The 90,507-nt window shown below is 43.0% G+C and carries 87 protein-coding genes, 1 pseudogene and 1 riboswitch; of the genes and pseudogenes, 35 read left to right on the top strand and 53 right to left on the bottom strand.

Translation table 11 applies throughout. The features are described from left to right. Window positions 1–211: 211 nt before the first annotated feature. From AB6E08_RS06105 to rfbB, 14 genes are read right to left on the bottom strand one after another with little or no spacing between them, the layout of a single operon-like run. Window positions 212–1,105, bottom strand: coding sequence for a glycosyltransferase (locus AB6E08_RS06105; protein ID WP_372064063.1), 894 nt, complete (start codon window positions 1,103–1,105; stop codon window positions 212–214). Between the two features lie 2 nt (window positions 1,106–1,107). Then, window positions 1,108–1,845: an ABC transporter ATP-binding protein gene (locus tag AB6E08_RS06100; RefSeq protein WP_276329672.1), complete on the bottom strand. Its 738-nt coding sequence runs from the start codon at window positions 1,843–1,845 to the stop codon at window positions 1,108–1,110. Beyond that, window positions 1,842–2,621, bottom strand: coding sequence for an ABC transporter permease (locus tag AB6E08_RS06095; RefSeq protein WP_241907107.1), 780 nt, complete (start codon window positions 2,619–2,621; stop codon window positions 1,842–1,844). The genes AB6E08_RS06100 and AB6E08_RS06095 overlap by 4 nt, the downstream gene beginning before the upstream one ends. 13 nt (window positions 2,622–2,634) lie before the next feature. Next, complete coding sequence (locus AB6E08_RS06090; RefSeq protein ID WP_372064061.1) at window positions 2,635–4,098, bottom strand: glycosyltransferase; 1,464 nt, start codon at window positions 4,096–4,098, stop codon at window positions 2,635–2,637. Beyond that, on the bottom strand, window positions 4,085–5,173 hold the full coding sequence (locus AB6E08_RS06085) for a DegT/DnrJ/EryC1/StrS family aminotransferase (RefSeq protein WP_372064059.1): 1,089 nt from the start codon (window positions 5,171–5,173) through the stop codon (window positions 4,085–4,087). Before AB6E08_RS06085 ends, AB6E08_RS06090 begins: the two co-directional genes overlap by 14 nt. A gap of 12 nt (window positions 5,174–5,185) precedes the next feature. Further along, window positions 5,186–7,666, bottom strand: coding sequence for an FkbM family methyltransferase (locus AB6E08_RS06080; protein ID WP_372064057.1), 2,481 nt, complete (start codon window positions 7,664–7,666; stop codon window positions 5,186–5,188). Between the two features lies 1 nt (window position 7,667). Beyond that, a complete protein-coding gene (locus AB6E08_RS06075) occupies window positions 7,668–8,648 on the bottom strand; it encodes a GNAT family N-acetyltransferase (RefSeq protein WP_372064055.1) in 981 nt (326 codons plus the stop codon). A 1-nt stretch (window position 8,649) separates the two neighbouring features. After that, complete coding sequence (locus AB6E08_RS06070) at window positions 8,650–8,871, bottom strand: phosphopantetheine-binding protein (RefSeq protein WP_372064053.1); 222 nt, start codon at window positions 8,869–8,871, stop codon at window positions 8,650–8,652. Between the two features lie 3 nt (window positions 8,872–8,874). After that, window positions 8,875–10,470: an HAD-IIIC family phosphatase gene (locus AB6E08_RS06065; RefSeq protein ID WP_372064051.1), complete on the bottom strand. Its 1,596-nt coding sequence runs from the start codon at window positions 10,468–10,470 to the stop codon at window positions 8,875–8,877. Further along, window positions 10,460–10,882, bottom strand: a complete 423-nt coding sequence (locus AB6E08_RS06060; RefSeq protein ID WP_102484199.1) for an FdtA/QdtA family cupin domain-containing protein — start codon at window positions 10,880–10,882, stop codon at window positions 10,460–10,462. Before AB6E08_RS06060 ends, AB6E08_RS06065 begins: the two co-directional genes overlap by 11 nt. A gap of 4 nt (window positions 10,883–10,886) precedes the next feature. Continuing rightward, on the bottom strand, window positions 10,887–11,432 hold the full coding sequence (rfbC, locus tag AB6E08_RS06055; protein WP_372064049.1) for a dTDP-4-dehydrorhamnose 3,5-epimerase: 546 nt from the start codon (window positions 11,430–11,432) through the stop codon (window positions 10,887–10,889). A 4-nt stretch (window positions 11,433–11,436) separates the two neighbouring features. Beyond that, window positions 11,437–12,318: a dTDP-4-dehydrorhamnose reductase gene (gene rfbD, locus AB6E08_RS06050; protein ID WP_372064047.1), complete on the bottom strand. Its 882-nt coding sequence runs from the start codon at window positions 12,316–12,318 to the stop codon at window positions 11,437–11,439. Next, window positions 12,306–13,205, bottom strand: a complete 900-nt coding sequence (gene rfbA / locus AB6E08_RS06045) for a glucose-1-phosphate thymidylyltransferase RfbA (RefSeq protein WP_372064045.1) — start codon at window positions 13,203–13,205, stop codon at window positions 12,306–12,308. Before rfbA ends, rfbD begins: the two co-directional genes overlap by 13 nt. Next, complete coding sequence (gene rfbB / locus AB6E08_RS06040; protein WP_372064043.1) at window positions 13,205–14,302, bottom strand: dTDP-glucose 4,6-dehydratase; 1,098 nt, start codon at window positions 14,300–14,302, stop codon at window positions 13,205–13,207. Before rfbB ends, rfbA begins: the two co-directional genes overlap by 1 nt. Window positions 14,303–14,590: 288 nt before the next feature. Here rfbB and AB6E08_RS06035 point away from each other — a divergent pair, with 288 nt between their 5' ends. From AB6E08_RS06035 to AB6E08_RS06015, 5 genes are all read left to right on the top strand, one after another. After that, window positions 14,591–15,025 (top strand): rhodanese-like domain-containing protein, encoded by a 435-nt coding sequence (locus AB6E08_RS06035; protein ID WP_009847958.1) that lies wholly within the window; start codon window positions 14,591–14,593, stop codon window positions 15,023–15,025. A 99-nt stretch (window positions 15,026–15,124) separates the two neighbouring features. Continuing rightward, window positions 15,125–15,592 (top strand): protein-export chaperone SecB, encoded by a 468-nt coding sequence (gene secB / locus AB6E08_RS06030; RefSeq protein WP_009847959.1) that lies wholly within the window; start codon window positions 15,125–15,127, stop codon window positions 15,590–15,592. A gap of 178 nt (window positions 15,593–15,770) precedes the next feature. Continuing rightward, window positions 15,771–16,817, top strand: coding sequence for an NAD(P)H-dependent glycerol-3-phosphate dehydrogenase (gene gpsA / locus AB6E08_RS06025; RefSeq protein WP_032499719.1), 1,047 nt, complete (start codon window positions 15,771–15,773; stop codon window positions 16,815–16,817). Between the two features lie 262 nt (window positions 16,818–17,079). Beyond that, on the top strand, window positions 17,080–17,901 hold the full coding sequence (gene cysE, locus AB6E08_RS06020) for a serine O-acetyltransferase (RefSeq protein WP_009847961.1): 822 nt from the start codon (window positions 17,080–17,082) through the stop codon (window positions 17,899–17,901). Window positions 17,902–17,974: 73 nt separating this feature from the next. Next, a complete protein-coding gene (locus AB6E08_RS06015) occupies window positions 17,975–19,126 on the top strand; it encodes a murein hydrolase activator EnvC (RefSeq protein WP_276605410.1) in 1,152 nt (383 codons plus the stop codon). A 279-nt stretch (window positions 19,127–19,405) separates the two neighbouring features. Here AB6E08_RS06015 and AB6E08_RS06010 read toward each other — a convergent pair whose 3' ends face one another. Further along, window positions 19,406–20,044 (bottom strand): TetR/AcrR family transcriptional regulator, encoded by a 639-nt coding sequence (locus AB6E08_RS06010; RefSeq protein ID WP_012603056.1) that lies wholly within the window; start codon window positions 20,042–20,044, stop codon window positions 19,406–19,408. Window positions 20,045–20,265: 221 nt separating this feature from the next. Here AB6E08_RS06010 and rfaD point away from each other — a divergent pair, with 221 nt between their 5' ends. Beyond that, on the top strand, window positions 20,266–21,207 hold the full coding sequence (gene rfaD / locus AB6E08_RS06005; RefSeq protein WP_372064040.1) for an ADP-glyceromanno-heptose 6-epimerase: 942 nt from the start codon (window positions 20,266–20,268) through the stop codon (window positions 21,205–21,207). 75 nt (window positions 21,208–21,282) lie between these two features. Next, window positions 21,283–22,236, top strand: coding sequence for a lauroyl-Kdo(2)-lipid IV(A) myristoyltransferase (gene lpxM, locus AB6E08_RS06000; RefSeq protein ID WP_280604953.1), 954 nt, complete (start codon window positions 21,283–21,285; stop codon window positions 22,234–22,236). Between the two features lie 69 nt (window positions 22,237–22,305). Here lpxM and AB6E08_RS05995 read toward each other — a convergent pair whose 3' ends face one another. The 6 genes from AB6E08_RS05995 to AB6E08_RS05970 are packed head-to-tail and all read right to left on the bottom strand — an operon-like array spanning window position 22,306 to window position 27,495. Next, the gene (locus AB6E08_RS05995; protein ID WP_372064038.1) at window positions 22,306–22,980 is read right to left on the bottom strand and encodes a CatB-related O-acetyltransferase; all 675 of its coding nucleotides are present in this window, start codon (window positions 22,978–22,980) and stop codon (window positions 22,306–22,308) included. Window positions 22,981–22,987: 7 nt separating this feature from the next. After that, on the bottom strand, window positions 22,988–23,875 hold the full coding sequence (locus AB6E08_RS05990; protein ID WP_372064036.1) for a lipopolysaccharide biosynthesis protein: 888 nt from the start codon (window positions 23,873–23,875) through the stop codon (window positions 22,988–22,990). Further along, on the bottom strand, window positions 23,865–24,821 hold the full coding sequence (locus AB6E08_RS05985) for a glycosyltransferase (RefSeq protein WP_017102398.1): 957 nt from the start codon (window positions 24,819–24,821) through the stop codon (window positions 23,865–23,867). Before AB6E08_RS05985 ends, AB6E08_RS05990 begins: the two co-directional genes overlap by 11 nt. Before the next feature lie 18 nt (window positions 24,822–24,839). Next, window positions 24,840–25,328, bottom strand: a complete 489-nt coding sequence (gene coaD, locus AB6E08_RS05980) for a pantetheine-phosphate adenylyltransferase (protein ID WP_017102399.1) — start codon at window positions 25,326–25,328, stop codon at window positions 24,840–24,842. A 9-nt stretch (window positions 25,329–25,337) separates the two neighbouring features. Further along, window positions 25,338–26,402 carry a glycosyltransferase family 9 protein gene (locus tag AB6E08_RS05975; protein WP_371709411.1) on the bottom strand — a complete coding sequence of 355 codons (1,065 nt, stop codon included), beginning with the start codon at window positions 26,400–26,402 and terminating at the stop codon, window positions 25,338–25,340. Beyond that, entirely contained in the window at window positions 26,395–27,495 is a 1,101-nt protein-coding gene (locus AB6E08_RS05970; RefSeq protein WP_371727256.1) for a glycosyltransferase family 9 protein, read from the bottom strand. The genes AB6E08_RS05975 and AB6E08_RS05970 overlap by 8 nt, the downstream gene beginning before the upstream one ends. A 71-nt stretch (window positions 27,496–27,566) precedes the next feature. Between AB6E08_RS05970 and AB6E08_RS05965 the strand changes: the two genes are divergently transcribed. Next, complete coding sequence (locus AB6E08_RS05965; protein ID WP_009847972.1) at window positions 27,567–28,289, top strand: 3-deoxy-D-manno-octulosonic acid kinase; 723 nt, start codon at window positions 27,567–27,569, stop codon at window positions 28,287–28,289. Between the two features lies 1 nt (window position 28,290). Here AB6E08_RS05965 and AB6E08_RS05960 read toward each other — a convergent pair whose 3' ends face one another. The 10 genes from AB6E08_RS05960 to radC all read right to left on the bottom strand — a co-directional run bounded on the left by AB6E08_RS05960 (window position 28,291) and on the right by radC (window position 36,453). Beyond that, complete coding sequence (locus AB6E08_RS05960; RefSeq protein WP_372064033.1) at window positions 28,291–29,184, bottom strand: hypothetical protein; 894 nt, start codon at window positions 29,182–29,184, stop codon at window positions 28,291–28,293. Window positions 29,185–29,187: 3 nt separating this feature from the next. Next, a complete protein-coding gene (locus AB6E08_RS05955) occupies window positions 29,188–29,928 on the bottom strand; it encodes a glycosyltransferase family 25 protein (protein ID WP_372064031.1) in 741 nt (246 codons plus the stop codon). Further along, window positions 29,925–31,244, bottom strand: a complete 1,320-nt coding sequence (gene waaA / locus AB6E08_RS05950) for a lipid IV(A) 3-deoxy-D-manno-octulosonic acid transferase (protein ID WP_372064029.1) — start codon at window positions 31,242–31,244, stop codon at window positions 29,925–29,927. Before waaA ends, AB6E08_RS05955 begins: the two co-directional genes overlap by 4 nt. A gap of 13 nt (window positions 31,245–31,257) precedes the next feature. Further along, a complete protein-coding gene (waaF, locus tag AB6E08_RS05945; RefSeq protein ID WP_102582393.1) occupies window positions 31,258–32,313 on the bottom strand; it encodes a lipopolysaccharide heptosyltransferase II in 1,056 nt (351 codons plus the stop codon). Beyond that, the gene (locus tag AB6E08_RS05940) at window positions 32,310–33,260 is read right to left on the bottom strand and encodes a glycosyl transferase family 90 (protein ID WP_372064026.1); all 951 of its coding nucleotides are present in this window, start codon (window positions 33,258–33,260) and stop codon (window positions 32,310–32,312) included. Before AB6E08_RS05940 ends, waaF begins: the two co-directional genes overlap by 4 nt. A 208-nt stretch (window positions 33,261–33,468) precedes the next feature. Next, a complete protein-coding gene (gene mutM / locus AB6E08_RS05935; protein ID WP_372046992.1) occupies window positions 33,469–34,278 on the bottom strand; it encodes a bifunctional DNA-formamidopyrimidine glycosylase/DNA-(apurinic or apyrimidinic site) lyase in 810 nt (269 codons plus the stop codon). Window positions 34,279–34,280: 2 nt separating this feature from the next. Further along, a complete protein-coding gene (locus tag AB6E08_RS05930) occupies window positions 34,281–34,829 on the bottom strand; it encodes a hypothetical protein (protein ID WP_372064024.1) in 549 nt (182 codons plus the stop codon). A gap of 239 nt (window positions 34,830–35,068) precedes the next feature. Next, window positions 35,069–35,236, bottom strand: coding sequence for a 50S ribosomal protein L33 (gene rpmG, locus AB6E08_RS05925; protein WP_002535344.1), 168 nt, complete (start codon window positions 35,234–35,236; stop codon window positions 35,069–35,071). A gap of 13 nt (window positions 35,237–35,249) precedes the next feature. Continuing rightward, entirely contained in the window at window positions 35,250–35,486 is a 237-nt protein-coding gene (gene rpmB, locus AB6E08_RS05920; protein ID WP_004728407.1) for a 50S ribosomal protein L28, read from the bottom strand. 292 nt (window positions 35,487–35,778) lie between these two features. Then, window positions 35,779–36,453, bottom strand: a complete 675-nt coding sequence (gene radC / locus AB6E08_RS05915) for a DNA repair protein RadC (protein ID WP_012603038.1) — start codon at window positions 36,451–36,453, stop codon at window positions 35,779–35,781. A gap of 223 nt (window positions 36,454–36,676) precedes the next feature. Here radC and coaBC point away from each other — a divergent pair, with 223 nt between their 5' ends. The 3 genes from coaBC (at window position 36,677) to lpxL (ending at window position 39,620) form a co-directional block, all read left to right on the top strand. Further along, window positions 36,677–37,918, top strand: a complete 1,242-nt coding sequence (gene coaBC / locus AB6E08_RS05910; protein ID WP_017102407.1) for a bifunctional phosphopantothenoylcysteine decarboxylase/phosphopantothenate--cysteine ligase CoaBC — start codon at window positions 36,677–36,679, stop codon at window positions 37,916–37,918. Window positions 37,919–38,056: 138 nt separating this feature from the next. After that, complete coding sequence (gene slmA / locus AB6E08_RS05905) at window positions 38,057–38,647, top strand: nucleoid occlusion factor SlmA (protein WP_017100198.1); 591 nt, start codon at window positions 38,057–38,059, stop codon at window positions 38,645–38,647. A 22-nt stretch (window positions 38,648–38,669) separates the two neighbouring features. After that, complete coding sequence (lpxL, locus tag AB6E08_RS05900; RefSeq protein WP_017100199.1) at window positions 38,670–39,620, top strand: LpxL/LpxP family Kdo(2)-lipid IV(A) lauroyl/palmitoleoyl acyltransferase; 951 nt, start codon at window positions 38,670–38,672, stop codon at window positions 39,618–39,620. 133 nt (window positions 39,621–39,753) lie between these two features. Here lpxL and pyrE read toward each other — a convergent pair whose 3' ends face one another. Together pyrE and rph are read right to left on the bottom strand one after the other, a co-directional pair. Beyond that, on the bottom strand, window positions 39,754–40,395 hold the full coding sequence (gene pyrE / locus AB6E08_RS05895) for an orotate phosphoribosyltransferase (protein ID WP_009847982.1): 642 nt from the start codon (window positions 40,393–40,395) through the stop codon (window positions 39,754–39,756). Window positions 40,396–40,501: 106 nt separating this feature from the next. Continuing rightward, window positions 40,502–41,218 (bottom strand): ribonuclease PH, encoded by a 717-nt coding sequence (gene rph / locus AB6E08_RS05890; RefSeq protein ID WP_009847983.1) that lies wholly within the window; start codon window positions 41,216–41,218, stop codon window positions 40,502–40,504. Between the two features lie 282 nt (window positions 41,219–41,500). On the opposite strand from rph, the gene AB6E08_RS05885 reads away from it, so the two are divergent. Beyond that, window positions 41,501–42,367 carry a YicC/YloC family endoribonuclease gene (locus tag AB6E08_RS05885; RefSeq protein WP_009847984.1) on the top strand — a complete coding sequence of 289 codons (867 nt, stop codon included), beginning with the start codon at window positions 41,501–41,503 and terminating at the stop codon, window positions 42,365–42,367. A 343-nt stretch (window positions 42,368–42,710) separates the two neighbouring features. Here the strand turns inward: AB6E08_RS05885 and AB6E08_RS05880 are convergent, their stop codons facing one another. Together AB6E08_RS05880 and ulaR are read right to left on the bottom strand one after the other, a co-directional pair. Beyond that, window positions 42,711–42,923, bottom strand: coding sequence for a cold-shock protein (locus AB6E08_RS05880; protein WP_004735656.1), 213 nt, complete (start codon window positions 42,921–42,923; stop codon window positions 42,711–42,713). Window positions 42,924–43,345: 422 nt separating this feature from the next. Further along, window positions 43,346–44,122 (bottom strand): HTH-type transcriptional regulator UlaR, encoded by a 777-nt coding sequence (gene ulaR / locus AB6E08_RS05875; protein WP_012603034.1) that lies wholly within the window; start codon window positions 44,120–44,122, stop codon window positions 43,346–43,348. Between the two features lie 212 nt (window positions 44,123–44,334). Here ulaR and AB6E08_RS05870 point away from each other — a divergent pair, with 212 nt between their 5' ends. From AB6E08_RS05870 to AB6E08_RS05825, 10 genes and pseudogenes are all read left to right on the top strand, one after another. After that, a complete protein-coding gene (locus tag AB6E08_RS05870; RefSeq protein WP_009847986.1) occupies window positions 44,335–45,177 on the top strand; it encodes a Cof-type HAD-IIB family hydrolase in 843 nt (280 codons plus the stop codon). A 9-nt stretch (window positions 45,178–45,186) separates the two neighbouring features. Further along, entirely contained in the window at window positions 45,187–45,918 is a 732-nt protein-coding gene (locus tag AB6E08_RS05865) for a ribulose-phosphate 3-epimerase (protein WP_009847987.1), read from the top strand. A 115-nt stretch (window positions 45,919–46,033) separates the two neighbouring features. Beyond that, window positions 46,034–47,194, top strand: a complete 1,161-nt coding sequence (locus AB6E08_RS05860) for an iron-containing alcohol dehydrogenase (protein WP_372064020.1) — start codon at window positions 46,034–46,036, stop codon at window positions 47,192–47,194. 53 nt (window positions 47,195–47,247) lie between these two features. Beyond that, window positions 47,248–47,991, top strand: coding sequence for an HAD family hydrolase (locus AB6E08_RS05855; RefSeq protein ID WP_372064018.1), 744 nt, complete (start codon window positions 47,248–47,250; stop codon window positions 47,989–47,991). Then, on the top strand, window positions 47,988–48,941 hold the full coding sequence (gene tal, locus AB6E08_RS05850; protein ID WP_017099278.1) for a transaldolase: 954 nt from the start codon (window positions 47,988–47,990) through the stop codon (window positions 48,939–48,941). Before AB6E08_RS05855 ends, tal begins: the two co-directional genes overlap by 4 nt. A gap of 10 nt (window positions 48,942–48,951) precedes the next feature. Next, window positions 48,952–50,447: pseudogene (gene tkt / locus AB6E08_RS05845) on the top strand (transketolase); the annotation flags it as partial. Window positions 50,448–50,520: 73 nt separating this feature from the next. Further along, complete coding sequence (gene rpiA / locus AB6E08_RS05840) at window positions 50,521–51,234, top strand: ribose-5-phosphate isomerase RpiA (protein ID WP_017099276.1); 714 nt, start codon at window positions 50,521–50,523, stop codon at window positions 51,232–51,234. An 80-nt stretch (window positions 51,235–51,314) separates the two neighbouring features. Continuing rightward, window positions 51,315–52,745 carry a Sapep family Mn(2+)-dependent dipeptidase gene (locus tag AB6E08_RS05835; protein ID WP_017102431.1) on the top strand — a complete coding sequence of 477 codons (1,431 nt, stop codon included), beginning with the start codon at window positions 51,315–51,317 and terminating at the stop codon, window positions 52,743–52,745. Between the two features lie 9 nt (window positions 52,746–52,754). Then, window positions 52,755–54,338 carry a PTS transporter subunit EIIC gene (locus tag AB6E08_RS05830; protein ID WP_009847994.1) on the top strand — a complete coding sequence of 528 codons (1,584 nt, stop codon included), beginning with the start codon at window positions 52,755–52,757 and terminating at the stop codon, window positions 54,336–54,338. Window positions 54,339–54,459: 121 nt separating this feature from the next. Beyond that, window positions 54,460–55,878, top strand: a complete 1,419-nt coding sequence (locus AB6E08_RS05825; protein ID WP_009847995.1) for an alginate export family protein — start codon at window positions 54,460–54,462, stop codon at window positions 55,876–55,878. An 89-nt stretch (window positions 55,879–55,967) separates the two neighbouring features. Here AB6E08_RS05825 and AB6E08_RS05820 read toward each other — a convergent pair whose 3' ends face one another. After that, a complete protein-coding gene (locus AB6E08_RS05820; protein ID WP_009848000.1) occupies window positions 55,968–56,393 on the bottom strand; it encodes a phosphate-starvation-inducible protein PsiE in 426 nt (141 codons plus the stop codon). Between the two features lie 141 nt (window positions 56,394–56,534). Further along, the gene (locus AB6E08_RS05815; protein WP_009848001.1) at window positions 56,535–57,905 is read right to left on the bottom strand and encodes an NCS2 family permease; all 1,371 of its coding nucleotides are present in this window, start codon (window positions 57,903–57,905) and stop codon (window positions 56,535–56,537) included. A 58-nt stretch (window positions 57,906–57,963) separates the two neighbouring features. Next, window positions 57,964–58,063, bottom strand: a riboswitch (purine riboswitch). A 324-nt stretch (window positions 58,064–58,387) separates the two neighbouring features. Here AB6E08_RS05815 and gmk point away from each other — a divergent pair. From gmk to recG, 4 genes are all read left to right on the top strand, one after another. Beyond that, window positions 58,388–59,011 (top strand): guanylate kinase, encoded by a 624-nt coding sequence (gmk, locus tag AB6E08_RS05810; protein ID WP_009848002.1) that lies wholly within the window; start codon window positions 58,388–58,390, stop codon window positions 59,009–59,011. 292 nt (window positions 59,012–59,303) lie between these two features. Then, a complete protein-coding gene (rpoZ, locus tag AB6E08_RS05805) occupies window positions 59,304–59,576 on the top strand; it encodes a DNA-directed RNA polymerase subunit omega (protein ID WP_009848003.1) in 273 nt (90 codons plus the stop codon). A gap of 59 nt (window positions 59,577–59,635) precedes the next feature. After that, complete coding sequence (gene spoT, locus AB6E08_RS05800; RefSeq protein WP_012603022.1) at window positions 59,636–61,762, top strand: bifunctional GTP diphosphokinase/guanosine-3',5'-bis pyrophosphate 3'-pyrophosphohydrolase; 2,127 nt, start codon at window positions 59,636–59,638, stop codon at window positions 61,760–61,762. Window positions 61,763–61,934: 172 nt separating this feature from the next. Further along, on the top strand, window positions 61,935–64,013 hold the full coding sequence (gene recG / locus AB6E08_RS05795; RefSeq protein WP_029225316.1) for an ATP-dependent DNA helicase RecG: 2,079 nt from the start codon (window positions 61,935–61,937) through the stop codon (window positions 64,011–64,013). A 67-nt stretch (window positions 64,014–64,080) separates the two neighbouring features. Here recG and envZ read toward each other — a convergent pair whose 3' ends face one another. Together envZ and ompR are read right to left on the bottom strand one after the other, a co-directional pair. Further along, entirely contained in the window at window positions 64,081–65,376 is a 1,296-nt protein-coding gene (gene envZ, locus AB6E08_RS05790; RefSeq protein ID WP_012603020.1) for a two-component system sensor histidine kinase EnvZ, read from the bottom strand. 308 nt (window positions 65,377–65,684) lie between these two features. Further along, on the bottom strand, window positions 65,685–66,404 hold the full coding sequence (ompR, locus tag AB6E08_RS05785) for a two-component system response regulator OmpR (RefSeq protein ID WP_009848007.1): 720 nt from the start codon (window positions 66,402–66,404) through the stop codon (window positions 65,685–65,687). A gap of 178 nt (window positions 66,405–66,582) precedes the next feature. On the opposite strand from ompR, the gene greB reads away from it, so the two are divergent. Together greB and AB6E08_RS05775 are read left to right on the top strand one after the other, a co-directional pair. Further along, complete coding sequence (gene greB, locus AB6E08_RS05780; RefSeq protein ID WP_017099551.1) at window positions 66,583–67,062, top strand: transcription elongation factor GreB; 480 nt, start codon at window positions 66,583–66,585, stop codon at window positions 67,060–67,062. Window positions 67,063–67,735: 673 nt separating this feature from the next. Beyond that, complete coding sequence (locus AB6E08_RS05775) at window positions 67,736–70,066, top strand: Tex family protein (RefSeq protein ID WP_012603018.1); 2,331 nt, start codon at window positions 67,736–67,738, stop codon at window positions 70,064–70,066. A 143-nt stretch (window positions 70,067–70,209) separates the two neighbouring features. Here AB6E08_RS05775 and AB6E08_RS05770 read toward each other — a convergent pair whose 3' ends face one another. Together AB6E08_RS05770 and bioH are read right to left on the bottom strand one after the other, a co-directional pair. Next, complete coding sequence (locus AB6E08_RS05770) at window positions 70,210–70,683, bottom strand: hypothetical protein (protein ID WP_004735616.1); 474 nt, start codon at window positions 70,681–70,683, stop codon at window positions 70,210–70,212. 349 nt (window positions 70,684–71,032) lie between these two features. Beyond that, window positions 71,033–71,809, bottom strand: a complete 777-nt coding sequence (gene bioH / locus AB6E08_RS05765; RefSeq protein ID WP_017099269.1) for a pimeloyl-ACP methyl ester esterase BioH — start codon at window positions 71,807–71,809, stop codon at window positions 71,033–71,035. Window positions 71,810–71,902: 93 nt separating this feature from the next. On the opposite strand from bioH, the gene AB6E08_RS05760 reads away from it, so the two are divergent. The 4 genes from AB6E08_RS05760 to cysQ all read left to right on the top strand — a co-directional run bounded on the left by AB6E08_RS05760 (window position 71,903) and on the right by cysQ (window position 75,105). Next, window positions 71,903–72,616 (top strand): ComF family protein, encoded by a 714-nt coding sequence (locus tag AB6E08_RS05760; RefSeq protein WP_012603014.1) that lies wholly within the window; start codon window positions 71,903–71,905, stop codon window positions 72,614–72,616. Window positions 72,617–72,725: 109 nt separating this feature from the next. After that, entirely contained in the window at window positions 72,726–73,310 is a 585-nt protein-coding gene (gene nfuA / locus AB6E08_RS05755; protein ID WP_004735612.1) for a Fe-S biogenesis protein NfuA, read from the top strand. Between the two features lie 374 nt (window positions 73,311–73,684). After that, on the top strand, window positions 73,685–74,230 hold the full coding sequence (gene nudE, locus AB6E08_RS05750) for an ADP compounds hydrolase NudE (protein WP_372064011.1): 546 nt from the start codon (window positions 73,685–73,687) through the stop codon (window positions 74,228–74,230). Between the two features lie 47 nt (window positions 74,231–74,277). Beyond that, window positions 74,278–75,105, top strand: coding sequence for a 3'(2'),5'-bisphosphate nucleotidase CysQ (gene cysQ, locus AB6E08_RS05745; RefSeq protein ID WP_372064009.1), 828 nt, complete (start codon window positions 74,278–74,280; stop codon window positions 75,103–75,105). 121 nt (window positions 75,106–75,226) lie between these two features. On the opposite strand, the gene AB6E08_RS05740 is transcribed toward cysQ, so the two are convergent. The 12 genes from AB6E08_RS05740 to gspC form a co-directional block, all read right to left on the bottom strand. After that, entirely contained in the window at window positions 75,227–76,006 is a 780-nt protein-coding gene (locus tag AB6E08_RS05740) for a type II secretion system protein N (protein ID WP_371707166.1), read from the bottom strand. 7 nt (window positions 76,007–76,013) lie between these two features. Next, window positions 76,014–76,496 carry a type II secretion system protein M gene (locus tag AB6E08_RS05735; RefSeq protein ID WP_009848017.1) on the bottom strand — a complete coding sequence of 161 codons (483 nt, stop codon included), beginning with the start codon at window positions 76,494–76,496 and terminating at the stop codon, window positions 76,014–76,016. 19 nt (window positions 76,497–76,515) lie between these two features. Next, window positions 76,516–77,745, bottom strand: coding sequence for a type II secretion system protein GspL (gene gspL / locus AB6E08_RS05730; protein WP_372049461.1), 1,230 nt, complete (start codon window positions 77,743–77,745; stop codon window positions 76,516–76,518). Further along, window positions 77,714–78,763: a type II secretion system minor pseudopilin GspK gene (gene gspK / locus AB6E08_RS05725; protein WP_372064006.1), complete on the bottom strand. Its 1,050-nt coding sequence runs from the start codon at window positions 78,761–78,763 to the stop codon at window positions 77,714–77,716. The genes gspL and gspK overlap by 32 nt, the downstream gene beginning before the upstream one ends. Next, window positions 78,747–79,514, bottom strand: coding sequence for a type II secretion system minor pseudopilin GspJ (gene gspJ / locus AB6E08_RS05720; RefSeq protein WP_371727236.1), 768 nt, complete (start codon window positions 79,512–79,514; stop codon window positions 78,747–78,749). Before gspJ ends, gspK begins: the two co-directional genes overlap by 17 nt. Further along, a complete protein-coding gene (gene gspI / locus AB6E08_RS05715; protein ID WP_017099560.1) occupies window positions 79,501–79,896 on the bottom strand; it encodes a type II secretion system minor pseudopilin GspI in 396 nt (131 codons plus the stop codon). The genes gspJ and gspI overlap by 14 nt, the downstream gene beginning before the upstream one ends. Beyond that, window positions 79,883–80,476 (bottom strand): type II secretion system minor pseudopilin GspH, encoded by a 594-nt coding sequence (gspH, locus tag AB6E08_RS05710; RefSeq protein ID WP_372064004.1) that lies wholly within the window; start codon window positions 80,474–80,476, stop codon window positions 79,883–79,885. Before gspH ends, gspI begins: the two co-directional genes overlap by 14 nt. 100 nt (window positions 80,477–80,576) lie before the next feature. Next, entirely contained in the window at window positions 80,577–81,020 is a 444-nt protein-coding gene (gspG, locus tag AB6E08_RS05705; RefSeq protein ID WP_009848023.1) for a type II secretion system major pseudopilin GspG, read from the bottom strand. A gap of 88 nt (window positions 81,021–81,108) precedes the next feature. Then, window positions 81,109–82,329, bottom strand: coding sequence for a type II secretion system inner membrane protein GspF (gene gspF, locus AB6E08_RS05700; protein WP_371707170.1), 1,221 nt, complete (start codon window positions 82,327–82,329; stop codon window positions 81,109–81,111). A gap of 1 nt (window position 82,330) precedes the next feature. Continuing rightward, window positions 82,331–83,833: a type II secretion system ATPase GspE gene (gspE, locus tag AB6E08_RS05695; RefSeq protein WP_009848025.1), complete on the bottom strand. Its 1,503-nt coding sequence runs from the start codon at window positions 83,831–83,833 to the stop codon at window positions 82,331–82,333. Beyond that, window positions 83,833–85,857, bottom strand: coding sequence for a type II secretion system secretin GspD (gene gspD / locus AB6E08_RS05690; RefSeq protein WP_371707171.1), 2,025 nt, complete (start codon window positions 85,855–85,857; stop codon window positions 83,833–83,835). The genes gspE and gspD overlap by 1 nt, the downstream gene beginning before the upstream one ends. A gap of 41 nt (window positions 85,858–85,898) precedes the next feature. Continuing rightward, on the bottom strand, window positions 85,899–86,780 hold the full coding sequence (gene gspC / locus AB6E08_RS05685) for a type II secretion system protein GspC (protein ID WP_371707172.1): 882 nt from the start codon (window positions 86,778–86,780) through the stop codon (window positions 85,899–85,901). A gap of 331 nt (window positions 86,781–87,111) precedes the next feature. Here gspC and hslR point away from each other — a divergent pair, with 331 nt between their 5' ends. The 3 genes from hslR (at window position 87,112) to pckA (ending at window position 90,373) form a co-directional block, all read left to right on the top strand. Beyond that, window positions 87,112–87,498 carry a ribosome-associated heat shock protein Hsp15 gene (gene hslR / locus AB6E08_RS05680; RefSeq protein WP_371707173.1) on the top strand — a complete coding sequence of 129 codons (387 nt, stop codon included), beginning with the start codon at window positions 87,112–87,114 and terminating at the stop codon, window positions 87,496–87,498. A gap of 18 nt (window positions 87,499–87,516) precedes the next feature. Continuing rightward, window positions 87,517–88,410, top strand: a complete 894-nt coding sequence (gene hslO / locus AB6E08_RS05675; RefSeq protein ID WP_009848029.1) for an Hsp33 family molecular chaperone HslO — start codon at window positions 87,517–87,519, stop codon at window positions 88,408–88,410. Between the two features lie 337 nt (window positions 88,411–88,747). Next, the gene (gene pckA, locus AB6E08_RS05670; protein ID WP_102384234.1) at window positions 88,748–90,373 is read left to right on the top strand and encodes a phosphoenolpyruvate carboxykinase (ATP); all 1,626 of its coding nucleotides are present in this window, start codon (window positions 88,748–88,750) and stop codon (window positions 90,371–90,373) included. Window positions 90,374–90,507: the final 134 nt, after the last annotated feature.

Raw genomic sequence — 90,507 nt, 5'->3', positions numbered from 1 at the left:
TAAAAGCGTTGAACAAGCTTACTGGGTTAGGTATGCCTGAAACTTGTCGTATTGACTAAGAAATACGCGAAACGGGTTGGCTCTATCTCTAAATTCAATTACGCAACAAAGCCGCTTAGACTTCAAGCAACCAGCGATTGCCTTTGAAGAAATGGCATTGACTGCTTGATATTGGAGAGTGTCGCACTTCGCAGTTGAATTCGGGACAATATTATTTTTTGCCAAATCGCAGAAGGGAAATTAACCTATAAATAGATTTCTTATATGGATTTATATGTAAAAATGACATCTCGTCAACTTTCAAGATACCAATCGATGAAAAATAACATTTAATTGCATTTTTTTGTTCTAATACCTTAATCGCTTTACATAGAAGAAACAAAGGAGATTTAACCATATTAATAAACCAATGAAATCTACTAATATAACCAACTTGATTTTTCCCATGCTGCCTATAGCCTATAAGAGACGAGTCTATAAAATAAACCCGTCCAAAATACCGAGCTAAAATAGCAAAAAACCAATCATGCATAACAATCTTATTTTCACCTATCAATTCTGCCATTTCCTGTGAAAGTAATCTTAGCGAACCATTTATACAACATGATGCACCCTGAACACAATTCTCTAGTAAGATAGAATCATCCAAAACGACTTTAGTATTGAGTCTTTGCCTTTGTATAAAGCTATTGTAAAGGTGGTCACCTTTTTCGTTTATGATATCGGCGTCAGAATAAATTAACGTAGGTATATTAGCGCCACATTTTCTGTACTTACTGACAAAAATCTCCACCTTATCTTTATACCAAAGATCATCTTGATCGCTAAAAAACAACAATTCACTTTTACTGTATACTAATGCTGAAATAAAATTATACAAAACTCCCTTTTGAGGACCTTTAACTATTAACCATTCAGTATCAAAAGCTCCATAATTATTAGCGACTTGCCTAACAACATTAATGACAGAGTCATCTACGCTGTCATCAGATATAATAATTTTATTAGGCAACATACTTTGCTGCATGATACTATCTAGTTGCGAACATATAAACTCGACATTGTTATATGTACATACTATGACGTCATATTTAATTGTATTCAAACTTAACTCGCTAAATAATCATCTATAATATCATCTACAGGTAAATAGGCTCGTAGCCTGGAGTTTTCTATCCAAATAGCCTTATCACAGAATGCTTTAACATCGTTCATGTTGTGTGAGACAAGAAAGATTGTAACACCTTTACTCTTGAAGTCTTCAATTACCTCTAAACATTTACGTTGAAAATTAAAGTCTCCGACAGCTAATACTTCGTCTATTAATAAAACATCTGGCTTAATTGATGTAATTACTGAAAATCCAAGCTTGGCTAACATGCCACTAGAATAGGTTCGAATAGGTTGGTCAATAAAATCTCCTAGTTCGGAAAATTCAATTATAGAATCCATAGAAACTTTAACCTCTTCGAGAGTTAAACCTAGCAATACTGCATTCAACATAATGTTCTCTCTCCCCGTTAAATCAGGATGAAAGCCACCGCCCAGTTCTAACATCGATGCAACTCGCCCCTTAACACGGATTGAACCTTGGTTTGGTTTTAAAACCCCAGCAAGCAGGGCAAGTGTTGTGCTTTTTCCTGCTCCATTTTTACCAATTAAAGCAATCGATTCGCCTTTTTTTACAGTAAAGCTAACATCATTCAAGGCAACATAACTGGTGGTTTTGAAACTAGAAATAAATTTCATCGGATTCAAAAGTATATTCTTAATACCTGAGCCAATGTGATGATAAAGTGGGTACTTTTTAATCACATTATTAACTTCTATCACTGTCTCAATCATAACACTTCCGCGAATCTGTACTTCAACTTATTAAAAACCATACTACCTACAAACATACACACAATACCGGTTATCAAAGATGATAAGATATAACCAATATCAACAGTACCGTAAAGAAATAAATTTCGCCATGAGATAGCAATCTTAGCCAATGGATTATAATCAATTAGCCATTGATATTCTTCAGGTATCATAGATTCGATATACAAAATTGGAGTAGCGTAAAAAAGCATCATCAAGCCAAGTTGTACAAAGCGCTCTATGTCACGGAAGAATAAGTTGAGTGTAGCTAAAGTAAGAGATAAGCCATAAGCAATCATTATTTGAATAACGGATAAAACGGGAATCCATAATAGGTAACTTTTAAAGTAGACAGCCATATCGGAGAAATATAAGAATAATAATATTATTGGTATCGATATAAAAAAGTTAAATCCTTCCATAAGAATCGTACTAAATGGCAATATAGATCTTGGAAAACAAGTTTTCTTTATAATCTGAGAATTTCCTACATAAGAAAATAGGTTCATTGTTATTGAGTTGGCCATCCACTGCCAAGCAAATAATCCACAAATTAAAAACTGTGTATAGTTTTCAATTTCTACTCTCATAAACACTTTAAAAGCTGTATAGTAAATTAGAGCAAAACAAAGTGGATTCGCTAAAGACCATAAATAGCCAAAGAAGCTATTTTTATACCTTACCTTAATTTCCTTTCTGGTTAAAATATAAATAAGGTCGATTAAATACTGGGAATTTCTATTCATAAGTTTCATGTAATAACTCTATTTAAAAACGGATTGCGAATCTCAAGCAACCTCTTTTTCGGTAATAGTACAATCTAAAAAACCTCCCGAGCTGAAATAATAGAGTTTTTCTTTCATTCGATAACAATATAAATCTATCCAACTCGTCAAAGTCTTTATTTATTGGCTCAGACCTTTTATATACCTTATGTTCTGTCGGTAAAGAGGATAATACATCATAAAGTTTATTACTCCAATTCTCAGGGTTCTCTGAAGAAAAGTACAACTTGCCAATACTATTAGAAACTGATTTTCCATAAATTGGATCAGTAATGATTTTCTCAGTCTTTGATAACAATTCTTTAAAATCTAAACAGTAACTCTCAGAATCATACATATAATCTAGATGACCAGTAACAGATCTAAGAGCTAATACGGGGACACCTAAAGCAATAGCTTCACCTAAAGCTGTACCGCCACTCATAGGAAAGGAATCAATCACTAAGTCCGCAAGACTCATCTCTTTATTTAATTGTTCATTAGGTATGCAACCTAAAAATTTAATTCTATTAGAATATTTAGTCAGACTGTTTTCTAAATTAATAAAATCATCAACTTCAGGACCAATAACTGTAAAAGAGATGTTACTATGACGCTTTAATAACAACTCCATATAATGGATAAAACAGTTTTCCTCTAGCTTTATGTACTTATGTGGACTTCCAACCGTAAGTATATTCAGGATTGAGTGGTCTTCATCTCTAGTTTTTACACTAGTTCTATTTTTTAAGTTCTGAGCGGGAGGAATACTTAGAATCATCGAATGTTCAACTCCGCGTCTCTCAGATGAATGCACCTGGCCCCACCTTCTAGTTTCAGCTACTCTATCCGCAATAGTTACACCAAGCCAAAAAAGATGATCGGCATGATTATAAAGTAAAACTGGCCGTTTAAATTTTTCAGTGCCGAATGCAATTAACGGGACAATATCATACATATGTGTATGTAAAACAGTCCTTTGATATCCTGATGCTATTTCTCTTAGTTTCTTAGCCTTACCAGTATCACTTTTCTCATAACTTAACGAAATCACCTCACCATTTCTCTCGGCACTTAAATCGAAAAAAATTTTTGGTATATCAGAAACTTTCTGATTGATAAAAATTACAGATTGCTTCGCAGAAACTGGGCTTAAAGATAGCCATCTTTCTACAACTTTACTATGACCTCCCACGCCATAACATTCAGTCAATACATGCAAAGTTGAATTTTCTTCATACTCGACGTCGCAACATACTTGTAATCTCTCGGCTAAATCGAGGTATACGCTCTCGACCACAATCGAACTATACCGCCCTGTACTTGACCACACCGCTAACCTGATTGCTCTTTTAGCCAAGAGTTGCTTTACCCAGGGAAGGCTGATTCTTTGAATCAGCCGTTCCAGAAATACAAAATATTTTCTGTTTAACTCTAGGCTTTTGAGCTCCTTACTATTGATACTCATTGATAGCTTCGATAACCACTTTCGCTTCATCCAATGTCATTACAGGGCTTATAGGTAGTGACACGATAGTCTCATGTATTTCCTCTGTAATAGGTAGGGTTTGATTTTTCCACTCAATATATGCTTTTTGTTTGTGAGGTGGAATCGGATAATGGATTAATGTCTCAATAGATCTATTTTTCAAGAAAGTCATAAAATCGTTTCGATTCTGAACTCTAACAGGAAAAACATGCCATACATTATCGTCTTCAACAGATAAAGAAGGTAGTACGACATTACTATTAGTAATCGACTCTAAGTAGTATTTGGCGATAGCAGATCGCTTCTCATTATCGTCATCTAAGTACTTTAGTTTAACATCAAGTACAGCAGCGTGAATCTCATCCAATCGAGAATTCACACCTTTGTATTCATTGTGATACTTGATATGAGAACCATAGTTCGCAAAGCACTTGATCTTTTCATACAAAGCTTTGTCGCTTGTCGTTACAGCGCCACCGTCTCCGAGAGCACCTAAGTTTTTACCTGGGTAAAATGAAAATGCAGCAGCATCACCAAGACTGCCTACACGCTTTCCTTTATATCTGGCACCATGTGCTTGAGCGCAATCCTCGATTACCTTTAGGTTATACTTCTTAGCCAAAGACCAAACTTTTTCCATTTCTACTGCACGCCCGTAAAGATGCACAACCATTATTGCTTTTGTTTTTTCTGTGATTTTTTCTTCTATCTTATTGACATCTATATTATAAGTGTTCAGTTCAGGCTCTACGAGCACAGGTGTACAATTGTTCTGAGATATTGCAAGAATACTTGCGATGTATGTATTCGCCGGAACTATAATTTCATCACCTTGAGAAAACTCATAGGCTGAGATAATTAAGTTCAGAGCATCTAGCCCGTTAGCTACACCAATCGCAAAATCCGTTTCGCAATATCTAGCAAAATTATCACAGAATTCAGTATTTTTTTTACCAGAGATATACCAGCCACTATTAAGAACGTTGGATAACTCTTGCTCTATCTGTGTTCTATAAGTTTCATTTATTTTAAAAAGATCTAAAAATTTAATCATAATTATTCCAAATTAATCAATCACTTCAGCAATTAGCATCGTATCAACAATAATACTTCTATCTAATGGTTTTCTAATCTTGAATGTATAGCCTAAATCTAGCTCTTCAATTTTATTTTTTATCCAGAAAAATTGCTCAGAACTATGATAGATACTAAGAATTAATGCAGGCTTATCTCTTGTTATTGTTCGGATAGCACCATCAAGTAGCTTTTCTTCATAACCTTCAACATCGACCTTTATGACACCAACATCTATGTTGTTTCGAGCAACATAGTCATCAAGAGTTTCAATATTTACAACTTCGGTCTCAATTTTGTCCTCATTATCACTGCGGTGATAGAATGAAGAAAAGTCATCAGCTACCTGAATCGTTTGATTTTCACGCTTATCACCAAGTGCAAGCTTGTTTAAAACAATTTTTTCATCGAGGTTGTTATATTCTACAGTTTTCTTAGCCAGATCGAACATTTTAGTAGTTGGCTCAAATACATGAATTGTTTTATCAGTATAACCTGATAAAACAATTGCAGAATCTCCAAAGCTTCCTCCAGCATCGATAATGTCTTTTTCTCGATACTTTTCTAACAATAATAGTTCAGGCATAAAACAGTCATAGTAAAAAACAGTAGAAGTTATAATGTCTATAGGTAACTTAAATTTACCATAAACAAACTTATTATGACCGACCGTAACAAGTTTAGAAGAGTGATGCTCTACCATTTTTGTATACTCATCAATCTCATCTCTTGTCATTAGGAACATAGAGGTCGAATTTTTCACATAATTTTGAATGCGATTAATAATGGTATTGACAATAGTTTTACTTTTTTCATCTAGCCCTTTAACTAATGAAGCGTACGCTTCATCGATATCAGAGCAAAAGTACTGTAGAGAATCTTTAGATAAAAGTTTATCACAAGTGTCTAGTTCAATAACCTTATCAAAATGTATTCTATCAAGCTTCTCAAATAGTCTCGTTTCTATTGAATCAACCTTCATTTGAGGATTGTTATACTTTTCCAAAAAATTATCTTCATCAAGGCCTTTGCTTTTTTCAGCACTTATAGAATCTTGTAACTCACAAAGTTTAGATAAAACAAGCGAGTTACTATTTTCTATACTATTCTTAAGTTCTTGAGCTTTTGTGTTAGCAAATGAAAACTGAAAAAATTTCCGACTTCTACTCACACGGAACAAGTCAAATTTTGACCAAGAGAAAATTTTCCATCTCGGATCTGTATCGTTTCGCAAACTAAACAGCTTAAACCGCCCCAAAGCCTTAGCATCTATACCAACAAGAGTTTTGTTAAATGTAATAAAATCGAAATTACCCAATGATAAGTGCTTGAGCACACCTTGGAAGGTTCCAGTTTTTTTAATCAGTCGATCACTTGACAAAGAAGTGTTAGATATTGCCGTTTTGAACAAACCCACTGCACTTTCAATAGTATGATGCTCTTTATAATATTTAAAAGCGCTCTCTCCCAACTTACCTTTAGAATCTAGAGACAAAAGGTCGCTAACTATATTCCTTAACGGCACAGGGCTCAAGCATAAGTCGTCAAATTGATCATCATACCAACCGAGACAGTAGCCAGGAGTGTCTTGAATATAAACATAACTATCACACGACATAGGTTTCATATTATGAGGAATAATAACAGAAGGAAGAGAGACAGCAGCCCCCTCTAACACAGATGTCCCCATAGCAAATAGGCAGTCACAATTGGTTGCTAGGTAATCTCGTAATTTTGGTTGTGAAAGAGTTCCAGTAAATATAATCTCTATACTTTTAAACTTATCAGTATCAATTAAATCCCGTTCTGGTCCATCTCCGATTATATGAACAATTTTCTTTTCACTAATCTTTAGTTTTTCTAAATTATTAATAAAGTTAAGAACACTATAAATTTTGTCTTGACATAACCTCCCCAAAATAGCCATGTTAATTTCAGACTGATTCACTAAAGAGCCTAAAGCTTTATTCCCCCCATTTGAAAGAGTGATAGGAACAATATTTTTTTCAAAGTTGATATTTTTAGTATTCTGACCAAGACGATGCGATTCATCACAAAACATTACTGATTTTGTTTCGTGGACTAATGATAAGAACTCATTTATATTTGCACCTGAAGTTTGCCAATTATACTTAAGAGTATCGATTGAACATAAATGCCAATTGATGAAGAGTATTTTACTATTCGGATTCAACTTAGGAAGCCATGCTGCAAAATAAATAGGAGTAATAATAGTAATAGGGTCATCGAATGGTATAGAGAAATCATCCAAGCTAACCGTAACCTTATTAACTTTATCATTGCTAATTAACTTGTTAGAGAATCCCTCCGCATAATCAACATAGTGCACAGAGTAGTTACCATCTTTAGCAAGCTCTTCCGCTAACCGCACTAGATAGATAGGCCCACCAGAAACCTCAATCCACGGAAAATAAAAAACGACCTTTTCTATTTTTTTTTCTATTTTTGACATTTTATATCTCAATTAGCTCTATTAAAAATCGATTTGGCATTACAAGAAAGCAAATTCGCTTACCAAAGTAACTTGATACTTTCATCGGAGATATAACTCTAAATCTTTTCTTTCCAAGAACTTTGACAGCAGCCTCTATATCATGAACAGTGTATGCAAAATGATAATTTTTCACACCACTTTCAATCCACTTGGTGAGGGTATCTCGACCTTCCAAGTTTTCTAAAAGCTCCAATCTTGGTTGGCCGTCACCGACAATAAACTGCCCCTTTATTCCTTGAGTCTCATCAATAAAAGGTAAACCCTCTCTCTTATATCCTAATAGTCTATAGGTAGATAATTCAGCCTCAATCGAACTCGTTGCAACGCCAATATGATGGAAAGTCATGCCGCCTAGTTGATGCCGGATAGTTCTTTTAAAAACCATTTCGCATTTCGCTTCCAGACTATATTGAAGTTCATCCTCGTAGTACTCACTATCAACATAATGCTCAACCACATCATACTCAACACTACTTAATACAACATGTTTCTCAATAGTATTACGTTTCTTTTGAGGTAAATTGTCATGAAAAGTAACAACTGGCACGTTGTCAACGATGGTCCGAGAATAAAGTTCTTTTAACCCTAATGTTCTAAACGCTATCTTATAAAGAAGGTCAACACTCTCAACTGCAGCCATAGAGGTCTTCGAAATAACCCAACGCCCCCATTCTCCACAACCATTTTCTATATTGTATATGCCAATCAAACCTACAGCATTTCCAGAGAAAATATCCTCAACGACAAAATAATAGTCATTATTTTTCTTTAAGTAATGTTCTATCCATTGCTGTTGCTGTGCTATGTCACTAGAAATAGGATTAATATATTTGTTTCTTTCAGCATCTTGCAATCGTAATTTAACGATGAAATCTGCGTCTTCGACCGTTACTAACCTCAATCTGAAGGACATCCCCTCTATAAAAACTGTTTTTTTCATATTAATTTACTTTTTTTAAAATTATCTCTTCAACCAACTTAGGTGTTTTCATCTCTGCAATTTCTTCTGGCTCCAACATAATATTAAACTCTTCTTCTAATGCCAGAATTAGCTCAAGATGAGCGAAAGAATCCCATAAGTCTTTATGTTCTAAGTTTGACTCAATCTCGCTAACATTTTTCTTCGCGATTCGTGAAATAATTTCAATAATTTTAACGTTCATTTTTCAACCTTTTACCTGTATTTTCAATTCATCGTTCATATCATTATATGTAAACTCAGATGCTTCAAGGGTATATTCTTTTAAATGCTTATTGATGAAGTCAAGAGCCGGCTTATTTCTAGGGCCTTCCTTAAATTTGACATATAATTTTGTCAGCCCCAACCCAATGATAGCTTGCTTTATTGCACCAATAACGACGGCCCTATCAACACCTCTCCCTAAAGCTCGACAGCTTACAAAGCATTCTTGTAGTTCAGCACTGCCATCTTTATTACGCTGCACAACTACAACACCGATTATACCAGAGTCTGATAGCTTATCTTTAAGCGAAACTGATACTAATTTAGTGTCATCTGCCTTCATTAGATCTTCTACTTCCGTCAGTTCATATCGCTTGTACGAAAATATAAACTGATTTGTTTTATTTGCCAGTTCATATATACGTTCACTCTGCTCACAAGAGTCAATCGTATAAGTCAATTCCATATCGAGGCTTCTAATATAATCTTCTTTAGAAAGCGAGCTCTTTAGTTCTACCCTTTTTGAGTTGGCTTTGGTATCTTGACTTCTTAACCTATCTTCTGTACCTACATTCAATTTAAGTAAAGCAGGGTAATTGGACAGAGCATCCAGAGTTATCGCAGGATCGTCCTTCGCGTGGATAAACTTTATTTCAGGGTGCGTATTTGTCACAGATAGTAACTCACCCATATTGTCATCTACAAAAAGAAAACTACTAGAATGTATATTTAAAGTTTTTTCAAAAGAAGCTATCGATTCTGCCTTACTATTCCAGTTTGCTGCAATACAAGTAAAGTCATCTTCGTTTAAAACAAAATCAGTTCTGTTTTTTATAAAATCAATAACATCATCATGATCATTTTTAGATGCAATACATATAAACACCCCTTCTTGAGCCAAGCTTTTTAGTTTTTGATGCAATTGAATATGTTCAGGTTTAAAAACAACCCCATCAATTCCGTCCTCACCGAGAACACCTTGGTAGAGGGTATTATCCAAGTCGACAACAACACATTTTAAACCAGGAAGTAATAGAGCAGGAAAATAATTTAAGCCAAGATCTCTAGATACCGACTCGCAAGTTTTCATACCCATTTTCGTGCCAGAGAAACGCTCTAGCCTTTCATCAATAAAGCCGTCTCCTAGTATGACTTTCCACTTATCAATATCGTAATGACAAAAAGATTTGTCATTAATTTCAATTGCCCCATTGAAGGTTGCAACCAAAATACTTTTGTTGAATTGTTTCTTTAGTTCCCTCAGCCTTTCATTGATGAAACTTTCCATTTTATCAGAGTTATACCTACTAACATCCAGCCATAACACTAACAAATCAACATCTAATTCCACATCAAAAAAAGTTAGTGAATCATCATAATCACTATAGATAAACTCAGAAGACATCCCAGACAATGATAAATAAGGTTGAATAGTCTTATCTATAAGTTCGAATGAATGATTCCTATATATACCTATTTTAAACTTATCGCTATTACCACCTGAAGTATATCCCATTAACTCAGTACGATTGGGGTTAGAAGAAAAAATAAAGTCTAGTAGTGCTATTTTATCGATCATTTAATTTAACCCGCTCCAAAAAATCATTCAGACTGTAGATATATTCACCGGAATCATAAAGCTCACTGCATACGACAAGCAACACAGAATTTTCGGAAAAGCTATGCATTTCTTTCCAAACCATATTATTTAAATACAGCCCTTTTGTCGGTACATCAAGTATTATATCTTCTTTCTTTCTGCCGTTGTTAACCGAAACCACACAAGAACCGGCAACAGAAATAATGACAAATTTAGTTTTCTTGTTTGCATGACAACCTCTTGCTTTGTCACCAGAAGTACCATACACATAAAACACCCTTCGCATATCAAAAGGGATTTGATTGCTACTCTCTATAGCAACTAACTGACCACGCTCATCACCCATAGCTTCGAGTTCAACGACTTTGTAGTCATCATTATTTTTACACATTTCGTTATCTCATATCTATAAAATTCTTAAAGCTAATACCTTCATTATCTTTATCTGAAACTGTTGGACTTAATGTTCCCCAATCTATATTTAGATCCTTATCATTCCAAGCTATTGTCTTTTCATATTCTGGATGGTAATAATCACTTGCCTTATAAATGCATACCGCACTCTCGCTAAGAGTAAGAAAGCCATGTGCAAAGCCTTTAGGTATCCACAACTGCTTTTGGTTTTCAGCCGATAACTCAACAGATATATATTCGCCGAATGTTTTTGACCCATATCTAATATCAACGGCAACATCGAGTATACTCCCCGATACAACTCGAATTAACTTTCCCTGCATTTTTTGTGATTGATAGTGTAGCCCGCGAAGCACATTTTTCTTCGAATAAGATTGATTATCTTGCACAAAATCTACTGGGTACCCCGTAACCATTTCTGCAAACCTGTCCTTTTGCCAAGTCTCCATAAATGAGCCTCGCTCATCATCAAATATTTTTGGTTCAATTATTTTCACGCCAGGGATACGGGTATCGATCACTTTCATTATTTTATCCTGTATATGCTTGAATGTTAAATAATGCAGCATTCCAATCACTCGGTTCAACAGAGAAAACTCGAGTTAATTTTTCTGAACTCAGCCGAGAGTTACTAGGCCGCTTTGCTAGTGTAGGGTATTGGTTGGTAGTGATGCTCGTTAAGAGCGGCTTTCTCGTAAGAACTCCTAGCTCAACCGCAACATCAAAAATTGCCTCGGCAAAGTCAAACCAACTAACGTGTGGCAAGCCCGTAAAATGGTAAGTGCCGAACTCAACTGTATCACCTTGAGTAATACACTTTGCGATTTGAATCAATGTACTCGCGATATCCCCAGCATAAGTTGGCCCACCAAACTGGTCTCCGACAACACTCAAGGCGTCTCTACTCTCAGCCAAACGCAACATGGTTTTGACAAAGTTATTACCGTACTCGCCGAAAACCCAAGCAGTTCGAAGAATAACGTGTTTTTCACACGCTTGTGCCACAGCAATTTCACCCGCCAATTTGCTTTTACCGTAAACGCCTTGCGGGTTTGTAGTGTCGCTTTCTAAATACTCTCCCTCTTTTTTACCGTCAAACACATAGTCGGTTGAAATATGTAAAATAGCTGCGCCAACATCTTGTGCGGCTTGGGCTAGATATTTGGGACCATCACGGTTAATCGCGTATGAAAGTTCCACTTCTTCTTCGGCCTTATCAACGGCAGTGTGAGCTGCTGCATTAATAATGATCGTCGGTTGAAATTCAGTAACAACCGCATTAACAGCCTCTTGACTCATAATATCAAGGTGCTTTCTATCAAGCGCTAGCACTTCTGTATTTTCATCGTTGGTTAACTGTTTAGTGAGGCAAGAACCAACTTGGCCGTGACAACCGGTAATTAATACACGCATTTAGCCTCAGACTGTTTCTTTGCTTCATTAACCAAGCGCGTTAAATATTGACCGTATTCATTTTTCATCATTGGTTTTGCTAAAGTCAGAACTTGTTCGTCACTTAACCAACTATTGCGCCACGAGATTTCTTCTAAGCAAGCCACTTTTAAGCCTTGTACATTCTCAATAGTTTGCACGAAAGATGAGGCTTCATGAAGACTTTCGTGTGTACCGGTATCTAACCATGCAAAACCTCGGCCCAACAACTCCACTTTCAACGAACCATCATTGAGGTACATTTCATTAAGGGTGGTAATTTCCAACTCACCACGATGAGATGGTTGAACTTGCTTCGCCATTTCAACCACACGATTGTCGTAGAAATACAAGCCTGTTACTGCATAATTAGATTTAGGTACTTCCGGCTTTTCTTCAATCGAGACAGCCTTCATCTCAGAATCAAACTCAACTACACCAAAACGCTCTGGATCTTTGACTTGATAACCAAAAACAGTAGCACCACTTTCACGGCTGGCAGCATTTTTTAAAGTGTCACTAAATGATTGCCCATAGAAGATATTGTCGCCGAGTACTAAACAAACAGAATCATCACCAATGAAATCTTCACCTATAATGAAAGCTTGTGCTAAACCATCTGGGCTTGGTTGAATCGCATACTCAAGATTAATACCAAAATCAGAACCATCACCAAGCAAGCGCTTAAAACCTGCATTATCTTCTGGAGCCGTGATAATCAAGATGTCTTTGATTCCAGCTAACATCAATGTAGAAATCGGGTAAAACACCATTGGTTTGTCGTAGATCGGCAAGAGTTGCTTTGATACGCCACGAGTCAATGGGTACAAACGAGTGCCTGAACCACCAGCTAGAACAATACCTTTCATTATTTACTTCCCTTTGATTCAGTTTTTTCTACACCTAAACGCTCACGTTGGTAACTACCATCTTGTACATTTTGACACCACGCTGAATTGTCTAGATACCATTGCACCGTTTTACGAAGACCTGTTTCAAACGTCTCCTCGGGTGTCCAACCTAACTCACGCTGCATTTTAGATGAGTCAATGGCGTAACGGCGGTCATGACCAGGGCGGTCTTGAACATAGGTAATTTGCTCTGCATACGCTGACTCTTTCGGTACTAAAGTATCTAAGATGTCACAAATAGTGTTTACGACTTCGAGGTTTTTCTTCTCGTTGTGGCCACCAATATTGTATGTCTCCCCGACTTTACCTTCAGACACTACTTTGTAGAGTGCCCGTGCATGATCTTCAACAAACAACCAGTCGCGAATTTGGTCGCCTTTACCATAGATAGGGAGGTCTTTTCCTTCTAAAGCATTCAAAATGACTAATGGGATCAACTTTTCAGGGAAATGGTAAGGACCATAGTTGTTAGAGCAATTGGTTACGATGGTAGGAAGACCGTAAGTACGTAACCATGCGCGAACTAAGTGATCACTTGATGCTTTTGAAGCAGAGTATGGACTTGACGGTTCATACGAGGTTGTTTCCAAGAACATTGGCAGATCAGTCCCTTCTGGAGCTTCATCCGGATGCGGAAGGTCGCCATACACTTCATCAGTAGAGATATGGTGAAAACGAAACTCTGCTTTTGCACCCTCTTCAAGCTTATTCCAATATTCGCGTGTCGCCTCTAGCAAGGTATAAGTGCCGACAATATTGGTTTCGATAAATGCTGCTGGGCCGGTAATAGAGCGATCAACATGTGACTCTGCAGCTAGATGCATTACAGCATCCGGTTTGTGCTCAGAGAACACTCGGTCAAGCTCTGAACGATTACAGATATCCACTTGCTCGAACGCGTAACGTCCATTCGAATCTACTTCTATAAGAGATTCTAGATTACCTGCATAAGTGAGTTTATCAACGTTTACCACACTGTCCGTTGTCTTACTTATAATGTGACGTATAACTGCTGAGCCAATAAAACCAGCACCACCGGTAACTAATATCTTCACAAAAACTCCTAAAATAAACCTTGATAATCAACAGACCAACACGCAGTAGCACTACTATCAGGCACGCTACCGCCCTTTGGTCAATAAGCGAAAACCACACTGCGCATTTAAAACTAAAAATGTAAATACAGCTATTATCTATGTAACGGGAAATATAATCAAAAAAAATCGTTAAACTTTGCTCCTGAGGGTGTTCAAAGTTTGATAATCCTATGTACACCAAACTCCAAATCTCGCTATACTCTTGGCCTATAGTTTTTTGCCCAATAACGAATAAGAGTTCAAGGTATGCAAGAGTTAGTTCCATTTGTTCAAGATAATATGATTTTAGCCATCGTATGGATCGGCTTGGTTGTTGCCATCATTGCGAACGTTATCAAGACATCAAACGCAGCTTACAAAGAGATCACGGCAGCGCAAACCACACACATGATTAATCGTGAAAACGGTGTTGTGGTTGATATTCGTACAAAGGATGAGTTCAAGAAGGGCCATATTACTGACGCAGTTCACATTTTGCCGTCAGATATCAAAGCAAATAGCTTTGGTAGCCTTGAAAGCCACAAAGCCGACCCAATCATCGTAGTATGTAAGACAGGTCAAACAGCTCAAGAAAGCGCTAACCTACTGGTTAAAGCTGGTTTCGAAAACGTAAGCGTGCTGAAAAGCGGCTTAGTGGCTTGGAGCGAAGCTAACCTACCTTTGGTGAAAGGTAAAAAGTAGTTAAAGGTAAGCTGACCTAACTAAACGAATATGACTTTAAGGTTTTGTTCAACATAGATGGCGAACGAAACCTAATTATAAATTTTTAAGGACAAGAAAATGGCTGAAGCAGCACAACAAGACGCACAACAGAACTTCGCAATCCAACGTATCTTCCTAAAAGACGTATCTTTCGAAGCGCCAAACTCTCCAGACATGTTTCAAAAAGAGTGGAACCCAGATGTAAAACTGGACCTAGACACTCAAAGTCGTGAACTTGGCGAAGGCGTGTACGAAGTAATCCTACGTCTAACGGTCACGGTTAAAAACGCAGAAGACACTGCATTCCTTTGTGAAGTTCAACAAGGCGGCATCTTCTCTGCAAGCGAAATGGAAGCTGGCCAACTAGCTCATTGCCTAGGTGCATTCTGCCCGAACATCCTGTTCCCATACGCTCGTGAAACAATTTCTAGCCTAGTGGTTAAAGGTACGTTCCCACAACTGAACCTAGCACCAGTTAACTTTGATGCTTTGTTCATGAACTACCTACAAAACCAAGCTCAACAAGCTGAAGGCGAACAAGCTTAAGTCTCAAAGTAGAGCTTAACTCTAACGATTCAAGCGCTAGTTAGCTTTTAAATGCACATCGCAACTTCTGTGATGTGCATTTTTTCTTTACACTGTACTAAAATTGAAAGCTCCTCTGATTTTAGTGGATAGCTTTTCCAAGACTCTTCGATTTCCCTCATTATTTTTAGGTGGAAGCATGACAGAAACAACTCACCCGACAATCTCGACAAACGCTTACGGCAAAGAGATCGCCATGGCAGTAATTGGCGCTGGTTCTTACGGAACATCTCTAGCTATCTCTCTAGCGCGTAACGGTGCAAACGTTGTTCTGTGGGGGCATGATCCTGTTCACATGGCTCGTCTCGAATCCGAGCGCGCAAATAATGAATTTCTACCAAATATCGACTTCCCAGAAAGCCTAATCATCGAGTCAGACCTTGAGAAGGCAGTAACGGCAAGTCGTGATCTTCTTGTTGTCGTCCCTAGCCACGTATTTGGTATCGTTTTAAATAGCCTTAAGCCTCACTTAACAGATTGTTCTCGTATCTGCTGGGCTACTAAAGGTTTAGAGCCGGAAACTGGTCGCCTGCTAAAAGATGTCGCTCACGATGTGCTTGGTGATGGGTACTCGTTAGCAGTTCTATCAGGACCTACCTTCGCCAAAGAGCTAGCGATGGGTATGCCAACGGCAATCTCTGTAGCTTCCCCTGATGCAGAATTCCTTGAGCAACTTCAAGAAAAAATTCACTGTGGCAAAACGTTCCGTGTGTACGCAAATTCAGATTTTATTGGCATGCAGCTTGGTGGTGCAGTGAAAAATGTCATCGCCATTGGTGCTGGCATGTCGGATGGTATTGGTTTTGGTGCCAATGCACGTACTGCACTTATCACTCGCGGTCTAGCTGAGATGAGTCGACTAGGCGCAGCTCTTGGTGCGCAACCAGAAACCTTCATGGGCATGGCTGGATTGGGTGACCTAGTGTTAACCTGTACTGATAACCAATCACGTAATCGTCGCTTTGGTTTGGCACTTGGCGCAGGTAAAGATGTAGATACAGCACAAGAAGAAATTGGCCAAGTAGTGGAAGGTTATCGCAACACCAAAGAAGTTTGGTTACTATCAGAACGTATGGGCGTTGAAATGCCCATTGTTGAACAGATTTATCAAGTGTTGTATCAAGGGAAAGATGCACACCTAGCAGCACAAGATCTGCTTGCTAGAGACAAAAAGTCAGAAAGATAGTAAGAGCAGATACGAAATTAGAGTAAGCGAGATACGAAGAGAGTTAGAGGTACGGGTAATCAAGATGCGAATAGCATAAAGTAAATGACCCGAACAAAGTTCTCCAACTCGCTCGTACCTCACTCTTGAAGATGACGTTAGTATAATGCTCGTCATTGAAGAATGAAATATCTGGAATCTCATTTACGCTAATTGGCTTTTCTAAGCTCTTCGTATCTATCATCTCGCTACGCGTATCTGATTTAAAAGAATGGATGGAAAAATGAAACACTGTGAACAGCAAAAAGTTTGGCAATGCATAGTGAAGGAAGCTCGACAGCAGTCAGAGCAAGAACCTATGCTTGCGAGTTTTTATCATGCCACGATCATCAACCATGAAAGTTTAGGCGCAGCCCTTAGCTACATCCTAGCAAACAAGCTAAAGACGGCTTCAATGCCAGCAATGGCAGTACGTGAAGTGGTTGAACAAGCATTTAAGCAGGATCAATCGATTATCGATGCGGCAGCTTGTGATATTTGCGCGACGGTAAATCGAGATCCTGCGGTCGAGATGTACTCGATGCCTCTGCTTTATCTAAAAGGTTACCACGCTCTGCAAGGCTACCGAGTGGCTAACTGGTTGTGGAAGCAAGGTCGTATTGCACTTGCCACTTACCTACAAAACCAAATCTCTGTTGCTTGCCAAGTGGATATTCACCCTGCAGCTCGTATCGGTAAAGCTATCATGCTCGACCACGCCACTGGTATCGTGATTGGTGAAACTGCTGTCGTCGAAAATGATGTATCGATCCTTCAAGACGTTACCCTTGGTGGTACTGGTAAAGAAGGTGGCGACCGTCACCCCAAAATCCGCGAAGGCGTAATGATTGGGGCCGGTGCTAAAATACTCGGCAACATTGAAGTAGGTGAAGGCGCGAAGATTGGTTCATGCTCTGTTGTACTACAAGCCGTACCACCTCATACAACAGTCGCAGGCGTTCCTGCAAAAATTGTCGGAAAACCGAAAACAGATAAACCATCTTTAGATATGGACCAAGGCTTCAATGGTCGCTCGCAAAATTTCATTCATGGTGATGGAATATAAGAGCTGATTCTAGGTTCGATGAAACGAGATACGAAAGACTTAAGAGCAGATGCTGAAAACTAATAAGAGCAACATGACGATAATGATGAAACCAGTCCAAGTAATTAGCACTGTTCTTTTGATATCTGCCAGCCTTTGCGCTGTTCTTTTTTCTGCATCGCCACTTGCCGCATCGAAAGGGGAGCTGAAAGGTGTGTCGAGTGAGATATCTCGTCAACAAAAAACACTATCCTCACAACAGAAGAAGCTCGACAATTTACAGGCAAACCTCAAGCAACAAGAGCTCTCTATCTCCTTGCTTGAAAAAGCCATTAAAACAAGTAAAAAACAACTCAATACCGCCAATGCTAATGTTGCTAGCTTAGATAATAAGATTAAAGCGCTTACAGCACAGAAAAAAGCCCATACCGACAAGTTAGAGCAGCTGATTCAGACTTACTACATGACCAGCAGAGCCAAAGCCTCTTCTCACATCTTAAATACTGGCGTTGAAGAGGACCGCATTAGTCACTATTACCAACACCTCGCCAAAGCGCGATCTGCAACAATCAAAACGATCGAACAAACTCAACTTGAATTAGAAGAAAGCCATAAGCAACGCCAGCTTGAGCAAGAACAAATAGCAACGCTGTTAAATCAACAGGTAGCAAAGCGCAACAAACTATCGCAGACCCAAACACAGCGTAAAAAGACCGTCGGCAGTATTAAGAAAAACATCTCTGGCGACAAAAATTACTTAGCCGAACTTCAACGTAATGAAACTCGCCTAAAAGCCGAAATAGCGAAAGCAGAAAAAGCCGCACGAGAGAGACGCAATGCTGTCCCTATGGATGGCTTAGCCAAACGTAAAGGTAAACTGCCTTGGCCAATCAAAGATAAAGTTCTGCATAACTACGGCTCACGCCAAACTGGCCAAGTAAATTGGAAAGGCATGGTGATCAAAGCGAAATACGGTCAGCAGGTAAAATCTGTTTACTCAGGAACCGTCGTATTCGCCGAATATTTGCGTGGTTATGGTTTAGTGGTACTGCTGGACCACGGTAAAGGCGACATGACACTCTATGGCTTTAACCAAGCCCTACTAAAAAAGGAAGGCGATAAAGTTAAAGCTGGTGAGGCTATTGCGCTTGCAGGTGACACTGGTGGTCAAACCCGCCCATCGCTGTACTTCGAAATTCGTAGAAACAGCCAAGCTCAAAACCCGAAAAGATGGTTAGTTAGGTAAAAACAGATACGAGATATAAGTAACCGAGATGCGAAGAAAGAGCCCAAAGAGCTGAAAATTTCCGAATTCGCATTAATCAAACTCAGTCATTCCAGAATTGAGGGACTAAATATCTGGAATCTCGCTTGAGATTGCTACCCTCGAGGATAAAGAGAGATTCCCTATCACGCTCGTTCCTCGCTGTAGGGAATGACGTCACGATTTATCCCACCACTCGAATCTGCGCTTTCCCGCTCTCGTTACCCGAATCCCACTTACCGCTTACCCACATCTTCGCTTTTATTTGCTGTTCAGCGCTCTTACACCATCTTCTAACAGTGTCAGTTGCTCAAAGCCTTGAGTCGTTGCAATCGGTTTAACGGTTGCGATCATCTGCAGCATTCCTTGGTGAACAACTTGCTCCGTAATTTGAGATTTTGGAGACATCGCCGACTGATACGCCAACCAACCCGATGCGATCAAGTGAAGAGATGTGACCATCGACTTCATTTCTGCATCTGTTGCTTTTAGCAAATTCAACTCAACAAATGCTCTCATAATATCCACAAGATTCGTTTGCAACTTTTCTTGAACGGCCATGTAATCAAGGTGCAGCTTTTCATCACGTGACAATATTTCAGGTAAATTTGCATAGAAGAATCGATACTTCCACATCAGCGTGAAGATGGAATCTAAGTAGCTCTTTAGTAGCGTCAGGCTTTCTTGCTGCCCTTGAATCGGAGTAAATCTTTCAAGTAACTCTGTCGAGTAGAGAGTAAAGATATCACGTACAATTTCTTGTTTGTTGCGGAAGTGGTAGTAGAGATTTCCGGGGCTGATTTCGATGTGTTCAGCAATATGATTGGTCGTAATACTACGCTCGCCGTGCTCATTAAAAAGCTCTAGAGCTGCGTAAACAATCTTGTCACGTGTTTTCATTAGCATTAGTATCCCTATCCGTTTAGTGGTTCAGTATATCGCCACTAAACAGATAGATCGACCTGTTCACATCTGGTCGAATTAGCTCTGATGAAAATGGATAGAATATCTCAATTAACATCACCACATTACACTAGAATTAAAGAATTATTCCGCTAGCTCGCTTCGTTTGTTCCTTGCTATACTCGTGTGAGTTTGTATTCAAAAAAGTAGGAAGAAATATGATTATCGTAACTGGTGGTGCAGGCATGATTGGCAGCAATATTGTTAAGGCGCTCAATGAAGCAGGCCACAACGATATTCTAGTTGTCGACAACTTAAAAGATGGCAAAAAATTTAAGAACCTGGTTGACCTAGATATCACCGATTACATGGATCGTGATGACTTTCTAACTCAAGTTATGGCTGGCGATGATTTCGGTCACATTGAGGCTGTTTTCCATGAAGGTGCATGCTCAGCAACCACCGAGTGGGATGGCAAATACATGATGCTCAACAACTATGAATACTCTAAAGAGTTACTGCATTACTGTATCGAGCGTGAGATACCCTTCTTGTATGCTTCTTCTGCTGCCACTTATGGTGAAACCGATACCTTTATCGAAGAACCGCAGTACGAAGGCGCGCTGAACGTATACGGCTATTCAAAACAGCAATTTGATAACTATGTGCGTCGCTTAACTGCAGATGCAGCCGCACACAACGAAACGCTTTCTCAAATCACTGGTTTTCGATACTTCAATGTCTACGGTCCACGTGAACAGCACAAAGGCAGCATGGCCTCTGTCGCATTCCACCTAAACAATCAAATGAACGCCGGTGAAAACCCGAAATTATTCGCAGGAAGCGAAACCTTCAAGCGTGATTTTGTGTATGTTGGTGATGTTGCGGCCGTAAACCTGTGGTTCTTAAAAAATGGAGTATCAGGTATCTTCAACCTAGGTACTGGTAATGCCGAATCATTTGAAGAGGTCGCAAAAGCGGTGATTAAACATCACGGTAAGGGAGAGATTGAAACCATCCCATTCCCTGAGCATTTGAAAGGTGCTTACCAAGAGTTTACTCAAGCTGATTTAACTAAGTTGCGTAATGCCGGTTGCGATGTTCAATTTAAATCGGTTGCTGAAGGCGTCAGCGAGTACATGCAGTCAGTTAATCGCTAGATTACACTCTCCCGAAAACAAGCTAACGGTATACTGTTAGCTTGTTCAATATATATCGCCAGTTAAAGGTTTACAGTGACAACTCAACGCGACGACTACGATCCTAAAGCATACAACCCCAAATTCATCAGTGCGTTTTTATCACCAAAACACTGGGGAACTTGGCTCGGGCTATGCCTATGTCTACCCATTTCTTTGCTGCCAAACTCGATTCGAGTAGCCATAGCAAAATTCGTGGCGACAAAAATGGCGAAGAAGCAACGTGGCTCAGTACAAAAGGCACGTATAAACCTCGCGCTTTGTTTTCCAGAAAAGTCTGTTCAAGAGCGTGAAACCATTCTAACCAATTGCCTAACAACTGCTGGCGCCTTTTTACTTGGTTTTCCTGCCATATCATTACGAAGTAAACGTTGGCTTGAAAAACACTCAGAAATCATTGGATTAGAACACTTACAACGGCTACAAAAAGACAATCAAAGTGCTATTTTGCTCGTACCTCACTCTTGGTGCATCGACATTCCGGCTATCCTTTTAGCTTCAAGAGGCTTACCCGTTTCTGCGATGGCAAATAGCCAGAAAAACCCTCTGACCGATTGGCTCATGCACAAGCAAAGAGTTCAGTATGGCGGACGAGTTTATGATCGCAGTGGAGGCATTAAGCCTTTTATCAAATCAGTCAAAGATGGCTACTTGGGATATTACCTGCCAGATCAAGACCATGGCCCAGAGCAAAGTGTATTCTCAGATTTCTTTGCGACTGAAAAAGCAACCTTGCCCGGACTTGGAAAACTAGCAAAAGTAAGCCGAGCGAAGATCGTTCCAACCTTTGCCAGCTATAATATTGAGACGGGTAAATACGAAATTGAAATCAAAGCACCCATTGAGTTATCTGGCGATGAACATCAAGACGCTAGAGCAATGAATGAAGTCGTTGAAGGTTTTGTTAATCCGAAACCTGAGCAGTACATGTGGATTTTAAAGTTGTTAAAAACACGTAGGAACGGACAAGACCCATATGTGGGGTATTAACCTACATATGGGTATAAACCTACACGTAGGCATATAGACTCGATTGATTAGTTAGTTAGTCAGAAAAATCTAACTAATCAATCGTTTGAAATCTTTTATGTTAATGAAGGCCCCTTGATGCTCTTTGATCTTTTCAAGTGGCCACTCCCACCACTGTTCCATTAAAAGAGCTTCCCTTTCCTCTTCAGTAAAGCGCTTCTTAATTTCCTTCGCTGGAACACCACCCACAATACTGAATGCTTCTACATCTTTGGTCACAATAGAACCTGTTGCAATCACTGCACCATGCCCGATAGTCACTCCTGGGAATATTTTCACGTCTTCACCAATCCAAACATCGGATCCAACAACAACTTGGTAATGCTCCTCAACATACTTAGTATGCGAGTAAATAGTACCTTTGTTAAAATCCAATCCTTGTTTCTGCATCAATCGATGATCTGCTCGATGAAAGCAAGGGTGAGTCGACACATAATCATTAACCGGGTGGTTATTTAGGACAATTTTCACATTATTAGCAATCGAGCAAAAACGACCTATTTTGACATTGTTCATATTACAATGAGTATCAATATAAGAGCCAAACCCAATATATGAGGCATTCACATCACAATCGCTTGCTACAGAGTTACAGCCTTCAAATTGAGTGTCTGTAAAGTTTGATTTTCGAGAAAGGAAGTTCTTCTGTTTTTTTTGATCACGAATGAATATTAGCTTCTTAATCTTGCGTATGATTTTTTTCATAATGAGTCTATTCGCCATTACCAGATAGGAGTTTGTGATAAAAACCATCAACAGTGTAATCTTCAAGCTTAATCAAAACTGATTCGTCAAACTCGCTAGAAATAAAGTATTCCATACTACCAGTAAGTTCATTTAGAGAGTCAAATATAAGAAAGTTATCTTTTGAGTATAAAGGGTGATTACAAAGACTCGTATTATTCGTGATTACTTTTTTTCGAGCATACAATGCTTCTTTAACCCTCATAGTATCAGACGTCTGTCCATCAAGAACAATTTCCAGTACACATTTGGTATTGAGCATCACGGTTAGGTATTCAACATAGGAATAAGAAGGTTTTTTGTCAAACACAATAAAGTTGCACTTAAAATCACCCAATGCCTCTTCTATTTTTTGAACCTTTTCTTTCCTTCCTTTATCCACCCCCACAAAAGACACATCGTAATCAGAGGATTTTGCTATCTCATCAATAATTTTTAGTTGAGGCATCGGAGAATAAGCATGCTTAAAGTTGTATTTTTTTGCATCACCCTCATCAAACGTATATATTTCAAAATCATCTAAAAGATGGTTCAAGCTCCCATCTGTAATATTCCTAAAAAGAATAATCTTCCTCCCACTAACCTTTGATATTGACTTAATGTCTCTCAAAGAGTCGGTTGTGAATATGACATCAAAGCCATTTAGCGCCTTTATTTTTCGTCTTATGATCGCTCCATAAGCCTCATGATAGTGTTTTTTACTGTAGAAAAATAAAAAGGAAATTAATTTCACTAACCACTTGCTTAAGAAAATATGATGCTTTTCATAATCAGACGATAGCACATCAATTTCTAGTTTTTCATACTGTTGCTTGTAGCCTACAAAAACCAGTTTTGGCTTCAATTTATCGTTCATAAGGCAACCTTTTAAAAGACTCGACAATACTTCCTAATGCACTATTGGCTTTATTACCTTCAACTACCTTCTCGTAATAACTAACATACGCTGCAGCCATGACATTGGCATTGAATTGATCTCTCGCGTATTCATTACAACGAGCTGAATCATAGGTGTCAGAATTTAAGATCCCTTCTACGAGATCTTGTTCACAGCTCGATAAAAGACCTACCTCACTAGAAACTAATTCCGGCAGTGAGCCATAAGGTGTACCAAACACTGGGCAACCAAAATACAAACTCTCTGTAATCGCTAAGCCAAACGGTTCATGCCAAGTCACGGGGAATATCAGACCTTTTGACTGAGTCATGATCTGAGATTTCGTTGTATCGTCCACCATCCCTAAAAAACGAACATGACGATCTAACGTTAACCTGAAACCCATTTTTAGGTTCAATCGATGGCCGCCCAACACATCAAGCTGCTGGCCAGCTTTCTTGGTAATATCAATGGCACCTTGAACATTTTTAACTCGCCACGCCGCTTTCCCAAGAAAATGGAAACGTTCTCGTTGCAAGTTAAAGTTAGGCTTTTGGTAGTTATCCCAATTCAAGCCATTGTAAACATAAGCTTGTGCACCATGATTTTTTGCATGCTGAGATGAAACAAAGACGGTATTAGGGTCAATAGGGCCGTCTGAATTACCATGCTGCGTTAAAATGTAGGGATAAGAGATAGGCTCTAGATCAGAGTGGAAATGTACAACATCAATATCATTTGGAAGCTGACTTTGCAGTGGTACATTCGGTTGATACTCGATGACTCTCGCCCAATCACACTTTGTGCCTTTGCCAGCGAGCAGCGTCACTCGGTGCCCGGCAAGATGCAAAGCATAAACTAAGTCCCAAATGACTCGTTCGGTTCCACCATAATTCACCACAGGTAACGTAGCTCTTGTATACATTAAAATATTCATAATCACTTAATTTTTAAAAGCTTTTACTTTAGCGACAACAGCTTGATGAACACACCCTGGAACAAATTGCTCTATTTCTCCACCATGAATAGCGACTTCACGAACCAATGTTGATGATAAAAAAGCAAACTCTTCTGAAGGTGTCAAAAACAGGCTCTCTAGTTCTGGTTTTAATCGACGATACATTGTCGTCAAACCAAACTCATACTCAAAGTCCATTGTTGTTCTTAAGCCACGCACCAAAATTGAGGCATTTTGCTCGGTCGCAAAATCAACCAGCAAGCTGCTAAAACCCTCGACGGAGACATTAGGTAATTCATGGCAAGTTTCTCGCAATAAGGCCACACGCTCATCTAAGCTAAATAAGGTGGCTTTACTTGGGCTCTCTGCGACACCAATGACAAGCTTTTCAAACATACATGCAGCACGTTTAATTAAGTCATAGTGGCCGTTAGTCACTGGATCAAAAGTACCTGGGTATATTGCTATTTTCATGACATTCCTTTATTCACTGGATGTTTTCTTGTTTTTCAATCGGCCTAATACACGGTCTAGCTGCTCAATCACCGATTCTGTTGAAATAAGAGCCATAAGATCTTTTCCTTTTACTCGGGTTCCCCATGGAAGCTCGTCAACCGCTTTACCGTGTTGCTCTTCAGCAATCTGTTCATAGACAGAAACCACACTGTCTAAACTATGATAAGGCCCTGTTCGCATTGGGTTACTGTGCGCATACAAACCAATCACGGGGACACCTTGAGTCGTCGCAATGTGTGCAGGCCCTGAATCAGGAGCGATCACAACACTGGATTTACCAATCACTGCGGTAAGCTGCTTTAACGAAGTTGAGCCTACTAAGTTAATACAAGGTGATGTCATGTGCTGAGAGATATTGTCGGTTAAATTGCGCTCTCTATCCGTTGGAGCACCACAAAAAACCACTTTAAAGCCTAACTGATAAGCGTGATCGGCGACAGCGGCATAGCGCTCAACTAACCAGTTTCTCTCATCTTTACTCGCGGCAGGGCTAATAACAATATACGGCTCATGCGCAAGCTCCATCGATAGTCTTTGATCTTCATCAGACAAAGCAAGATCCCATGTCGGCACCTGTTTGGAACACCCCAAAAAGTAAGCAAATTCAGAGAAATTATCTAACACATGAGATGCGTCCGTTTTTGGCAGCTTGCGATTGGTAAAGAGCCACTGCCCCTCTTTGGCACGTGTCCAACTAAAGCCAAGTTTTACTTTTGCCTTTATCCCTATCGTTAACAGGCTGGCTCTTAGTGCAACTTGCATATGCAGTAAATAATCAAACCGAGTTAGACGCAGGGATCTCCATACTTCTTTCATTCCTTTTAGGCCGCGTTTTTTATCAAACACTACAACTTGAATTCCAGGTATATCACCAAGTAATTGAGCTTCGATTTTTCCCATCACCCACGTGATCTGACATTCTGGATAGGTAGCTTGAATAAGTTGCACCACAGAAAGGGCATGACAAACGTCACCAATGGCAGATAAACGCAGAATACAAATAGATTTTGGAGCAGAAAGAGCGTTATTCATTGATCGATTCCAATGGCATCATTTCTAGAACAGCAGAAACAACGTTATCTGGCTTGATATCTTGAAGGCATGGCGAATAGACATCATCGCTAATCTGACATCTGTTTTTATAGCAAGGGACGCAGTTACGTTCAGATTGCACAAGTCTAATATTGGCGACTCTTTGGGAGCTAACACCATTGCTGTATAAATTGTTCGTTACATCAATTGGCTCTTCATATGGCCAAGGTGACCACATGCTTGCTGGTGCCACGCTAATAATAGATACAATTGGGATAGAGTAACCTGATGCGAGGTGACCCGGGCCACTATCAGGTCCAACAAAACCATCACTATGTTTTATTAATACCGAAGTTTGAGCTAATGATAATTCCCCTAAAACACTGACCAGTTGGTTCGACTCAGGGACTTGACTCATGATTTGTTCAACAATGGTCTCGTCTCGTTCTAATTTAGCGCCAGATAAGACAATGTTATAGCCTGCAGAGATCAAACGATTGATGACTTCAACCCAATACGAGACTGGCCACTGCTTAATTTCGTTGGAGGATGGCGCATGCACAACAATGTAGTTTGATGGCAATCTCTTTTGAACCACTGAAGGTAATAACTCTTCGGGAGAGACTAGCCGTGCAATACAATTAACATCTATGGTATCCAGCATACGAGCAACGCGACTCATTTTATGCTCAAAGCGATGCTGTTCTTTAATGTAATGAGTATAAATTAACTTTTTAACCCAGGCGCCAGAAAGCGATTCATCAATTGCACCAAGTCTTTTCTTACCAAAGATAAAACTATAGATAGCTGTTCTATCATTAAGCATTTCATTGACGACTAAATCATATCGACCATGCGTTTTTAAAATCCGGTAATAGTCCTTAACGGATGCTCTTGGCGGAATTTCAACTAAAGAGTCAACGTCTGGATTGGTACCAAAAACCATCTCCCCTCTAGCATTAACTAAAACATCTATTGTTGCGGTCGGAAACGCTTTTCTCAGACTATGGGTAAAAGCAGAGATCAACAAACTATCACCAATGCAATGAGTGGCAACAACTAATATTTTTTGGTAACTACATGAATCGTTCATTAATCTGTTCGGCGTTTGATATACTGTTCTACCAAGTATGCCATAAACTCCCCAATACGAGACAGTGATTCATGTTTACAACAAAGCAAATCCATAAAACAACGTACTGGTATAATCCTAAATTACTCACCGAAGACGTTGAATTGGCTTTTTCTGTGGATTATTGGAAGGCGAATCAAGCAATACTGGGGCACGCTCAAGGTAGAGGAACAACATGGTTTGTTAAGGGAGAAAAAAGCAATTTCGCTCTTCGACATTATCATCGCGGCGGCTTGTTTGGAAAGCTAGTTAGAGACAGCTATTTATTTACTGGATTAGAGAACTCACGAGCATACCAAGAGCTAATGTTACTTGAGCTTCTAGCCACACATAAAGTTAATGTCCCGACACCCGTTGCTGCGAAAGTTTCGCAAGAAGGGCTCGTTTACAAAGCCGATATTTTAATTGAAAAGATTTCCGACGCAGAAGACTTAGTAAAGATACTATCAAACAAAAAACTATCCGATTCCCATTTCAACGATATTGGTCATCAAATTCGAAAAATGCACGATGCCGGGGTCAATCATACCGACCTCAATATCCATAACATTCTCGTTGATAAAGCAGGCAAGGTTTGGATTATCGATTTTGATAAATGCCTAACGCAAACAGGTAATAGCTGGAAAGAGAGTAATTTAAAGCGACTTAAGCGCTCATTCGAAAAAGAAGTTCGATTAGGAAGGATTGATGCTCAGCACTTTGATTTTTCACAAATAGAACAAGGGTACAAAGTGAGTACCCTTGAGAGTCTATGATTTATTCTTCTTTCAAACCAAATAACTTACGAAGTTTCTTTTTCTTTTTATAGATATGCCCTCGAATCACTTCAGCAAGAGGGCGCTTGAAGGACACTTCTTTAGCTAAGCGTATTTGCTCTTCAAATGGTTTATCTCCGTGTTCTTCAAAGAACTGTTCCAACACCGTTCTCGCCCAGTCTTTTCGCCCACTCGTTGAATAATGATTGAGCCAAGCTTTCGCTGGTTCAATATTCACCTGCGTAGAGAGCGCTTCAGATAGCGCAAACTGCTCTAAAGTGTGTGCCTCACACCCTTCTTGACGTAACGCTTGAATCAACACATCGGCATAATCAAAAGCCGATGAGTTTTTTCCGGTGATACCAATGACTGCCGACGCCCACATAACTGAGTTTGGATTAGTGCGGTAGACACTGCCATCCATAAGTTTTATATCTCTATCTCTGATATGTGAATACTCATTGGTGCTTGGCAAAGTATTGATGTTCACTTCTGAGCAAAACAGTAACGCGTTTTTATCCGATATAGAGTCGAAGTAAACGTTTGTTGGCACGTTAAAGTACGTATCTGTATCTAGAAAAAGCAGTTTATCTTCAGAACTCAACTCTAAATTATCACAAAGATATTTTAAGCCGCGGTTCTTGATTCTAAAGTGATAAGTATTGTCTAGACTCCATTCAGCCTTTTGATCAGGCGATATCGGAAACACTTTAATTGGCATATTAGCGAAGTGCTCAGGTTCTTCCGCTAGAACAGAAATTTCAGGCCTAGTTCCATTTGCCTCAACCCAATTGGCTAAAAAAGACAAAATGCAAAACCTTGCGCCTTGATAGTAAGTTCTATCATTGCCATAAATAACAAATGTTAAGTGTTTTCTAGCCAATTCTGATTTCATAATTTAGTACTTCGTAATATTTTTAAAAAGTGCTTTGTGCTTGCTGCTGACATGGCTTCGAACATGAGTTCGGTATCCCTCTTTAAACCAACTTCTAACCGTCGCATAAAGTCCTGAGGTTCTACCACTCAACTCACTATCAAATGCACCGGTTTTACTACCCTGACGAACCAAAGGTGGGTGTGTCCAAAAAATATTGTACTCTAATGTCGTTCGCTCATTACCAACATAACCATCAATAGGTGCGTCAGTTATATTGCTTTCCATATGCTCTACCATTGCACGAGCAAAACTAAGGTCATAAAGCAAACCACCAGTAAGCTTGTTCGTTTTACACAAGTACAGATGTTGATTTGGAACTCTTACTGATGCAGGTACTAAGCTCGATGCCTCTTCAATATTTACAAGATACTTTTCTTCACCACGAAGTTCATTTTGGAAAGCTTCTAGTTGCTCAATAAAATCGCTATTTAAAAAAGCATCATCTTCTAACACTAATACTTGTGGAATTTGTTCTTCTACGACTTTTTTCATCACTAAGTAGTGCTTATAAAAGCAAGACTTCTCAGGGAGCCTCAGTGAGTCGTCAAAAAAACCATTTCTAACGTCATCAGATAGATCATCGATATCACCAGCTAACATATATTCGTAATCAGTGATGCCCACTTCTGGCAGGTGCTTATCTATATGTTTTCTACGTTCTTCGTAGCCTTTGCTTACATGAATAACAAAAGTTTTGATCATGGTGATGTCTCAATATTGGTTGACTGATTATTGGTGGCTGAATGATGTATCAATTGGAGTGTTTTATGTAACGCACCTTGATTCTGTTGAACTATACCATAGCCTATTCGCCCTTTTTCAATTAACTCTTTAGGCTTGGATAATGCACTGTTCATTTGTAAAGCAAGCTCATTCTCATCGGCTACAACAGACAGTGCGCTCGAGTCGATCAATTGATTCGCCAGGTCTGCAAAATTGAAATAGCTCGGCCCTGTTAAGCAATATTTTTGAAGCAATGCAGGTTCGATGAAGTTATGCCCTCCTACTTTCTTTCCAAGTAGGCTTCCTCCCATAAAGACGAGATCACTCGCAGAAAGCATAACCATAAGCTCTCCCATCGTATCTCCTAGGTAGACATCGACACCAAGCGGTACGTCGTCAACAACTTCGGTTCGACGAACCAAAACTAAGCCTTGGTTTTTGGCCAATTCAGCAACTGAATCAAAGCGTTCAGGGTGACGAGGTACTATCACTAAGAGTAACTTTGGCAGTTCTCTTTTGGCTTGCTGGTAAGCTCTAAAAATTTGTTCATCTTCACCAGCATGAGTGCTCGCGGCGACAACAATCTGCCTACCCTGCCCCAAAATATCTTTAAGATGCTCGCCTTGTGCGATTACATTATTATCAATCGACACATCGTACTTAATTGAGCCTGTGACAATGACTTTTTCGCTCGGCGCACCTAGTAACTCAAATCGAGATTTATCATCAGAGTGTACCGTCAATATTAAGCTTAACTTAGAGATTGTCGGATAAATTAACGAACTCATCTTTTGATAATTACTGGCTGATTTTTCGGATAATCGTCCATTGACTAATATCATCGGAATATCATTTTTAGCAACGGTGTTAATGGTGTTTGGCCATAATTCCGTTTCAATAATGAGCATGTTATCTGGTTGAACGCGATTGATAAAATGTTGAACACACCAACTAAAATCAATAGGCATATAGCGGTGGCTAATCGAACCACTCATCTTTTCTACCTGCTCAGCGCCTGTACTCGTTGTTGTAGTGATCAGTATTCTTTTATCTGGGTTTTGTATCGCCAGTTGTTCAACTAACTTCTTACTCGCCAGCACTTCCCCTACTGAAACAGCATGAAGCCAGATCACGCCCGACTGTCTATTATTGATCGACGGTGTAAACCCGAAATGCTCTTTCCAACGACGACCAAAAGGTGGTTTGTTTGCTTTGGAACGATATAAGCCCCAAAGCAGGATAGGGCTTACAAGGAAAAGTAACGCGGTATAGGCCCAACGAACGACAGTGCTCATATGACGACCTTATTTATATTTTGCCTTGGGAAATTACATCAAACTGCTCAATAGCACTAATGACTCTACTCGGCATTAACTCAGTTAGGCACTTTAGGTGCTGCTTGGGACAAGTTCGTTCAAAGCAAGGTCGGCACTCAATATCGGTATTGATGATCGCCAGTTTGTTCGTTAGCGGAGGCGTATATTTAGGTGAACTAGAGCCATAAACAGCCACGACATTACAGCCCACCGCGGCGGCCACATGCATCAGCCCAGAATCATTACTAACGACAGTACGACAAGCCCCGATCAAGTCTACAGCCTGAATTAAGCTCGTATCTCCAGCTAAATTGAAGCAATGCTGCTGCATATTAACAGGGACTTGTTCGATTATCTTTTGGGTTACTTCACGATCTTTAGCCGAGCCAAACAACCACACTTGGTAACCTTGCTTTATCATCGCTGTCGCTGCTGTTGCAAAGTGATTATCAGGCCAACGTTTCGCAGGGCCAAACTCAGCACCAGGACATAAACCAAGGACAGGCCTTTGATTGTTTAAACCAAATTGCTCCATAGCCTTTTGTTGGCTGGAGTCAACAACTTGTAGGCTTGGAAAAGGTAATGATGACAATTCACCTAAACAACCACTACCCGTCATTTCAGCTTTAGGGTGCGCTAACGCTACATATCGCTCTAACATGTATTGAAACGCTTTTTTATTGGTTCTAACGTCATTAAGCAAACCAAAACGCATTTCACCTTTCCAGCCAACTCGTTCAGGAACGCGTGCAAACAGGGGAATTAAAGCTGATTTCGCGGAGTTAGGTAATACGTACGCTTTATCGTACTGTACTTCCCTCAACGATTTGCCGATCTTATAACGAGATTTCAGATCAAATTGCCCATGCCCTAATGGCATTTCAAGAGCTTGATTGACTTGTGGCATTCTTTCCAAAATAGGCTTACACCATGCTGGCGCTAAAACATCAATTTTTGCGTCAGGATACTGTCTTTGTAACTCAACATATAAGCCTTGAGACATCACCATGTCTCCAACCCATGACGGGCCAATAATCAGAATTTTCATTTGTCTTGCTCGTTAATAGCGTGTTCGTTAATAGCTTGACCAGATAGTCTAAAATATTCTTGAAGTGTTTTAATGCAAACCAATTTTTCTAGTTGTTCATCTTGGAAAGGAGCAAGGTATTCATGCGCATTTTTGATCATCTGTTCAGACTCTTTAGGGTTGTCTAAATAGTATTTAATTTTTTGCTCAAAATCCGACCAGTCATCCTTCACCTCTACATAATGTATGCCTGGCTGCAGAGTGCCTTCCATAAACCACGTTTCAAATTTCATTTTTGGAGTAACGACAAGTGAGTTTGAAGACATTGCCCATTTCAAGTTTGATGCAACATCGTTCCCTTCAAGACAAATAATGAATTTGTATTGAAGCTGCTCTTCGACTGTCATAAATGGTTGTTGCCACTCTGGGTTTTGCTCTGAAGTATTCGATTGACCTGCATTCATCAGTGGATGACCATACAGAGTTTTCATAAAACGAATTCTATGTGGTTGAGTCACAGCACCACGAAATACGGCCATATTTTTTTTATCAGAAAAACTTAAGCTATCATCCACGAATCGGAAATGACGACGCTTATCTAATTTAAATAGTACAGAGTTACTATTGTTCCCAGCAATCGGACGAGCTTTAAATAACGTTGGAACTGGCTCTATATGCGTTTCATCACCAAAGTAGTAACTGAAACGAAAGTACTTTGGGAAATAATGAAGAAACTCTTTAAGATCAAAGAAATAAGATGTGTAGCCTTTTCGAGAATAATTACTAATCTCGCAGCTTAGACTAGCCTTATCAAAGTCGCCGAGCCCTTTCACATAATAACTTACTCTGCTTTTTATATAGTCAGCTTGATCGGAATATGACTTTTCCAGCTTTTCAAACTGTTTTGAAAAATACAAACGAGGTGCGATAGAGAGCAAGGCATGTTTTAGATAATAAAATATCTTCATAGTTTCTCTTTATATTTTATTTTTACGTAATGTAACGAAGGCAAAGCCAGCAGCCATAGGCAAGGAATTATCAACAAAGCTCTAGAGGTAGACTCTGCCTTTAGAAATGAAGACGACAAGTTCCACAATAATATCCGTAATTTTATCAGATAAAGTGCCCTAGACACAGCTTCAAGTGATATCAAGCTCTGTATTGAGAGCTATACATCTATACCTGACATTGAGAACAAAAAAACGTATTCCTCTGTCCGATTTTTTGCTCTTCAAGCTTCTCACTACAACTCGGACACTGTTCACCAGCCTTACCATAAACCTGCAGCTCTTGAGCAAAATATCCCGGTTTTCCATCCGCTTGGGCGAAGTCTTTGAGTGTGGTGCCACCTTGTTTGATGGCGGTAGCGAGTACTTGTTTGATCTCTTTGGTTAACAAGATCCACTCTTGTTTTGTCACTTTGCTTGCTGGGCGAAGTGGATGAATTCGTGAAGAAAACAGCGCTTCATTGGCGTAGATATTCCCCACACCTACCACTACTTTGTTGTCCATAATGAACTGTTTGACGGCAACCTTACGCTTTTCTGCTTTCTCAGCAATGTAATCTGCGTTGAAGTCGTCAGTTAGTGGCTCAGGACCAGAACCCAGTAATACAGTATGTATCTCATCAGGCGCCGACCATAACCACGCACCAAAGCGACGCGGATCGTTGTAACGCAATATCTTGCCATTGGTTAACTTAAGATCCACGTGATCGTGTTTTGCTGGCGGGAAGTCTGCATCTAACACGCGCAGTGAGCCAGACATACCGAGGTGAACAATGGCTGTTCCGGTATCGGTTTCTATCAATAGGTACTTCGCTCGGCGTGAAATAGAGCGAATCACCTGCCCTTCTAATAGCTTAAGTTCTTGAGGGATATCCCAACGCAGTTTAGGTGTACGAAAGGTAAGCGTTTTAATCTTCTCACCGACTAAATGAGGCGAGATCCCCATGCGGCTTACTTCAACTTCGGGTAATTCAGGCATAGTTAGTCGTCCGATTTAGGTGATTTGTCTGATATAGATAGCTTGTCTGCTTTAAAGAGATGGTCTGATTTAAATGAATCTCCTGAGCCAAAGCTTGGAAACAAGTAGCTCTCTTCAATAGACACCGCCAGCCACTGATCATTCCAGTTTTTTAGCAACCAAAACTCAGCAAGTTGATAATAGGTAATACGCTGGGGCTCTTCTTGGTCTTGATACCAAACCTCAATGGTATGCGGGGTATTCAATTGTGGTGAGAGGTCGGTATAGGTTTGAGAGTCAATTTCGGTGCCCACAAGTTCCTGCCACCTCTGTGACAGCTCTTGTGCACTGGTAGTTTGAGGAAGCACTGTGTCTTTAAATTGATAAGCCCAATGATCGTCTTCTACTACAACTGACCAATTAGCAAAATGCAAAGCTTGAAGCTCAGCTGCTGGATTTAAAAGAGAAGGATAAGAACCGCTGATCTTAACTTCAGGTTCGGGCTCGATAAGGTACGTTTTGATCAAAGTTGGAAGGTTTAACACGCCAATAAAAGCGATCACACTGAACATGAGTATGTTGTTCCACCGGCGTCCACGATATCTCATATGATTCTGCTCATCTAACCTATTGAGTAATCAGTATATCGTGAAAGTGGCAATACTTTCTATGTTGTACGGTTTTCTATCTATCAGACGCTATATCAAACAAGAATAATTGAGTTACTCAAATTTTAGATATAAAAAAACCCAGCTATAAGCTGGGTTTTTAATTTATTCTTCTATAAAAGAAGAGACAAAGGGGCTATCAATTACTTGATTTTAGCTTCTTTGTACATAACGTGCTGGCGAACTACTGGATCAAACTTTTTGATCTCAAATTTGCCTGGCATGTTACGCTTGTTCTTGTCAGTTGTGTAGAAGTGACCAGTTCCAGCAGAAGATACTAGACGGATTTTCTCACGAATGCCTTTAGCCATTGCTTAATTCCTCTTAAACGTTTTCGCCACGTGCACGGATATCAACAAGAACAGCATCGATGCCTTTCTTATCAATAATACGCATGCCTTTAGCAGTTAGACGTAGTTTAACAAAACGTTTTTCGCTCTCTACCCAGAAACGGTGAGTTTGTAGGTTCGGCAGAAAACGACGCTTGGTAGCATTGCGTGCGTGTGAACGGTTGTTACCCGTTACTGGACGCTTACCAGTTACTTGACATACTCGGGACATGAATGTCTCTCCAAATCGTTTCAGCTCGATATCAACCTTGGTGGCCGAACCTCTCTATCAATTCTGAAAATAGAGGTAAAAACCATAATGGAAAATCCATTCAAGGCTATCAAAGGTCGCGTATTATACTAACTTGACATGCATTGCTCAAGACCCGAACAGATCCTTTTTAAGGATTTCGTGATCTTTTTTTGAACAGGGCAGCTATTTGAGTAATCAGAGCTGATTTAAGGTTCTAAAATGTGGGCGGAATGATAGCAGATTTAACGCAACTAACAACCTAAAATGTGATTCAAATCCATCCGCGCTCTGCAAAAGAGATAACTTCGCCATCTCCAACGACAAAATGGTCGAGAATTCGGATGTCCACTAGTGCCAATGCGTCGGTTAATCTACGTGTAATTCGCCTATCTGCTTGGCTTGGCTCTGCGACACCGGAAGGATGGTTGTGCGCTAGGATTAAAGCGGCAGCATTATGATGAAGTGCCCGTTTAACCACTTCTCTCGGGTAAACAGATGCTGCATCGATGGTTCCTTCAAACATCACTTCATCTTTTATTACTCTGTTTTGGTTATCTAGGAACAATATGTAGAAGGCTTCTCGCTGGCGATCACGCAATATACTCGAAAGATACAACTTGGTGTGACTTGGGCTAGTTAGTGCATCCCCTCGAGATAAAGTCTCGGCCAAATAACGTTGCGTCATCTCCAAAACAGCCTGCAACTGGACATATTTCGCCTGCCCCATCCCTTTATGGGCACAAAACTCAGCCTCCGTTGCAGAAAAAAGATGGCGAAGCGAACCAAAATCTTTGATCAACTTGTCTGATAGCTCTAAAACATTCATTCCTTGTGTGCCCGTTCGAAGAAATATAGCTAACAACTCCGCATCACTTAAGGAGTCGGGGCCTCTACTCAGTAACTTTTCTCTTGGCATCGACTCAACAGGCATTTTACTTATAGGCATATAAAGGCTATCTAGGGTGATGAATACGATCCATCAGCCTAATCCGTTTGTCTACGGAGAGCTTCCACAGCTTTATAAAGAAGACTAATGCCTAGCAAAACCGTGTAATTGATAAGTTTGATAACATCAACTTGATGAGTGTCAAACCTGTTCCAATTCTGCTTCTAGGCACTAATCCTTTGTTCTGATATCGTTAGTCCCAGAGAAATTAAGGAACAGAATCATGCAAACATTGGTTAATCAACTGGATAACGCTGACCAACAAGGCCTAGCTGGAAAAAAAATCCTACTTGGCATTAGTGGTGGTATCGCAGCTTATAAATGTGCCGAACTGACTCGACGCTTAATCGAACGTGGTGCGCAGGTACAAGTCGTCATGACTAATGCGGCTAAGGAGTTCATTACTCCTCTCACCATGCAAGCTGTCTCTGGAAGGCCAGTGTCTGATAGTTTGCTTGATCCTGCTGCTGAAGCTTCCATGGGGCACATCGAACTGGCGAAATGGGCTGACCTAGTCTTATTAGCACCCGCAACCGCAGACCTTATTGCGCGTATGACCGCAGGCATGGGTAACGACCTACTGACCACTTTGGTTTTAGCAACCGATGCGCCAGTTGCGGTATCCCCAGCAATGAACCAACAAATGTACAGCCACCCTGCAACTCAAGAGAACATCGCAACGCTAAAACGTCGTGGATGTGAAATCTGGGGTCCGGCAGCTGGTGAACAGGCCTGTGGCGATGTTGGTATGGGGCGTATGTTAGAGCCAATGCAACTGGTCCATCGTTGTGAAGACTTCTTCCAACCTAAACCTCTGACTGGCCGTTCGGTGTTAATTACTGCGGGTCCAACTCGCGAAGCGATCGACCCAGTTCGTTACATTACCAATCATAGCTCGGGCAAGATGGGCTATGCACTGGCTGAAGCGGCCGCGAAACAAGGTGCTACGGTAACTCTAATTAGTGGCCCTGTATCACTCGCGACACCAAATCAGGTTAATCGCATTGATGTAGACAGCGCACAACAGATGTTTGATGCCGTGAATGCCAATGCTGCTCAGCATGATATTTTCATCAGCTGCGCTGCGGTTGCCGATTACCGCCCAGAGACCATTGCAGACCAGAAGCTTAAAAAAGTCGATAGTAAAGATGACATGACCATTCAAATGGTTAAGAACCCAGACATTGTGGCTTCCGTTGCCTCAATGACTGAAGATCGTCCATTTACTGTCGGCTTCGCAGCAGAAACTCAAGATGTCGAGAAGTATGCGCGCGGAAAATTGGAAAGAAAGAACCTCGATATGATTTGTGCTAACGATGTCTCTGTCGAAGGCCAAGGCTTTAATAGTAGTAGTAATGAGTTGCACCTTTATTGGAAAGGTGGCGATAAATCTCTACCTCTAGATAGCAAAGACTCTCTTGGTTTCCAGATCCTTAATCAGATCCAACAGCTTATTGACGTATAAACGCACAATTTTACCCTGACAATACGCTGACACCTCTCGATTCTGTTGACCTAGGTCTTACAAAACTAGGAACAGAATTGAATGGTGTTTATAATCCTGCTTCACTCAATCCTCATCTTTAGGAAAGGAAGTAAATAGATGGCCGGTACTCGAAAATCAAACCGTCGTGAAGAAATCCTGCAAGCTCTAGCACAAATGTTGGAATCGACCGAAGGTGCTTCTCGTATCACAACGGTAAAGTTGGCCAAGCAAGTTGGTGTTTCTGAAGCTGCGTTATACCGCCACTTCCCAAGCAAAGCTCGCATGTTTGAAGGCTTGATCGAGTTCATTGAAGAAGCGTTGATGTCTCGAATCAACCGTATTCTAGATGAAGAGAAAGACACACTAGAGCGCATACGCCTAGTGCTACAACTTATCTTGGTTTTCTCAGAACGTAACCCAGGCCTGACTCGAATTTTGTCTGGTCATGCTCTAATGTTTGAAAATGAACGCCTGCGCGATCGCATCAATCAGCTTTTCGAACGTATTGAGACGCAACTTCGTCAAATTCTACGAGAAAGAAAGCTTCGCGAAGGGAAGTCATTCCCGGTTGATGAAAAAATCTTAGCGGCTCAATTGTTAGGTCAGGTTGAAGGAAGTTTAAATCGATTTGTTCGCTCGGACTTCAAATATCAACCGACAGCGAACTTTGAAGAGTATTGGGCACTTCTGAGTGCACAAATCGAATAGTAATCAGCATTAAGCCAAATATATGAACAAAACCACATATGATAAGCCTGAATTTTCACTCTTACTGCTGCACCCTAAATACTGGCCCGTATGGCTAGGCTTTGGGTTGTTGGCTCTAATTGTTAACCTGCTACCTTACCGTGTGTTGCTCTCCTTAGGGCAGCGACTTGGCTTACTAGGCGTGCGTTTTGGTAAAAAACGGGTTGATATTGCAACTCGTAATATGGAGCTAGCCTTTCCTGAAAAGCCCATAGAAGAAATAAATCAATTAGTTAAAGAAAACTTCAAAAATACTGGATTAGCGTTGATTGAAACCGGCATTACTTGGTTTTGGCCTACGTGGCGATTTAAAATGTTGCTGGTTGATAAAGATACTGCAGTAATGAGATCGCATAGCAAAAACGGTAAAGGCGTTCTACTTTGTTGTGTGCACGCTCTCAACCTTGAAATTACCGCTCGCGCTTTTGCCGTACTCGGACAACATGGATATGGCGTGTATCGCCCACACAACAACGCTGTATATAACCTTATTCAGTTTTGGGGCCGAACCCACAATGGCAATCTGACTATTGATCGTAAAGATGTGAAAAAGATGATACGTGTTCTGCGTAACGGAGATCGCCTATTCTATCTCCCTGATCATGACTACGGTCGCAATAAATCTGTATTCGTACCTTTCTTTGCAGTAGAGGATGCAAGCACCACCACTGGAACCAGCATTTTGGCTTACACCAGTCGATGCGCGGTCGTTATTGGGTCTGGCTTTAGAAATGCCGACGGAAAATATGAAATCATGGCCGACGAATCAATCGAAGATAACTATCCGCAGAAAGATGAAAAAGCGGCAGCAGCGTATATGAACCGCTATCTTGAGAAGATTATCTTAAGAGCCCCAGAACAATGGATGTGGCTACACAAGCGCTTCAAAACCATGGAAGATCCAGAGGCGGAAAAAGGCATTCGTTACAAGTAAGCGAGCCTTGTTCTGTCCAATAAGATTTAAGTAAAAAAATGCCCGAAAGAGTTTCATCTCTCGGGCATTTTTCTTTTTTAAGCTCTAAACCTAAGGCACTAAACCATTAGGTTCAACTTCTTCAGTTTACGAATTAGATTCCGTATTGAGTTCGGTACGCTTTTACTGAATCAAGATGTGCTGCGTCTGTGCCTTTCTCTTCAAGAAAAGTCACTAAATCAGTCAGGCTAACGATTGAGATAATCGCACAGCCGAAGTCGCGCTCTACTTCCTGAATCGCAGACAATTCACCTTTGCCTTTCTCTTGACGGTCAATCGCAACCAGAACACCCGCTAAGTCAGCGCCGTTTGCTTGGATGATTTCCATCGACTCACGGATCGCAGTACCTGCAGTGATCACGTCATCCACTAACATGATGCGACCTTCAAGTTCGCTACCCACTAGGTTGCCACCTTCACCGTGGTTTTTCGCTTCTTTACGGTTGAAGCAGTAAGGCGTGTCCACATCATGGTGATCTGCCAGTGCAACCGCTGTTGTTGTTGCGATTGGAATACCTTTGTATGCAGGGCCAAATAGTACATCGAACTCAATACCTGAATCAGCCAATGCTGCTGCGTAGAAGCGACCTAAGCGTGCTAGGTCACGACCTGTATTAAACAATCCAGCATTGAAGAAGTAAGGGCTCTTACGGCCAGACTTTAAAGTAAACTCACCAAACTTAAGTACTTCTTTCTCTAGTGCAAATTCAATAAATTCACGTTGATATGCTTTCATGTTCTTCCTCTACGTTTATTCAATAAAACTTAACTTACGCTCTGCACTACCCTTTCGGGTTTTACAGACAAAAAAATAGCTCCTGTGAAAGGAGCTATCTAAAAAACTAGTCGGCCAACGCAGCTTTCTGCGCTTCGACGATATCGGCAATGCCCTTATTTGCCAGGGCTAAAAGCTGCATCAGCTCTTCGTGGCTGAACGGTTCGCCTTCTGCGGTGCCTTGAATCTCAATCATCTTACCGTCTTCCGTCATTACAACGTTCATATCGGTATCGGCTGCTGAGTCTTCAACGTACTCAAGGTCACACAGTGCTTGTGCACCAACGATGCCCACTGAAACTGCCGCTACGTGGCCTTTCATTGGGTTCTTCTTCAGTTTGCCGCTTGCTAGTAGGCTGTTGATAGCATCAGCCATTGCAACGCTTGCACCTGAGATAGAAGCAGTACGAGTACCGCCGTCTGCTTGGATAACATCACAATCGACAGTGATCATGATTTCACCCATTACTTTCAGGTCAACAACAGCACGTAGGCTACGAGCGATCAGACGTTGGATTTCCATAGTACGACCACCTTGCTTACCGCTCGCCGCTTCACGACGGTTACGAGTGTGCGTTGCACGTGGCAGCATGCCGTATTCAGCGGTTACCCAACCCTTTCCTTGGCCTTTTAACCAACGCGGTACGTTTTCTTCTACCGTCGCATTACATAGAACTTTAGTGTTGCCGAACTCAACTAATACAGAACCTTCAGCATAAGCAGTGTAGTTACGAGTAATTTTAATTGGACGAATTTGATCTACAGCGCGGTCATTTGGACGCATTGGTATCTACCTTATTAACAGTCTGAAGTGATTTACTATCGAAAGAGTGCATCACCTAAGAAAGGGGTGAGACAGTTTTGATTGGGGCAAGATTATATAGCAGTTTATCTTTCAAATCTATTTACCATTCAAAGTGGCCTACTACTTAAAGCGACTTACGACTCAAAGATACTTACCGTGAAGGCTATTTATAACGGAAAATCGACAAGCTTCGGGAGCACACCATATCGTGATACTATGCGTGCGCGTTATTTTCAGAATGATAAAAGACAGGAAAATTCGATGATTTATAGTATGACCGCGTACGCACGCAAAGAAGTAAAAGGCGATTGGGGTACAGCAGTATGGGAAATCCGTAGTGTAAACCAACGCTACCTAGAAACTTACTTCCGTATGCCTGAACAGTTCCGTGGTTTAGAGCCAATCTTACGTGAGCGTTTCCGTAAGCGTCTAGCTCGCGGCAAGGTTGAATGTAACCTACGTTTTGAAGCAAACCCAGCAGCGAAAGGCGAGCTAAGCATCAACGAAGGTTTGGCTCAGCAAGTAATCAATGCTGCTAACCAAGTAATGACGATGACAGGTGAAGACAGCCGTCTGAACCCATTCCAAATCATGAACTGGCCTGGCGTAATGGAAACGCCAGAGCAAGACATGGATGCCATCAACAAAGATCTACTTGAAGCATTCAACGATGCAATCGCAGAGTTCATTGACGCTCGTGCTCGTGAAGGCGAAAACATGAAAGCGCTCATCGTTCAGCGTTTAGATGCGATCACTGAAGAAGTCGTTAAAGTTCGTGCACGCATGCCTGAGATCCTAGAATGGCAACGTGAGCGTCTTCTTACCAAATTTGAAGATGCGAAGATTGAACTTGAAGGTTCTCGTGTTGAGCAAGAGCTGATCCTACTGGCTCAGAAGTCAGACGTAGCAGAAGAACTAGACCGTCTAGACTCTCACGTGAAAGAAGCGAATGTAGTATTGAAGAAAGGTGGCGCTTGTGGCCGTAAACTTGACTTCATGATGCAAGAGTTCAACCGTGAATCAAACACGCTAGCATCTAAGTCTATCAGCACAGACATCACAGCATCGGGCGTGGAGCTTAAAGTTCTTATCGAACAGATGCGTGAGCAGATCCAGAACATTGAATAACAGTTCGTCAGTAACACACTGTGGATAGCCACTAGCTGAATCAGTGTTGATTAACTAACAGTGTTGATTAGATCAAGATAAGCTCCTAGTTTTAGGGGCTTTTTTTATGGATACAATAATGACAATCAGGATGACTAAGTGAGCAAATTATTACGCCGGAGATGTACTTAGTACAAAAAATAGATACAGCGATAGATAGAACGGAACAGATGTACAAAAGGATTTTTAATATTTAGAGGAGGTGTTGCAAGTGGAGAAGAATGTTACGGTAAAACTGAGGGAAAACTGGTTTGAAAGAGAAAGTGACGCAAGTTGCTATTGCAAACTGCGCCGACTTAAAATCTTATAGAGCTACAACGTTTGCAGCTTGAAGACCTTTTTGGCCTTGCTCTACTTCGAAAGACACTTGTTGGCCTTCTTTAAGAGTCTTGAAACCTTCAGAAGCGATTGCACGGAAGTGTACGAATACGTCAGCGCCGCCGTTGTCTTGAGTTAGGAAACCGAAGCCTTTCTCTTCGTTAAACCATTTTACTACGCCGTTTGTTTTGTTAGACATGATGTGTCCCTTATATAAAAATAAAAAATTAATCGCCAAAAGTGCGATGCGCTGAAAGCTTGAATTATTTAATGTATCTATGAAGCCAAGGGAAACACTGAGAATAACAATGAAGCAATACTAAGGGTTTTACTTTACAACTGGATGTTTCATTTAATAACCCTGAAAACAGAGCAAGCACATTCTTGGTGATCCTGACCAGGTTGTAAAGCGTTATTTGAATAAAATGACTATTTTTTGTTCAATTAACTTCTATTCAGCCCCACAACATCACTGAACTTCATTTACAAAGCTATGATCTGAAGAAATTTACTCTTCCGCGGTTTGGTTCGGGCAACACACACGGCCAGTAATAATGTCCTACTAGAATCAAGAGTACGACAAAAGCAAAAACAAGCGCCGTGGCAGCACTCTCCACGTAACTAAACTACCTGTATCTTCACACCAAGTTCTCGTAAAGCATCAAGCACCTTAGGGTCAGCGCCGTCATCTGTAATCAATGTGTCAATCTGAGAAGCGGTAGCGAGTAACTTTCCACCATGTTTACCTACTTTGCTGCTATCTATCAGAGCCACAATACGATCACCATACTCCAGCAGCTTTTTCTCTGCCATATAGACCAATAGATCAGAGGTATGCACACCAGCTGTCGTAACACCCGTACCCGTAAAGAAGACAAAACGACTTTTATGGTCATCTGCTGCTTCTTCATCTGGAGAAATAGTGATCTGACGTTCGGGTAGATATTGACCACCAAGTATGATGATACTTTGATGATCTTGACTAATCAGCTGATAAGCCAATGGCATAAAATTCGTCACAACTTGCACATCACGATGCGCTAAATGCTCTCCCATCAAAAAAGTCGTATTGCTACCACTCACAATAATACTGTCGTGTTCTTCACACATATCTGCCGCAGCTTTAGCAATTCGCTTTTTCGCTACATAGCTTTCTATATCTGTTTCGCAGGGGATAAAGCTGCTTGGTGCATGAGTTGCGGCTAGGGACGAGTCAAAATTGATTACCTCTGCCCCATTACGGATTTTTTTCAGCCTCCCTTCTTCCGCCAACTTTGTAATGTCCCGACGAGCTGTAGATAAAGAGATATCTAACATCTTCACATAGTCATTTGTCGTTATAAACGTATGACTCGTTAGATGATCTAACAAGCTTCTATGACGCTGAGCTTCATTCATTGTTCATACCATTAAGTTCTTTTGAATTATTTTGACGCATTATGAACTTTTGAGCAATTAGATTCTCAAAATGAACTCTTTTGAATTAATTTGACTCAAAATATGTGATCAAAACCATTGCTTTGTTCATAATAAATCAAAAAATGACTTTACGTGACCGCATTTGACCACCTATAGTCAATTTGCGTCATGAGAAGTCACTGGAGAGTAAAATGAAATACCAAGCAGTAATGATTGATTTAGATGGAACACTGTTAAGTGATGCTGAGCAGATCTGCGTGACTAACAAACAAGCGATTTGTCTTGCAGTTAATAATGGATATCAGGTGAGCTTGGCGAGTGGTAGACCGCACCAGCTGATGATGCCATATGTTGACCAGCTTCAATTATCGCTACCAATCATCTGCTGCAATGGTGCCTATATTTATGACCCTAAAACACAACGTGTTCAACATCAGCACACAATTAGTCATGAATCACTAACGGGTCTGTTGAGCTTACTGAATGATGGACATTTCGCCTTCACCATCTATTCAAGTAAAGGCATCTTTGCTCAAAAAGAATCAACTCATACAAAGGGTTTAGAAAAAAAGGCTGAGGTTATTAATGCCGCAATGGAGCTGCAGATTATCCCAACGCTGACCGAACTCATCGCTCGCAGTGGCGATGTATACAAAGTATTAGTGTCTAGCCAAGACAAAGAATCTCTAAACCAGTTACGAGATTCCTTAAAAACGCACTTCCAAGCTGACTTATCAACACCGAATAAATTGGACATTACGTCTAAAGCAGCCACCAAAGGCCACGCTCTTCAGCAGTGGCTAAATGACCAAAGAATTTCATCTCATAACACCATTGCTTTTGGGGATGGGGACAACGATGCCTCTATGTTCCGACTTGTCGGAGAACCTGTCGCAATGGCTAATGCCAGCCCTGCTTTAAAAGGCATGGCTAATCTAATTGTTACCAATAACAACGGCTGTGGAATTGGCCAGTACCTTCGCTTGATAGTGCAAGAAGGCCAACACACATGCCAAAACACTTTTAGTTACTAAGGATAAATCATGAAAAAAGTAAAAATTGCCGCAGGATTAGCACACGTAGATTACGGCCACATTGCAGACGTAGTGAAAGAAGTATCTGATGCTGGTGCCGATTACATCCACTGTGATGCAGCAGATATGCATGACCTGAAAAACCTGCAATTGATGGGGGGGCATCAAATTGTTGAAGGCATTCGTCCTTACACTGAAAAGCCAATTGAAGTTCACGCTTACTTCAAAGATTGCGACAAATTATTTATCGATAAAATCGCTGCTGCTGGTGCAGACATGCTGATTCTACCAGCTGAGCATTTTATCGGTGCTCCTCTGTGTTACATCATTAAGTACTGTCAAAACCACGGAATGAAATTTGGTTTAACCGTTGGTGCATTAACGCCAGTGTCATTTGTTAAAGAATCTATCTACTACCTAGACCGTTTACACATTGTTATTCACGGCATTACTGATGGCGATGATGAATGGTTATGGCGCAAATCTGCGATTGCAATGATCCGCGAAGCACGTGAACTCATCAACGAACGCAACCCTAACTGTGAGCTATGTGTTGATGGCGGTATCCGTAACCACAACATCGAAGAACTGCTTAATGAAGATATTGACGTGATGGTTGCATCGACAAATATCTTTGGCCACAAAGACGGCATCACAGCAGGCGTTCGTGACTTCCGCGCAGCAATCGACCAACTGGAAGATAAAGCAGCGGCAAACACAAAAGAAGTCGAAACCGTTTAAGTAATTGCCTAGCGCAGCTTCTATCGAATCGATGCGCCACAGCAATCTAGAAATAACGGTGCTAAACCTACCCCCCTCTATGCTCGGGTTTGGCACCACTACCAAGGATTAAACCATGACACAGTTTCAACACTATCAACCGACCAAGCTAACCTTTGGTGCGGGTGAGATTCAGAAAATAGGTCAGCTTATCGCTCAATATGGCACACGTTGCCTAGTCGTATCCGAACCTATTTTTGATGCAGTAAAGCCAGCCTATGACCGCATTTTTACTTTGCTTTCAGAGCAAGGAATTGAAGTGACTCATTTTGATGGTGTCGTACCGAATCCGCCTACAACCGTCGTTGAACTTGGCCGCCAAGTGGCCATCGGAAATAACTGTGATGTGGTTTTGGCCATTGGTGGTGGTTCATCGATTGATACAGCAAAAATCATTTCGGCAACGATCAATGCAGAGTCTCTAGATTGGGCTCATTGGTTTGCCACTTATGATTCACCGTTTGGGGACGTCAACCCACTACCCGCGAAAGTCGTACCTTTGATCGCTGTACCTACAACATCGGGAACAGGCTCTCAAGTGACGCAAGCGGCAGTGATTACCGACCTTGAGCAACATGCAAAGCTAACACTGTTTCACCCTGAATTTTTCCCTTGTGAAGCGTTAATCGATCCAGAGCTCATGCTGACACTGCCTCCACGTATGACAGCTATGACCGGATTTGATGCTTTTTCACATGCGTTTGAATCATTTACGGGTACTCGACCATCTCCATTTGTTGATGGTATGGCGTTAGAAGCAATGAAGCTTGTCATTGATCACCTACCGAGTGTTGTCGACAACGGCGCAGATTTACATAGCCGCTGCCAACTCGCGAAAGCAGACACACTTGGCGGGATCTCGCTAGCTAATGGCGGTGCGGGGGCACCACACCCTTTAGGCGAAATCTTAGGTAGTAGCAAAACAAACCTACCACATGGATTAACACTCGCAGTGGTTTATCCAGCTTATGTACAACTTCAATGGCGCAAGCAACCAGAGAGATTTGCTCAAGTGGCTGAGTTATTTGGTGCTGTGGGAAGTACCGAAGAAAAAGCTCAATCATTAGCGGCTGCTCTTGTGAAATTCCTTGAACGTATCGGTCTTGAATCGAACTTAACTCAAGTAGGTGTCACCAAAGAAGATGTTCAAAAGTTGGAGCCGGCTTTTTGCTTTGATCTACCACTAACCAGTGGTGAAGAAATGAAAAAAGTATTGCAGGCCAGTTTGGTTGAATAAGCGACAGTCACAAATTCACGTTTGTCATAATTAAAGAAAATGGAGATTGAAACATGGAGTGCAAGAACAACACTTTAGGTCATACAGCTTTGAAATTGGAAAGAGAGGAATTCATTGCCAGTAACCTGAAAGCGTTGGTCTTTGACTTCGATGGCCTTCTCGTCGATACCGAAACCTGTATGTTCAAAGCCTGGGAAGCTTTGTTAAAACCATACGGCGTTGAAGTTTCGCCACTCCAGGTTGCTGGCCTAGTTGGGAGCTCAGCGCCAGCAACCTACCTTTATCAACTATTCAACAAAGCGTCGAATCAAAAGCTGTCCGATTCACAAATTCGCGATCGAGTGATCGCTCATGCCTACCAATTAATTGCTTCAATAACAGAACGAGAAGGTGTCCGTCAGTATCTAGACTTTGCTAAATCACACTCATTGAGCATTGCACTGGCCACCAGCTCAGAGGCTGAACATTACATGCCAATTCTGAATCGTTTGAACCTTACACCCTATTTTGACTGTTTTATCGGAGCAGAAGACATTGCCTCAGATAGACGGAAACCACATCCCGATGTGTATTTAGCGGCATTAAAACAACTCGGTGTATCTGCCCATCAAGCCATCGCTTTCGAAGATTCCCCTCCTGGAATTATGGCGGCTCGATCGGCAGGAATACCAACAGTTGCAGTAACCAATTTGCTCACTCGTCACCTCGATGTCTCGCTAGCCAACGTGGTGCTGAGTTCAATGAATGATCAAACGCTACTGCAATTGATAAACCAACTTACCGAGAATGAACGATGAATAAATTAGAACAACTGAAAAAGCACACCACTGTCGTTGCCGACACAGGTGATATTGATGCTATTGCTGCATTTCAACCTGAAGACGCCACAACTAACCCATCTCTAGTACTAAAAGCCGCAGAAATGCCGCAATACGATCACTTAATCGCCGATGCGATCACTTGGGCAAAAGCACAAAGCAACGACAAATCACAACAGTTGATCGACGCTGGAGACAAACTGGCGGTCAACATTGGATTAGAAATTCTAAAAACGGTACCGGGGCGCATCTCAACAGAAGTCGACGCTCGTATGTCATTCGACAGAGTCGCAAGCTTGGCAAAAGCTCGAAAGCTTATCGGCATGTATAACGAAGCTGGCATCAGTAACGACCGAATCCTAATTAAGTTAGCGTCAACTTGGGAAGGCATTCGAGCAGCTCAAGAGCTAGAGAAAGAAGGCATTAATTGCAACCTAACGCTGCTGTTCAACTTTGCACAAGCCAAAGCCTGTGCAGAAGCCGGTGTATTCTTAATCTCACCTTTTGTCGGTCGTATCCTAGATTGGTACAAAACCAATACCGATAAAAAAGAGTACCTTCCTCATGAAGATCCTGGTGTCGTTTCAGTCTCTGAAATTTACAACTACTACAAAGATCATGGCTACAACACGGTTGTGATGGGCGCGAGCTTCCGTAATGCCGATGAAGTCCTAGCATTAGCGGGCTGTGACCGTTTGACCATAGGTCCTGCAATTTTAGACCAACTTGCAGCACAAGAAGGCTCTGTTGAGCGCCTACTCTTTGCCGACCGTGACACCATCAAAGAGACACCAACAGCTATGACTGAAGCACAGTTCCGCTGGGAGATGAACCAAGACCCGATGGCAACAGAAAAGCTCGCCGAAGGCATCCGTAACTTTGCCGTCGATCAAGGCAAGTTAGAAACCATGATCGAAGCACGCCTGTAGGAGAAGCAAAATGATTACACGAACTAAATTAGCTGACGCTATTCGCGTTCTAAGCATGGACGCTGTACAAAAAGCAGGATCGGGCCACCCCGGAGCACCGATGGGCATGGCCGATATCGCTGAAGTTCTATGGCGTGATTTTCTAAAACACAACCCGAGCAACCCTAACTGGGCCGACCGCGACCGTTTTATCTTGTCGAATGGCCATGGCTCAATGCTTATCTATGCTTGTTACACCTATCTGGTTACGAGCTATCAATGGATGACATCAAATCTTTCCGTCAATTACACAGTAAAACCGCAGGTCACCCTGAATACGGTTACGCTCCAGGTATTGAAACCACTACCGGCCCATTAGGACAAGGCATCACCAACGGTGTCGGCATGGCTTTGGCTGAAAAGGTGCTGGGTGAACAGTTCAACCGTGAAGACCACGATATTGTTGATCACCACACCTACGTGTTCATGGGTGACGGCTGCATGATGGAAGGTATTTCTCATGAAGCATGTTCACTTGCCGGTACGCTTGGACTAGGGAAACTGGTCGCTTTTTGGGATGACAATGGCATTTCGATTGATGGCGAAGTCGACGGCTGGTTCTCTGATGACACACCAAAACGTTTTGAAGCCTACGGTTGGCATGTTATTGCTGATGTTGATGGTCATAACGCTGATGATATTCACAAAGCAATTACTGAAGCTAAAGCCGTAACAGATAAACCAACCTTAATTTACTGCAAAACCGTGATTGGTTTTGGCTCACCAAACAAGTCAACCAGTCATGACTGTCATGGTGCTCCGTTAGGTGCTGATGAAGTCGCATTGGTTCGACTCAACCTCGGCTGGGACCATCCTGAATTTGAAATTCCTCAAGATGTATACCAAGCATGGGATGGGAAAGAGAAAGGACAAAGCAATGAAGATGATTGGCAAACACGTTTCAATGCTTATCAAGAGGCGCACCCAGAATTAGCCGCTGAGTTTTTGCGTCGTAGCCAGAACCTATTACCTGAAAATTGGGATCAGCACACTCAAGACCTAATCCAGACTTTGCAAGCGAATCCACAAACCATCGCGACTCGCAAAGCATCACAAAATACTATTGAAGCATTCGGACCATTACTGCCAGAGTTTTTGGGAGGTTCTGCCGATTTAACCCCTTCAAACTTAACTAACTGGTCAGGCTCAAAAGCAATTACCGCTCAAGATGCGTCAGGAAACTACTTGAGTTACGGCGTTCGTGAATTTGCGATGTCTGCAATGATGAATGGCGTGGCGTTGCATGGAGGCTTTATCCCATACGGCGGTACGTTCTTGATGTTCATGGAGTACGCTCGTAACGCGCTTCGTATGGCAGCACTAATGAAGCAACGCAGTATCTTCGTTTATACCCATGACTCTATCGGTTTGGGGGAAGATGGTCCGACACACCAACCGGTTGAACAAATCGCATCGCTTCGACTTACCCCAAACATGAGCACTTGGCGTCCTTGCGACCAAGTAGAACAACTCTTCGAAATGTTTGGATTTACGGTTGAAAACATCGTTGAAAAATCCCTAGCGGTTCTGGAGAAGTAATATGAGCATGGCACAACGCTTTATTGAAAACCAAAGCCAAGACTGCCTGCGAACTAAGGCTGCAAAAGTAGCCTTAGAGCAAGTCCTAAAAACGCTAACACCTTCTAGCGTGATTGGTATCGGCACAGGTGCAACAGTTGAAGTATTCATTCAACTATTGAAAGAAAGTGGCGCTGAGTTTGCTCACTGCGTATCCAGTTCGGTTCGCTCAAGTCGAGCTTTATCCTCTGCAGGGCTGAATGAGATATCCATATCTGAATGTGGCCGTGTTGATTTCTACATTGATGGCATTGATGAAGGTCTTACAACCGGCATGACCGTGAAAGGTGGTGGTGCAGCACTGGCTCGTGAAAAAGTACTCGCGACGCTTGCGCTAAGCTTCATCACCATCGCAGATAGCGGTCGATTGGTCACTCAACTCGGAAAGTTTCCACTCCCTGTAGAGGTTTTACCTGCCGCACAAACCGCTGTGTTTAATGCCTTACAAAGCCTTGGTGGACACCCGACGTTGCGCCAAGACTGCACCACTGATAACGGCAATATCATTCTCGATGTTGCTCATTTGGACATCGCTGAACCAAAACGATTAGAACTCCAAATTAACGCTATTCCTGGCGTCGTCGAGAACGGTATTTTCGCGCAAAGATCGGCTGATTTCATGGCTTTTTCGAATGCAGAAGGTACGTATTTATTATCAAAGCAACACGTTCAATAGCTGGGATTTATAATCAAAATGAGACCTCGCTTGCAAGTCTATTTACAAGCATGTCAGTAAGGATAATTTAGGAATAAAACATGACGGAAAGCAATTTTTCAGCTCAAACACTGCGCTATTTTGATTCAAATATTGAAACGTTTACGCGTGATCTATCTGAGCTAATTGCTATTCCCTCTGTACGAGATATCAGCAGCTGTTCACCCAATGCTCCTTTTGGTTTACCGATTAGAAACGCATTCGACTTTCTCATTAACTGGGCGAAACGAGAAGGGTTTGAAGTCCGTGATCATGATGGTTATGCCTTGGACATCAGCTTTGGCGAAGGCTTACAAGAAATCGGCATATTGCATCATGTAGATGTGGTAGAAGCAGGTAATTTGGACTCATGGTTAACCCCTGCATTTGAGATGCACCAACAAGGTGATGACTTATTGGGGCGAGGCGTTACCGACAACAAAGGCCCGTTAATGGCCAGTCTGTATATTCTCAAGATGTTTAAAGCGCTTGATGTAACACTCGACAAAAAAATAAGAGTGATCATCGGCGGCGCAGAAGAGACAACTTGGGAATGTGTAGAGCATTATTTTAATCATAACCCTCAACCGGATTATGGTTTCTCTCCAGATGGCGACTTCCCAATCGTTAATGGAGAAAAAGGCATCCTATATGCGTCATTGCAACGAGAATTCCCAACTCACAATGGCCTAGGAACTTGTCAGATCGTAAGCATTGAAAGTGAGCGTGACAGAACATCCACCTGCTATCAATTATCGATTTATCTGACAGGAGAAAAAGCGGCTGAAGTAGCAGCAACATTTGAAACTTCAGCAACGGTCACTCTTGCCAATGTGGCACAAAGTGACAACCACCAACAAAAGGAGTTGTACTGCGTTGAGTTGTCAACGCCGTGGGAGAAATCTCGCAACCCGCATAAGGTCGATAACTGTATGGATCAGTTTGTTCGTCACATGCGACATGTTGAAGGGTTAGACACTAACTCTCGAAATTTAATTGATTTACTAGACGCGTGTTTTAGTGATTCCAATGATGCTTCGAAATTAGGGCTAGCACACCAAGATAATGAAATGGGGTCGACTACATGCTGTGTCTCCTCCATCAATTTGAGTCAACATGGCTACAACTTGGATTTTGATTTTCGGTTTCCTAAAGGACTGACTATCGATCAAGCTCGTACCCAACTCCAGTATGTATCCCAACAATACGGAGTGAGATTGATTGAACACCAGTACTTACCTCTATCTTACCTCTCACCCGAAAGTGAACTTATCCAAGCAATGGGAAAAGCTTATTCCGAAGTTACCAAAATGGACGCTCAATGCTTTAGCAAAGGTGCAGCTTCTTACGCGCGCGCGCTAAACAATGGTGTGGCATTCGGACCTACTTTTCCTGGTGATGTGACTCGTGTCCATGAGCCCAATGAAAGGCTCAGCCTCGAGTCATTAAAAAGAGCAATAACAATATACGTGAAAGTTCTCATATCACTTTAGGAGTAAATTATGAGAGATAAGGTTCAAGCACTTGCTGGAGGTATGATGGTATCCATCATCGTACTGGTTATCGCAGGTATATTTATTGGTGTAGGCGCTGGTGTTGTAAACCAAATGTCTGCTACCGACTCTGTTATTTGGGCATTCTTTAAGCTGATGTTAGATCTTGGCTTGATGGTCATGCGCAATCTACCGCCTTTCTTTGCGATTGGTCTAGCGTTCGCGCTGGCGAAATCTGAAAAAGGTTGGGCAGCCTTCACTGGCTTTACCATGTTCATGTGTTTCAACGTCGCTATCGGATCGATCGCTGCATTTCACGGATGGACTCAAGAAACTACAAGCGTTGCGTCATTAATGAATGATGCTGGCTACGACAAAGTAGCAGCGCAAAACTTCAACTCTTTATGGGGTGAGTCTTTAGGTATCTTCGCTTACAACATGGGGATCTTTAGCGGTATTCTTGTTGGTTGTATTACGGCTTGGATCCACAACCGTTACTACAAATTCGAAATGCCTGCACTCTTGAGCTTCTTCTCAGGCCCTCGTGCCGTAGTGATTTTTGCTTACTTCGCTATCATGCCTATCGCGCTGTTTGTTTACTACGCTTGGCCACCGATCGCTGGGGCACTGCAGTCCATCACTACCTTGATTACTAGCTCAGGTATTTTTGGCTCTTTCCTATTTGGCGTATTTGACAAAGGCTTATTGCCATTTGGCTTACATCACCTTATCGCCTTCCCTATTGAATACACTCGTGTTGGTGGCGTAATGGAGATTGATGGTGTTGTTTACGAAGGTGTTCGTAACATCATGAATGGCCAAATGAGTTCACCAGAGGCGACGAGCTACATTACACATAACTTTACCAGTGGCCGTATTCCAATCCAAATTGGTGGCCTAACGGGTGCTGCTTATGCAATGTACGTAACAGCAAAAACAGCCAATCGTAAAAAGGTAGCCGCTATCATGGTGCCTGCAGTATTTACGGCTGCTGTTATCGGTATTACCGAGCCACTAGAATATACCTTCCTATTCGTCCAACCATTCCTATTCTTTGCAGTACATGTTCCGCTAAATGGTCTTGCTTATGTGATCACCGAAATGATGGGTGTTTCAATTCACGGAAATCAGCTGCTATTTATGGTGCCTAACCTACTACAACCTGAAAAGGTTCATGCTTGGGCTCTATTGTGGATTATCCCACTATACTTCGCGATTTACTTCTACACATTCAAGTTCTTCATCCTAAAGTTTGATTCAAAAACTCCAGGTCGCGAAGAAGAAGATGGTGATATCGCCCTGTATTCAAAAGAAGACTTTAAAAAGAAAAAGGATCAGACCTCAAAAGGACTGCCTGTTGAAATCATTAAGGCGCTGGGTGGAGCTGACAACATTGAGAACGTGACAAACTGTGCAACTCGACTGCGTGTTTCGCTGCATGACGAATCACTAACGGCAAGCGATAAAGTTTGGAAACAACAGCTCAACGCAATTGGTGTCGTCAGAATGAATAAAGGCATTCAAGTGATATATGGAGCCAACGTTATTACGATTGCCTCTGGTATCAAAGAAGCCCTTGGTGTCGACTCTTAGCTAAGCGCAACTTCCGTAACCCTACTGTTACGAATCTATAGAAACCAATAACTGACAATTCCTCCTGTGACTACAAGTCACAGGAAGGGATTCGTGCACCTGAAATATGGGAAATATAAAAATGAAAGCAATGACAAAACATGCAGTTACTTTACTTGCTCTTTGTGTTTCTGGCGTCCTACACGCAAACGAAAATACAACATCAAGCTGGTCTGAGCGCAACCCGATCGTCTTCTGGGGAGATAGAGCCAATGAGGACTGGAGCTATGTCGATGGTCTAGACGAAAGTCAAAAAAGCTTTTCAGAAAAACTCAAACGCTTGGATATTGATGACAGTGGTGACTGGAAAGTCTCATTTAGCGGTAATGTAAAAGCCGCAGTCGATAACCGTTGGAATCACATGTACGACGGAGAAAACCGCAAGAAAAATGAACTGCGTACTCGCATGCAATTCTCCACCGATGTGACTTACCAAGACTGGATGCGTGTATTTGGTGAAATTCGAACCAACTACACTAACCTCGATAGTCCGGGTCCAGTAGACGATGCCGGTACTGACTTCCACCAGTTGTTTACCGAATTCAAATTACTCGATGACGGTGAGCAATACCTAAGTACCCGCCTTGGTCGCCAAGAAATATACTTAAATGAATGGCAAATGATGAACCGTGAACCAACGCCAGTTCAATCAAGTTGGAATGCAGCCAGCGCAAAATACAGCGTAGCAGGCATCAATTTTGACGCATACTACGGCGAGGAAGTATTCCCTCTCTACAAAGATGGCAGCTTCGGTGGTAACTGGGATGATAAAACCAATGGCAAAAAATCGACCGGCTTATTCGCTAATTGGAGAACTGACTTCGGGGCAATGCAAGCCTACATAATGAGTAATAAACTCACCAATGAAAGCTTTGTTAATGCACCAGACGGTGACGTCGACATTCAAGTTTTAGGCTTACATGCCCATGACTTTGTGAGTGAAGGGTTTGGTTACATGCTCGACGGTGTTTACCAATTTGGTGATCATGCAGGTAAAGATATCTCAGCCTACATGGCTTATGCCGATTTGAACTACAACTGGAAAGCAGACTGGAACTATCGCTTAGGTCTGAACCTACATTATGCATCAGGTTCAGATAAAGACAGCGACAAAGTGAACACGTTTAACCCTTTGTGGACAGGTGACCCACTGGGTTTCGCGCATGACGGCGCTTACGGCAACGCAATGCAGGTCGGTTCTTACACTGTGATTGAGTATCAGCCGAAACAATCCATCATCGCTGGCTTTATGTCGACATGGCGTGCCAACACAGATGATGCAATCTACACACTCAACCAAGATGTATTATTTGGTGCAGAGTCTGACGAAAAATACGCTTACACCCAGTTCTATCTGCAATTCCATAATTACATCACAGGCAACTTAAAGTCTGAGTTAAATATGTACTACGCATTAGATAGCGACTACACACGTGACGTAGTCGGCAGTAGCAGTGATGACATTTCCCGTGTTGAAATCGCACTGATCTATAACTTCTAACACTGCTTATCAGGTTAGTATGTTACTAAATGAATTCGCCCAGCTGTGCTGGGCGAATTTTTTAGATCATCATATTTCAGTTAATTGAATTACTCATCCGGCTGCTTGGTTCGAAGATCCACATATGGCCAGTAATGGTGCCCGACTCGAATCAAAAGTGTTGCTGCTGCTAAGATAAACGCTGCAACAGACAACCAAACGATCAGCACTGCATCTAACTCTTTCATGCCTAAAGTGATGTAGCGAGCAATCGCCATCATCGCGATGTAAATCGGATACCGAACCGGAATCTTACCGTTCATCACAAACTGCTGAACCATCGCCAACACTTCTAAATAGATGAACATCAGTAGAATATCGGTCAATTGCACTCGACGTTCAGCAAAAACATGCATGAACTCTTCGACCATCGCAAACAAGGTCGCGAGCGTGATCGCCACCAGCAATACCGCTTCCATAATGTGAAATACTTTTAAAAACGGCTTACTAAAAGATTTAGGTAAGTGAGAAGGCATAGTCACTCTTAAAAAAATAATTAATCCAGTCTCTACATTAGCATGCGCTCTAGAGAAGCGACGAATACAAAAATTGCCCCACATTCACTGCAGAGCCATTTGTTTGTCTTTTACTTAGCGACTTCTAGTGACTAATTAGCCTTACAACAGAATCAGGTACGTTAAGAACACCACACATAGCCCGTAGATCAATGGGTGCACTTCTTTGCGCTTACCTGCAACAACCATTGTGAATGCGTAGCTGATGAAACCCATCGCCATACCGTTCGCTGGTGAGAAGCTCAGTACAGTGAACATGATGGTGAAGAAAGCTGCAATACGTGACTCTTTCTTTTCCCAGTTAATCTGACCAAGACGACCCACCATGTAGATGCCTACCACAACCATCGCAGGCGCGACCATTGCCGCTGAGAAAATAGAGAAGATTGGGTATAGGAATAGAGACACTAGGAATAAGCCAGCCACCATGACTGCCGCTAAACCTGTTTTCGCACCTTGAGAAGAGGCAATACCCGATTCAGAGAAAGCAGTAATCGATGTGGTACCTAGAATTGAACCAATCACAGTACCGCCCGCATCAGCCACTAGCGCCGATTTTGCATTCGGCACTTTACCGTCTTTGTCGATGATACCTGCATCACGGCCAACACCCACAATCGTGCTCAATCCATCGAAGAAATCGACAATCAAGAAGATAAGTACGATGAACAACAAATCGAACATTTTCTCAGGCGTAAAAGCTGAGAAGTCAAAGATAGCGCCAAAGCTGCCTGCCATACTTGGTGGCATTGAAACGAATTGGTCAGGGATTGGGGCGTTTGATGTGCCCATGAATACATCAGCAAGAATGGTCAGTACGATAGCTGAAACAAACGAGATAAACGTGGCCAACTTAATATCACGAACCATACAGCCCAATGCGATGAAGATGCTCACATAAGCGATGATCACTTTTGGATCGGAAATGTCACCTAAACCAACCAGTACGAACGGGTTAGAAACGATGATACCCGCATTCTTAAGGCCTAAGAAAGCAATGAACAAGCCGAGAGACACAGTAATCGCCAGCTTCAAATCTTCAGGAATCGATTCAATCATCGACTTACGGATATTAGTCAATGAGAAGGCAAGATAAAGAATACCCGATAGGAAGATGCCAAATAATGCTTCATTCCAAAGTACCGCCACTGAACCACTTAACAATAAACCTTTGAAGAAGCCATTCATGCTCATGCCAGGTGCTAGCATGACTGGATAGTTACCCCAAATGCCCATGATAAGCGTTGCAATAGCAGCAGAAAGAGCGGTCGCCGTAAAGACTGCACCTTTGTCCATTCCCGGAATGCCACCCAAAATTGCTGGATTAACCGCCAAGATATAACTCATCGCTAAGAAGGTAATAAAACCTGCGTATAGCTCAGTGCTGATCGTGGTCTTTCTCTCTGAGAGTTTGAACATGGTGTCAAGTGAGCCAGATGTCTTCTGGGCTTTCAGGGTGGAGTCGGTATTCACAACAAAACCTATGTATTAAATTAAGAAATTTGAGATTCAAATGCTGTGAGAATAGAGGGATCTCTACACTAAAAACTGTAGTCACCAAGGTAGGCTCGGTAGTAGAAACATTTGATCCATTTCATCAAACATATACAGCATTTAATCGTTTGCGCGGATTGTAAGGATTGAGATTAAAACTTCAACAAATTTTGTTCAGATCACATAAAAAACTGAACATGATCAGTCATTACATTTATAGGAAGATCAGACAAAGGATCATTTGAGAATAAATAACGATCAAGCCAGTTGTTCTCAATCATCTAAATATGCTACTCTTCGCCTCCATTTTTCTGACCTAATTTTCACCAGTTGTCTCTATTAGTTTTACTTGTTATCCCTTTTTAGATGCAACCATCGGAACAAAAATTAGAGTCAGTGCTATCTTTTATAGTGTCGGTTTATCGCCCTCACTCAATCCAACCAACAGTGGAAATATACAGATGGGCAAAGGTACTCTTTACATCGTATCTGCACCTAGTGGCGCAGGTAAGTCGAGCTTGATCTCAGCAATGCTAGAAACCAATCCAACCTACGCAATGAAGGTATCTGTTTCACACACCACTCGCGGTATGCGCCCTGGTGAAGAAAATGGTGTTCACTACCACTTCGTAGAGAAGCATCATTTTGAAGACCTTATTAATAAAGGTGAATTCCTAGAGTACGCTGAAGTTTTCGGCAACTACTACGGTACTTCACGCGTTTGGATTGAAGAAAACCTAGACCGCGGTATCGATGTATTCCTAGATATCGACTGGCAAGGTGCTCGTCAAATCCGTGAACAAATGCCTCAAGCGAAGAGTGTCTTCATTCTTCCACCATCAAATGGTGAGCTAGAGCGTCGTTTAAATGTTCGCGGCCAAGACAGCGACGAAGTTATTGCAAAACGCATGAGCGAAGCAAAATCAGAAATTTCTCACTATGCAGAATATGATTATGTGATCGTGAATGATGACTTTGATGCAGCCCTAATGGACTTCAGAGCTATCATTCGTGCGGAGCGCTTAAAAGAAGATAAGCAAGCAGCGAAATACAGCGGCATGCTTACAGCACTACTAGCGGAATAATCTCTGATACCAATCGTAGTAAACAACTGGTCATTCTAGCTTGTGAAAAAGCCTGATAACGTCGTTATAATTTTTGATTATAGAACAGCTACTTATCGAAACTCTTTGTCGATTAGAGCTGCCTTGTTCTCAAACTTTTTTCCGGCGCTATCTCTGAGCACTTATTTACTGTGATTGGTATAACTGGATTTTCCATTGAGATAAGTATACGGTGAACTAGAAAGTCTCTAGTTAAACTTGTATACTTTCTCGTCATCAAAAATTTATTAGTTAATTACTATTTGGAGTCCTCATGGCACGCGTAACTGTTCAAGACGCTGTTGAAAAAGTTGGCAACCGTTTCGACCTAGTTCTTATTGCGGCTCGCCGCGCACGTCAAATGCAAACTGGCGGCAAAGATTCACTAGTGCCTGAAGAAAACGATAAGCCAACGGTTATCGCTCTTCGCGAAATCGAAGAAGGTCTTATCACTAAAGACGTACTAGATGCTCGTGAGCGTCAAGAGCAACAAGAGCAAGAAGCGGCTGAGCTTGCAGCAGTAAGCAGCATCGCTCACACTCGATAGCTCATATTCGCTGATAGAATCAACGTCATTCGAACTAATTAACCTTCCGGGCCTTTAATTTGTATCTATTCGATAGCCTCAAAGACGTTGCCCAAGAATACCTAACAGAGCCTCAAGTTGAGGCTCTGCGTCAATCTTATGTGGTAGCGAGAGACGCCCATGAAGGGCAAACCCGTTCAACGGGTGAACCATACATTATCCACCCTGTAGCTGTTTCAAGAATCCTGGCAGAAATGCGTCTGGATATCGAAACTCTGCAAGCAGCCTTACTCCACGATGTAATTGAAGATACTGAAGTTACAAAAGAGGAGCTAGAAGCTCAATTCGGCAATACCGTTGCTGAGCTGGTTGATGGTGTATCTAAGCTGGATAAGCTTAAATTTCGTGATCGCAAAGAAGCGCAAGCAGAGAACTTCCGTAAGATGGTTCTCGCGATGGTGCAAGACATCCGCGTTATCTTGATCAAATTAGCTGACCGTACTCACAACATGCGTACGCTTGGGGCACTTCGTCCTGATAAGAAGCGTCGTATTGCTCGTGAAACCCTAGAGATTTATTCTCCGCTAGCTCATCGTCTTGGTATTCATAACATCAAGACAGAACTAGAAGAGCTGGGCTTCGAAGCCCTTTATCCTAACCGTTATCGCGTCCTGAAAAACGTAGTGAAAGCTGCGCGTGGTAACCGTAAAGAGATGATCCAACGTATCCATAGCGAAATCGAAGGCCGCCTTGAAGAAGTCGGTTTACCTGCTCGCGTACTTGGTCGTGAAAAGAACCTGTTCTCCATCTATAACAAGATGAAAACCAAAGAACAGCGCTTCCACACCATTATGGACATCTACGCTTTCCGCGTGGTGGTTGATACACCAGATACTTGCTATCGCGTACTTGGTCAGGCCCACAGCCTGTACAAGCCTCGTCCTGGCCGCATGAAAGACTATATTGCGGTACCGAAAGCCAACGGCTACCAATCTCTGCACACGTCAATGATCGGCCCTCACGGGGTGCCAGTTGAGGTCCAGATCCGTACTGAAGATATGGAGCAGATGGCAGATAAAGGTGTCGCGGCGCACTGGTCTTACAAAGGCAATGGCTCACGCAGTAGCAACGGGACAACCGCACAGGTTAAAGCACAACGTTGGATGCAGAGCTTACTTGAGCTGCAACAAAGCGCAGGTAACTCATTCGAATTCATTGAAAACGTTAAATCTGATCTGTTCCCAGATGAGATCTTCGTATTCACGCCGAAAGGTCGCATTGTCGAACTTCCAGCAGGCGCAACAGCAGTCGATTTTGCTTACGCGGTACATACCGACGTCGGCAACATGTGTGTCGGTGCTCGTGTAGACATGAACCCTTACCCACTCAGCAAATCGCTGAAGAATGGCCAAACTATTGAGATCATCAGTGCTCCGGGCGCACGTCCGAATGCAGCATGGCTCAACTACGTAGTGACCTCACGTGCGCGTACGAAGATCCGTCAGGTCCTGAAAACGATGCGTCGTGAAGAGTCGATTACCCTTGGCCGTCGCCTACTGAACCATGCACTTGGTGAACACTCTATTGCCGATGTCGGTCAAGAGAATATCGAACATGTATTGTCTGATCTACGTCTCGATAACATTGAAGACTTGCTAGCATCGATTGGTCTTGGTGAACTGATGAGTATCGTTATTGCTCGTCGTTTATTGGGCGATGCTGACGAACTGACTGAAGTGGCAAACAACAGCGATACACCTAGGAAGAAATTACCTATCCGTGGTGCTGAAGGCCTATTACTGACGTTCGCTAACTGTTGTCACCCGATTCCAGATGATCACATTATTGCTCATGTATCTCCAGGTCGTGGTCTTGTGGTACACCGAGAAACGTGTCCAAACGTTCGTGGTTACCAGAAAGAACCGGATAAATACATGGCGGTTGAATGGTCTGACGATTACAACCAAGAGTTCACTGCTGAACTCCAGGTCGAATTGCAGAACCATCAAGGTGCACTGGCTGAGTTAACTAACGTTATCTCGAAAACAGGCTCGAACATTCACGGTATCTCAACCGAAGAACGTGACGGACGCTTGTACACAGTGACTATCTTGTTGACCACGAAAGATCGTGTTCATTTAGCGAGTATTATGAAGAAGCTACGTGTGATGCCACACGCGCTCAAAGTAAGACGTCGCAAGAACTAACGTTCGAACTTATTGGCAACTTTGCTAAGAATTGAAATCCCCTTAATGCTTTATCGTTTAAGGGGATTTTTTATAACTGAATCCTCGAATTTATCTGACTCCATTCCTGCCTGTACAAAAATCCAGTAAAATGCTTGAATAGATTATCTCTCTTACGTTTATGAGCCTTGTTATGTCACAGCTTTTATCTGCTATCCCTCTCAACTCTTTATCTGGAGTCGGCGCAAAAGTCGCCGAGAAACTGGAAAAGGTTGGGCTTAACAATGTACAAGACCTGCTATTTCATCTGCCTTTGCGCTATGAAGATAGAACTCGTATCTATCCCATCGTAAAGCTGCATGCCGGACTGTGGGCTGCAGTGCAAGGCAAGGTGATGCATGTTGATACCATTTTCGGTAAACGTAAGATGCTCGCAGTAAAGATCAGCGATGGTAACGGCACGATTACTCTGCGATTTTTCAACTTTACTGCAGGAATGAAGAATAACTTTGCCGAAGGCAAACAAGTGCATGCTTATGGTGAGATCAAGCGCGGCAATATGGGGCTTGAGATTGTTCACCCTGACTACAAATTCTTTGCTCCTAGGCAACAACCAGACATTGAAGCCAACCTGACTCCAGTGTATCCAACCACTGAAGGGCTAAGACAAGTCACGCTGCGTAACCTCACTGACCAAGCCTTAGAGCTGATCGACAAGGCCGCGGTTAACGAGCTTCTCCCATCAGGTTTATACGACCACCAAATTACCCTCGCACAAGCACTGCATACCATTCACAGACCACCTCCGGGAATTGACCTAGAGCTGTTTGATGAAGGCAAGCACCCTGCGCAACTGCGCCTAATTATGGAAGAGTTACTGGCTCAAAACCTGTCGATGTTGTCTGTTCGTAGCAAAGGGCAGCAAGACAAGGCAATGCCTTTTCCTCCAGTAAACACTCTTAAAGATAGGCTACTGGCTCAGCTGCCGTTTTCACCAACCAATGCCCAAACACGAGTGACCAAAGAGATCGAAGCTGACTTGGAAAAGCCGCACCCTATGATGCGTTTAGTGCAAGGTGATGTGGGCTCTGGTAAAACCTTAGTCGCTGCACTCGCGGCGGTTCGCGCACTCGAACACGGTCAACAAGTAGCACTGATGGCACCCACTGAACTACTCGCGGAACAACACGCGATTAACTTTGCCAACTGGTTTGAGGCAATGGATATTCAAGTTGGATGGCTAGCAGGTAAGCTCAAAGGCAAAGCTCGTGAAACTGAACTAACACGTATTGCCAGCGGCGAAGCGCAAATGGTGGTGGGAACTCATGCGCTATTTCAAGAGCATGTCGAATTCAAAAACCTTGGCTTAGTGATCATTGATGAGCAACACCGGTTTGGTGTCCACCAGCGACTAGAGCTGCGTGAGAAAGGCGCTAAGCAAGGTTATTACCCTCACCAATTGGTGATGACGGCAACACCGATTCCACGAACATTAGCGATGACGGCCTATGCAGACCTCGAAACCTCAATTATTGATGAACTACCTCCGGGGCGAACACCAATTCAAACCGTGGCGATACCAGATACCAAACGTGATGACATTGTTGAGCGCGTACGTAATGCGTGTCTCAATGAAGGTAAACAAGCCTACTGGGTGTGTACGTTGATTGATGAATCGGAAGTACTAGAAGCTCAAGCTGCAGCGGATACGGCAGAAGAGCTGCAACGCAAACTGCCCGACGTAAAAATTGGTTTGGTTCATGGCCGAATGAAACCCGCAGAGAAACAAGCGGTGATGCAGGAATTCAAAGAGAATAAACTGCACCTGTTGGTTGCTACAACCGTGATTGAAGTAGGTGTAGATGTACCGAATTCGAGCTTAATGATCATCGAGAACCCAGAGCGTCTTGGTCTAGCGCAACTGCACCAACTGCGTGGCCGTGTTGGCCGAGGTTCGGTCGCAAGCCATTGTGTACTGTTGTACCACTCCCCACTATCTAAAACCGCTCAGAAGCGCTTAGGGGTACTTCGTGAAAGTAACGATGGCTTTGTTATTGCTCAGCGTGATTTAGAGATTCGTGGCCCCGGTGAACTACTTGGTACCAAACAAACAGGCTTGGCTGATTTCAAAATTGCCGACTTAGTCCGTGACCAACGTTTGATACCTGAAGTGCAGCGTATCGCGCGTCATATTCACGATAGCTACCCAGACAACGCCAAGGCGATCATCAACCGCTGGCTGGGTGAACGCGATGTGTATTCTAAGGCGTAATTCGCCCTCATATCTTGCTTAAAACGTAAAAAGGCTTCTACAAGGAAGCCTTTTTCGTGCGTATAGCCTAAGGTTTCACAGGGAAACTGATCTGCGCTTTTAAGCCCCCCTCACTGCGGTTATTCACCACCACCGCACCTTGGTGTTGGCTGACAATACGTTTCACGATCGCCAAGCCTAAACCTGTCCCTTCACTACCACGAGCCGTGTCACCACGAGTAAACGGTTCAAACAGCTTCCCGATCTGGTCTTGTGGAATACCCGGACCATTATCTTCTACCGTTACCCAAGCCAGTTTGTTATCTGCTGTCATGCCAGTCGATACTTTGACCCAACCATTACCGTAGCGCAGCGCGTTCACCACCAAATTACTCACCGCACGCTTCATCGCGATCGGGTTACCCAACGCAGGTTTCATGGTTTCTGGAATATCGGTTTCAATCTGAACCTCATAGCCTCCTTCAGAGCTAGAGACCTCACGCGCAATATCATCGACAAATACCGCCTGGAATGAGTCTCGATCCACAGGCTTTAGGTAATCCATAAACTGACTGATGATCTCATTACACTCTTCAGTATCACTGATGATCCCTTCCGCTAGATAACTATCTTCTGGCGACATCATCTCAGTCGCCAAGCGAATACGCGTGAGTGGTGTACGCAGATCGTGGCTGATACCCGCCATGAGTAGGGCTCTATCTTCTTCGAGTTCTTGAATGCCTTTCGACATCTGATTAAAGGCTCGAGTTACCGAGCGAATCTCTTGTGCACCTTGTACTGGTAAGGGCGGTGGAATATCACCTCGCCCAACACCTTGCGCGGCTTTCTCTAGGGCTATCAACGGCCGATTTTGCAAGCGGATAAACAGCCACCCACCAGCAACTATCAACAACGCCATGATCAGGCTGTTACGAAATAGAGGCGCAAAGTCTTCTTCTTGGAGCTCAGACAGGGGAATACGAATCAAGGAGTTAGGCAACTGCGCAATGTCCATCCACAACACGTAACTTTCTTTGCCCAAAACCAATCGCACTTCGGTCTCAGAGCCGAGCTCTTTGGTCATCTCCTCACTCATCAGGTCTATCGCGACCGCATGGTAGTACTCGCCCGACGCTTCACTGTCCTTGGCATGAACGGTCACCCCGAGCTGCTCAAGTACACGCTGACGCAGTGGCGCATCAATCTCGATATCACTGCCTTGGTCCAATACTAGGTTTAGTTCGTGAGCCAAAATCTTATTAAACTGCTGCAAACTCGGCATCAATGCATAATTGAACACCGCGTAATAAGAAAAGATTTGGCTAGCAACCAATAGGGTTAAGAAGAGCACTATCGACTGAGTAAAGGAGCTACGTATGCGCATAGAAGACCTAAAGTGAGGGATGATAAAGGAATATAGTGGGAACTATAGCTGTAATACCAATCACAGTAAGTAAATGATCATAAATAGCGCCGGAAAAAGGCTTGAGAACAAGGCTGCAATTTTTGATAAGTAGTTATTCTACAATCAAAATTTCTAACGAAGTTATCGAGCGTTTTAACAAGCTAGGATGAGCAGTTATTTACTACGATTGGTATCTCTCATTGTGCTGAATACAAAACGGGCCATCGCATATTAATGAGATGACCCGTAAATAATAAATTCTGAATCACAGAACGAGCAAAGCTAGATTACACAGCTTTGCCATCTGGAACGAATACATAACCCAAGCCCCACACCGTTTGGATATAACGAGGTTTACTTGGATCTTCTTCTACTAGACGACGCAAACGCGAAATCTGGACATCGATAGAACGTTCCATCGCTGAATACTCACGGCCACGAGCCATGTTCATCAGCTTATCGCGAGACATTGGCTCACGAGCGTTAGTGACCAGTGACTTCAGAACCGCAAATTCACCTGAGGTAAGAGGCATAGGCTCTTCACCGCGGAACATTTCACGTGTACCTAGGTTTAGGCGGAACTCACCAAACTCAACCACAGACTCTTCTGTGCTTGGCGCGCCCGGTGCTTCAATCACTTGGCGACGCATTACCGCTTTGATACGAGCAAGCAGTTCACGTGGATTAAATGGTTTTGGCAGGTAATCATCAGCACCCACTTCCAAACCCACAATGCGATCCACTTCGTCACCCTTTGCCGTCAGCATCAGGATTGGTAGCGAGTTGTTTGCGTTTCTTAGACGACGACAGATAGAAAGACCGTCTTCGCCCGGCAACATTAAATCCAATACCATCAAGTGAAAGTTTTCACGGGTTAACAGGCGGTCCATCTGCTCACTGTTTGCCACGCTACGCACTTGAAAGCCTTGCTCTGACAGATAGCGTTCTAGCAGTGCACGTAAACGAGCATCGTCATCGACCACTAAAATTTTGTAGTTTTCTTGCATGTAATGGTTCCACCTATTAAAGCTTAAACCTAAGGTTAAGCATTCTTGGTAAATTGTATATTGGTATAAGACATTAAAAATGTAACATTATTGAGGGAAAAGTCGCCTAAATAATTGTTAACGTATGTTGCCTTTCTATATATTCTATCTTAGATCATCATTTCATTAAGTCAGATTTATGAAAACCAAACTTATCACCCGCGAAGGTTATAACAAGCTCAAAGCAGAACATGACCACTTATGGCACGAGAAGCGTCCAGAAATAACCAAAATAGTCACATGGGCTGCAAGCCTTGGAGATCGTTCAGAAAACGCAGATTACACCTTCAATAAGCGTTTGCTTCGTCAGATTGATCGCCGAGTGCGTTTCCTACGCAAATTCCTACCAGATGTCACTATCGTGGATTACTCGCCACAACAAGAAGGTAAGGTATTTTTCGGTGCTTGGGTCGAGATTGAGAATGATGATGGGGAAATTAAGAAGTTTCGCATTGTCGGTCCTGAAGAGATCTACGGCGATGCTAAAGGCTATATCTCTATAGATTCACCAATGGCTAGAGCTCTGCTCAAGAAAGAAGTGGATGACGAGTTTACGGTAACCACACCGGAAGGCGACAAAGAGTGGTTCATTAACGCGATTCACTACGTAGAAAATTAACCGCCCCGTCCTCTGACTTGCCAACGGCAGAAGCTAAAGCACACGCTCTAAAATCACAAACGCTAGATAAAAGAAAACCCCGCTAGGCTTTCGCCTGACGGGGTTAAGTCTCTATCGCAGCAATCCGGCTACTGTTTATCTCTTCGAGATAAGGTGCTCCCTGCATCTTTCCTTGATAGTGGCTAAATCCTTTAACCAATTTCCTTTTTGTTCATCGCCATCCTAGCGGTGTCCATTCTAGCCTGTCATCCTGACTGGCGAATCTCATCCAGAGATTATCACTTCCTTGCTGACCACTCATCCTAAGTAATCAAATCTTCATCCTGAAGATACCTAGTCCGTTAGGCTTTTTCCTGTTCCTGCCAACTCCCTGTCGACAAGTTAAATATTACGGTATTTGGGCGAGTTTCCTAGACAGTCCCAAAAAACATTTCAGGTGAGAAATACGCCCACAAACACACAAACAAATAAAATCAGTAACTTAGGTTTATTTTAAGACGATTTCATCGATTTAAAGTGACTTAGTCGCACACCACGTGTGAGAGATCTCGCACAAACTGGGTATCAGAAACGGAAATTGGACTTCTGACAGGATAATTACACAGTCAAAGCTAGAAAAAGCGTACGCTCACCCCCATGTATTTGTCATGATATTAAATAAGAGATTCATCGGATGAGCCAAGCTATCTGTCGACTGATTGCTGAAGAACTGAATGTTCGTTCAGAGCAAGTCACCGCCGCAGTAAACCTAATTGACGACGGTAATACCGTTCCCTTTATTGCCCGCTACCGTAAAGAAGTCACGGGTGGCTTAGACGATACCCAACTACGTAACCTTGACAGTCGCCTTTCATACCTTCGCGAACTAGACGATCGTCGCCAAACGATCCTGAAATCGATTCAAGACCAAGGCAAACTCACGCCAGAACTGGAGCGTGATATCACTCAAGCCGACAGCAAGACGCGCCTTGAAGATTTATACCTGCCATACAAACCAAAGCGTCGTACCAAAGGTCAAATCGCAATCGAAGCAGGCTTAGAGCCACTTGCCGATACACTTTGGAATGAACCACAGCACGATCCTGAAACCGAAGCCGCTAACTTCATCAGCAGCGATAAAGGCATTGCTGATACTAAAGCCGCACTCGATGGGGCACGTGCAATCGTGATGGAGCGTATTGCAGAAGACGCAAACCTACTTGAAAAAATTCGCCAACATCTAACGCGTAACTCAGAACTCGTTTCACGTGTCGTGGCAGGGAAAGAGCAAGCAGGCGAGAAATTCAAAGACTATTTCGAACACAACGAAACACTCAACAAAGTGCCTTCTCACCGTGCGCTTGCTATGTTGCGAGGCCGAAATGAAGGCTTCCTAACGCTGGCAATGAATGCAGACCCTGAACAAGAAGAAGGTGTACGCGGTTCATACTGCGAAAGCATCATCTCTGATCACTACGGTATTACCCTAAGCAGCGCTCCTGCGGATGCATGGCGTAAACAAGTGATTAGCTGGGCATGGCGTATCAAGGTTTCTATGCACATGGAAACTGAGCTGATGGGCGCGATGAAAGAACGCGGTGAAATCGAAGCGATTGAAGTGTTCGCAACCAACCTTAAAGACTTGTTGATGGCGGCGCCTGCTGGCCCTCGAGCAACTTTGGGCTTAGATCCGGGTTTACGTACTGGTTCGAAAATCGCCGTGGTGGATTCAACCGGTAAGGTTCTAGCAACAGAAACCATTTACCCTCACCCACCACAGAAGCAATACGACAAATCTGCACACGTGGTTGAGCAGATGGTTCGCCAGTTCAATGTTGATTTGATTGCGATTGGTAATGGTACCGCTTCACGCGAAACAGACAGCTTTGTTGCTGATGTGATTAAGCGTGGCAACCTAACAGCACAGAAAATCATTGTCAGCGAAGCCGGCGCATCGGTTTACTCTGCTTCTGAGCTAGCGGCAAAAGAATTCCCGAACATGGATGTCTCGATTCGTGGTGCGGTGTCTATTGCGCGTCGTCTACAAGACCCACTAGCAGAGCTTGTGAAGATTGACCCTAAATCGATCGGTGTGGGCCAATACCAACACGATGTGAGCCAAACCATGCTTGCTAAGCGCCTAGATGCGATTGTCGAAGACTGTGTAAACGCCGTTGGTGTTGATGTGAATACCGCTTCTGCCGCGCTTCTGACTCGTGTCGCTGGTCTTTCTAGCACCATCGCTCAAAACATCGTCGACTTCCGTGATGAGAATGGTCGTTTCGAAGCGCGTACTACCTTGAAAAAAGTCGCTCGTTTAGGGCCAAAAGCCTTTGAACAATGTGCTGGCTTCCTACGTATCATGGATGGTAAGAACCCGCTAGACGCATCATCGGTTCACCCAGAAGCTTACCCATTGGTGAAAACCATCGCCGAGAAAAACCACAAAGACATCAAATCTCTGGTAGGTAACACAGACTTCTTACGTGGCTTACATGCGGTTGATTACACTAATGAGAATTTTGGTGTACCGACAGTAACCGACATCATCAAAGAGCTGGATAAACCGGGGCGAGATCCTCGTCCTGAGTTCAAGACGGCAACGTTCGCCGATGGCGTAAATAGCATGTCTGACTTAGAACCCGGTATGATCTTAGAAGGCGTGGTTTCAAACGTGGCTAACTTCGGTGCGTTCGTAGATATTGGTGTTCACCAAGACGGCTTGGTACACATTTCAGCACTGACCGATCGCTTTGTCTCTGACCCACGAGAAGTGGTGAAAGCGGGTGATATCGTGAAAGTGAAGGTCATGGAAGTGGATGTTCAGCGTAAACGTATTGCACTAAGCATGCGCATGAAAGATGAGCCTGGACAAGATAACCGCGCACAACGTTCAAGTGCACCTCGCACACAAAACCGCCCGAACCAAAACTCACAAGGTGGACAACGCCGTCGTGAGGAACCACAACAAAACGCGGCGATGGGTGGTGCATTCGCTGCTGCTTTTGCAAAAGCGAAAAAGTAATCCGTTAACTCGTCTGCAAAACAGATATGCTTAAAACAGAAAACCTGCATCCCTTAGGGGTATGCAGGTTTTTTTATTATGTGTTCAAAAAAGACATCGAAGCTTAGCTGTATTCTGCGTGTTCTAAACACAACACGATCATGCTACAAAACAACCAGCATTCCTGATGGAGCATGAGGCGCAACAGCATGACCATAATGATATTTTATGACCTTACGTCGCTTCTCCATCTGTCCCTCTTGAATCGCCGCATCTAAAACATGCTTTGGCAGGCGGAAACGCATGGTATAGCCCTTTCCTTGATCAGCACTGTATGTTCTCAGTGCCAATAAGCTGAACAACCTATCAAAAGGATCTTGTGGCTCTTCTTGGCTAATCGAATTGGCCTCTGACTCGTTCTCCATTTCATAACCTGGATGGTCTGAAGGATCCCAAGCCGACTGCTGCCTTCGCTTATCGTCCGGTTTTACCTTTCGCTCTGCATTGGTTTTCGCCAATGCTACGGCGGGAGCGACAGGTTCTCGAACTCTATTATCACGCGCAACTTGCTCTGTTTGCACATTAACGGATGGGGCGATCAGTGGCACACTCACTGCAGTTGCAGGTGACACAATCATCGCGAACTCCTCAAGAATCGCCCATCGTTATTGCTATAACGCTGTTGCACTGTGAGTCAGCACAACAGGCATAGCCCAACTTACCGCAATCAGCTCAGGAGAGAGTTAGGTCTGAGTATCATGCTGTGCATTGGTGTTATACCAATCGTAGTAAATAACTGCTCATCCTAGCTTGTTAAAATGCTCGATAACGGCGTTAGAACTTTTGATTGTAGAATAACTACTTATCAAAACTACTTGTCAAAAAAAAGCAGCCTTGTTCTCAAGCCTTTTTCCTACGCTATTTTTGAACACTTACAGTGATTGGTATTAGGTTATATATCGACCAATCCGGCAATAAATTTAGTGATTATTTTTGCGCGAAGCTAACTAGTTCACTGCAAAAGGCATCGGCTTCTGTCATAAACGGCGCATGTGAAGACTGCGTGAATATATATTGCTCGGTATGAGGCAGCGCTCTACCCAGATCTTTTGCTACCTTGATTGGCACCAATCCATCCAGTCGCCCGTATAAACGCAGCATAGGCACTGAAATCTCCGGCAGTTGTTCACGCAAGTCAACATCAGACAGCATCTTTAAGCCGGCCAATAAAGAATCAGGATTCGGAAGCGGACGAGACAGTACCGCTTGCTTGAGTTGTTTTACATCTTGCCTTGCAGAAGGGCTGCCCATGGCTTGCAGTGCCATAAAGCGTTCGATAGTGGTTTGGAAATCTTTAACCAGCTGTTCGGTAAATGCGCTTAATACGTTTGGCTGAATACCTCGCCATAACACGGGTTCTTTTGCAGCGGCGAATTTAGGAGAACTGGCAACAGTCACCAATTTGCTTACGTAATCTGAGTGATGCAAAGCCATGTGTGTTGCGACCAAGCCACCCAGTGACCAACCGACCCAAATAGCCTGCTTTGGAGCTTCGGCCAACAATTGCTGAGCTATCTCTTCAAGATCTTGAGCGTGGCAATGAGAACTGTGTCCATAGCCAGGAAGGTCAACAACATGCACTCGAAAATCAGCTTCTAACGCATCAACGGTTTGTTGCCATACCGCACCGTTCATTCCCCAGCCGTGAACCAACACTAAATCAGGCCCTTGCCCAGAAACATGCCAATATAACGTGTCACTCATTCTCGATATTCCCTACTTTTTCCATCAGCGATAATCCGCGCTTTTCAGTATTGTGAGTAAAAGGAACACCATAACCCAAAAGCATCACGAGCTATGTTATCCGATTGGCTACAAAAACACACACCACGTCTGGTCACACCTCAATGCGACCTGTGTAAGCTAGATAAGTCGCACAGCGATACTCACCCTAGATGGTGTAATTATTGTCTCAAACTCTTTGATCCAGTTCCTCGCTGCCAACGATGTGGTTTAAAAACGCTGCTCACAGTAGAGCAGTGCGGGCAATGTTTATCACAGCCTCCACCTTGGCATCGTCTCTATTGTGTTGGGGACTACACCTTTCCAACAGCACGTTACATTCAGCAAATGAAGTACGCCGATAAGTTTTGGTTTGCACGCGATCTGTCAAAGCTATTAGCTTCACGTATCGAACATCCTGCTTCGATGATCACCAGTGTCCCTCTGCATTGGCGTCGATATATTCATCGTGGCTTTAATCAAAGTCAGCTGCTCGCTAATTACACAGCTCAAGAACTTGGCGTTAAAGATGAGGTGCTGTTCCGTCGAATTCGCTCAACAGCTTCTCAGCAAGGGCTAACTAAATCCGCGCGATTACACAATCTAAAGAGTGCTTTTACGCTTAGAAAACAAGACTTTCATGGAAATATCCCCTCTCACGTCGCGATAATTGATGATGTTGTAACCACCGGCAGTACTGTGTATCAATTATGCCAATTACTACTTGAAGTAGGTGTGAAAAGGATTGATATTTACTGCATCTGCCGCACTCCTGAGCCCTCTGGATAGAAGCTGTGAATCGCTACTTGTACAGCAATCCAACAAAAAAGGGCTGAATTACAAATCTGACAGGAGTAGAATGGCGCTAATAACCTACAAATCTACTCAGGTATTCTTCGTGTCAAATATTACTATTACAGAAACAGCTCAAACTCACTTTGCCAATCTGCTGTCACAGCAGCCTGAAGGTACAAACATTCGTGTGTTCGTGGTAAACCCAGGCACACAAAACGCTGAGTGTGGTGTTTCTTACTGCCCAACAGATGCTATCGAAGCGTCTGACACTAAGCTTTCTTTCGACGCTTTCTCTGCTTACGTTGATGAGCTAAGCCTACCATTCCTAGACGAAGCTGAGATTGACTTCGTAACTGACAAAATGGGCTCTCAACTCACGCTAAAAGCGCCAAACGCTAAAATGCGTAAAGTATCAGACGACGCAACTCTGATAGAGCGTGTTGAGTATGCAATCCAAACACAAGTGAACCCACAGCTTGCTGGCCACGGCGGTCACGTTAGCCTAGTAGAGATCACTGAAGAAGGCGCAGCTATCGTTGCATTCGGCGGCGGTTGTAACGGTTGTTCTATGGTTGACGTAACGCTTAAAGAAGGCATCGAGAAAGAACTTCTTCAACAATTCGAAGGTGAATTGACGGCCGTTCGTGATGCAACTGAACACGATCGCGGTGAGCACTCTTACTACTAATCATTTTACGACTAGGTACCTCATGGTTAGCTACTTCACGACCAAGTACCTTACAACTAAGTGCTCCTACGACTAAGCACTCATGCAGTCTTAGCCGGTAGAAAGTTAAAGATTCAATCGAAAGGTTGATGCGCAAGCATCAACCTTTTTTTGTGTTTAAAACAGCAAAGCACTTTCGAACCGTCTATTTCTCGTTCAATGCCCATAATGACGGGCGCGTTACCATTTGGAGTAAGGTATTCAAGTGATCGCAATCGGTTCCTGATCCAATAATTCCAGGATATGAAAACTCGGATCTAGGAACTCAACTCTATTTCCCCTATATTAGAATGACTTTATAAGAAAGAATTCCAATGAGCTAAGGAGCGAGCGCAATGACAAAAAGGACCAAGCCAGAAATTTTGGCTCAACAAACTGTCGCTCAATCAAAACTATTCTCTATCGAGTCCCTCGATTTACGCTTTTCCAACGGTGTAGAGCGTACCTACGAACGCATGAAGCCCAGCGGCCGCAACGCAGTAATGATGGTTCCGATTACTGAACAAGGCGATATTCTGTTAGTGCGTGAATACGCAGCAGGCACAGAGCGCTATGAACTCGGCTTCCCAAAAGGGCTAATTGATCCAGGTGAGCAGCCCAATCAAGCCGCCGTTCGTGAACTAAAAGAAGAGATTGGCTTTGGTGCCAACAAGCTTACTCCTCTAAAAGAAGTGATCCTTGCACCCTCTTATTTCTCTAGCAAAATGACGCTGTTTATCGCAGAAGAACTCTACCCTGAGAAACTAGAAGGTGACGAACCAGAGCCACTAGACATTGTGCGCTGGCCACTTGCTCAAGCCGAAGAACTGTTAACACACCTCGACTTCTGTGAGGCTCGCAGTATTACAGCCCTACTATTAGCCCTTCGTGTATTGTATTAAACAATAATTAGAACATTCAGGCTCGCTCGAAGAGTAAGAGAATATTTATGCCAATAACAAAAGATTTGTCTCACCTCCTACCCTCTATCATTGAGATTGCTCGCTCTGCAGGCCAACTCATCTTAGAGATCTACGAGAAAAAAGATTACGAAGAGTTTACCAAGAGTGATGATACGCCCGTCACTAGTGCTGATCTCGCCGCTCATAAACTGATCTCGAAAAAACTTAGCGAACTGACACCTGATATTCCGGTGTTATCGGAAGAAGCCGCTGATATCAGCCTAGAGCAACGTTCTCAATGGGATCGCTACTGGTTGGTTGACCCGCTGGACGGAACACAGGAATTCATCGCACGAAGTGGCGACTTTGCAACAATCATCGCCCTAATTGAGCATAACAAACCAGTAATGGGCGTCGTGTACGCGCCTGTGTCAGGTGTGAGCTATTACGCTTACAGTGGCAAAGGCGCTTGGAAGATCCCAGACCTCAATGACAGTGTAAAAATCAAAACGCATCGTCACGAGCTACCAAACCAATCGATCGCGATGGCAATCAGCCGTCGCCAAGACATCAATCGAATCACTAACCGTATGAGCTCTGCTTGGAACTACGACTTAGTTCCTCTTGGCTCTGCTGCGCTTAAGGCATGTTTAGTCGCAGAAGGTGCTGTGGACTGTTATCTACGTATTGGACCAACCGGAGAGTGGGATACCGCAGCAACCCAGTGCATTGTTGAAGAAGCTGGCGGACGAATCTTAAGTACCCAGTTAGAGCCGCTTTCGTACAATGAAAGAGAGACACTTGAGAACCCGAACTTCATTGTGCTTGGTGATGCTGACTTACCGTGGGCAGAAATCTTACAAGGTAAAGACTAGGCTTACTTGCTCTCTTTAACCGTCAGGTATCCTCTAGATTCTCAGAAAAAATAAAACGGGCACCTCACTGAGGTGCCCGTTTTATTTATATTTCATCGTTTAGTAACCCTTAGCTATTTAGCTAAAAACGGCCTTGATAAGTAAATTGGTACTTACCTTGGCTGTCAGGGTTGCCCAACCACTTAAGCTGACTCTGCATCGCAGGTGGGAATTCAGCGCCCGGCTTAAACCATGCGGCCGAGGTGTAGCTTTGATTTGGCGTTACGCTCGCAGAAAACTCACTATCAACTTGAGCACTCTTCTGATTACCTTTCGCTGAAACAGTGCTGTTTTCACAACTGATGTCAGCAATCACAGGGCCAAAATCTAACGAGCCAACCGGAGAATCAACCGCAGCGCCCGACCAAGCAAGCGTACCTTCACCCGATTGGCACCAAGGTTGAGCATGAACCGCATGTTTGATCGTCAGTTCAACTTGTCCTGCAATAGACACTGGCACAGGGATAGCAGGCGCATACTTCACCACGTTACTAGCTGGCATTGATGCCACTAAGTTTTCCGCGTAAGCACCACTCATGCTATACCCGATAAGCCCTTTACCAGATAAGTTCATGTCGCTGTTACGTCCAAAGCGAACCGCAAGTTCTACTTTGGCTTGGAATAGCTTAAAGAACTGGAAGTCCCACTGCACTGAGCCGTAATTGACACGCTGCCACGCAATATTGTTAGCGCGACCTTGCCAAACCGTACCCTCAACACCTTCAATGCTTAAACCACGTACAACGGGCGCATGCTTGAGAACAAAAGAAGCCGGCAAGTGCAGCAACAAACTTACCGAGAAAAAAACGATAAAGATGCTGCTAAATAACAAACCATACTTAAAAGATAAGCCGCGTTTCACATTAACCTCATTTAAACTGTAGTCGGTTGACGTCAATAACCCCAAGGCTATCAGAGCGATCAATATCCATAAACTCAACCTCAACACCCTGCTTTTCTTTCAGGTATGTCAGCCAATCAACAAATTGATTAAATGGCAAAGGTTTAATCCACACTTGCAGCATCTCGCCACGTGGTTGCACTCGTATCAATTCAATCTTGAAGCGACGCATAGATGCGGGCACGGATTGATTCAGAGGCTGACTAGCACTAATGCCACCATTGCCTCTTAGTTCAACCACCTCATTGGCTTTATTGGTAACCCAAGCCAGTAGTTGCTTTTCACTTTGAATGCGACTCTGTGCCAGTTCAGCTCGCTGACTGAGGGGCTGTATTAGCCCCCAATAAATGATACCTACTACCAATAAAATTGAGCAACCAACGACTAATCGTTGCTCTCTTTGACTTATTGAAGTCCACCACGCTTGGAGTGGTTCAATTATATTTCTCATCACTGATCTCCTTGCGCAGTTACTGACGGGGTTTAAGGGTAAAACTGCCAAATACGGCATCGCCATTACGGTTCAATGGCCCTTGTTCAACGGAAAACTTCTCTTCAAGTTTTACTTTAGCCGTCTCAAAATGTTGAAAATCAGCGCTTTTAGCTTGTAATCGAACTTCAGAACGATTGCCATCATAGCGAATGCTTTCGACTTCGATCGATTTCACTTGTCCTAACGTTTCTGGCAGCAATGCTAACCAACCAAGTAAGGAGTCACCATCGCCTGAGCCACCGTATTTCTTAGCTTCATCATTCATCTGACGCTTAAGGTAGCTTACTGTAGGAATTCGTTGTTTGCCTGGCAGAACGGCTCTAAAGATACGCTCACTCTCCATGCGATAGGCTTGTGCCTGTGCTTCGTATTGCTGCACCTTCAACACTTGTTGAGTCACAATCACGGCCACCAGCAAGCAAGCAGCAATCGCCACCTTCTGCCATACACGCCAATATTTACTGAAAGAAGATTTGGTTTTAAAGGTGCCAGTCAGTAAATTTACGCCGCTTGTGATCGCTTGTTGGCTCAATAAGGACATCACCAATTCCGCAGGCTTTGCTTGCCATTCCATGCCGCTTTGCTGCTGTACATCATCGCTCGGCATTGTGGTGTAGCTGAAGATAGTCGTAGGTTGTTCTTCGTCGTCAGCTACAACCCAATCACTTTGCAAAAACATCGGTAACCATGCTTCGCTGATCGATACCGCTTGATAATGACCTTGACGTAATAGCCAATGCTGGTCGATTTGCAATGCACTGATGCCTTGATCTTCAACAGGCACGGCTAGTGTATCTGGTAGCACCTTACGGAAAATAATATTGGCTTTGCGAAACTGGTCTAAAGCTTGTTTTAACCACTCGCGATCTACACCACACACAGTAGCGTGCGTTGCATCTTTATCTAAAATGGTTAGATGTAAGTCTTCGATATCTTGTGCCACTTCGTCTTCTAACAAAAATGGCAGCATAGAGTCGAACTGGCGAGCAGCACCTTTCGGAATTTCAACACGCTTAATTAAGCACTCATTTCCCGGCAATAAAGCGATACAGCTACGCTTTTCAGCGTAAGGCGTTAACTCATCAAGCTGATCCCAGCTAGACAGCTCACCACTTGCTATCACTTCTTGTTGGCTTGTCGACCAAACCAACCACTGCACTGGGCTTTGTGGCTCGCTACTCAGTCGAACGGTCAGAAACTCGCTCACGGATTCCTCCAAAACGACGGCGTACTACCGTCACTGTTTCTCTATTACTACTATAGAAAAGCGTTCGTATACGTACACGAGACTGCTCAACTAATACCTCTGCATCTAGCTCAAAATAGGCGCTATCTACAGTTAAATATGCTTTCGCTTGTTTGCTGACTTCTGCACTCACACCAACAATAGCAGGCTCAGCCATAAACGCATCCACCGAATCCCAGCCATCAAATGGGCGCTTGTCTATCAGCTGTTTGGCGTCCGATTCACTTAGACCGGGTGCAAACATTGCTTCCAGTAAAGATGCCTGCTTTTCCGAGATGGTATTCACGTTTAATCGGAAATCATCAGTGGGCAAAGCGCAAATAAATGGATGTACCTTTTCCATTGCCTCACCAGAGACCTGATAAACGGCTCGCAGCTCCGATTCATCTGCTATTAAGCCATTCGCCGCCAAATAAGCTGGCTTCATCGCCTCATAAGTGCTGTCTTCTACACCCGTAGAAGAGGAGGCTCGAGTATCAGAGTCCAGAAATTCCCAACTTGAATTTGCGATAACCTCAGCCTGATAAGGCTCCACATCTTGGTTTTCCAGTAAGGTTTGCCAAACCTTCACTAAATAAGGGGTTTGGTTACTTGATGTCGTCGTAATCCCAGCGAGCGCATTAAGATTGAAACAAGCCTGCGCATCAACGATACGCCCTTTAACTTGGCCATAATCCAATGGGTATACCTGCTCTTCTAACGCCCATGGCTGGCTTAAGTTCACCGTATCACTATCTTTATAACTTTGCCTAATACCGTCTTGGACAAGCTCTTCTACACCAATGCTATACCAGTAAGCCTGTTGGTAATTCAGTTGATTGCCAACGCGCTTGAATTGCGTAAACAGACGCTCCGACATACTGCCAGCTATGGTTGCCATGATCGCCAAAAGCATCAGAATAATGATCAGCGCGACACCACGCTGCTTACGCCCCACAGCAGATCTTGTCAGTGCAGGCTTATTAGTTTGATGAATCATTATTCCCCTCATTACTGCCTGAAGAGTCACTATTTGCAGAATCATCGACCTGATCTAAGGCGCCACTTGGTGTGAGATAAACACGTTCTATCTCACCGTAATCTTTCAGTGTCAGCTTAAGTCTCACCGCTTTAGGCAGTGATTTATCGGTTTGCCACTCTTTGCCCCAGCGGCTTCCGTCATAAAACTCGAACTCCAGGTTCTCAACATCATCAAGCAGAGGAGTAATCACACCTTGTTGGCCGGCAGGTGTATCGGGGTAACGCCACCATACACGCTCAAGCGTTTCCTCTTTTATGCGGTAGCCTACTTTGGTGACTTCTCCGCGAGGGAACTGCTGCTGTGGATTGTGCCAACCAAGGCGAGTAAACATAATGCCAACACTGTCGGAATCCAGTAAATACTCTTTCATTAGGATCAGCTTAGATGATGCTTCTTCACCATTGGTACGAAATTGTCGTACCGCCATCTGGCGAAAATCATTATCTAAAATGACTAAACTGCGTTGCAGTTGATTTAAACGAGCACTGCGCTCAATAGAGAGTTCATTGCTTCGTTGGACCTGATTTACTACCTGATAAGCCGCCATGCTTAACGTGGAAAAGATGGCAATCGAGACCAAAACTTCGATTAAAGTAAAGCCTCTCCCTTTTGAAGATAGACCTTGTTTACGAGGCTCTCGCTTATTGGCGGACATGCTCTCGCTTGGCGACTTGCTCTTAGCTAACGACACGCTTTTAATTGACCACATAACTGCGCACCGTGACCACTGGAGACGCTTTCTTACTGGTTGCTGCACTCACATCAAACGCCTTTAATAAATTATCGCTGGTATCGATGGGAGTCACCTTCCAGAACCACTCTCTTCCCGCTAACTCTTGCGTGCCCTGCGCTTTTTTAAGCTTCTCAGGATGCAGCATGACTAAGGCCATCTGGTTATCAACAACCATCGCCGCGAAGGTTTTTTCTTCTAAATAACTGAGGGTATTAATGTGTTGGGTGACAGCACGAATCACACTGATCGCCGCCGTAGCGAAGATAGCGAGCGCAACTAATACTTCAAGCAGAGTCATTCCTCGAGAACCAAAAGGCATACCACGAGAACGATAAGGAGAACGGTTATTCCTCTTCATCTTCTTCTCCCGGCTCTAGCAGTCGAATCACACCATTATCCAACACCCGAATACGCCAACCATCTTGTATGGTGTCTCCGGTATTTGGATAAAACGATAATACAAATGGCGTCATTTCAGCACTCGACAAGATGTATATCTGAGGTGGCTTGGGCTTTTTTTCCTCTTCAAGATCCGCAAACATATCTTCATCAAACAAGCTTCCGGGATTGAACAAACGATCATCGTCTTCCCATGCGCCACCACCTAAAGTCAGTGACAACGCGAGTTCTTCCGGTAATTCAGTTGAAGAGGGGATTTTTTCAAATTCGACGTCTTGCCAACCTTCTGACTTAAGCGCCATCAGAACGTAAGTCGATTTCTTTTCATCGACACGAACGCCAAAATCCAAGCCACTCAAAATAGCCTCTTCATTGAGTAATTGAACTCGTTGATAGAAGCTTTGAGCGTATTTTTTAGCGACATCTTTGCTATTGGTCGGAATAGTCGCGATCACCGCGACCGCCGTTAGTGACAGTAATATCAACACCAAAAGAATCTCAATCAAGGTGAAACCTGGCTGTGTTTGCTTAGTTTTCACCTTGTAGACTCCATCTGTATACGTCTTACCATCAATAACGTATCAACTAACACGAACTGTTCAATCAACAGGAACTTATCAAGCGACAATAAACCGAAGCTTATTGGAAATCTTGCATGTTCCAGTTACCGATATCCGCAGCGATACCTTCACCACCTTCTTGGCCGTCAGCACCAAGCGTAAAGATATCGATAGTACCGTTATCACCTGGGCTTAGGTATTGGTACTCATTGCCCCATGGGTCGTTAGGCAGACGCTTAATGTAGCCACCGTCACGGTAGTTACGAGGCTCTGGACTGCTTGGCTTAGAAACCAATCCATCAAGGCCTTGATCCGTTGTTGGGTAAACACTGTTATCCAGTTTGTACATATCTAGCGCGTTCTCTAGCGCCACGATATCCGTGATGGCTTTCTGTTGATCCGCCTTCTCTTTGTTACCCAAAAGGTTAGGAACAACAAAGCTAGCTAAAACACCAAGAATAACCACCACAACCATCACTTCCAATAGAGTAAAGCCTGACTGTTTTTTCATTTTATTTTTCATTATTTTCTCCAAATTACAGATAGCGAGTTGAAGGTAATAATGCCCTTCTTCTCGATAATCCAAAAACTAACGTCTGATGAGCAATACGTTATCCACTCATTAAATTGTTCATTTCAAGCATCGGCATCAGTGTCGCCATCACGATAAATAGCACCAAACCGGCCATCAACGCGATAAGCGCTGGGGTGAAAATGCCTAACGCGATATTGACCGTCGACTCAAAGCTTTGGTCTTGGTTGTCTGCCGCTCTTGTCAGCATCTGTTCCAACTGACCACTCTGCTCACCACTGGCAATCATATGCAGCATCATCGGTGGAAAGAGTTTGGTTTGATCCAACGCTTTACGTAGGCTTGCGCCTTCTCTAACACTGTCTGAAGCCTGTAATACTTGTTGTTTCACATGTTGATTCGACATCACATCAACCGCGACCTTCATCCCTTCAAGGATTGGAATCGCACTCGAGGTACAAATTGAGAGTGTTCGTGCAAAACGAGAGGTATTGATCCCTTTCGCAATCTTGCCGATCAGCGGAATACTTAATAGTTTGCGATCCCAGTTCATGCGAACACCCGGCTTTTTTAGCGCGGTCTTAATCAACACAATCACACCAATGATCAACAACAGTAATTGGATGCCCCAATTCTGGATAAATTCACTCGATGCCAATAAAAATTGTGTCGACTGAGGAAGCTCTTGGCCCATTTGGATAATAGGCTCGACGATCTTAGGTACCACGGTTGCCAACAGGAACGAAACAATCGTCACCGCAAACACCACCAGCACCACAGGGTAGATCATCGCTTGTAGCAGCTTAGAGCGCATCTTCTGACGATTTTCTGCGTAATCGGCCAGTCGCTCCAATACCGCATCTAAGTGACCAGACTTCTCACCCGCCGCAACCATGGCCCTAAACAGTTCATCGAAGATGTATGGATAATCAGACAAGCTATCCGCTAGCGAGTAACCTTCTGTCACTTTAGATCGGACTGCCAGTAACATAGTTCGAATACGTGGCTTTTCAGACTGCTCAGCGACCGCTTTCAAGCACTCTTCTAGCGGCATGCCTGATTGAACGAGCGTGGATATTTGACGAGTAATCAACGCAAGATCTGGCGTACTGATACCACGCTTAAAGCTGGTCGAAGGCTGAGTACCTTTCGCATTTTTCGCCTTAGCTTCGGTCATCTCAACCGGCATTAAACCTTGTTCTTTTAAACGTTGGCGAGCCTGACGAGCATTATCCGCTTCAATCGAGCCCTTTTTGCTCTTACCTTTGGCATCCAGCGCTTTGTATTCAAATGCCGCCATACTAGACTTCCTTAGTCACTCGCATCACTTCTTCTAAGGACGTTACCCCTTTCAGAACTTTGCTCAAGCCATCATCTCGAATACTTGGGGTTGTGCCACGAATCGCTTTCTCAATTGCCTGTTCTCCAGCTTCACTGTGAATCAGCTCTTGTACCGAATCGTCAATCATCAGTAGCTCATGAATACCGGTACGACCTCGATAACCTTTATGGCCACACTCTTCACAACCTTTTGCATGGTAAAGTGTGAGGCTCTCTTTCTTCTTCATACCAAACAGCTTTTTCTGTTCTTTATCGGCTTCGTAAGGTTCTTTACAGTCGTTACACAGAGTACGAACCAAGCGCTGAGCCAAAACACCCAGCAGAGAAGAAGAGATCAAGAAAGGTTCAATGCCCATATCACGCAGACGCGTGATCGCACCGATTGCCGTATTGGTGTGAAGAGTCGACATGACCAAGTGACCCGTCAAAGAGGCTTGAACAGCGATCTCAGCAGTCTCTAAATCACGGATCTCACCAATCATTACCACATCGGGATCTTGACGAAGAATCGCACGTAAGCCGCGCGCAAAGGTCATATCAACCTTAGGGTTTACCTGTGTTTGACCAATACCATCAATATCAAATTCGATTGGGTCTTCAACGGTAAGGATGTTGCGTTCGTTACTGTTGAGTTCTTGCAGGCCAGCGTACAAGGTCGTTGATTTACCCGAACCCGTAGGACCGGTAACCAAGATAATACCGTGTGGGCGCTGAATAAGTTTACGGAAGTTCTCGTGGTTCTCTGCCGTCATACCCAAACTGTGTAGATCTAGGCGAGTGGCGTTTTTATCCAACAGACGCATTACCACACGTTCACCGTGTGAAGAAGGCATGGTAGATACACGCACATCAACCGCTCGGCCACCGATACGTAGAGAAATACGACCGTCTTGTGGCACGCGTTTTTCCGCAATATCCAGCTTAGCCATAACCTTGACACGCGAAACCAACAGCGGAGCCAACTTACGGCTCGGCGCTAACACATCGCGCAGCACACCATCAATACGGAAACGGATCGACAGTGACTTTTCGAAGGTTTCGATATGAATATCCGAAGCGCCTTCTTTAATCGCCTCACCCAACATCGCATTAATTAACTTGATGATCGGTGCGTCGTCTTCTGATTCAAGCAAGTCTTCGTCTTGTGGCAACTCTTCCGCTAACGAGAAAAAGTCGTCATTGTCGGCACCGATATCTTCCATTAACTGTCGAGCTTCCGACGAGTCACGCTGATACGCGTCCGTCAGTTTTTTATCAAATTCGTCTGCGCTGATCGCTTGTGGCGTGAAGCCATTTTTCACAACACGGCTCACTTCAATGATCGCCGCCGATTTCAGAGGTTCAACATAATAAAGTACTGGCGCGCGCTCCGGGTGCTGATATTCCAACACCATCTTGTAGCGATTCGCAAAGCTAAACGGCAAGCGCTGATAAGTACGTGCCGCCCCTACCAATTCAGCCATTATTCTGCTTCCATTTGATCGATGAAGGCTTGGATTTCAGCAGGATGATTCATGCTATCGCCAAACTTAGGAAGTACTGGAATATTATCGTTATCCATCAGTTTCAAGCCTTGCTCTGCCTTGTACAGTTGCTCAGCACGGATAAAGTTGTATTTGCGTTGTGTGATACCATCTGCAGTCATACCATCCCGAATAATGGTTGGCTTGATAAATACCATTAGGTTCTTTTTCTCAACCTGAGTACTGGTTGATTTGAACAGGTGTCCAAGAACAGGAATATCACCCAAGAATGGGACCTTAGACTCACTCTCCAGTGCACGCTCGTCAATCAAGCCCCCCAACACCAGCATTTGACCATCTTGAACAATCACTGACGTATTTAGCTGACGCTTAGCAAAACGAACATCTACGGCCCCGTTTGCCCCTAATACGTTCGATACTTCTTGTTCTATTTGCAGTTGAACCGAGTCACCTTCATTGATTTGTGGCACCACTTTAAGCTTGATGCCCACTTCTTTACGTTCAACCGTTTGGAATGGGTTGTCGTTACTTGAACCCGCTGTCGAACCGGTTAAAACAGGAACCTCTTCACCAACGATAAACGACGCTTCGCCGTTATCCATCACCGTAATACTTGGAGAAGACAGAATGTTTGAGTTTGAATCGGTTGCTACCGCACTGATCAAGGCAGTCCAGTCACCCATGACCACGCTCATAGCTGCACCATTAACACCAGACAGTGCAGAAGCCAAGGTTGAATAGTCACCCTTTTTTGTCGTGGTTTCATTACGTTGGAACTTATTATCCTTATTGTAAATAGCTTTAGTTGTTGTCGAGTCTTTTGCTTCTTCTAGACCTACCATCACACCGCCAATCGATGCACCGGTATTGCTGTACTGAATCATGGCACCCGTTTCTAGGTTGCCCCACTGCACACCTAGGTTAACGCCGTCACCTTCTGCCATTTCAACAATTAAGGCTTCAATCAAAACTTGAGCACGACGGATATCGAGTTGAGCGATCACGTCTTGCAGCGCGTTCATGATGTCTGGCTGTGCGGTAATCACCAACGAATTAGTATCACTATGAGCGGAAATCATCACTTGGTTTCGCTGCGATGAACTGCCTTTAGTTGATGTTTGTTTCTCTGATTGCAGATTGTCAGACACGCCTTTCAGCACATCGACTAAGTCTTCCGCTTTTGCGTATTTAAGGTAGATAACTTGGTTGTTACCCTTAGTCGCCATTTCCACATCAAGCTGTTCAATCAACTTTCTTAAACGACTGCGTACTTTAGGGTCGCCTGAGATAAGAATTGCATTGGTACGCTCATCGGCAACTAATTTAGGCTGTAGGAAGGCAGGGGTGTTTTTAGCATCTGTGGTTTTGCTTAACGCATCAACAATACGTACCATTTCTGCCGCAGAGGCATTCTTTAGCTCAACGACTTCAATCTCTTTATCACCCGCTTGGTCAACACGCTTGATGATTTCAGCTAAACGGTTTACTACCGCCGCTCGGCCTGTAATAAGGATGATGTTGGCTGGGTCGTAGTGCACAACGTTACCCGCGCCTGCATTGTCGTTTAGTTGACGAAGCAGAGGAGAAAGTTCACGCACCGAGACATTACGAACCGTCACAACACGTGTCACCACGTTGTCGCCTTTGATCGTATCACTGTCTCCAACGACTGGAATTGCCGATGTTTTCGAATCCTTGGCCTTGATGATCTTAAGAACACCCGAGTCCATTTCGACAACCGCGTAGCCATACACTTCCAATACGTTTAGGAAGAAGCTGTAATATTGCTCTTCATTGAGTACGTCGTAGCTGCGTACATCGATTTTTCCGCGCACCGAAGGGTCAACGATGATCGTCTTCTCTAGGTTACGACCAACAATATTAATAAACTCTTGAATATCAGTGCCTTTAAAGCTGGCACTAAAATCACTCGCGATGGCTGCGGGTGTGCAGATTAAGCTTCCTGCCAATAACCATGCACTTTTCTTAAACCAATGCTTCACGTACTTCTCCTACACTTTCGTCCTTCGTTAGACGCAAAGTTTTAAAATTCAATAAACACTTCATGTTGTTGACCATCTCTCTCGACGACGAGGTTTAGCTCTGTCAGCTCTGAGATAGAACGGAATATGTTGCCCATAGCAGCAGGGTCTGTCAGGTCTTGTCCATTTAACTGAGTGGCAATATCTCCGTTTTGGAGCCCAACAGAGTTAAAAAGTTCTGAATCTTTGCCAGGGCTCACACGATAACCAATCACTTTATCGTCGCGTTTCACCTGAGACAGTCGAACATATTGGAAGATTTGTTGCGGATCTTTCATTATCTTCGCTTTAATTTCATCTAGCTTTTGCTCTGCTGAAGCAGGGTTATTACCACGAACCGAAGAAGAAGTGCGAGGTGGCGCAGGGGCTGAGACAGCTAAACGCTTGTACTCAATACCTTCAAGCATCAAGGTTTCGTCTCGACCTGAGTTATCAATGATAACGCGATCGATTAATACCGCTTTTAACTTGGCTCGAGTGCCTTCAATCTCTTCATTAATTCCGTAGGTCGCTTGCGTGCCGCGATTGGCGATCACCGCTAAGCTCAGTTTTGGATTCGAGCTCGCTACTGCACCCACTAAAACGAGATTTAATCGCGTCTTAGGCGCATCTTGGATAACTTGCTGTTCAACCACTGCGGGCGTGCTTGGGTTGTAAGCACCAAACATGTTGCTCTGCTGCAAAGAAGAGATATCAAGGGTCGATTGAGGTGCTGAAGATGATGAAGCGGTTGCTGCCCAAGGCGCGACAGTTTGCTCAGCAGGTTCGATAAACCATGCAAGCTGTCCTAAAATCCATGCGGAAGCTGCAATCAATACACAACAGATCGCTAAGCTTAGTTTCTGCTGAAGTACAAATCCATTCTCTAATAAGCGGCTCAACATAGGAGAATTCCCTACGCGATTTTTGAGCTCTAAAAAGTTCACTTTCCTAGTCCCTTTTCATGACGACAAACGCTGCAAATCATTAAACTTTCAGCTTTTTTATTCATTCGTTCGATACCAAGCTTATTTAAGCAATAAGATCCTGAACTATATCATAGCAAATCGATAAATCGGCATAACATGGCTATTTTGTATTATGACTTGAAAAAAATGCTAACCGCCTCCACTTTAAGCTTCTACTTAATGTGATAAGCATCATCAAAAACATGTTGCGCACTGTTCATTACAGTTAAACCGCATTCATTTCTCACTTAATAAGGCACAGCCCTATATGAAAACTGCTAATGAAGCTGTCAGACTCGATAAATGGTTGTGGGCAGCTCGTTTTTACAAAACCCGGTCTATTGCTCGCAACATGGTCGATGGTGGCAAAGTCCACTATAATGGTCAGCGCAGCAAGCCAAGTAAAATTGTCGAACTTGGAGCAGTGATTACCCTGCGCCAAGGTAATGAAGAAAAGACGGTGACAATCGAGAAAATCTCGGCCCATCGTGGTGGAGCTCCTATAGCTCAAACCCTCTATGAAGAAACCACCGAGAGCTTGGCAAAGAGAGAAGAGTTTGCAACACAACGTAAACTGAACGCTCATAGCCCAGCACCAGAACGTCGCCCAGATAAAAAGCAACGTCGTGACATCATCAAGTTCAAGACTCAATAAGCTAGAAGGAATAGCCAAATGGCCAACCCAATGTCTACAAGTAATGTTTTAAATCGCTACCTATTTGAAGACCTATCAGTTCGTGGTGAATTGGTACAGATGGACGAAGCGTACCAACAGATTATTTCTAGCAAGGAATACCCAGCGCCAGTACAAAAGCTGTTGGGTGAGCTACTGGTTTCAACGACGCTACTAACAGCGACTCTAAAGTTTGAAGGCTCTATCACGATGCAACTGCAAGGTGATGGCCCTGTATCTCTCGCTGTTATTAATGGCGATAACGATCAGAAGATCCGTGGCGTTGCTCGCTTTGATGGTGACATTGCCGACGACGCTGGCCTGCACGATCTAATAGGTAAAGGTCACCTAGTGATCACTATCGATCCTAAGAAAGGTGAGCGTTACCAAGGTATCGTTGGTCTTGAAGGTGACACTTTAGCTGAAGTCCTTGAAGGTTACTTCGCAAACTCTGAACAGCTAAAGACACGTCTATGGTTGCGCACGGGCGAGCATGAAGGTAAAGCACACGCTGCGGGTATGTTGCTACAAGTGATGCCAGACGGCACCGGTACGCCAGACGACTTCGAGCACCTAGAGCAGCTAACTGACACAGTTAAAAATGAAGAGCTATTCACTCTAGAAGCAAACGAACTGCTTTACCGTTTGTACAACCAAGAGAAAGTACAACTGTTCACACCACAACCGGTTGAATTCTTCTGTGGTTGTTCACGTGACCGAAGCGGTGCCGCTATCATTACTGTCGCTCAAGAAGAGATCTACGACATTCTTAGCACGGAAGGTAGCGTTGCTCTACACTGCGATTACTGTGGCACAAACTACTCGTTCGACAAGAATGATGTTGACGCTCTGTATGCAGAAGCAGCAGATAAAGGCAGCAATACGGTTCATTAATTTACGGCGTACCAAAAACACGTAATTTACCCCAAAAAGGTCAGCACAACGCTGGCCTTTTTTGTGATCAAAATATCGCAAACTCCGTAACATCTCGTAATAAAATCACCTCTTAATTTTAATCAATTAATAATGTTCTCTCCTCTAGCGCAAAGGTTTGCGTACAGGATAGACTAGTCAGGCCAATATGTGATGAGGCGCTTAAAACCCCATGGTTAATATGGATATTTTTTGAGCTATATCCCTGTTTCCCCCGAGCCTCGTTGCTAGCATGGTGAGCAGATAACAATAAAAAATTAATACAAAATCCCTACAAAATATCCTACAAGGAGCACCTATGACCGTTATGGAACATACTAAGGCTGCACAAATTGATCTAACTAAGCACGGACTGACTGGCGTTACTGAAGTTCTTCGTAACCCTAGCTACGAGCAGTTATTCGTTGAAGAGACACTGCCAGGTTTGGAAGGCTACGAAAAAGGCGTAGTAACGGAACTAGGCTCTGTTGCGGTTGACACTGGTATCTTTACTGGCCGCTCACCAAAAGATAAGTACATTGTTAAAGATGACACCACGCGCGATACCATGTGGTGGTCAGATCAAGGCAAAAACGACAACAAACCGATTACAACTGAAGTATGGGATGAGCTTAAAGAGCTTGTGACAACTCAGCTATCTGGCAAGCGCCTGTTTGTCATCGACGGTTACTGTGGTGCTAACCCTGATACGCGCTTAAGTGTACGTATTATTACTGAAGTAGCGTGGCAAGCGCACTTCGTTAAGAACATGTTCATTCGTCCAACAGACGAAGAGCTAGCAACGTTCGAACCTGATTTCGTGGTAATGAACGGTGCTAAAACAACTAACCCTAACTGGGAAAAGCAGGGGCTAAACTCTGAAAACTTCGTTGCTTTCAACCTAACAGAGCGCGTTCAAATCATCGGTGGTACTTGGTACGGCGGTGAAATGAAGAAAGGCATGTTCGCAATGATGAACTACTTACTTCCTCTGCAAGGCATTGCTTCAATGCACTGTAGTGCTAACGTCGGTGAAGAAGGCGATGTAGCGATTTTCTTCGGCCTATCAGGTACCGGTAAAACAACCCTATCAACCGATCCTAAGCGTGAGCTAATCGGTGATGATGAGCACGGTTGGGATGACGATGGTATCTTCAACTTCGAAGGTGGTTGTTACGCCAAGACCATTCGCCTATCTAAAGAAGCAGAACCTGAAATCTACAATGCTATCCGTCGCGATGCGCTACTAGAAAACGTAACGGTTCGTGGCGATGGTTCTATCGATTTTGATGACGGCTCAAAAACCGAGAACACTCGTGTTTCTTACCCGATTCACCATATCGACAACATCGTTAAGCCAGTATCAAAAGCCGGTCACGCTCAAAAGGTTATCTTCCTGACTGCTGATGCATTTGGTGTGTTACCACCTGTTTCTAAACTGACTCCAGAGCAAACGAAGTACCACTTCCTATCTGGCTTCACTGCGAAACTAGCAGGTACAGAGCGTGGTATTACTGAACCAACACCAACGTTCTCTGCGGCATTTGGTGCAGCATTCCTAACTCTTCACCCAACTCAGTACGCTGAAGTACTTGTGAAGCGTATGGAAGCGGCTGGCGCTGAAGCTTACCTAGTGAACACCGGTTGGAATGGCACAGGCAAACGTATCTCAATCCAAGATACTCGTGGCATCATCGACGCTATCCTAGATGGCTCAATCGACAACGCTGAGACTAAGGTTATCCCTATGTTTAACCTAGAAGTACCACTAGCGTTGCACGATGTTGACCCAGCGATTCTTGATCCACGTGACACGTACACTGACCCACTACAGTGGGAAAGCAAAGCGAAAGATCTAGCAGAGCGTTTCATCAACAACTTTGATAAGTACACAGACAACGCTGAAGGTAAGTCACTGGTTGCGGCTGGCCCTCAACTGGACTAACCCAACATCTGCTCGGGCCAAGCCAAAAGCGAACGCCCAATTTAAAGTGATATTTTTGTAGCAAGCCCCTCTTTTGAGGTAACACTGATCATTTAAGCATTTTCCTGATCAGTTGAACGATCCTACAGATGGTT

Source organism: Vibrio sp. 10N.247.310.24, assembly GCF_041467175.1.
Lineage (GTDB): Bacteria > Pseudomonadota > Gammaproteobacteria > Enterobacterales > Vibrionaceae > Vibrio > Vibrio tasmaniensis_A.
This window is presented reverse-complemented; position numbering and strand designations above follow the sequence as displayed.

Coding starts and splice junctions, on each gene's coding strand:
- rph (WP_009847983.1), bottom strand. CDS start 41,218: ATGCGTCCAAATGACCGCGCTGTAGATCAAATTCGTCCAATTAAAATT.
- AB6E08_RS06060 (WP_102484199.1), bottom strand. CDS start 10,882: ATGTGTAAAAATAATGATGACTACAAAGTCGTTGAACTCGAAGCTATG.
- AB6E08_RS05885 (WP_009847984.1), top strand. CDS start 41,501: ATGATTTATAGTATGACCGCGTACGCACGCAAAGAAGTAAAAGGCGAT.
- waaA (WP_372064029.1), bottom strand. CDS start 31,244: ATGAGCACTGTCGTTCGTTGGGCCTATACCGCGTTACTTTTCCTTGTA.
- AB6E08_RS06075 (WP_372064055.1), bottom strand. CDS start 8,648: ATGAAAAAAACAGTTTTTATAGAGGGGATGTCCTTCAGATTGAGGTTA.
- gspJ (WP_371727236.1), bottom strand. CDS start 79,514: ATGTGGTCAATTAAAAGCGTGTCGTTAGCTAAGAGCAAGTCGCCAAGC.
- AB6E08_RS05970 (WP_371727256.1), bottom strand. CDS start 27,495: ATGAACGATTCATGTAGTTACCAAAAAATATTAGTTGTTGCCACTCAT.
- waaF (WP_102582393.1), bottom strand. CDS start 32,313: ATGAAAATTCTGATTATTGGCCCGTCATGGGTTGGAGACATGGTGATG.
- gspK (WP_372064006.1), bottom strand. CDS start 78,763: ATGATTCATCAAACTAATAAGCCTGCACTGACAAGATCTGCTGTGGGG.
- gspE (WP_009848025.1), bottom strand. CDS start 83,833: ATGGCTGAATTGGTAGGGGCGGCACGTACTTATCAGCGCTTGCCGTTT.
- AB6E08_RS05995 (WP_372064038.1), bottom strand. CDS start 22,980: ATGAAAAAAATCATACGCAAGATTAAGAAGCTAATATTCATTCGTGAT.
- rpiA (WP_017099276.1), top strand. CDS start 50,521: ATGAGCATGGCACAACGCTTTATTGAAAACCAAAGCCAAGACTGCCTG.
- AB6E08_RS06010 (WP_012603056.1), bottom strand. CDS start 20,044: ATGAAAACACGTGACAAGATTGTTTACGCAGCTCTAGAGCTTTTTAAT.
- AB6E08_RS05770 (WP_004735616.1), bottom strand. CDS start 70,683: ATGATTGTGTCACCTGCAACTGCAGTGAGTGTGCCACTGATCGCCCCA.
- envZ (WP_012603020.1), bottom strand. CDS start 65,376: ATGCGCATACGTAGCTCCTTTACTCAGTCGATAGTGCTCTTCTTAACC.
- secB (WP_009847959.1), top strand. CDS start 15,125: ATGGCTGAAGCAGCACAACAAGACGCACAACAGAACTTCGCAATCCAA.
- nudE (WP_372064011.1), top strand. CDS start 73,685: ATGACAAAAAGGACCAAGCCAGAAATTTTGGCTCAACAAACTGTCGCT.
- AB6E08_RS06035 (WP_009847958.1), top strand. CDS start 14,591: ATGCAAGAGTTAGTTCCATTTGTTCAAGATAATATGATTTTAGCCATC.
- ompR (WP_009848007.1), bottom strand. CDS start 66,404: ATGCAAGAAAACTACAAAATTTTAGTGGTCGATGACGATGCTCGTTTA.
- AB6E08_RS05865 (WP_009847987.1), top strand. CDS start 45,187: ATGAAAAAAGTAAAAATTGCCGCAGGATTAGCACACGTAGATTACGGC.
- hslR (WP_371707173.1), top strand. CDS start 87,112: ATGAAAACTGCTAATGAAGCTGTCAGACTCGATAAATGGTTGTGGGCA.
- rfbC (WP_372064049.1), bottom strand. CDS start 11,432: ATGAAAGTGATCGATACCCGTATCCCTGGCGTGAAAATAATTGAACCA.
- AB6E08_RS05940 (WP_372064026.1), bottom strand. CDS start 33,260: ATGAAGATATTTTATTATCTAAAACATGCCTTGCTCTCTATCGCACCT.
- lpxL (WP_017100199.1), top strand. CDS start 38,670: ATGAACAAAACCACATATGATAAGCCTGAATTTTCACTCTTACTGCTG.
- AB6E08_RS06090 (WP_372064061.1), bottom strand. CDS start 4,098: ATGAGTATCAATAGTAAGGAGCTCAAAAGCCTAGAGTTAAACAGAAAA.
- AB6E08_RS05775 (WP_012603018.1), top strand. CDS start 67,736: ATGAGCCAAGCTATCTGTCGACTGATTGCTGAAGAACTGAATGTTCGT.
- tal (WP_017099278.1), top strand. CDS start 47,988: ATGAATAAATTAGAACAACTGAAAAAGCACACCACTGTCGTTGCCGAC.
- rfbA (WP_372064045.1), bottom strand. CDS start 13,205: ATGAAAGGTATTGTTCTAGCTGGTGGTTCAGGCACTCGTTTGTACCCA.
- AB6E08_RS05955 (WP_372064031.1), bottom strand. CDS start 29,928: ATGATCAAAACTTTTGTTATTCATGTAAGCAAAGGCTACGAAGAACGT.
- bioH (WP_017099269.1), bottom strand. CDS start 71,809: ATGAGTGACACGTTATATTGGCATGTTTCTGGGCAAGGGCCTGATTTA.
- AB6E08_RS05835 (WP_017102431.1), top strand. CDS start 51,315: ATGACGGAAAGCAATTTTTCAGCTCAAACACTGCGCTATTTTGATTCA.
- AB6E08_RS05985 (WP_017102398.1), bottom strand. CDS start 24,821: ATGTATACAAGAGCTACGTTACCTGTGGTGAATTATGGTGGAACCGAA.
- AB6E08_RS06085 (WP_372064059.1), bottom strand. CDS start 5,173: ATGATTAAATTTTTAGATCTTTTTAAAATAAATGAAACTTATAGAACA.
- AB6E08_RS06100 (WP_276329672.1), bottom strand. CDS start 1,845: ATGATTGAGACAGTGATAGAAGTTAATAATGTGATTAAAAAGTACCCA.
- AB6E08_RS06015 (WP_276605410.1), top strand. CDS start 17,975: ATGACGATAATGATGAAACCAGTCCAAGTAATTAGCACTGTTCTTTTG.
- mutM (WP_372046992.1), bottom strand. CDS start 34,278: ATGCCTGAATTACCCGAAGTTGAAGTAAGCCGCATGGGGATCTCGCCT.
- cysE (WP_009847961.1), top strand. CDS start 17,080: ATGAAACACTGTGAACAGCAAAAAGTTTGGCAATGCATAGTGAAGGAA.
- hslO (WP_009848029.1), top strand. CDS start 87,517: ATGGCCAACCCAATGTCTACAAGTAATGTTTTAAATCGCTACCTATTT.
- gspF (WP_371707170.1), bottom strand. CDS start 82,329: ATGGCGGCATTTGAATACAAAGCGCTGGATGCCAAAGGTAAGAGCAAA.
- coaBC (WP_017102407.1), top strand. CDS start 36,677: ATGCAAACATTGGTTAATCAACTGGATAACGCTGACCAACAAGGCCTA.
- coaD (WP_017102399.1), bottom strand. CDS start 25,328: ATGAAAATAGCAATATACCCAGGTACTTTTGATCCAGTGACTAACGGC.
- gspI (WP_017099560.1), bottom strand. CDS start 79,896: ATGAAGAGGAATAACCGTTCTCCTTATCGTTCTCGTGGTATGCCTTTT.
- gspG (WP_009848023.1), bottom strand. CDS start 81,020: ATGAAAAATAAAATGAAAAAACAGTCAGGCTTTACTCTATTGGAAGTG.
- recG (WP_029225316.1), top strand. CDS start 61,935: ATGTCACAGCTTTTATCTGCTATCCCTCTCAACTCTTTATCTGGAGTC.
- AB6E08_RS06065 (WP_372064051.1), bottom strand. CDS start 10,470: ATGATCGATAAAATAGCACTACTAGACTTTATTTTTTCTTCTAACCCC.
- AB6E08_RS05820 (WP_009848000.1), bottom strand. CDS start 56,393: ATGCCTTCTCACTTACCTAAATCTTTTAGTAAGCCGTTTTTAAAAGTA.
- gpsA (WP_032499719.1), top strand. CDS start 15,771: ATGACAGAAACAACTCACCCGACAATCTCGACAAACGCTTACGGCAAA.
- AB6E08_RS05760 (WP_012603014.1), top strand. CDS start 71,903: ATGTTATCCGATTGGCTACAAAAACACACACCACGTCTGGTCACACCT.
- greB (WP_017099551.1), top strand. CDS start 66,583: ATGAAAACCAAACTTATCACCCGCGAAGGTTATAACAAGCTCAAAGCA.
- AB6E08_RS05855 (WP_372064018.1), top strand. CDS start 47,248: ATGGAGTGCAAGAACAACACTTTAGGTCATACAGCTTTGAAATTGGAA.
- AB6E08_RS06095 (WP_241907107.1), bottom strand. CDS start 2,621: ATGAAACTTATGAATAGAAATTCCCAGTATTTAATCGACCTTATTTAT.
- pckA (WP_102384234.1), top strand. CDS start 88,748: ATGACCGTTATGGAACATACTAAGGCTGCACAAATTGATCTAACTAAG.
- AB6E08_RS05830 (WP_009847994.1), top strand. CDS start 52,755: ATGAGAGATAAGGTTCAAGCACTTGCTGGAGGTATGATGGTATCCATC.
- AB6E08_RS05880 (WP_004735656.1), bottom strand. CDS start 42,923: ATGTCTAACAAAACAAACGGCGTAGTAAAATGGTTTAACGAAGAGAAA.
- AB6E08_RS05870 (WP_009847986.1), top strand. CDS start 44,335: ATGAAATACCAAGCAGTAATGATTGATTTAGATGGAACACTGTTAAGT.
- rpmB (WP_004728407.1), bottom strand. CDS start 35,486: ATGTCCCGAGTATGTCAAGTAACTGGTAAGCGTCCAGTAACGGGTAAC.
- AB6E08_RS05965 (WP_009847972.1), top strand. CDS start 27,567: ATGTTTACAACAAAGCAAATCCATAAAACAACGTACTGGTATAATCCT.
- gmk (WP_009848002.1), top strand. CDS start 58,388: ATGGGCAAAGGTACTCTTTACATCGTATCTGCACCTAGTGGCGCAGGT.
- rfbD (WP_372064047.1), bottom strand. CDS start 12,318: ATGCGTGTATTAATTACCGGTTGTCACGGCCAAGTTGGTTCTTGCCTC.
- AB6E08_RS05930 (WP_372064024.1), bottom strand. CDS start 34,829: ATGTTCAGTGTGATCGCTTTTATTGGCGTGTTAAACCTTCCAACTTTG.
- AB6E08_RS05735 (WP_009848017.1), bottom strand. CDS start 76,496: ATGAGAAATATAATTGAACCACTCCAAGCGTGGTGGACTTCAATAAGT.
- ulaR (WP_012603034.1), bottom strand. CDS start 44,122: ATGAATGAAGCTCAGCGTCATAGAAGCTTGTTAGATCATCTAACGAGT.
- AB6E08_RS05990 (WP_372064036.1), bottom strand. CDS start 23,875: ATGAACGATAAATTGAAGCCAAAACTGGTTTTTGTAGGCTACAAGCAA.
- AB6E08_RS05825 (WP_009847995.1), top strand. CDS start 54,460: ATGAAAGCAATGACAAAACATGCAGTTACTTTACTTGCTCTTTGTGTT.
- rpoZ (WP_009848003.1), top strand. CDS start 59,304: ATGGCACGCGTAACTGTTCAAGACGCTGTTGAAAAAGTTGGCAACCGT.
- slmA (WP_017100198.1), top strand. CDS start 38,057: ATGGCCGGTACTCGAAAATCAAACCGTCGTGAAGAAATCCTGCAAGCT.
- AB6E08_RS05960 (WP_372064033.1), bottom strand. CDS start 29,184: ATGAAATCAGAATTGGCTAGAAAACACTTAACATTTGTTATTTATGGC.
- gspC (WP_371707172.1), bottom strand. CDS start 86,780: ATGTTGAGCCGCTTATTAGAGAATGGATTTGTACTTCAGCAGAAACTA.
- AB6E08_RS05860 (WP_372064020.1), top strand. CDS start 46,034: ATGACACAGTTTCAACACTATCAACCGACCAAGCTAACCTTTGGTGCG.
- rfaD (WP_372064040.1), top strand. CDS start 20,266: ATGATTATCGTAACTGGTGGTGCAGGCATGATTGGCAGCAATATTGTT.
- AB6E08_RS06080 (WP_372064057.1), bottom strand. CDS start 7,666: ATGTCAAAAATAGAAAAAAAAATAGAAAAGGTCGTTTTTTATTTTCCG.
- AB6E08_RS06070 (WP_372064053.1), bottom strand. CDS start 8,871: ATGAACGTTAAAATTATTGAAATTATTTCACGAATCGCGAAGAAAAAT.
- cysQ (WP_372064009.1), top strand. CDS start 74,278: ATGCCAATAACAAAAGATTTGTCTCACCTCCTACCCTCTATCATTGAG.
- rpmG (WP_002535344.1), bottom strand. CDS start 35,236: ATGGCTAAAGGCATTCGTGAGAAAATCCGTCTAGTATCTTCTGCTGGA.
- radC (WP_012603038.1), bottom strand. CDS start 36,453: ATGCCTATAAGTAAAATGCCTGTTGAGTCGATGCCAAGAGAAAAGTTA.
- pyrE (WP_009847982.1), bottom strand. CDS start 40,395: ATGAAAGCATATCAACGTGAATTTATTGAATTTGCACTAGAGAAAGAA.
- AB6E08_RS05975 (WP_371709411.1), bottom strand. CDS start 26,402: ATGAATAACGCTCTTTCTGCTCCAAAATCTATTTGTATTCTGCGTTTA.